Below are 110,488 nucleotides of genomic sequence, written 5' to 3'. Positions count from 1 at the left end.
TCGCGATCGTGCAGGGCGACACCTCGACCACGATGAACCAGCCGCTCGACGAGCTCGGGGCGATCTGCGAACGGCACGGCGTGCTGTTCTACACGGATGCTACGGCGACGATCGGCGGCAACCCGCTCGAGACCGACGCGTGGGGGATCGACGCGGTGAGCGCCGGGCTGCAGAAGTGCCTCGGCGGCCCGTCCGGGAGCGCGCCGTTGACCCTGTCCCCGCGGGCCGTCTCGGTGCTCGACGGCCGACGCAGCGTCGAGGCCGGTATCCGCGAACCCGGGGACGACGTGTCCGAGCACCCGATCCGCTCGAACTACCTCGACCTCGCGATGATCCTGGACTACTGGGGACCGCGGCGGTTGAACCACCACACCGAGGCGGCCTCGATGCTCTACGCCGCGAACGAGTGCGCCCGCATCCTGCTCGACGAAGGGCGTGACGCCGTGATCGCGCGGCACGAACTCGCCGGTCGGGCGATGCTGTCCGGGGTGCAGGCCCTCGGGCTCCAGGTCTTCGGCGACGTCGCGCACAAGATGCACAACGTCGTCGCCGTCACGATCCCGTCCGCCGTCTCCGGGGACGCCGTCCGCGGGTCCCTGCTCGAAGACCACGGCATCGAGATCGGCACGTCGTTCGGACCGCTGCACGGCAAGGTCTGGCGCATCGGGACCATGGGCTACAACGCCCGCAAGGACGCCGTCGTGACGACGCTCGCCGCGCTCGAGCAGGCGCTGCGGCGCGGCGGGTTCGCGGTGCCGCAGGGCGGTGGCGTGGACGCGGCACTCGACGTCTACGCCGGCGCTGCCCCCGCTTCTGCTGCGTCTGCCCCTGCCCCTGCTGCGGCTGCCGCCGCTCCGCTGGTGCGCTCGTGAGTGCCGCGACGCTCGCCGCCTCGGCACTCGCCCGGCAGCAGGCCGCGACGATCGTGGGCTGGTGCGACGACCTCGCCGCCGTGTCCGCGACGCCGGGACACCTCACCCGCGTCTACCTCTCGCCGGAGCACGCCCGCGTGAACACGATCGTCGCGCGGTGGATGCAGGACGCCGGGCTGACCACGTGGCAGGACGACGCCGGGAACCTGCACGGCAGCGTCCCCGGAGCCACCCCGGACGCGCCGGTGCTGCTCATCGGGTCGCACCTCGACACCGTCGTGGACGCCGGCCGGTACGACGGGATCGTCGGCGTGCTCATGGGCATCGCCACCGTGGCCCGGCTCGCCGCCACGGGTCCGCTGCCGTTCGGCATCCAGGTGATCGCGTTCTCCGACGAAGAAGGGACCCGGTTCGGCAAGGCGCTCCTCGGGTCCTCCGCGGTCGCGGGGGTCTGGGACGACTCCTGGTGGGACCTCACCGACGACGACGGCGTCACCCTCCGTCAGGCCTTCACCGACTTCGGGCTCGACCCCGCACGCGTCGCCGACGCCGCGGTCGACCCGTCCCGGCTCGTCGGGTACCTCGAAGCGCACATCGAGCAAGGCCCGTACCTCGAAGCGGCCGGGCAGGCTCTCGGCGTCGTGACGAGCATCGCGAGCGCGCGGCGTTTCACGGTCGAAGCCGTCGGCGAAGCCCGGCACGCCGGCGGCACCCCGTACGAACGACGGCACGACGCGCTCCTCGCCGCGGCCGAAGCGGCACTCGCCGTCGAGCGGATCTGCCGGGCGTCGCAGCACGTCGGCACCGTCGGCACGATGACGGTCGAGCCCGGCGCCGTGAACGTCGTCCCCGGCCTCGCACGGTTCTCCGTGGACCTCCGCGGTGAGTTCGACGACGGACGCGACCGGGTGTGGGACGAGATCACGAAGGCGTTCGTGCTGATCGGCGAACGCCGGGGTGTCAGCGTCGAACCGACCGAGGTGCACCGTGCCCCGGCGGTGTTCTGCGCCCCACGCCTGATGGACGCCGTCCGCGCGGGGATCGTCGCCACGGGGGAGCAGCAGCCCCTCGAACTGTTCTCCCGCGCCGGCCACGACGCGATGTCGCTCGGGCTCGTCACCGACGTCGCGATGCTGTTCCTCCGGAACCCGGACGGCATCAGCCACCACCCGGACGAGTTCGTCTCCGAGGACGACATCGCCCTCGGGCTCGACGCGCTCGCGGCCGCCGTCCTGCACCTCGCTGCGGCCCCCTCGTCCGGAGCGGCGTCGTGACCGCCGTGCAGCCCGACGTCCGCGGGCGCATCGACTCCGTGTGGGAGCAGCTCTCGCCCGCCGAGCGGCGCGTGGCCGCGATGGTCCGGCACGACCCGGAACTCCTGCTCGTCGGCACCTCGGCGCAGCTCGCGGCCGAGTCGGGCACCTCGAAGGCCACGGTCTCGCGGCTCGTCCGTTCCCTCGGGTTCCAGGATGCCGCCGAGGTCCGTCAGGAACTCATGTCCGCCCGGGGCACCGGGCTGCCGTGGGCTGCGGAGGACGCTGCCCACGTCGACCAGCGGGCCGTGGAGTCGCGGAACCTCGATGCCGCGTTCGCCTCGCTCGCGCGTGCCGAGCGGCCCCGGCTCGCGCGCCGCATCATGCGGGCGCGGCGGGTGCTCGTCTTCGGGGAGCGCGGTGCGCACCCGATCGCCCTGCAGCTCCGGGCGCAACTCGCGCAGGTCCGGCCGGACGTCCGGGTGGGACCCGCGCCGGGACAGCGCCTCGGGGAAGAAGTGGCGGACCTCGACCGCCGCGACCTCGTCGTCGTCGTGACCGTGCGGCGGCACGCGGCCGGGATCGACCGGCTGGTGCGGCACTGCGTGGCATCCGGCGCGGACGTCGTCGTGATCGGTGACCCGACCGCTGCGGTGATCGCGGCCCCGGCGGCGACCACGATCCTCTGCCCGGTGGACTCGCCGTCCGCGTTCGACTCGCTGGCGGCGCTGTTCGCGGTCGTCGCGGCGATCGCGAACGACGTGTACGAGGCGTCGGGGCCCGCCGGGCGTGCCCGGGTCGACGCGGTCGCGGCGGCGTACGACTCCCTCGGCGAGCTCGCCGCCCCCTGAGCGCGCGGCTGCTGCGCGGTGCGCGAGCACTTCGCCCAACCAAGAACACTCCGCACCACGCAATCGCGTGGTGCGGAGTGTTCTTGGTTGTGCGCCGGCGATCGGAACCGGCGGGCGCGCTGGGCCCGCGCCGCCCTGGCCTGCCCGGCGGGCCGCCGGCCCGGCGGGCCGCCGGCCCGGCGGGCCGCCGGCCCGGCGGGCCGCCGGCCCGGCAGGCCCGCGCCGGGACACTCACCACGCGCGTTCCTTCCCACACCGCGTGCGATGGGAAGTCGAATCGCGCGTAGGGGGTCGGAACTTCGGACCGCCTACGCGCGATTCGACCACCTACGCGCGAATCGACCACCTACGCGCGATTCGACTTCCTACGCGGCACCCGGCCGACGCAGCTCCGCCGCCAGCACCCGGTTCCGCGCCGCGAGCACGCGGGGCATGTACCACGCGAGCACGAGCACCTCGGCCAAACGCCCGAGCGGGCCGAGCGGCGCGCGGAACGTGACGTCGTCGACCATCCGTGTGCCGGGACCCGACGGCTCGAACCGGTGTTCGTGGTGGAAGTGGGCGAACGGACCACGGACCTGTTCGTCGACGAAGCGGGCCGGAGCCTCCAGCGCGGTGATCTTGCTCGTCAACCGCCAGACCACCCCGAGGTGCCGCGCGCGGAACGTGACCGTCTCGCCGAGGCCGATGGGTCCCGACACGGTGCCGGCGACGGCACGCTCCCCGGTCGCGGCGAGCGACCGCTCGTGCGCACCGATGTCGAGTGACAGCGCGAAGGCCTCCGCCGGGGGCACGTCGAGGTGGGTCACGAGGCGGAACGACACGGTCACGGGGCCATTGTGCCCGGACCGGTAGCGTCGGTGGCATGACGTTTCCCTTCCCGGTGATCGACGGCCACAACGACCTGCCCTGGGAGCGCCGCGAGTCGCACGGCTCCGGGGTCGAGGGCGTGGACACCGAGGACGGCTCGCTGCACACCGACATCCCGAAGCTCCGCGCCGGGGGCGTCGTGGGGCAGTTCTGGTCGGTGTTCGTCCCCGCGGACGAGCCCGACCCGGTCCGGACGACCCTGCAGCAGATCGACGTCGCACACCGGCTGATCGAGCGGTACCCGGACGACCTCGCGCTCGCCCGCACCGCCCCCGAGGTCCGTGCGGCGATCGCGAGCGGCCGCATCGCGTCGCTGCTCGGCGCCGAGGGCGGGCACTCGATCGGCGACGACCTCGCGGTGCTCCGCGACCTCGCCCGGCTCGGGGTCCGCTACATGACCCTGACGCACAACGACGACACCCCGTGGGCGGACTCCGCGACCGGCGCACGGGCCCACGGCGGCCTGACGGACCGGGGGCGTGCAGTCGTCGCCGAGATGGAGCGGATCGGCATGCTCGTCGACCTGTCCCACACCGCGCCCGCGACCATGCGGGACACGCTCGACGTCGCCACGCAGCCCGTCGTGTTCAGCCACTCCTCGACCATCGCGGTCAACGACCACCCGAGGAACGTGCCGGACGACGTGCTCGGGCGCCTCGCGGAGAACGGCGGCGTCGTGATGATCACGTTCGTGCCGAAGTTCGTCTCCCGCGCGTGGGCGGACTGGGAGGAAGCGGGTTCGGTGGGTGAGGGCCCACTCGTCACGGTGTCCGACGTCGCCGACCACGTCGAACACGCGCGGGAGGTCGCCGGCGCGGAGCACATCGGCCTCGGCGGGGACTACGACGGCACGCCGGTGCTGCCGCCGGACGTCCGGGACGTGTCGCGGTACCCGGTGCTCGCCGCGGAACTGGAGCGCCGGGGGTGGGGCGCGTCGGACCTCGAGGCGCTGGCGGGCGGGAACGTCCTCCGCGTGCTCGAGGCCACCGACGAGCGGTTCGGCCGGACCGCACTGGTGCGGTAGCAAGCAGCCCGGGCAGCCGAGCGCCGGGCAGCCGAGCGCGGGCAGCCGAGCGCGGCTCAGCCGAGCGGGCGCGCCGAACCCGGCTCAGCCGTACGTGGGGAACTGCGGCCAGCCCGCCGGGCTGTCCTCCCACTCCTGCTGCCGCCCGTACACCGTGCGGTCCATGATGTGCGCGACCGGACTGATCGCCTCGGTGCCGCGGGCGGTCGTCGAGTACGTCAGTTAGGGGACGCCGTCGCGGAGCAGGTAGTACGAGTACCCGGGCACCGGGCCCTCGGGCTGCGTCCACCCCCAGTCGTCGTGGTAGCTCGTCCCGCCGGAGGACACCCAGGTGTGCGGCCAGCCGTGCGAGGCCTTCCACGCGTCGAGCTTCTCGATCGGGGCCTGCGCGATCATCGCGAACGCGATCCCCTCCTCCTCGAGCCGCCCCATGTCCGCGGGCAGGTTGTCGACGCCCCACGTGCACGCCGGGCAGGCCTCGTCCCACGACGGGGCGTACATGACGTTCTGCACGAGCAGCATGTACCGGTCGCCGAACAGCTCGGTCAGCCGGACGGGGCCGTTCGGTCCGGTGAACGCGTAGTCGTCGACCCGGACCATCGGCAGGCGGCGTCGCCCCGCCGAGACGCGGTCGCCGTGACGGGTGAGTTCCTTCTCGTCGCGGACCTGCGCGGCGAGTGCGTCGTCGAACGCGGCTCGGTCGACCACGGGTGGTGCGGCCTCGGGTTGCTCGGGTGCGTACATGGCGACCTCCTCGTCGTTGCGGCGCAACCTACTCGCAACCCACGACGGCGGACGTCGTCCACGAAGGAGACAGCGTCGAAAGCGACAGCGAGCGGCAAGATGCGGCGCGCGATCGTGTCCGCGCTGTCGCTTTCTCCGCTGGCTGGTATCAGCGGCCTGGAGGCCCGGCCCGCGTCGCCGACGCGGGGCACGTCATGGACAGGGCCGGGTCGGTTCCGGTGGCTAGGATCGGGCGCACACCGCGCCTCCAGACAGGGTCGCGGACGTGACCCGAGTGAGGACGGAACCGATGACCGGCACCATCTACGACAACATCTCGCAGGCGTTCGGCAACACCCCGCTGGTGCGGCTGAACCGGCTGCCAGCCGACGGCGGCGCAGAGGTGCTCGCGAAGCTCGAGTTCTACAACCCGGGTGCGAGTGTGAAGGACCGGCTCGGCGTCGCGATCATCGACGCGGCAGAGGAGTCCGGCGAGCTGGAGCCCGGCGGCACCATCGTCGAGGGCTCGTCCGGCAACACGGGCATCGCACTCGCCCTCGTCGGTGCTGCCCGCGGGTACAAGGTCGTCATCACGATGCCCGAGACCATGAGCGTCGAGCGCCGCGCCGTGATGCGCGCCTACGGGGCGGAGATCGTCCTGACGCCCGGCGCCGAGGGCATGAAGGGCGCCGTGTCGAAGGCGGCGTCCATCGTCGACGAGACGCCCGGCGCGATCCTCGCCCACCAGTTCGAGACCGCTGCGAACGCCGCGATCCACCGGAAGACGACGGCGCAGGAGATCCTCCGCGACACCGAGGGTCACGTCGACGTGTTCGTCGCGGGCGTCGGCACGGGTGGCACGATCACGGGCGTCGGCCAGGTCCTGAAGGAGCGTGTGCCCGGCGTGCAGATCGTCGCGGTGGAGCCGAAGGACTCGCCCCTGCTCACCGAGGGCAAGGCCGGCCCGCACAAGATCGCCGGCATCGGTGCGAACTTCATCCCGGAGGTGCTCGACCAGTCGGTGATCGACGAGGTCTTCGACGTCGAACTGGACGACGCCCTGCGCGTGGCCCGGGCGCTCGCGACGGACGAGGGCATCCTCGCGGGGATCTCCTCCGGCGCGATCATCCACGCGGCGCTCGAGATCGCCGCGCGGCCCGAGAACGCCGGCAAGCGCGTCGTCGCGATCGTGTGCGACACCGGTGAGCGCTACCTGTCCACCGTGCTGTTCGAGGGACTCACTGCGTGACCCGTCGCCGACGAGGCGTGCTGCGGACCGTCCGGGAGGACCTCGCTGCAGCGCGCCGTGGAGACCCCGCTGCCCGCGGAGACCTCGAGAACGCCGTCGTCTACTCCGGGCTGCACGCCATCTGGGCGTACCGGATCGCGCACCGGCTCTGGATCGCACGTGACCTGCCCGGGTCCCGGTTCGCCGCCCGGGTCGTGGCGCAGACCGCGCGGGCGCTGACCGGCATCGAGATCCACCCGGGCGCCCGCATCGGCCGGCGGTTCTTCATCGACCACGGCATGGGGGTCGTCATCGGCGAGACCGCCGTGGTCGGCGACGACGTGCTGGTGTTCCACGGGGTGACCCTCGGCGGGCGCGGCGGTGCCCACGGGCCGGGCGCGAAGCGGCACCCGACGGTGGGGGACCGCGTGGTGCTCGGCGCAGGATCGTCGCTCATCGGTGCGATCACCGTCGGGGACGACTCGGTCGTCGGGGCGAACACGGTCGTCACGAAGGACGTCCCGGCGGGGTCGGTCGTGACCGGCGTCGCCGGGACGGCGCGGCCGCGGTCCGGCGGCGAGGGCGTGCCGACGCTCTGACGCGGGGCGCGGGGCGCGCGGCGCGCGGCGCGGGCGCGGGTGGCGCGTCTCCGGGCGCGCGGAACGCCGCCGTCCGCTCGAGACGCCGCGGAAAGTGGCGGCGTCTCGGCAGATCAGCGGCGTCTCGGTAGAACGGCGGCGGCGCGGGACGCGCGGCGCGCGTCAGCTCTTCTCGCAGGCGATCCCGTCGGCGTCCGCGTCGAGCTTCTTGTTCGCCTTGTAGAGCGCGTCGTCCTTCTTCACGGTGCCCTTGAACGCACGGTGGGTGACCTTGCCGCCGGAGCGGACGGTGTTGTCCTTCGTGGCCTTCTTCGCGATCCCGCCGGAGTACACCTTGTGCACGGCGTCGCAGTTCTTGTACGTGGTCGTCGCGGCCTCGGCGGAGACCGCGGTGCCGACCGAGACGGTGGTGGCGAGGACGATCGCGGTCGCCGCGATGCCGATGGTCCGGATGATGCGCATGGTTCCCCCACGGGTGGTCACTGCCGCGTCGGGTACGCGGCAGAGCCGATCGTAACGATTCCTCGGTTCCGGGTGCCCTCCCCAGTCCAGGGGAGCCTGCGGCATGCTGGGGACATGGACGGCGAGGCACTGCACGAGGTCGCGGCCCGCACGGCGCTCGCGCTGCCGGCGACCGAAGCGACAGCGCCGTTCGGGGAGGGCGCCCTCGTCTACAAGGTCGTCGGGAAGATGTTCGTGATGACCTCGGAGCTCCGCGGGGTGCCGATCGTGAACCTCAAGTGCGCGCCACCCCACGGCGCGGCGCTGGTGCGTGACCACGAGGAGATCACGCCGGGGTGGCACATGAACAAGCGGCACTGGATCACGCTGTCACCGGGTGCGGGGATCGACGAGACCCTCGTGGAGGACCTCGTCGCGAACGCGTACGAGCTCGTGGTCGCCGGGCTGCCCCGGGCGAAGCGGCCGATCGACCCGCAGCGGCGACGCGACGAAAGCTGACGCGACGAAAGCTGACGCGACGAGCGCTGACGCGGGCCGGAACTCCTGGCAGGGTGGGGGCATGCTCTGGCGCACCGACAGGATGATCCTCGACGCGGCGACGGCAGCCGCTGCCCGACTCCCCGGGGACGGGACGCACGGCGGCACCCACACCGTCGCCGCGGCGGCGATCGACCTGTCCGGACGCGTCCACACCGCGGCGAACGTCTTCCACTTCACGGGTGGCCCGTGCGCGGAACTCGCGGTGCTCGGCGCGGCCGCGGCGGTCTCGGACGACCCGGTGATGGCGATCGTGGCGGTCGGGGACGGTGACCGCGGGGTGCTCGCCCCGTGTGGGCGTTGCCGACAGGTGCTGCTCGACCTGCACCCGCACGTGCTGGTCCTGGTGCCCGGCGCCGACGCGGGCGGGGAAGGCGACGGCGAGCCGGTGGGCGTCCCGGTGCGGACGCTCCTGCCGCACGCCTACGCCTGGCCGGACCGTCCCGCCCCGAGGATCGTCCGGTTCAACGGCCGTTACCGCGACGACGTGCTGGCCGGCCGGAAGACCGCGACGATCCGCCACGACGACCCGCAGGGCACCGGTCCGACCACCTTCGTGTTCGAGGACGAGGACGCCGAGGGGTTCACGACGACCGGCGCGGTGGTCGAGTCCGTCGCCCGGAAGCGCGTCGACGAGATCGATGCCGACGACGCCCGCGACGAGCACGCCGGCAGCGTCGCGGACCTGCGCGCCGGACTCCTGGCGCACTACCCGTCGCTCGGGGACGACGACTTGGTCGAGGTCGCCCGCTTCCGCGTCGTGCGCTGACGCAGCCGGGGACTCACGCGCCGACGCTGACGCGCCCCGGGACTCACGCGTCGACGCCGACGCGCCCCGGGACTCACGCGTCGACGCGTGCCAGGACCTTCGTGACCTCGCGGAGCACCTTCGGCGCGAGCGGACGGCCACCGGCGCCCGGCGCCGACGCGTCCAGCACGGCCTGCGCCTGCGCCGGCGTGAGTCCGGCGAACACGTCCCCGATCGTCACGCCGTGCTCCGGTCGGGACAGCACCTCGATCGGGTCGCCCGCTGCGACGGGCCCGGACTTCAGCACGCGGAAGTACGCACCGGGACGTCCTTCCTCGGTGAACCGCTTGACCCACTTGTCGACGCCGATCCGGCGGGCGAAGGTCCCGCAGGGGATCCGGGGGATGGTGACCTCGAGTTCGAGGGTCGCCCCGACCCGCCAGCGCTCCCCGGTGACGGCACCGGTGACGTCGATCCCGGTGGTCCGGAGGTTCTCGCCGAAGAGCCCGGCGGGGACCGGTCGGTCGAGCACCTCGGCGAAGTACGCGGCGTCCTCGTCGGCGTACGCGTAGACGGCCTGGTCCTCGCCGCCGTGGTGCTTGCGGTCCGCCTGGACGTCCGCGTAGAGCCCGAGCGGCCGCACCCGGACGGGGCCGTCGACGGGGCGCTTGTCGATCGCGGTGATCCCGATCGTGCCCGAGTCGGGGAGCAGGCGGTCGACGCGGCAGACGGCGGTGACGAGCGACATGCGCCCAGCCTGCCGCATCCGGGACCCCGAGCGGAACCTGGCACTTCGTGGACCGGCGTGACGAATGCCGTCCGGGGACCGTCCCAGATGCGAGGACGGGAACACCAGCGATCCCGCAACTGCGACCAGTAGAAGGAAACCGTGCAACACCCACCGAACCGGACGCCACTGGCGGAACTCGACGACGGCGTCCTCGCCGGTCGGTCCGCCGACGGCGACGTCCGTGCCTTCGAGATCCTGATCCGTCGGCACACCCCGCTGCTCCGTGCCTACGCTCGGCGGACCCTCGGCTCGACCGACGAGCTCGACGACGTCGTCCAGGAGACCTTCATCACGGCCTGGAACCGCCTCGATTCGCTCGAGGACCGTGCGCACGTCAAGGCGTGGCTGATGCGGATCCTCAGCCGGAAGTGCCTCGACCGGATCCGCGCCCGCCGTGACCATGACGACGTCACCGAGCTCGAGGTCGCGGCACCGGACGACGGCGCGCCCGAGCGCGTCGCCGAGGCGCACGACCGTGAACAGGCGGTCGAGGTCGCGCTCGCGGCCCTGCCCGAGGCGCAACGGCGGTGCTGGCTCATGAAGGAAGTGCTGGAGTACCGCTACGAGGAGATCGCCGAGGAGCTCGGTGTGCCACTCTCGACCGTCCGCGGACTGCTCTCCCGCGCCAGGAAGAACATGATCCGACTGATGGAGGGATGGCGATGACCGACGCACCCGAGAACGTGGTCCTCTCGGCACTCGAACCCGAAGACCTCGACGGCCACACGATCGACGAGCTCGCCGACTACCTGGACGCCGGGATGCAGCCGGTGGACCCGAGCATCGACGGCTCGCCCGCATGCCAGAACGCCCTCGCCGCGATCATCCGGCTGCGGCAGGCGTCGCTCGGCTCGCTCGAGGCGGCCGCCCGCGACGAAGCACCCGCCGACGACTCGTGGATCGGCGGCGTCCTGGCGAACATCTCGCTGGAGGCACGCTCCGGCCGCGACGTCCCGCTGCGTGCGGAGGCCGCCACCGAGCACCCGGTGATGACCGAGGGTGCGATCCGCTCCCTGGTCCGCCGCGCCGGGGACGCCGTCCCGGGGATCGTCGTCGCACGGTGCTCGATCGACGGTGACGTGACCGAGCTCGCGGCGCCGGTCCGGGTCACGGTCGAGGTCGCGATCGTCGCGGGCCCCTCCATCCCGGCCACCGCCGACCTGGTGCGGGCCGCGGTCGACTCGGCGCTCCGGGAGCAGACGGACCTGGTCGTCGAGGCGATCGACGTGCTGGTCCGCGACCTCATCGTCGGGCACCCGGCACCGACCGACAGCACCGACACCACCGGGGAGGCGGGCGCATGAGCGACGTCGAGCAGGTACCAGCACTCGTCGCGGTCGAGGCGGCCGTCCTCGCGGTCCCCGGCGTCGCCGAGGTCTACCGGGCCCGTCCGACGCTGCAGAGCACCGTCGCCGCGGTCCGGCACGCCACGGAAGCGGCGCGAGTCGTCCTCGACGGCGACGTCCTCCGCGTCGTCATCGGGACTGACGGCGTGTTGCCGGCTCCGCAGGTCGCGCGGGCGGTGCACCACGCGGTGCTCGCCCAGTGTGCGGAGCACGGGCTGACGCTGGCGCGCGTCGACGTCCGCATCGCGCGCGTCGGCTGACCGCGGCTCCCCGGTTCCGCCGGTCGTCGTTCCGCGTCGGGACCGGGTCGTTCCGCGTCGGCGCCGAGGTCGTTGCGCCGCGAAGGAGCGACAGAGCCGTCGTCGTACGACAACGAGATCGTCGCCATCGCGCGTCCGCAACAGTTGCAGGCGCGCGGTGACGACGAGGTCGCTGTCGTACGACAGCGAGGTTGTCGTTCCGCGTCGGGAGCGCAGGACACACGTCGGGAGCGCAGGACGCGCCCCACGAGCGCAAGACGCGCGTCGGGAGCGCTGACCGGCGGCCAGGGCGCCGGACGGGAGGCCCGTGGCGGCGCCGCCACGAGCCTCCCGTCCGTCAGCGGGTGGGCCGCAGGGCCGCGACCTCCAGGACCACGACGATCGCCGCGACCAACAGGGCGGTCGCCACGAGCGAGACCTCCGGCACCGCGATGCTCGCGAGGATCGCGAGCGTCAGCACCACGACCACGACGTTCGAGCGGACCGACAGCGACGGCCGGAGCGCGAGCGCCCAGATCGACGCGACGAACAGCGCGACCGGCACCGCGATCGTGGCGGCGACGGACGCGTGGGACAGGTCCGCCTCGCCCGCGTCGGCGCTGACGGCGACCTCGATCCCGGCGGGCAGCGCCGCTGCGGCCGCGAACACGAAGTAGTGGCCGTAGCCGAAGACCAGCGCGCTCCGCAGCCCGCGGATGTGCTCGTGCTGCTCGCGGGAGAAGTAGATCCACCACAGCCCGGCGACGATCACGAGCCCGCCGGCGGCGAGGACGAGCAACGGTCCGAGGTGCTCGGCGTCCCGGAGCCCGTCGATGACGGCGCTCGCGGACGCGACGAGTCCCTCACCGAGGACGATGAGCGTGAACAGGGCGTAGCGCTCGGCGATGTGGTGCCGGTGCCACGGCGTCGTCTCGGCGCGCGACTCTGCCCAGATCGGGATGAGGACCTCGAAGAACACGAGCACCGGCGCGACGAACAGTTGCGCGTGCGCGGGCAGGAGCAGCATCGCGACCCAGAACACCTGGACCACGGTGATGCCGACCACGTAGTGCAGCGCGGTCGACCGGTAGCGCGCGGAGGACACGGCGACGCGGATCCACTGGCCGACGAGCGCCAGCCGCATCACGACGTACCCGACGACCACGATGGTGAACGAGCCGTCCTGCATCGCGGGCCCGACGCCCGCGGCGAGCACGAGCACGCCCGCCATCTGCACGAACGTCATCACGCGGTAGAGCCAGTCGTCGATGTCGAACGACGTGGCGAACCACGAGAAGTTCAGCCAGGCCCACCAGATCGAGAAGAACACCATCGCGAACGACAGGATCGCCGAGCTGACGTGCCCCTCGGTCTCGATCTCGTGCAGGTTCGTCGCGGCGAATCCGACCGCGACGACGAAGACCAGGTCGAAGAGCAGCTCGAGGGGACTCGCGGCGCGGTGCCCCTCGGCGGGGTCGCGCGGTCCCATGCGGCGGAGTCCGATCGTCGTCACTGTGCATGACTACACGAGAACGGGGCCCCTGGGGAAACCCAGGAGCCCCGTCGTGGTGCGTGCTCAGTAGAAGTTGGTCGCCTGCGAGTGCGCCCATGCCGAGCACGGGGTGCCGTACGCGTCCTTGATGTACTTGAGTCCCCAGGTCACCTGGGTGGTCGCGTTGGTCTGCCAGTCGGATGCGATCGTCGCCATCTTCGACCCGGGGAGTGCCTGCGGGATGCCGGTCGCGCCCGAGGCGTTGTACGCCTGGTAGTCCCAGCCGGACTCCTTGGTCCAGAGGCTGTCGAGGCACTGGAACTGGTCGGAGCCCCAGCCGTACTGCGACGACGCCAGGGAGCTGGCGGTGGCCTTCGCGGCGGCGGGGGTGTTCGCGGCCGCCTGGGCCTTCGCCTTCGCGGCTGCTGCCGCTGCGGCCTTCGCGGCCTCGGCCTGCGCCTTGGCTGCTGCGTCCGCCTTCGCCTTGGCGGCTGCGGCGGCCGCCGCGGCTGCGTCGGCGTCGTGCTTGTCCTGGTCGGCGCTCGCCTGGGCGACGTCCTGCGTGGTGTCGACGGTCGACTCGATGCGGGCGCTGAGCGCGCCGCCGGAGAGCTTCGTGTAGTCGGACAGCGAGGTGATCCGCTGCTCGAGCGCCGTCGTGTCGGTCTTGTCGTTCGCGGTCGCGACGATGGTCTTCGCGGTCTCGATCGTCGCGGCTGCCTGCGCCCGGTCGAGCGCGGTGCCGTTGAGCCCGGGGGTCGGGGTGGCGGTCGGCATGCCGATGGCCTCACCGATCGCGGGCTGCGTGCCGACGGTCAGTGCGCCCCCGGCGATCGCGAGCACCGCGGCACCGCCGGCGATGAGCACGCCGCGCTTCCGGAGTGCACGGCGCATCCGGCGGCCGGGGGTGTCCAGGGCCGCGCGGCGCGTGCTGTTGGTGGTGGTGGGGAGGTCGGAGTTGTGTCCTGTCATCGATTCCGGTTGTCGGGCGGTTCGTTCGGGCGCGCTGCGTCATCGCGAGGGGGCACGGGTGAGCCGGGGGAGACCGGACGGTGGTGTGGGGCCCGTCCGTCGCCGGTGCGCAGCCGTGTGGGGCGGCCGCCGCGGTGGCGAAGCGGCAACGATGACGACCGTCCCTGGACAGGTCGTGCACGAACACTGGCAGAACCGTCCGTCCACCCCCTCCCGGAGTGTCGGTAACGGTTCGGTAACGGCTCGTCTGGCGCTACGAGCTGGGGTTCTCCTGAGAGGGGTGGCCCTGCGCCACGCGTTCGAGTGCGTCGAGGGCCCCGGCGATGGCCACGACGTCCTCGGTCGGGAGCTCGGCGATGAGCTCGGCGACGATCCCGGTGCGCTGGGAGCGTGCCTGCTCGACGGCCGCGATTCCCTCTGGCGTGGCGCTCACCATGAAGGCCCGCCCGTCACGCGGATCGGCTTCACGCGCGATGAAGCCGCGCTGCTCGAGCTCCGTCAGGATGCGGGTCATCGTGGGTTTCGTCACCACTTCGAGGCGGGAGAGGTCACCCGGTCGCAGGGGCCCTTCGCGCTGGATCGTCGCGAGCGCCGACACGATCCCGTAGCCGAGGGAGGCCGAGTCGGTGCGGGCGCGCCGGTTGATCCGACCCACCGCGGCTGCCAGGCGCGCGGCGATCTCGGTGCGGTCCGTCTGCCGAGGGCTCATCTGCTGCTTTCGGGATCGGGTTCGTGCGGTCGTGGCGATCGTAGCGGGACGGTTCCTGTACCGATGCTCAGTGCAACAGGCAGGAACTCATCGTCGGGTCAGTGCTTCTCGCCCGGGAGCTGGTGGATCGCCTCGGTCGCGAGCTCCGCCGCGACGTTGTCACCGTGCTCCGTCGCGCTCCGGAGCCGCTTGAAGTCCGCGGTCATCTGGTCCCAGTCGACGAGCTCGTCGAGGTTCGGCAGGCGCAGCCGGAACGCCAGACCGTCCATCGTGTCGGCGCACACCCGGCGCAGGTTGTCGTTGCCGCACTCGTCGACGTACAGCGCGAAGACCCCGAGGGCGTCCTTGTTCACGCCGCCGATGTCGTGCGACTCGAACTCCTTGATGGTCTTGTCGAGCGCCGACAGGATCTTCTTCCGCGCCGGCGCACCGAGGCGGGGCACCGCGAGGCGGACGACGCCGCCGAAGAGCACGCCGAGGGTCTGGAGCGCCTCGATCACCTCGGTCGGCTGGGGCGTGGTGACCCGGGTGTACCGGTTCGGCGCCATCTCGATCAGGCCCGCGCGGGCGAGCTGGCTGAGGGCTTCGCGGATGGGGGTGCGGGAGACGCCGAGCCAGGCGATCAGTTCCTCGTCGTTGAGGCGCTCGCCGGGTTCCAGGGTGCCGTCCATGATCGCCTCGTGGATCTTCTGGCGGACGGTGTCGCGGAGCAGCTGGTGTTCGGTCGGGGCGCTGCTGGGGACCGGCATGTCGTTTCCTTCGAGATCAGGGGGTCCGACGGTCCGACGGAACGGTCGGTGCGGACGCATCGGTCACGATACCTGATATGCGAACGGCGTTCCGGTCGGCTCAGCGTGTGTCGTGTTCCGCTCCGGGCCACCACCGGTCGAGCACCGCGCGGAAGGGCTCGGGACGGTCGGCGACGGCCGCGAACAGGGTCATCGACGACCGGAGCTTCAGTGCGTCGACGCCGCCCATGAGTGCATCGGCGGAACGAGCCGGAGCGGTCGCAGCGGCCTCCGCGACCTCGACCAGGCGCGGGCCGAGCACCGGGTGGGCGAGGTAGGCGCGCGCCTCGTCGTCGCTGCGGATCGCGTACCGCTCGGACATCGCGCTGCGGCCGAGCCCGGCGCGCTGCGGGAAGACGAACCACATCCAGTGCGAGGTCTTCCGGCCACGGCGCAGCTCCGCGAGCGCGACCTCGTGCACCCCGTCCTGCGCGCGGACGAACCGCCCGAGGTCGAAGGGATCCGCGCTCACGACACGACCTCGCCCCACGCGTAGCGGACCGTCGTGCCGTCGAGGACCAGGAGCGAGTCCGGCTGCCGGTCGAGCAGCCCCGGCATCCCCACGGCGTCCGGCAGGTCCCCGCCGAGCCGCTCGAGCCGGGCGCTCCGGAGCGTCAACGGGTCGTGCTGCCGCTGCCAGAACACCGTCTGCGTCAGGTACCGCGCGTGGATGCCCGCACGGGTCGTGAGCTCGACCGCGAGCGATGAGTCGTCGACCTCGCCGGCCACGACACGGACGGATGCGGCGTGGCGGGGCGGCACCGGGCCTCCGTCCCGGGTGGACCGCGAGCGGCGGGACGACCGCACCACGGCAGCCGGACCCAGCCCGCCCCGGTGCCGGACCGAGCGGTACGTCAGCACGTCCCCACGGCGCTTCGCCCGCGCGTGCGAGAACGTGTACGGCACACCGAGCAGCGCGTGCGCCGCCACGATCGCCGGCACGTTCCCGGTGTCGACCGTGCGGTACACGACCCCGTGCCGGCCGGCGTCGTCGACGGTCAGGATCTCGATCGTGACCTCGGTCATCGTGCCGAGCCGGCCGGACGGCGGGAACGGCGGGACCCGCGTCTCCCGGAAGACGTAGGCGGACAGCCCGGCCCACGCACTGCCGTCGACGACGTCGGGACGGGTGCCCCGCGGCACGAGCGGCGCGAGCGACTCCGGGTCGTGCCGCCAGTGCGCGAAGACCACGTCGTCCCACGCGTGCACGGTCACGGGGCGGTGCCGGAGCGGCACGGCCGCCCGGTCCCGCGCGGTCGGGGTCATCCCCGGGGTGCGTGCCGACCGACGCGCAGGGCCCACGCGACGAGCGGCGCCTGCAGGGGGAGGCGCAGCACCGAGACGATGCGCATCGCGCGGCTCGAGCGGGGACTGTCGAGCAGGTCGCGCGCCATCTTGAGGTTCGCCGGGAACACCGCGACGAACAGGGCCGCCGCTGCCATCCCGGCCGCACGGCGGGTGGCGGGGATGACCAGGCCGGTCGCGATGCCGAGCTCGGCGACGCCGGACGCCAGGGTCGTCACGCGTGGGGGCAGGCCCGCCGGGACGATGCGGTCGTAGCCGCGCGGACGGAGGAAGTGTGTGACGCCGGCGCCGCCGAGGATGACGGCGAGCACGCCGGCCGTCCTGGTGGCGCGTCTGGCGCGTTCGGAGCGTCGTCCCATGCGGTCCATCGTGGCCCGGGCGCCGGCGGCGGCTCTCAGGTGCGCGGCCGGTCGGCGGACGGTGCGCGGCCGGTCGGCGGCTCAGGTCAGGGCGGTCGCGACCAGGTCGAGGAGCACGGTCGCCACCTCGGCCTTGGTGCCCGACGCCTCGCGCACCACCTCGCCGCCGGGGACGAGCACCTCGATGGCGTTCTCCTCGCGCTCGAACCCCTCGGACCAGCCGACGCGGTTCACCACGAGCAGGTCGGCCGGCTTCCGGGCGATCTTGGCGCGGCCGAGTTCGATACGGGCGTCCCGGTCCGGCTCGGTCTCCGCAGCGAACCCGACGATGACCTGCCCCGTGCGACGGGCGGCGACGAGGTCCGCGAGGACGTCCGGGTTCCGCACGAGCTCGAGCGTCATCCGCTCGCCCTGCGCGTCCTTCTTGAGCTTCTCGCCGAGCACCTCAGCTGGACGGTAGTCGGCCACCGCGGCGGTCATCACGACGACGTCGGCCGCGGCTGCTGCGGCGTGCACGGCCTCGGCGAGTTCGAGCGCGGAGCCGACCGGCACCACGCGGACGTCGAGGTCCGCCGTGAGGCCGCCGTCCACGTTCGCGGCGACGAGGGTCACGTCGGCGCCGCGGGATGCGGCCGCTGCGGCGATCGCGATGCCCTGGCGGCCGCTCGAGCGGTTCCCGACGAAGCGCACCGGGTCGAAGGGCTCGCGGGTGCCGCCGGCGCTGACGACGACGCGGACGCCGTCGAGGTCGCCCTGCTCCCCGCGGGCGCCGGTGCCGGCAGGGCTGCCGGTTCCGGCTGCTCCGGCTTCTCGTGTGGTTCCGGCTGCTCCGGCCTGGAGGCTCGGCTCGACCCCGGCGGATCGGCCCGCGCCCGTCGTGCGGTCCAGCACCGACAGGGCGGCAGCCACGATCGCGTCGGGTTCCGACATCCGCCCGATCCCGGCGTCGTCGCCGGTGAGCGCGCCGACCTCGGGTCCGACGAACGCGACGCCGCGGGACCGCAGCGTCGCGACGTTCGCCCGGGTCGCGGGGTGCTCCCACATCTGCGGGTGCATGGCCGGCGCGACGAGGACCGGGGCCTCGGTCGCCAGGAGCGTCGTGCCGAGCAGGTCGCCGGCGAGACCGGCGGCCATCCGGGCGAGCGAGTCGGCGGTGGCGGGGGCGACGACGACGAGGTCCGCCCGACGGCCGAGCGACACGTGCCGGACCTCGGCGACCTCCTCGAAGACGCTGGTGGTGACGGGGTTCCGGCTGAGCGCCTCGAGCGTCGGCAGCCCGACGAACTGCAACGCACCCTCGGTCGGGACGACGTGCACGTCGTGGCCGGCCTTCACGAACTCGCGGACGACCTGCACGGCCTTGTACGCCGCGATGCCTCCGGTGATGCCGACGACGATGGTCCTGCGCGCTGCGGGTGCTCCGTTCACGCCCGCCACGCTACCCGGGCGGGGGCTCGCGTCGCGCGGTCAACGCACCGTGCGAGGATCGACGCCATGTGCACCGTCGTCGTCCGCGTCGAACCCGGTTCGGCGTGGCCCGTCACCATGCTCGCGATGCGGGACGAGTCCCCGACCCGCCCCTGGGACCCGCCCGCCGCCTGGTGGCCCGACCGTGACCCGGCGCTCCGGGGCGTCCGCGACCGCGAGGCCGGCGGCGCCTGGCTCGCCGCCTCCGACGAGGGCGGGCTCGCCGTCGTGCTGAACCGCTGGGAGGACGTCCCCTCCGCCGACGGCACCTGGACCACCAGGGGCGTGCTGCCCCTCGACGCCGTCGCGGACGAGCGCCTGCCCGGCCACGACGGCACCCTGCCGACGACGCGTGCGTTCAACCTCGTCCGCGCGACGGCGTCCGGCGCCTCGGTCGTGACGTGGGACGGCGCCGAGGTCCGGACCGTCGAGCTCGGCCCCGGCGTGCACATGATCACCCACGGCGAGCCGGACGACCCGGCGGCGCCGCGCATCGGTCGCTGGCTCGAGCCCTTCCGTGCCGTGGCGGCGCCGAGCGGCCCGCCGGAGCTCGCCCCCTTCGACGAACTCCGTGCCGCCGACGCCGGGACGGACCCGGGCGATGGCTGGAGCCCCTGGTTCGGGCTGCTCGCCGAGTCCGCGGCGCTGCCCTCGGACGACCCGGACGCGATCCTCCGCGACGCCGTCGAGCCCGAGGGGCACTTCGCGACGCTCTCGATCGTGGCCGCCGCGGTCGGGCCGGGCCGCACGGTCCTGCAGCACGCGCGGCTCGCGGACCCGGGCGACATCGACGGCAGCGTCGAGCTCCACCGCGCCTGACGCGCGCCGCGCGGGTCCCCGTACGACACCCTCGCTGTCGTACGACAGCGAGGGTGTCGTCGCGTGCGGGCGCAACCGTCACCAACGCGAACGAACGACACCGCGGATGTCGTACGACAGCGAGGTTGTCAATCCGAGTCACGCCGCAGCGCGCCGCCCGGCCGCCGCACGTGCCCGCCCGGCCGCCGCGCGCGCCCGCCCCGCGCCCGCGTCAGGCGGGCAGGTGCGTCCCCGTGAGGTCCTCCGCGACCGCCCACAGGCTCCGCGCCAGGTCCGCACTCCGTGCCGACCGCGGGATCGAGGCCGTGGTCGCCGGCCCGACGATGCCGAACGGACCCGACGGCCCGTAGTAGGCGCCGCCGGTGGCGTTCGGCCCGACCGCCGCGTACAGGATCGGCTCGCTGCCCTGCGCGACGTCCTGCGTGAAGGGCCACGCCCGCTGGCGCGACGCGACGGGCTTCGACCGGCCGAGCGAGCGCCCCGCCGACTGCAGGTTCGTGCGCGTGTAGCCGGGGTGCGCCGCGGTGGAGACGAGCGGCCAGTCGACCTCGACGGAGAGCGTGTGCAGGTGCAGCGCGAGGAGCAGGTCCGCGAGCTTCGACTGCGCGTACGCCCGCCACGGGGAGTACCCGCGCGTCCACTGGAGGTCGTCGAACCGGATCCGTCCGGGGACGGCCGCGATGCTCGACATCGTCGCCACCCGCGGTGCCGAGGCCTTGAGCAGTGCGGGCATCAGCAGGTTCGTCAGGGCGAACGGGCCGAGGTAGTTCGTTCCGAACTGCAGCTCGAACCCGTCGACGGTCTCGAAGCGTTCGGGCGGCGCCATCACGCCGGCGTTGTTGACGAGCACGTCGAGGGGCCGGTCGTCGGCCAGGATGCCCGCGGCGAACCGCCGGACACTCGACAGGTCGGCGAGGTCGAGTTCACGGACCTCGACGTCGGCGTGCGGGTGCGCCTGGCGGATCGCGGCAGCGGCGTCTTCGCCCTTCGACGGCGTGCGCACCGCGATCACGACGGATGCTCCGGCTTCGGCGAGGCGGGTCGCGGTCTCCTTGCCGGTGCCGCTGTTCGCTCCGGTGACGACGATGCGGCGTCCGGTCTGGTCGGGGATCTTCGGCATGCGCGAGACCGTACACGCGGGCCCTGACTGTGCTAGATTCATGCAAACGCATTCACTTGGAGGTCGCCATGAGCAACGCATTCGGCACCGGTCGTCCGTCGGACGTCCCGCCGCCCGCTCCCGACCGCGTCGGGCCGGTCCAGCTCGGCCTCGACACCTTCGGTGACGTCACCGACCGGCTCGACGGCTCGACACACACCCACGCGGAGAGCATCCGGAACGTCATCGACGAAGCCGTCCTCGCCGACCAGGTCGGCATCGACTTCATCGGCATCGGCGAGCACCACCGCGTCGACTACGCCGTCAGCGCGCCCGAGGTCGTCCTCGCCGCGATCGCCGCACGCACCGAGCGCATCCGGATGGGCTCCGCCGTCACGGTGCTCTCCTCGGACGACCCGGTCCGCGTCTACGAGCGCTTCGCCACGGTCGACGCGATCTCGAACGGCCGCGCGGAGGTCATCCTCGGCCGCGGCTCCTTCACCGAGTCCTTCCCGCTGTTCGGCTACGACCTGTCCGACTACGAGGTCCTGTTCGAGGAGAAGCTGCAGCTCTGGGCTGCCCTCCGCGGCGGCGACCCGGTCACCTGGAGCGGCACGAAGCGCGCGTCGCTGACCGACCAGGACGTCTTCCCGAAGCTCGAGCACGGCCCCATCCCGACGTGGATCGGCGTCGGCGGCTCGCCCCAGTCCGTGATCCGTGCGGCCTCCTACGGCATGCCGCTGTTCCTCGCGATCATCGGCGGGCAGCCCGCGCAGTTCGCGCCGTTCTCCCGGCTCTACCGCCAGGCGCTGACGCAGCTCGACCTGCCGAAGCAGCCGATCGCGATGCACTCGCCCGGGTTCGTCGCCGCCACCGACGAGGAAGCGGCGGAGCGCTACTGGCCGTTCCACAAGGACGTCACCGACCGGCTCGGACGGGAGCGCGGCTGGCCGCCCCTCGACCTCGCGCAGTACCAGGCCGGGCTCTCCGCCGGCGGGTCGCTGTACGTCGGCTCGCCCGAGACCGTCGCGCGGAAGATCGCGCGCAACATGCGGATCCTCGGGGTCACCCGGTTCGACATGCGGTACGCCACCGGACGGCTGCCGCACGAGGACATGATGCGCTCGATCGAGCTCTACGGCACCGCGGTCGCGCCGCGGGTCCGCGAGCTCCTGGCCGAGCCGGTCCCCGTCCCGTAGTCGGCTGGCGCCGCATGGCTGGTGCCGTTCGGCGCGGCACAATCAAAAGCAGTTCGCACCACGGGATTCCGTGGTGCGAACTGCTTTTCGTTGTGCGGCGGTCTGGGGCGGCGGCGGCCCGGTGGCGGGCGGCGCGGCGGCGGTCCGGCACGGGTCGGGTCTCGCGCGGTCGGGAGGCCGGGGTCGCGCCCGCCACGCGGCCTCACGGGAGCGCCGCGTACCGTCTCCCGCATGCCGTCGCGCCCCAGCACCGTCGAACGTCGTTTCCGTGGTCGGATCATGGGCGTCGGCACGACCTCGGGCGTGCGGCTCGTCGTCGGGATGTGGGAACGCTCCCCGTTCGGCGCGTTCACGGACGTCTTCGTGGAGCTGCCCGACGGCTCGAGCGTGCTGCTCGCCCCGGACGAGATCGTCGCCGCGTACGTCTCCGGCACCTACCGCTTCGACGCGGTCGACGTCGTCCCGGTCACCGCCCGCCGCACCGCGGCCGGGCTCGAGCTCGACGCCGGTCAGCTCCGCGCGACGATCGACGTCGGCGCGATCTCGCCGCTCGGCCGGGTGCTCCGCATCGTCCCGAAGCGCGTCGCCCGTGACCCGAGGTGGCTCAGCGCGATCGACCCGGTCGCCAGGCTCGTCGCACCCGGTGCCGGCACCGCGGGCTCGGCGGGCGGCGGGCGTCGCGAGTACTACGGCGTGACCGGGGCGCACGACGTGACCGGCGTGCGGGGCACCTGGGCGGGGGAGTCCCTCGGGGCCCTGGCGCCGCTCGACCCGCCCGTGCGGTTCGGCTTCGCGTCGATGCCGCGCATCCCGCAGGTCGTCGACGTCGAGACGACCATCCACGAGCCCGCCTGACCCGCGCGGATCCCGCGCGGCCGCCCTCGACGCGCGCGCCTGCCGTGCCGAGCGCGCGCGCCGGACCGGTACCGGGCCTCCCGGTCGCCGCGCAGCGGGACCACGCCGCCGAAGCGACACTCCTCGTGGTCCGCACACCCGACCACTGTCGCTCTCCGGGACGAGACGGCGAGCCGGGCGCAGGACCGGATGCCGGACGAGACGCGCTGCGCCGGACGCGCCCAGGTCCGAGGGGCAGACTGGCCGGAACGGTACGGCCCCGGGTCCGCCCGGCAACGTCGCGGTGGGTCGGGGCGCACGATGCGAAGGAGCACCATGACCGACACGCAGGCGGACCAGCGCGCCGCCATCTCCGACATCGTCCACGGGGCCCACACGGCCCTCCTGACCACGGTCAGCGAGGACGGCTCCCTGCACGCACGTCCCCTCGCGGTGCAGGACAAGACCTTCCACGGCACCCTGCGGTTCCTCGTGCAGGACGGCAGCGAGAAGGTCGACGACATCGCCAGGAACCCGCACGTCAACGTCGCGATCGAGTCGCAGGGCGGGTACCTGTCCATCGCCGGCACCGCGACCGTGACGAAGGACGACTCCGTGATCGACGAGCTGTGGTCGCCGTTCGCGGAGGCATGGTTCCCGGACGGCCGCGACGACCCGTCGATCCGGCTCCTCACGGTCGAGGGGGAGTCGGTCGAGTACTGGACCCAGGACACCGGTCCCGTGGGGAGCCTGGTGCAGACGATGAAGGCCGCGCTCGGCAAGGAGTCCCAGCCGGACCTCGGCTCGCACGGCACCGTCGAGCTCTAGCGAGACGCGCATCGCGAGACGCCGCCGGCTCCGCGAGACGCCGCCGTCTGCGGCGGCGTCTGGCCCGGTGAGCGGCGTCTCGCCCAGTGCGCGGAGCGCCCGAGTGCGCGGGGCGCCCGAGTGCGGGGCGCCCGGGTCAGGGCGGGCCGAGCAGCCAGAGCACGGCGACGAGCACCGGCTGTCCGGCGAGCGCGCACGTGACGAGCGTCCAGCGCATCCAGGGCTTCGCGACGAGCTCGGGTGACCCGAACAGCGGCGCGAGCGGCATCAGCAGCCGCGGGGTCGACGCCATCGGCAGCGACACCGCGAAGACGTAGAGCGCGTACGCCCCGGAGAAGACGAGCGTCGTGGACCCGAGCTTCCGGGTCGACCGGCGCAGCAACCAGATCGGGTACCCGATCAGCAGCCCGACGACGATGAGCACGCCGCCGACGCCGAGCCACTTCGCGGTGGTCAGGAACCACGGCGTCAGCGGCACGAAGTCCACGCGGCCGATGAAGTTCACCCACCAGGACATCTCCGTCGCCAGGTAGGCGTCGGAGCGCCCGGTGACGTGCGACGCGATCACGGGCCACGCGAGTCCCGCGACGACCATCACGACGCCGGACGCCACGACGCGGGCCTGCTCGCGGAGCGGGAACCCGTCGAGCACCCGCGAGTTGCCGCGGCGCAACTGGACCCAGCGCACCAGGGCGACGACCCCGAGCGTCAGCGGCAGCGCGAGCGCGCCCGGCCGGGTGAACGCCGCGGCGACCCCGAGCGCGGTGAGCAGCCCGTACCGCCGGTGCTCGAGCGCCAGGAGCGCCCCGAACACGAGCGCCAGGAACATGCTCTCCGCGTACCCGACCTGCAGCAGGAACGACAGCGGCCCGCACGTGAAGAAGAAGACGGCCCACATCGCCGCGGTGTTGCCGGCGCGTTCGCGGACCAGCCGGTGCAGCAGGAACGCGGCGACGAGGCCGGCGACGAGCGCGATCGCGGGTGCGGCGACCTCGAACGTCATGCCGGTCCACACGGTGACGAACCGGATCGTGAACGGGAAGGCCGGCAGGAACGCCCACGCGTTCTGCGCCACGTGTCCCGCTGTGTCGAGGGGCAGCGTCGTCGGGTACCCGTGCAGGGAGATCTGCTCGTAGTACTGGCCGTCCCACGCGGTCAGGAACCGGAGGAACCCGTGGTCGTTGGTCCAGATCGCGTTCTCCGGCAGCGCCCGCCCGGTCAGCGGGTACACGAGTGCGAGCCAGAGCGTGGAGACCATGCGGCCGCCGAACCAGACGAGCACGACGGCGGCCCACGCGGGCAGGCTCGTGACCGAGTCGATCGCCCGGCGACGACCGGACGCGATCGACTGCGTGAGGGTTCCGTCGGGCGGCACGCCACGACGATAGTCACGGTGGCTGGGTGACGCACACAGCGCGCCGGTCGGGAGGCACGACACGCGTTGTGCAGTGCGGAAAACGGCCGTCCCGTGGTCGGTCCGCAGTGCCCCGCTCGCCCTAGCCTGGGACGACCCGCCCGCAACCCCATCGTGAGGAGCCACCGTGCCGAAGACCGCCATCGTGACCGAGAACGCCCCGAAGCCCGCCGGCCCCTACAGCCAGGGGATCGTCGCGAACGGCTTCCTCTACACCGCCGGCTTCGGCCCGCAGGACCCGGCCACCGGTGCGATCGCCGACGACGTCGCCGGGCAGACGGCCCAGGTGCTGGCCAACGTCGCAGCGGTCCTCGCCGAACACGGAGCGACGCTCGACGACGTCGTGAAGTCGACCGTGCACCTCGAGCACTCGGACCGTGACTTCGCGGCCTTCAACGAGGAGTACGCGAAGCACTTCACCGCGCCGTACCCGGTGCGCACCACCGTGCAGTCGCACCTGGCGAACATCCTCGTCGAGATCGACGTCGTCGCGGTGCTCCCGACCGCCTGAGCTGCCCTCCGAGCAGCCCTCGGCGCACTCGCTCGGCTGAGTGAAGGCTCAGCGCCCCCGGTCAGGACACTCTGCGGAGCCCCTGGCCGGGGGTCTCGTGCGTCAGGGCGCCGTCCCGCAGCACGGGGACACCCGCGACGAGGACGTCGTCGATCCCCTCCGCGAGCTGCATCGGGTGGGCGTACGTCGACCGTGCGGCCACGCGCTCCGGATCGACCACGACGAGGTCTGCGACCGCCCCGGCCGTCACCGTCCCCCGCGCGCCGAGTCGGTGGCGCTCGACCGCCGTCGTGGCGAGGTGCCGGGCGACCTCGGCCCAGCCCAGGCGGCCCGGGACCGCGTACTCCTCGAGGTACCGCGCGAACGTGCCGTACGCCCGGGGGTGCGGGTGCGTGCCGACGAAGATCCCGTCCGAGCCCGCCGTGTGCCCGGGCAGCCGGAAGAGCGGGGTGAGCTCGTCGGCGGTCCGCGGGTGTGGCACCCGCATCACGACAGTGACCTGGAGCGCCGAGTCGACGAGGACGTCGAGCGCGAGGTCGACCGGGTCCGTGCCGGTCAGCTCGGCCGCTTCGGCGAGGGTGCGGCCCTGCAGCGCGTGGAACTCCGGCGCCGGCACGTGCGAGAGCGTGATCTGCTCCGCCCACCCCGTGCCGAGGTCCGCGCGTCCGAGCACCCGGCCGAGCACGGCGCCGCGGACCCGGGCACGGCCGTCCTCGTCGGCGATGGCCGCCGCGAGGTCGGTGGTGCCCGGACGGGCGAGGTCGGCGGGCAGCAGCAGCATCGACAGGATCGTGCAGCCGCGGGAGTACGGGTACGCGTCGAACGACATCGGCGCTCCGGAACGCTCGAGGTCGGCGAGGGCCTCGACCGCGAGCTCGACGGGCGCGTGCAGGTGCGACACGTGCGCGCGGACCCCCGTCGCGCGGACGATCTCCGCGATCTCGTCGAGGCCCGCCCGGGCGTTCGTCTCGTAGCCGCCGCGCATGTGCGAGACGTACAGCGCGTCCGCATCGGCGACCTCGATGCAGAGCGCCGTGAGCTCCGCGGTGTCGGCGTACAGCCCGGGGACGTAGTCGAGCCCGGTCGCGAGCCCGACGGCACCCGCATGGAGACCGTCGCGGACCATCGTCCGCATCGCACGGCGCTCCTGCGGCGTCACCGGACCGGGGTCGTCCCCGTGCACCTCGTGCCGGACGGTCCCGGCGGGGACGAGCGTCGCCACGTTCAGCGGCGTGGTGCCGTCGTACGTGGCGAGGAGTCCGGCGATGCCGCTGCCGTCGTAGTGGGGGTGGGGGCCGTCGATGGCGGCGAAGTACGTGTCGGCGAACGCACCGCCACCCGGGGCCGGTCCGACGCCGTCCTGCCCGGTGACGATCGTGGTGACGCCCTGCCGCAGGAGCGCGAGCTGCACCTCGGGCTCGAACACGAGCGAGCCGGCGTGCGAGTGCGCGTCCACGAAGCCGGGGAGCACGAGGCGCTCGCCGCAGTCGACGACGGTGGCGCCCGGCGGTGCGGTGATGTCCGGCGCGACCCGGACGATGCGGTCGCCCTCGACGAGGACATCGGCCCGCTCGACGTCTTCGACGCCGGGCGCGGCGCCCGAGTCTGCGGCCGTGCCGACGACGCCGACGACGGAACCGCCGCGGAGCAGCACGGTCATCGGTGCACCGCGGCGACGAGTCGCTCGGCGCGGGCCCGGAGCGCGTCGAGGTCGCCGGAGGTCAGCGCGTCCCCGACCAGCGGCGACCCGAGCCCCACGGCGACGGCACCGGCGTCGAGGTAGTCGCAGGCGTCGTCCACCCCGATGCCGCCGGTCGGGATGACGTCGACGAAGTCCAGCGGTGCGAGCACCTGCTTGAGGAATGCGGGGCCGCCGAGCTGGGCTGCCGGGAAGACCTTCACGGCGCGGGCGCCGAGCTGCCAGGCGCGGACGATCTCGGTCGGCGTCGCCGCGCCCGGGTACCAGCCGAGGCCACGCTCGTGCGCGCGTTCCCCGATGGCCGCGTCGGTGTGGGGACTCACGGCGAAGGTGGCTCCGGCGGCGGCGGCCTCGTCGAGCTGCCGCGTGTCGAGCACGGTGCCGACGCCGATCGCCGCCGCCGTGCCGTACTCCGCCGTGCCCCACGCGATGCCCTCACGCCAGCGCGGGGTGTTCGTGGTGATCTCGATCGCCCGGACGCCGGCATCGACGAGGGTGCGGATGACGTCCTCGACGTGCTCGCCCGTCCCGCCGCGGAGGATCGCGATGGCCGGTCCGGCCTCGTGGCGGTGCCGCGCGGTCCCGGTGGTGGTGGTGGTCGTGGTGTCGGTCATCGTGTCGTTCTCCATCGTGCTCATCGGTCGACGCGGTCGTGGACGGCGTGGTCGATCCCGGTCACGTCGACCAGACCGAGCGCGGCGGGGTCCGGCCGGCGCCAGTCGCCGTCGACCGTGCAGGCGAGCGCGCCGGCGTCGGCGGCGCGGTCGAGCGTGGCGGTGGGGGAGGCCCCGGCGAGGTCCGCGGCGAGCCAGGCGGCGACGAACGCGTCCCCGGCGCCGACCGGGTCGATCACCGCGACCGGGCTGGCGTGCCGCCGGTACAGCACCCCGTCGATCGACGCGACGGCCCCGCGGGACCCGAGCTTCACGACCGCTCGGCCGTTCGCCAGCGCGGCGAGCTCGTGCGCCAGGGCTTCCTCGTCGTCGTCGCGCTCCGGACGCCCGAGGACCAGCCGTGCCTCGTCGTCGCCGGCGAAGACCACCGCGGCATGGGCGGCGACGGCGCGGTAGTACGACCGGCCGGTGTCGTCGTCGACGAGCTTCGGGCGGTGGTTGACGTCGAACGACACCGGGACGCCGGCGTCGGCGGCGCGGACGATCGCGGCGTGCACGGTCTCCCGCGCGGTGTCCGAGAGCGCGAGCGTGATGCCGGAGAGGTGCAGCAGCGCAGCGCGTTCGACGAGGCCGGAGGGTACGTCCGCCGGCGTCAGGGCAGCGCCCGCGGAACCCCGGCGGTGGTACGTGACCCGCGTGCGGCCCCCGTCGAGCCGTTCCTTCATCATGATCCCGGTCGGGCGCTCCGGGTCGCGAACGGGGACGACCTCGACCCCCTCGGCCGCGACGTCGGCGAGGACGCGGTCCCCGGCGGGGTCGGCGCCGACCCGGCCGATCCAGGTCGCGTCGACACCGGCGCGGGCGAGGCCGATCGCGACGTTGCTCTCCGCGCCGCCGGTGTCCACGCCCATCGCGTCGAGGTCGGTGACGGCGCCGCGCCCGGCGAGCAGGAGCATCGTCTCGCCGAAGGTCAGGACGCCGGTCACCGGGCACCCCGGGCGAGGGCGAGCTGTGCCGAGGACGACCCGAGCGCGACCGAGATCTCGAGCGCGGTCCGGACGACGCCGCCCCCGAGGTCGCGCACGGCCGAGGCCTTGAACCGGGACGCGAGCCCGGAGATGCTCATCGCGCCGACGACCTGGTTCGCGTGGTCGAGCACGGGGGCCGCGACGCAGCGGATGTCCGGCTCGTTCTCGCGGTCGTCGATGCCGTACCCGCGTTCCCGCGTCCGGCCGATCTCCTGGCGCCAGCGGTCGTCGTCCGTGATCGAGTGCTCGGTCATCGCGGCGGCGGGGTGGGCGAGCACCCGGTCGAGCAGGTCCGGCTCGCCGAACGCCACCATCGCCTTGCCGGACGCGGTGTTGCGCATCGGCAGGCGGTTCCCGATCCGGGAACCCATCCGGACGGTGCCCCGGGTCTCGACCTTGTCGACGTAGACGATGTCGGTGCCGTCCGGGACGACGAGGTGACACGTCAGCCCGGTCTGTTCGGCCGTGCGGCGGAGGAAGGGCGCGGCGGCGGCGCGGAGGTCGATCCCCTCGAGGTAGCTCTGCCCGAGCAGCAGCGACCCGAGGCCGAGCGTGAAGCCGGCGTCCGCGGTGCGGCGGAGCAGGTCGTTCTCGAGCATCGGGGCCGTCAGCCGCAGCACCGTCGACTTCGAGGTACCGAGCGCGGTGCTCAGCGTCGTCAGGCTCACCGACGGGTCACCGTTCCGGGTCCGGTCGGCGACGAGGTCGAGGATCCGGAGGCCACGCCGGAGGGAGAGCGCGGCGTTCCGTGCGGGCAGCTCGGGTGCTTCGGCTGTCTGCATCAGAACCACGTCGCGATCGTCTCGAGCACGGTGTCGTCGTCGTCGACGACGTGCACCTGGCGCCACTTGTCGAAGACCGTGCACGGGTGCGAGATGCCGAACACGACGACGTCGCCGGGCGCCAGCGCGACCCCCGTCGCCAGCGCGAGGTAGCAGTGCTGGTCGTCGAGGCGGGTCACGGTGACCGCCCCGGGTGCCGGGACGCGCTGCGCGTCGCGAGCCGAGCCTCCGATCCGGATCTGCCGCACCACCGGGAGACCCTCGTCGAAGGAGATGTCGCGCTTGCCGACCGCGACGAGTGCCAGGCCGGGTTCCGGGCACGACGTGACCCGCCCCCACACCTCGATCGCCGCGCGGAGCGAGCCCTCTGCCGGGTGCCGGTGGAACGGCGTACGTGCCTCGTAGAAGCCGTCGTCGTGGGTGAGGTACGCGCCGGACCGGAGCAGCACGTCGAGGTCGTCCGGGCGGGCCGCGACGGCATCGGTGACGGCGTCGAACCAGGCGCTGCCGCCCATGCTGAGGAGTGCCCGGTCGCCGGTGACGAGCGGTCGGACGCTCGCGGCGATCGCGAGGACGCCGTCGACGTACGCACGGGCCTCGTCCACGCCGGGCAGGCCGCCCTCGTAGCCGGAGACACCGCGGAGGGTCAGGCCCGCGTCGACGGCCCGCTGCGCGATGTCCGAAGCGGTCGCCGCGTCACGGACACCGGTGCGCCCGCCGGGGAACCCGACCTCGACGAGTACGTGGAGCTGCCCGTCGACCGCCGCGGTCGCCGCTGCCGCTGCCGCCACCCCCGCCGCAGAGTCGACGTAGCAGAGCACGTCCGACGCGGGGTCGGCGGAGCGGCGGGACGCGAGCCAGGCGAGCCCTGCGGGGTCGAGGACCTCGTTCGCGACGAGGACGTGGTGGATGCCGTGCTCCCACGCGACCATCGCCTGCTGGACCGACGCGACCGTGACGCCCCACGCGCCGGCGTCGATCTGCCGCACGGCGAGGTCCGGCGACATGTGCGTCTTCATGTGCGGGGCGAACAGGAGCCCGTGCCGCTCGACGTACGCCTGCATCACCGCGGTGTTGTTGACGAGCGCGGAGTCGCGGAGCGTCATCACGGGCAGGTGCGCGGCGTCGAGCACGTGGTGCGGGGTGCTGGCACCCGGGTCCCATGCGCCCTTGGTGCTGACGGTGGCGGGGATGGTCGGCATCGATCCTCCTTCGACGGGGTCCACGCTGCTGCACGGACGATCGTCCGGACAACGCTGTCCGTCCCACCGTTCCACATTGCAGAACAGGCCGCGCGCCGCTGGGCATAGCATTTGTGGTGACATGACGACGACGACATCGGCCAGACGACGGACGGGCAGCACGGCGGTGGCCGTGCTCGTGGCGGGCACCTTCTTCATGGAGCTGCTCGACGGCACCATCCTCGCCACCGCGGCCCCGGCGATGGGACGCGACCTCGGCGTCGACTCCGCGGCGATCGGCATCGCGATCACCGCGTACCTCGTGACGCTGGCGGTGTGCATCCCGGTGAGCGGGTGGCTGACCGACCGCATCGGGTCGCGGACGGTGTTCGTCGGCGCGATCGCGGTCTTCACCATCGCGTCCGGGCTCTGCGCCGCGTCGAACGGGCTGGTGGACCTGACGATCTGGCGCATCGTGCAGGGCATCGGCGGCGCCCTGATGGTCCCCGTCGGGCGGCTCGTCGTGCTCCGGAGCGCCGGGAAGGACCAGCTCGTCACCGCGATCGCGATCCTGACCTGGCCGGCGCTCGCCGCGCCGATCATCGCGCCGTTCATCGGCGGCGTCCTCGTCGACACGCTGACCTGGCACTGGATCTTCCTGGTGAACATCCCGCTCGGCGTGATCGCCCTGGTCGCGGCGCTCGTGCTCGTCCCCCAGGAGCGGGCACCGCAGCGCGTGCCGTTCGACTGGCGAGGTTCACTGCTCGCCTGCTTCGGGCTCGGCGCGCTCGTAGTGATGGCATCGCTCCTCGCACTCGACACCGTGCCCGTCCTCGCCGCGGTCGTCGCGGGCGTCGTCGGGGCGGTCTGCACCTGGCTCGCGATCCGGCACTTCCGGCGGGCGCCGCACCCGATCATGGGACTCGACGCGTTCCGCCTCGAGACCTTCCGGGTGTCGCACGCCGGCGGGAGCCTGTTCCGGCTCGCCGTCTCCGCCGTGCCGTTCGTGCTGCCGCTGCTCTTCCAGGACGCCTGGGGCTGGACCGCGCTCGAAGCCGGGTCCGCCGTGCTCTGGGTCTTCGTCGGCAACCTCGGCATCAAGCCCGCGACGACGCCGTTCCTCCGCTGGTTCGGGTACCGCCCCGTCATCATCGTGTCGTCCGCCGTCGCCGCGGCCACGGTCGTCGCGATGGCGTTCCTCACCCCGGCGACGCCGTTCTGGGTCCTCGCCGTGCTGCTCGTCGTCAGCGGTGCCGCGCGCTCGGTCGGCTTCACGGCGTACAACACCATCGCGTTCGCGGACGTCGAACAGGCCGACATGACCCCGGCGAACACCCTGTCCTCGACGCTGCAGCAGACCGCCGCCGGGTTCGGGGTCGCCGTCGCCGCGGTCGTCATCCGCGCAGCCGCCGGGCTCGGAGGATCGGGGCCGTACGCGGTCGCGTTCTGGGTGATCGCGGTGCTGCTCGTCGTCGCCTGTGTCGAGGGCATCGTGATGAGCCGGACCGCCGGCGACACCATCCGTCCGGCGCGGCGGGTCCGAGCGTGAACGTTCGTGTCCCCGTCACGCGCCGGAAATCCGGCAGGCGCTACAGTCTCAGCAACTGCTTGCGGACGCCGAGTACCGTTGCCGCGGCAGACTGAGCGGGACGCAGGGACCCGGCTCCGGAAGGAAGGCAGCATGCCCGTGCCAGACCAACAGGGGACCATCCCGATGGACACCGACGTCCAACCCACCACCATCCGCGTCGTCAGCTACAACCTGCGGGAACACGCCGCGAACGGTGAGCTCGCTGCCCTCGCCGAGGCATCGGACGCCGACGTCCTGTGCGTCCAGGAGTGCGACAGCAACGACCTCGCGCCCGCCGTCGGGGGCCTGACCCTCGCCGCGTCGACCAAGGCGAACCGTCTCGGCCTCGCGATCTACAAGCGCGACGACCGCTTCGAGGTGCAGGACTTCAGCATCCACTCGCTGCAGAAGTCCCTGCACGACCGGGTGCTCGCGCCCGCGCACGAACGCCTCATCGCGATGCACCTGCACGACAAGCAGGCCGCGACCGACGTGATCGTGGCGTCGTTCCACGCCTCACCGCTGACGGCGACGAACTCACTGCGGCGCAAGCAGATCGAGGCGGCGCACCAGTTCGTGCGGGACCTGTCGAGCGAGGCTCCGGCGATCATGGTCGGCGACTTCAACTACCCGTGGTTCCAGACGAACCTGCGCCGGAAGATCGAGTCGCACGGCTTCGCGCTCTCGCTCTCCGACCAGCCGACGTACCTGCGCTACCGCAAGTTCACCGGGCACTTCGACTTCGCGACGAGCGTCGGGCTGCACATCGCCGGCGTGGAGACCCTGCCGGCGGGCATCTCGGACCACCGTCCGATCCTGGTGCGGGCGCACTACGAGGCGCCGGGCGCCGCGGCCGCCGACAGCGTCGCCGCCGACAGCGCGGCCTGACGCGCCCGCGCGCGCGCCGCGCGTCGCGCCTCCGCGCGCGCGCCGCGCGCCGCGCGTCCGCGCGCGCCGGGCGCCCGCGCCCGACGCGCGAGATCGCACTTCGTGTCGCCTCGCTCGAGGGCGGGCGACACGAAGTGCGATCTCGGCAGGGGTCAGCGGCGGAGCGTCGCGCGCGCCAAGCGGTTGCCGATGAACTGCCCGAGCTGCACGATGACGACGATCGCCGCCACCGAGACGTACACGATCCACCAGTCGTAGCGCTGCGACCCGTAGGTGATCGCGTACTCGCCGAGGCCACCGCCACCGACGAGTGCACCTTGCGCGGTCATGTCCACGATGCCGATGAAGATGAACGTGTACCCGAGGATGAGCGGCCCGAGGCCCTCCGGGATGAGCACCGTCAGCAGGATCGAGACCGGGTGCGCTCCCGATGCCCGCGCGGCCTCGACCACGCCGGGGTCCACCGCCAGCAGGTTCTGCTCCACGATGCGGGCGACTGCGAACGCCGCCGCCAGCGAGATCGCGAACGTCACCGCGGGGACGCCGATCGTGGTCTGCACCACCACGCGCGAGAGCGGGGCGATCGCGGCGAGGAAGATCACGAACGGGATCGGGCGGACGATGTTCACGAGCAGGTTGATGACCATGTACGCGGTGCGGCTGCCGAGCAGGTTGCCCGGACGCGTCGCGTACAGCGCCAGGCCGAGCGCCAGACCGATGAGCCCGGCGATGACCAGGGACACCAGCGACATCACGATCGTGTCGCGCACCGAGGACAGGAAGACGTCGAACGTGTCGATCACGCTCTGGAAGGAGTTGTTCACGCGCCTGCCTCCTCGTCGGTCGTGACGCCGCCGGAGCGGAGCGCCGCCACGGCGTCGTCGATGGCGGAACCAGAACCAGAACCAGAACCAGAACCAGCACCAGAACCAGCACCAGCACCGGGCCCGGTCAGCTCGTACGTCAGCGACCCGATCCGGCGCTCCCGGATCTCGCCCACCCCGCCGTACACGAGCTCGGCGGTGACCCCGGCGGACCGGAACACCGCGTCGATGCGGTTCTGCAACCCGGCCTCGTCGGTGATCTGCACGGTGACGAGCCGCCCCGGGTGCCGCTCCCGCAGCCGCGCGAGCGTCTCGGGGGAGGGCCGGTCGTGCAGCGCGGTGCGGACGAAGCGCTTCGTCGCGGCGTTGGCCGGCGTGGAGAACACGTCGTAGACGTCCCCGACCTCGACCACGCGGCCCTGCTCCATGACGGCGACGCGGTCCGCGATCTGCCGGACGGCGTCCATCTCGTGCGTGATGACGATGATCGTCACACCGAGCTCCCGGTTCACGCGGCGGAGGAGCGCGAGCACCTCGGACGTGGTCTCCGGGTCGAGGGCGCTCGTGGCCTCGTCGGCGAGCAGCAGTTCGGGGTTCGAGGCGAGCGCCCGGGCGATGCCGACGCGCTGCTTCTGCCCGCCGGAGAGCTGCTCCGGGTACGCGTACGCCCGGTCGAGCAGTCCGACGAAGTCGAGCAGCTCGGCGACACGGCGGTCCCGCTCTTCCTTCCCGACACCGGCGACCTTGAGCGGGTACGCCACGTTGCCGGCGATGGTGCGGGAGCGGAACAGGTTGAACTGCTGGAAGATCATCCCGATGCGGCGACGCGCCAGACGGCGATCCCGCTCGGGGATCGCCGTCAGCTCCTGGCCCGCGACCGTGACCGTGCCCGAGGTGGGCAGTTCGAGGGCGTTGACCAGGCGGACCAGGGTGGACTTGCCGGCACCGGAGTAGCCGATGACGCCGAGGACCTCACCCTGCTCGACGTCGAGGGACACGTCCTCGACGGCGACCACGGTCTCGCCGGTGTCGGCGCGGCGGTAGCTCTTGGAGACGCCGCGGAGTTCGACGAGGGCAGCCACTACTCCGTTGCCGCCTTCGCGTCCTTCTCGACCGCCGCGAGTTCCTTCTGCAGGGTCGCAGCGCTCTCGTCGCTCGGCACGGCGTCCGGGTAGTCCTTCGCGAAGACCTTCTGCACGGCGTCGTCCTGGAACAGCTTCGCCAGTTCGAGGTAGGTCTTGTTCGTCTTGTCGGCGTCACGCACCGCGAACACGTTCACGTACGGGGCGGCCGATGCGCTCTTCGGGTCGTCCTGGAAGATCGCGTCCTTGGTGTCGAGCCCGGCCGAGGTGGCGTAGTTCACGTTGACGATCGCGCCCTCGACGGAACCCTGCTGCAGCGCGTTCGCGGTCTGCGAGGCGTCGAGCGTCTGCACGTCGACCTTGTGCGAGGTGATGTCGGAGACGGTCGAGAACGCGTTGCCGCCGTCCTTGAGCGTCACCAGGTCAGCGGCCTGCAGGACCAGGAGCGCCCGCGCCTCGTTGATGGCGTCGTTCGGGATCGCGACCTTGGCGCCGTTGCTGAAGTCCGCCACGTCCGAGACCTTGGTGGAGTACAGCGGCAGCGGGTAGACGGCCGTCGCACCGATCGGCTGCAGGTCGTCGTCCGAGGTGACGTTGTAGTTCGCCAGGTACTGGATGTGCTGGAACTGGTTGATGTCGATCTGCTTGTCCTTGAGCGCAGGGTTCGGCAGCGAGTAGTCCGAGAAGTTCTGCAGCTTCACCGTGACGTTGAGCTGCGACTTCGCGAGCTTCACGTACGTGTCCCAGTACGGCAGCGACTTGTCCGAGACACCGATCGTGACCGTCTTCGGCGCGTTGCCCGAGGACGCGGCACTCGAGTCGTCGCCGCCGGAGCGGACGGCGACCGCGACGACGGCGATGATGATGGCGACGACGACGATCGCCGCGGCGACGATCCAGCCGATCGGGCGCTTGCGCTTCGGCTTGTCGGGCAGTGCGGGTGCGGTCATGGGGTGCTCCTCGTGGGGCGGGCCTCGCGGGCCGTGCAGTGGGGGTCACACGCTCGTGGACTGACACGAGTGTGACGGCCAGCGGGGACACGGTCGACTTGCGTTCCGCCGTGTTACACACCGGGACGCGCGCAGCTGCCGCCGGGCAGACTCGGACGGGTGCGCAGCATCGAACTCGTCCTCGACGACCCCTCGGACGCTGCGGTCCGGACGCTCTGGCAGACGCTCGTCGCCGCGGAGCTGCCGAGTCTCGGGCACTCCGGCACGAACGACCCACACGTGACCCTCGCCGCGGGGGAGTCCCTGCCCGTCCCCACCGGCTTCGACACGGCCCTGCCCGCCGAGTTCCGCGTCGCCGGGGTCCTGCTCTTCCCCGCCGGGCCCGGTCGGCACGTGCTCGGCCTCGGCGTGGTCGTCGACGAGCCCCTGGCGCGGTTCCACCAGGCCGTCCACCGCGCGGCTCCCGGCTCGCTCGACCCCGCCGCCCCGGGACGGTGGGCGCCGCACGTCACCCTGGCCCGCCGCATCCGGGACGTCGACCTGCCCGCGGCGCTCCGGGCACTCACGGCGGAGGGACCGCTCCCCGAGGTGCTCACCGTCGGCGGCCTCCGGCACTGGGACGGGCAGGCGAAGGTGGTCACCCACCTGCCGTGAGCGGCGGGGCGGACGTGGGCAGTGCCTCCCGTCCGGTGGTGGGCCGGGATGCACCGGACGGGAGGCTCGGGTCAGGTCCGCAAGGACCGCTCGCCGAAGGCGGACGCGAACGTCCGGTCCGGGTCGGCCCGGGCGACCAGCTCGCGGAACGCGGGGAGGCGCGGGTACAGGGCGGCGACCGCGTCGCCGTCGAGCGAGCTCATCTTGCCCCAGTGCGGGCGGCCACCGAGGGGTGCGAGGCGGGCCTCGAGGTCGGGCAGGAGCGCCGCGACCTCCTCGGGGTGCTTCTTCCACGTGAAGGCGATGCAGAAGACGTCCTCGCCCTGCGACGGGCTGAGCCAGAGGTCGTCGGCAGCCATCGTCCGGAGCTCGGCGACGTGCAGGTGCGGCTGGATGCGGTCGGCGAGCCCGCGGAGGGCGTCGAGCGCTGCCGCGGCGTGGCGGAGCGGGACGAAGTGCTCGCTCTGCACCTCGGAGCCGTGTGAGGGGACGGAGTCGATCGGGAAGTGCGGCAGCCGGTCCCACCACGGGCCCATCGAGCCGTCCCGGGCGGTGCGGGAGGCGTCGCCCGGGGTGCCGGGGAGTCGTGGTGCGCCGAACAGGTCGTCGGGCACGTGTTCGGCGCGGCTCTTCACGAGCACCTCGCCGATCTCGTCGCCGAACCGGGTGTACGAGCAGACGGAGTACCCGGCGGCGTGGATCTCGGCGACGTGGTCGAGGAACGTGCGCCACGGGAACGGGCCGTACGAGTCCTGGCGCATCAGGTAGGTCGGCTGCACCTCGAGCGTGACGCGGGTGACGATGCCGAGCAGGCCGAGGTGCATGACGCTGCCCGGGCCGTCGGGGTCCTCGCGGTGCACGGTGCGGGTCGTGCCGTCGGGGCCGAGGAACTCGAGCGCGCGGACGGCGGTGCTCAGCGAGCCGAGCGTCGTGCCGGAGCCGTGCGTGCCGGTCGCGATCGCGCCGCCGACCGAGATGTGCGGCAGCGAGCCCATGTTGTGCAGGGCGAGGCCGGCCGCGTCGATGTCGGGGGCGACGACGCCGTAGCGGGTGCCGGCGCCGAGCGTCGCGGTGCTCGTGCTGTCTCCGTGCTCGATGGCCAGGTCGGTCGGGATCGCGGTGAGGTCGAGCAGCACGCCGGGGGTGTCCGCGACGTCGTTGAACGAGTGCCGGGTGCCGAGGCCGTGGACGCGTGACTCGCGCGCGACGATCTCGGCGGCCTGCTCGACGGAGGTCGGGCGTTCGACGCGCTCCGCCGTGTACGTCACCGTGCCGGACCAGTTCAGCTCGCTCGTCGTCGACCGCATGCGCCCACGATGCCACGCGCCCCCGTGCGCGCGGCGCGGCCGGCGCGGCCGGCGCGGCCGGCGCGCGCCGCGGCGGGCGGCTGCCGCGCCGCGGCCGGCGCGGCAGCCGCGCCGCGCACCGTGGTGCGGAATGCCTCCGCACAACGGAAACCGCGCCGAACCACGGAAGTCCGTGGTTCGGCGCGGTTTCCGTTATGCGCGCGCCGAGCGCCGCGCGCCGAGCGCCGCGCGCCGCGCGCCGCGCGCCGCGCGCCGAGCGCCGCGGCCGCTGCCGCCGCGCACCGCGCGCCGCGGCCGCCTCGGCGGCGCCGAGGCGGGCGCGCGCCGGCCGCGCACCGCACAACGCACCGCGCACCGCGCACCGCGCACCGCGCACTGCGCACCGCGCACCGCGCATGCGGTGCGTTGTGCGTCCGCACAACGGAAACCACCGCGAACCACGGAAGTCCGTGGTTCGCGGTGGTTTCGGTTGTGCGAGCGCGACACCTCCGAGCGGAGCGCGCGCCGCCGCGCCCCGCCGAGCGGAGCGCGCCGCCGCGCCGCGGCGCGCGCCGACCGCGCTAGTGCGCGGCCGGGGGCGTCGGCGCGCCCTCGGGCGTGACGGGCTTCCGCACGAAGACGGCCGTCAGGATCCCGAACAGGGAGATGATCCCGCCGACGAGGAACGCCGTCTTCACGCCGGACGCCGTCGCCGCGGCGAGCCCGTCCGCGCCGGAGCCCGCCGTGGCCGTCGCGGCGCCGATGGTCAGCAGCGTGACGAACAGTGCGGTGCCGGCAGCGCCGGCGAGCTGCTGCGCCGTACCGAGCACCGCGCTGCCGTGCGAGTAGAGCTTCGGGGGCAGGCCGCCGAGCGCCGCGGTGAACAGCGGCGTGAAGGTCAGCGCCAGGCCGATGCTCAGGACGACGTGTGCGCCGAGGACGAACCACACGCTGGTGTCGGTGCCGACGGTGGACAGCGCCCACATCACGAGGCTGATGATGATCGTGCCCGGGATGAGGAGCACCCGCGGACCACGACGGTCGTAGATCCGGCCGACGATCGGGGAGAGCAGCCCCATCAGCAGACCTCCGGGGAGCAGCAGCAGTCCGACGTTCAGGACGTCGAGCCCGAGGACGCGCTCCAGGTAGATCGGCAGCAGGATCAGCGTGCCGAGCATCACCAGGAAGCTCAGGCCCATCCCCACGATCGGGACGGTGAAGCCCTTCGTCTGGAACGTCCGGAGGTCGAGCAGTGCGCGGTCGCTCCGCTGCAGCCGGGTCTGCCGGAGGATGAACAGCGTCAGCGCGACGGCTCCGACGACCAGGGCCGTGATCGGGACGACCGGGCCGGTGGTGGCGATCTCGCCGATGCTCGACAGGCCGTAGACGACCCCGCCGAACGCGAAGGCCGACAGGACCACGGAGAACACGTCGAGGGGCGCTGTCCGCGGGGTGCCGACGTTCCGGACCTTCACCATGCCGAGGATCAGCGCCGCGATCGCGATCGGCAGCACGAAGCCGAAGAGCCAGCGCCACGAGAACGCGTTGAGGATCAGCCCCGAGATCGTCGGGCCGATGGCGGGCGCGACCGAGATGACGATCGAGATGTTGCCCATCACGCGGCCGCGGTGTGCAGGCTCGATCAGGGTGAGGACCGTCGTCATGAGGAGCGGCATCATGATCGCGGTGCCGCTGGCCTGCACGACACGGCCGACGAGCAGCATCGTGAACCCGGGCGCGAGGAGCGCGATGAGCGTGCCGGCGGAGAACAGGCTCATCGCCCAGACGAACACCGGCCGCGTGTTGAAGCGCTGCAGCAGGAACCCGGTGATCGGGATGACGACGGCCATCGTGAGCAGGAACCCGGTGGTGAGCCACTGCCCGGTCGCGGCGCTGATGTCGAGGTCGTCCATGAGCCGCGGGAGCGCGACGCCCATGATCGTCTCGTTGAGGATCACGACGAAGGCGGAGACCAGCAGCAGGCCGATCACCAGCCGGTCGTCAGCTGCGGACCGCACCGGCTGCGACCCACCGCCCTGCTGGCGCGAGCCCTGCTGGCTCGAGCCCTGCTGCGGGACGGCGCCCGTCCGCGGCGCGGCGTCGGTGGCGTGGTCGGTCATGGAGGCTCCGAACGAGAGGGGAGTGGGCGAGGACGAACGGTGCAGCACCTGAACGAACTCGATTATTCCGCGCCGCACCGACATCGCCGGATGGACGCTCAGTGCAGGATGTCGAACGTCTCCACGTCCCCGTGCGGCACGACCGCCCTGGTCGTCACCTCGGTGACGGTCGCCGTCGGCGGTCCGCTGCGCAGCATCTCGATGAGCGCGTCGACCGCCGGCGAGGGCCCCTCCGCCTCGACCTCGACCGTCCCGTCGAAGAGGTTCCGGGCGTAGCCCGCGAGTTCGAGCCCGTCGGCCTTGCGTGCCGTCCAGTAGCGGAACCCGACCCCCTGGACGGTCCCCGTCACGACGGCGTGCACCCTGGTCACCGTTGTCATGTCGCCACCGTATGCCTGGCGGGTTTCTGGGCGGTCACCGGAGTTTTTCGGTGTGGAGACGGTTTGTTTCGGCAACGTGTCGGCGTCGGTCGGTCCCAGTGATAGAGTCGCCTCAACCCGAACACTTACAGTCAGAAAGACCAGAACATGGCAGACGACATCCGCGTCGCGGTCTCCACCGTGATCGTCGCGCTGCGCCCGCACCCCGACACCGGGGCGCCCGCGCTGTGGATGCCGCTCGTCCGCCGCACGACCGAACCGCACGAGGGATCGTGGGCGCTCCCCGGCGGCTGGGTGCGTCCGGACGAAGGGCTCGAGGACTCCGCGGCGGCGCGCCTCCGCGAGACCACGAACGTGCAGCCGCGGTACCTCGAGCAGCTCTACGCGTTCGGCGACGTCGACCGCTCCCCGACCCGGGTCGTCTCGATCGTGTACTGGGCCCTCGTCCGCCCGGACGAGGCGAGCTCGGTGCCGGAGGACTGGAACGTCCGATGGTTCCTCGCCGACGAGCACCCGCCCCTGGCGTTCGACCACGACCGGATCGCCGAGTACGCGCTCTGGCGGCTCCGCAACAAGATGTCGTACTCCCGGATCGCGCAGGCGTTCCTCGGCGAGCGGTTCACCCTCGCCGAGCTCCGGGCGGTGTACGAAGCCGTCCTCGGCCGCACCCTCGACCCGGCGAACTTCCGCCGGCAGGTCGCGCAGTCCGACGCGGTGATCGCCACCGACGAGACCACGAGCGGGGACCGGCACCGCCCGGCCCGGCTGTACCGCTCGAACCCCGACCTGGCCTACGCGGACAACGGCCCGCTGCAGCAGGGCACGAAACCGCAGAACCGATAGGAACCCCCGGTGTCCATCGCAACCACCATCGAACTCATCTCCAACGGCAAGGCCGACGGCAGCACCTGCACGCCGGACCTCGCGATGCCGACCTGGGACTTCGACGCCCGCCCCGGGTACGGGCCCGGCTCGTCGATGTCCGACGTCATCCCGACCACCGCCCCGCGCCAGGGCGTCCTGCCGGACGAGTACAAGCACGCCCCCGTCGACGAGCTCCACGAGCGCATCGAACGGGCGAAGGCGACCCTCGGGGACCGCGTCGTCGTCCTCGGGCACTTCTACCAGCGCGACGAGGTGGTCCGGCACGCGGACTTCCTCGGCGACTCGTTCCAGCTCGCGAACGCCGCGCTGACGAAGCCCGACGCCGAGGCGATCGTGTTCTGCGGCGTGCACTTCATGGCCGAGACGGCCGACATCCTCGCGCGCGACGACCAGCGCGTGATCCTGCCGAACCTGGCGGCGGGCTGCTCGATGGCGGACATGGCCGACATCGACAGCGTCGAGGCCGCGTGGGCCGAGCTCGAAGCGGTCTACGGCACCGAGCCGGACGCCGACGGCCGCGTGCCGGTCATCCCCGTCACGTACATGAACTCCGCTGCCGACCTCAAGGCCTTCTGCGGCCGCCACGGCGGCATCGTGTGCACCAGCTCGAACGCGGCGACCGTCCTCGAGTGGGCGTTCGAGCGCGGGCAGCGGGTCCTCTTCTTCCCGGACCAGCACCTCGGCCGGAACACCGCGAAGGCGATGGGCATCAGCACGGACCTGATGCCGATGTGGAACCCCCGACTGCCCGGCGGCGGCAACACCGCGGCCGAGCTGCTCGCCGCGAAGGTCGTCCTCTGGCACGGCTTCTGCTCCGTGCACCGTCGCTTCACGGTGGACCAGATCGAGCAGGCCCGCGTGGACCACCCCGGCGTCCAGGTCATCGTCCACCCGGAGTGCCCGATGGCCGTCGTCGACGCCGCGGACGCCGCCGGCAGCACGGACCTGATCCGGAAGACCGTGGCCGCGGCGACCGAGCCGACCACGTTCGCGATCGGCACCGAGATCAACATGGTGAACCGGCTCGCCGCGGAGTACCCGCAGCACACGATCTTCTGCCTCGACCCGGTCGTCTGCCCGTGTTCGACGATGTACCGGATCCACCCCGGCTACCTCGCCTGGGTGCTCGAGGCCCTCGTGAACGGCGAGGTCCTCAACGAGATCGTCGTCCCGGACGACGTCAAGGCCGAAGCCAAGGTCGCGCTCGAGCGGATGCTCGCGGCCCGTCCGAAGGACTGAACGTGCACGTCGTCATCGTCGGCTCCGGCATCGCCGGGCTCACCGCCGCGATCCGCGCGAGCGCCCGCCACGACGTCACCCTGGTGACGAAGGGCGCGCTGGCGGACGCGGCGACGAGCCACGCCCAGGGCGGCATCGCCGTCGCCCTCGGCGCCGACGACACCGCGGCGCTGCACCAGGCCGACACGCACGTCGCGGCGGCCGGCAGCGCGGACGCGCGCGCGGTCGAGGTCCTCTGCACCGACGGCCCGGCCCGCGTCCGCGACCTCCTGGCGCTCGGCGTGCCGTTCGACCGCACCGCCGACCCGGCGACCCTCGACAGGTACGGCGACGACCTCGCCCGTGGGCGTGAGGCGGCGCACGGACGCTGGCGGGTCGTGCACGCGGCCGGCGACGCCACCGGTGCGGCGATCGAGCAGACGCTCATCGCGGCACTGCACCGGCAGCACGTGACGATCCTGGAGCGCACCTGCCTCACAGACCTCGTGCTCCGTGACGGGGCGGTGGTCGGCATCGACGTCCTCGATCTCCTCGGCGAGCCGCGGCGGATCGACGCCGACGCGGTCGTCCTGGCATCCGGGGGCGCCGGGCACCTGTACCGCGAGACGACGAACCCGCTCGTCGCGACGGGCGACGGGGCTGCCGCGGCCTGGCGTGCCGGAGCCGTCCTGGCCGACCTCGAGTTCATGCAGTTCCACCCGACGCGCCTCGCGGTGCCCGGCGGCGGCCTCGTCTCCGAGGCCGTCCGCGGCGAGGGCGCCGTCCTCCGCGACGCCCGCGGTCGCCGCTTCATGACCGCCGTGCACCCGGACGCCGAACTCGCCCCGCGTGACGTCGTCGCCCGGGGCATCGCCGCCGCGATCCGCGACTCCGGGGAGGTCGTCCTCGACGCCACGGCACTCGACCCCGGCTTCCTCGTCGCCCGCTTCCCCGGCCTCACCCGCGCCACCCGTGCCGCCGGCTTCGACTGGAGCCGCGACGGCGTCCCGGTCGCCCCGGCAGCGCACTACTTCATGGGCGGCATCGCCACCGACGCCGAAGGGCGCACGAGCATCCCGGGCCTCGCCGCCATCGGCGAAGCCGCGTGCACCGGTGTGCACGGTGCGAACCGCCTCGCCTCCAACTCCCTCCTCGAGGGACTGGTCTTCGCGGTCCGCGCAGCGGACGCGCTCGGCGCACCGCGACCCGGCCTGCTCCGTCTCCGCGGCACCGCGACGCTCCCCGTCACCACGGTGCCGGGCGTCGTGGGGCCGACCACTGCCTCCCGTCCGACGATCGGTACGGACCGCCGGACGGGAGGCCCGGCTCGCCTCGACGGGTCGGCCGACGTCCGGCAGACGGTCCAGCGGGTGATGACCGAACGCGTCGGCCTGCTCCGCGACGCGGGTGGGCTGGCGACCGCGCGTCGCGAGCTCGACGCGCTGGCCGTCGACGCCCCCGCGACCGTCCGGGCGCACGAGGACCGCGCGCTCCTCGACCTCGCCCGGCTCGTCGCCCGTGCGGCCGAGGCCCGTACCGAGTCCCGCGGCGCACACGCCCGCACCGACCACCCCGACACCGACCCGGACGCCCCCGCGTCGCTCGCGTGGGTCGCCGCACCGGCGACCGCACCCGTTCCCGTCCCCGAGGAAGCACTCGCATGACCATCACCGTGCCCACCACCGTGCCCACCACCCACGTCGGCTCCATCCCGCCGCACGCGCTCCGCCGCGTCATCGAGACCGCGCTCGAGGAGGACGCGCCGTGGGGCGACGTCACCAGCGAGACGCTCATCCCGGCGGACGCGACCGCCACCGCGACGCTGGGCGCCCGTGAGCCCGGTGTCCTCAGCGGCGGCGCGGTCTTCGTGGCCGTGATGCACGCCGTGGACCCCACCATCGAGGCGGTCGTGCACGTCGCCGACGGGGACCCGTTCGCGCCGGGGGACGTCCTCGCGACCGTGACCGGGTCGGCCCGGGCGGTGCTCCGCGCCGAGCGGGTCGCGCTCAACCTCGTCCAGCGGATGTCCGGCATCGCGACCGCGACCGCCCGGTACGTCGCCGCCGTCGCCGGCACCCGCGCGCGCATCGTCGACACCCGGAAGACCACGCCAGGGCTCCGCGCGCTCGAGCGCTACGCCGTGCGGTGCGGCGGCGGGCACAACCACCGGACGTCGCTGTCCGACGCGGTCCTGGCGAAGGACAACCACCTCGCGGTGCTGCTCGCGAGCGGGATCGGCATCGGCGAGGCGATCCGCGGCGCCCGGGAGCGGCTCGGGCACACGGTGCACCTCGAGGTCGAGGTGGACCGCATCGACCAGATCGAGCCGGTCGTCGGCGCCGGGGTCGACACGATCATGCTCGACAACTTCACGCCGGCGATGCTGACCGAGGGCGTGGCGATCGTCGGCGGCCGTGCGCTCGTCGAGGCGTCCGGCGGGGTCTCGCTGGACACCGTCGCCGCGATCGCCGCCACCGGGGTCGACGTCATCTCGGTGGGCGCGCTGACGCACTCGGCGCGTGCCCTCGACCTCGGGCTCGACATCGACATCGACATCGACGTCGCCGTCCCGTCCGCGCCGTCGGCCTGACCGGTGTTCTACCTGGACCGTGCCGCCACGACACCCGTCCGCCGCGAGGTGCTCGAGGCGATGTGGCCGTGGCTGACGGGCGGCTTCGGGAACCCGTCGTCCACGCACGGGATCGGGGACCAGGCGTCCCGCGGGCTCGCGGCCGCGCGTGGACAGGTGGCGTCGGTGCTCGGCTGCCGTCCGGCCGAGGTCGTGTTCACCGCGGGCGGCACCGAGGGCGCGAACACGGCGGTGAAGGGCATCGCGCTCGCCGCACCGCGGGGCCGCCACGTGGTCACGAGCGCCATCGAGCACGAGGCGGTCCTGGCGAGCTGCGCGTACCTGGAGCGCTTCCACGGGTTCGAGGTGACCGTGCTGCCGGTGTCGCCGGACGGCCGCGTCGACCCGTCGGTGCTCGCCGCGGCGCTCCGGCCGGACACCACGCTCGTGTCGATCGCGCACGCCGACAACGAGATCGGCACGGTGCAGGACATCCCCGCCCTCGCGACGCTCGCGCACGGGGTCGGCGCCCGCTTCCACACCGACGCGGTGCAGTCCGCGCCGTGGTTGCCGATCGGCCTCGACCTGCTCGGCGTCGACGCGCTGACGTTCTCCGGACACAAGCTCGGCGCGCCGAAGGGCACCGGGGTGCTCGCGATCCGGTCCGGCGTGCCGATGGAGCCGCTCGTGCACGGCGGGGGCCAGGAGCGCGGTCGGCGGTCGGGCACCGAGGACGTCGCCGGTGCGGTCGCGGTGTCGACCGCGGTGGCGCTGTCGGCGGCCGGGCGCGCGAGCGCCGCCGCGACGGCGACCGCCACTCGGGACGCGGTGGTCGCAGGGGTCCTCGCCGGTGTCCCCGGCGCGGTGCTCACGGGCTCTGCCGAGCACCGGCTGCCCGGGCACGCGTCGTTCTGCTTCCCCGAGGTACCGGGTGTCGCCGGCGCCGCACGGGTCCCCGCCGTCAACGGGGAGACCGTGCTGCTCGAGCTGGAGCAGCGGGACGTCGTGTCGTCCTCGGGGAGCGCCTGCGCCGCCGGCAGCACCGAGGCGTCGCACGTCCTCACCGCGCTCGGGCTGTCCGACGAGGTCGCGCGGAGTGCCGTCCGGCTGACGTTCGACGGGACCCTGACGGGGGAGGACGTCCCGCTCGTCGTCGCCGCGGTGGTCGATGCGGTGGCGGCGGTCCGCTCGCTGGGCTGAGCCGCATTCAGGGGTGTACTAGACGTTCTACTCCATCTCTGGGTACGTGTCCCCCCTTTTGCGGACACCTGTTCTGCGTCAGAGTGTTCACATGGCAAACGCGATGACGACTCGAGTCCCCCGGGAGGACCGCTTCCGGGCGGTACAGCTCCTGCCGGCACCCGCGACCGTCCTCGCGCTCGCCGTGGCAGCCGGACACGACGTCGGCTCGGCGCCCCTCGGTCTCATCGCCGTGGTGGGCGCGCTCGCGACCATCGGGAGTGCCCTGCTCCCGATGATCTGCCCGGCCGCTGCACGACGATCCATGCCTGCTCCGACCGAGTCGGAGCGGTACCGAGAGGACACCGAACACCTCTGAGGACCCGCGCCGCCCGGCTCCGTTCCCCTGCGGGAGCCGGTCGGCGCGATGAACCGGACGCACCCCTGAACCAGCGTCCGGAGCGGGCCGCGACGATCCCTGTCGTCGCAGTCTGCTGCACCCCGTGACCCGCCGTGGGTCAAGGGCGCCGTTTCCCTGAGCGGCGTCCCGTTCCCCCTCGAACCCACGGCGGGTCCGGGTGCACCTTCCTGCCTGCCGGTACCGCGCGGCCGAGCAGCGCGCGCCGGTACCGTGTGGGCGTGCCCTCCTACCGCGTCACGCTCGCCATCGGTGCGCTCGCACCCGGGGTCGCTCCCGACGCCGTCCTGCCCGCCGCCGCCCGGCTCGTCGCCGAGCTCGCCGTCGTCGAGGCGCAGGACGTCCGCCTGCTCCGCGGTGTGCCGTGCGCGGTCGTCCGCTACGAAGCCGGGGAGGACGAGCTCGCCGTGGCCGTCGCCCGGCACGCCGTCGACGGCCTCGCCGGCACCGTCGAGGTCCGCTCCGACCGGGTCACCCGGCGCGACGGGGCGCGGTGGACGCCGATCGCCTGACCGCAGCGCTCGGCACCGGCCAGACGTAGTCCAGGTCGTCCGGCACGTCCGGGAAGAGCGGGAGGTAGTGCTCCCGGTCCTTCTGCACGAGCTTGGACCGGTGCGACCGGTGCACGGCCTCGTCCGCGTTCCACGCCGGGACCGGGTAGTCGCCGCGCTCGTACGCCGCCAGGTCCTCGGGGGAGCGGCCGAGGTCCGCGAGGGTCTTCGCCAGGCACGTGTCGACGTGTCCGCGCTCGAGCCACACCCCGCACGTGGCGTCCTGGTACGCCATCAGCGCCGGCCGGTACCCGCGCCACATCGCCACGACCGGGTGGTGCTGCCACCCGTAGTCCGGCAGCGTCAGCGCGCGCATCACCTGCAGGGTCTCGACGCGCTGCTTCCCCAGCCGGCGGTCGTCGAGGGACTCGGCGGATGCGCGGAAGTCGGCGTACGGCAGGAACGTCTGCATGCGGCGAACGGTACGCGGGGGCGGCTGAGGCGACACATGTCGTCACAACCGCGCGGGGGCTCCGGCGTCGTGTGAGCATCGAACGCATGAGCGGAGAACTCGTCGTCGGCGTCAGCGGCAGCCCATCGGACCCGTCGCGCACCTCGACCCTCGTGGCCGCGACCGTCGCGCGACTCGGTGAGGAGATCGAGGACGCGCGCACCCTGACCGTGGAGATCGGTCCGCTGCTGGCCGACCTCGGCGCGGCGTCGGACCGCTCGACCATGTCGCCGACCACGGTCGCCGCGCTCGAGGCCGTCGAGGCCGCCGACGTGCTCGTCGTGGGCAGCCCGGCGTTCCGTGCCGCGTACTCGGGCGCGTTCAAGCTCTTCTTCGACTGGGTCGGGCAGTACGACCTCGTCGACACCCCGGTGCTCCTGACGGCGACGGGCGGCAGCGACCGGCACGCGCTCCTCGTCGAGCACCAGATGCGCCCGCTCTTCGGCTTCTTCCAGTCCACCACGCTGCCGATCGGGGTCTTCGGCAACGAGCGCGACTTCACCAAGCGCGAGGGTGGTTACGACATCACGAACATCGACCTCGAGCTCCGGATCGACCAGGCCGTCCGGCGCGCGCTGCCGATCATCCGCGGCGGTTTCGTCACGGCTGCCACGACGGACGTCCCCCGCCCCGCCGACTTCTAGCCACGCGCTCGCCACGCGCAGCCGTCAGGCCGCCGGGACCTCGACCACCTGGCCGGACTCCGCCGCGCGCCGTGCCGCATCGAGCACCTCGACCACGTGCACGGCGTCGTCGACGGACACCGGCACCGTGCCCTCGCCCCGGACCGCCCGGGCGAACCGCTCGTAGTAGTCGGTGTACGAGCTCTGCGCCGACGGCACCGACGCGGTGCCGGACTCCGTGGTCAGCGTGCCGCCGGCCGGCTCGACGCCCCACCCGGCGCGGTCGTCAGCGGGGGAGCGCCCGGCGACGGCTGCCTGCGCCTGCACGTCGGTGCTCGATGCCTCGTAGGTCCCGCCAACCCCGTCCACCCGCAGGCGGCGAGCGGCGAGGAACCCGGCCTTGTTCGACGTGAGCCGTGAGATCACGCCCGAACGGTGCGTCGCCTCGAGCGTGAAGCCCGCGTCGATCTGCCCGTCCTGGTCGCGGCCGAGCGAGCGCGCGTCGCGCATGTCGAGCGAGGCCCACACCGACGCGATCGGCCCGAACAGCGACACCGCCTGGTCGACCAGGTGCGAGCCGATGTCGGAGAGCACGCCGCCGCCGACCCCGGTCGCGATGCCCGCTCGCTCGACCAGGTCGAAGCGCGACTCGAACCGCAGCACCTCGCCGAGCGCGCCGCCGTCCAGCACGCCCCGGAGCGTCACGAGGTCGGTGTCCCACCGCCGGTTGTGGAACGGCGCGACCGGGACGCCCGCCTCGAGCGCAGCCGCCCGGATCTCACGCGCGGTCGCGGGGTCCGGCGCGAACGGCTTGTCCGCGACGACGGCGATCCCGGCAGCGACGGCCTCGAGCACGAGGTCACGACGGGTGGACGGCGGCGTGGTGATGACGACGGCGTCGACACCCGCCGCGATGAGCGCGGTGAGCGAGTCGAACACCGGGACGTCCGGCAGGTCGGTCGCGAGCTGCGCGCGCTTGTCCGCGGAGCGGGCGACGACGCCCACCAGTTCGACGCCGGAGGCGTCGAGGATGAAGGGCCGGTGGAAGGCGCGCCCTCCGATGCCGTAGCCGACGAGTCCGATCCGCACCATGTCCATACATGCGAACATAGCCCAGAACCGGACGGGAGGCCCGTGGCGGCACCGCCACGAGCCTCCCGTCCGCTGCTCGGTCGCGTCAGCCCTGCAGGGCCGCCACGTGTGCGACCGCCAGACGGTAGCCGTCGGCGCCGGCTCCCGCGATGACGGCGGTCGCCGCCGTCGCGACGTGGTCGACGTGCCGGAACGGCTCGCGCTTCCACGTGTTCGAGAGGTGCACCTCGACGACCGGGACGGACAGTGCCTCCACGGCGTCGTGCAGCGCGACGGAGGTGTGGGCGTAGGCGGCGGGGTTGATCACCACGCCGACGAAGTCGTCGAGCGCCTCGTGCAGCCACTCGACGAGCTCGCCCTCGCGGTTGGTCTGCCGGAAGTCCGCGTCGAGTCCGTGCACCGCCGCCTCGGTGTGGACGACCGCCTCGATCTCGGCGAGCGTCACCGTGCCGTACTGCTCCGGGTCGCGGCGGCCGAGGATGTCGAGGTTCGGGCCGTTGAGGACGAGGATGCGCGGCTGCTCGGTCATGTCCAGAGCCTACCGGCGGGGTTTGTGGCGTCCCCCGGTTCGCATGACACATGTCATGGCTATGTGAACGGTCACAATAGGCCACCGCGCGGATCGGAGCAAAAGTTACAAAACGGTACTACTCGGGTAGTGTCCCCCGTTGGATCGGCGCAGACGCCGGTCCTGATCACCTCGACGTGGAGTCACTACATGGTTCTCGCTGCAGCGAACAACGGGATCCAGCTCAACCTGGGCTGGGTCGACTACCTCATGATCATCGTGTACTTCGCGGTGGTCATCGGGATCGGGTTCACCGCCCGGAAGCAGGTCCGGACGAGCATGGACTTCTTCCTCTCGGGCCGGTCCATGCCCGCGTGGATCACGGGCCTGGCGTTCGTGTCCGCGAACCTCGGCGCGACCGAGATCCTCGGCATGGCCGCCAACGGTGCCCAGATCGGCATGGCGACCCTGCACTACTACCTCGTCGGCGCAGTGCCGGCGATGGTGTTCCTCGGGCTCGTGATGATGCCCTTCTACTACGGCTCCAAGGTGCGTTCCGTGCCGGAGTTCATGCTGCGCCGCTTCGGCAAGGCGCCGCACCTGGTGAACTCGATCGCGTTCGCGGTGTCGAACGTCCTCATCGCCGGCATCAACCTCTACGCGATGGCGATCGTCATCGAGGCCATGCTCGGCTGGCCGGAGTGGCTCGCCATCATCGTCTCAGCGGGCTTCGTCCTCGTCTACATCACCCTCGGCGGGCTCTCCAGCGCGATCTACAACGAGGTCATGCAGTTCTTCGTGATCATCGCCGGCCTCGTCCCGCTGACGATCGTGGGTCTGCACCGCGTCGGCGGCTGGAGCGGCCTGAAGTCCGCGATCGTCGAGACGCAGGGCGTGCAGCACCTGCAGGCGTGGGCCGGCACCGGGTTCGGCAACGTCACGAACCCGATCGGTGCGAACTGGCTCGCCATCGTGCTCGGCCTCGGCTTCGTGCTCGGCTTCGGCTACTGGACGACGAACTTCACCGAGGTGCAGCGCGCCTTCTCCGCGAAGAACATGTCCGCGGCCCGCCGCACCCCGCTCATCGCCGCCATCCCGAAGCTCTTCATCCCGGCGATCGTCGTCATCCCGGGCCTCATCGCGGCCGCCGTCGTCGGCAACCAGTTCGCGGACGGCACGCTGACGTACAACGACGCGATCCCGAAGCTCATCCAGATGTACCTGCCGACCGGCGTGCTCGGCGTCGCGGTGACCGGGCTCCTCGCCTCGTTCATGGCCGGCATGGCCGCCAACGTGTCCTCGTTCAACACCGTGTTCACGTACGACATCTGGCAGCGCTACGTGAAGCCGAACATGCCCGACGCGCACTACCTGCAGACCGGCCGCTGGGTCACCGTCGTCGGGGTCGTCGTCGGCATCGCGACCGCGTTCATCGCCGCCCAGGCGCAGAACATCATGACGTACATGCAGACGCTGTTCTCCTTCTTCAACGCGCCGCTGTTCGCCGTGTTCATCCTCGGTCTGCTCTGGAAGCGGATGACCACCCAGGGCGCGCTCTGGGGCTACATCCTCGGCATCGTGACGCCGACGATCACGTGGATCGCCTACCTGGCGAACCCGAAGCTGTTCGCGACCGGGACCGCCGAGACGCTCTACGGCGCGATCATCTCCTTCGTGACGGTGCTCATCGTCGGGTTCATCGTGTCGATGTTCACGAAGCCGAAGGCCGAGAAGGACCTCAGCGGCCTGGTCTACGGCGTCGGCAAGATCGACCTGCACGGTGACTCCGTCGCGACCGACACCGCCTGGTACCGGTCCCCGGCGCTCCTCGGCACGGTCGCCCTCGTGCTCTGCGTCGTCCTCTACCTGCCGTTCCTCTGATCCGCTGTCCTGCGAAGGAGACCACACCTCATGAGTGACACCACCAATGCCATGACGGACGAGCAGAAGGCCGCACTCGTCCGCTCCACCCGCCGTCTCGACCTGCGCCGCATCCTCGGCGGACTGTTCGTGCTCTACGGCGTCATCACCACCATCGTCGGCATCGTCAACTGGGACTCCGACCCGGTGAAGACCGGCGGCATCCAGATCAACCTCTGGGTCGGGCTGTCGATGCTCGCCGGCGGGCTGCTCTTCTTCCTCTGGGACCGGCTCGCGCCCGTCCCGGCGGAGGACATCATCGGCCAGGCCGAGGCGGAGGAGCACCAGAAGGCCGCCGGCGAAGGCCGCGAGCTGGCCTGAGCCGCCGCGGGCTGCGCCTGGCTGCCTGACCCCGAACGACGAGGTCGCTGTCGTACGACAGCGACCTCGTCGTTCTTGCGAAACGGTTGCGGTCCGCTCTCGGTCGGGCCAGGTTGATCACATGCCGACCATGGTCTTCATCAACCTCCCCGTCGCCGACCTGGAGCGCTCGACCGCGTTCTACGAGGCGCTCGGGTACTCGATCAACCCGCAGTTCAGCGACGAGACGGCCGCGTGCGTGGTGATCAGCGACACCGTGTACGTGATGGCGATCACGCACGCGCGGTTCACGGACTTCACCGACAAGCCGATCTCGGACGGCTCGACGATCGAGGTGATCAACTCCCTCACGGCGGACTCGAAGGACGACGTCCACCGCATCGTCGACGCGGCTGTCGCCGCCGGCGGGACCGAGGACCGGCCGGAGATGGACCTCGGCTTCATGTACCAGCGGAGCTACCTCGACCCGGACGGGCACCGCTGGGAGCACGTGTGGATGGACATGCAGGCGGCGCAGGACGGCCCGCCGGCCGAGTGACGGTGGTGGCCGGTAGCATTTCGGCATGAACCACCAGGGGGAACCACAGCCGTCCGGGCCGATGCCGACCGGGCCGGTGCCGACCGGGCCGATGCCGACCGGGCCGGTACAGTCCGCGCGGATGCAGTCCGTGCCGACGTGGGCGATCGTCGCCTTCGTCCTGATCGCGCTCGCGGGGGCGTGGGCGGTCGCGTTGCCGCTCTGGCTCTCGGGGCGTGGGCTCGGCACGCCGTTCGCCACGCTGTTCATCGTCGGGATGATGTTCACCCCGCTCGTGTCCGCCGCGCTCGTGCTCTTCCTGCTCGGACACCGTCGACCCCGCCCGGTGCTCCGCTTCCTCGGGGTCTGGCCCCTCCGACCGGTGGGCCGGACGATCTGGACGACGGTGGCCGCCTACCTCGGCGGACTGCTCCTCCCGGTGGCGGCGCTGGTCGTCGCCGCGCTCGCCGGGTGGTTCCCCGTCGACCTGGTCGGGTTCGGCGGCTTCCACGACGTCCTGCAGGCGCAGGGTCTCCGGAGCCTCCCGATGCCGATCGGGGTGCTCGTGACGCTGCAGCTCGCGCAGCTGCCGTTCGTCGCCTGCTTCAACGCGTTCGTCACCATCGGGGAGGAGATCGGCTGGCGCGGGTTCCTCGTCCCGGCGCTGGCACGGTTCGGCACCTGGCCCGCGCTCGTCGGCTCCGGTGTCGTGTGGGGGCTCTGGCACGCGCCGATCATCCTGCTCGGCTACAACTTCGGCCGGACCGACTGGCTCGGCGTGCTGTTCATGGTGATCGCGTGCGTGCTGCTCGGGATCGTGCTCGGGTGGCTGCGGCTCCGGACGGGCTCGGTGTGGCCCGCGGTGTTCGCGCATGCCGGGGTGAACGGTGCCGCCGGGGTCGGGGCGGTGGTGGTGGCCTCGGGCGTGGACGTCTCGAGTGTCCTGCGGAGTCCCCTCGGTGTGGCGGGGTGGATCGTGCTCGCCGTCGTGGTCCTCGTGCTCGTCCTCACCGGGGCGATCCGGCGCCGGGGTGACCTCGCGCCGCCGCCGACGACACCGTCCACTCCGGCCGATCACGCGGTGTCCTGACCGTTCCGTCCGTTCCTTGGGTACCCCTAGGGGGTATGGTGGGTGACATGGACCAGCGCGACGACCACGAGGACCGGAAGACGATCGTCCAGGACGCGTCGGACCAACCCGGGCACGTCGACGGCGGCGAACACGCCCACCACGACCACGCCGGGCACGATGCGGCCGGGCACGACATGGCCGGGCACGACATGGCGGGGCACGACCACGCCGGGCACGACATGGCTGGGCACGACCACGCCGGGCACGACATGGCTGGGCACGACCACGCCGGGCACGATGCGCATGCCGAGCACGGCGGCCATGGCCACATGCACCATGGGCACGGCGGGCACGGCGACCACGCCGCGATGTTCCGCGACCGGTTCTGGTGGAGCCTCGTGCTCGCCGTCCCGGTCGTCGCGTTCAGCACGATGTTCGCCCACATCCTGCACTACCCGCTGCCCGACGCCGCCTGGGCCGGCTGGGTCTCGCCGGTGCTCGGCACGGTGCTGTTCCTCTACGGCGGCTGGCCGTTCCTGACCGGCGGTTGGTCCGAGGCCCGCACGAAGCACCCCGGGATGATGCTCCTCATCGGGATGGCGATCGTCGTGGCGTTCGTCGCCTCGTGGATCACCAGCCTCGGGCTCTTCGGGCTCGACCTCGACTTCTGGTGGGAGCTCGCACTCCTCATCGTGATCATGCTGCTCGGGCACTGGATCGAGATGCGTGCCATGGGCGTCGCCTCGAGTGCCCTGGACGCGCTGGCGGCGCTGCTGCCCGACGAGGCCGAGGTGATCGACGACGGCGGTGACGTGTCCCGGGTGCCGGTGTCGAGCCTCCAGGTCGGACAGACCGTCGTGATCCGACCCGGCGGACGTGTCCCCGCTGACGGCGAGGTCGTCGACGGCCGCGCGCAGGTCGACGAGTCGATGATCACGGGGGAGTCCGTCGCCGTCGAGCGGGCCGCGGGTGACCGCGTCGTCGCGGGCACCGTCGCGACCGACAGCTCGATCCGCGTCCGGATCACCGCGACCGGGGACGACACCGCGCTCTCCGGGATCCAGCGGATGGTGGCCGAGGCGCAGGCATCGTCGTCGCGGACGCAGGTGCTCGCCGACCGGGCCGCGGCACTCCTCTTCTACTTCGCCACCGGGGCGGCGATCATCACGTTCGTGGTGTGGATCCTCCTCGGCAGCCCCACCGAGGCGATCACCCGCACGGTCACGGTGCTGATCATCGCCTGCCCGCACGCCCTCGGGCTCGCGATCCCGCTCGTCGTGGCGATCTCGACCGAGCGTGCCGCGAAGGCCGGCATCCTGGTGAAGGACCGGCTCGCCCTCGAGCGGATGCGCGGCATCGACACCGTCGTGTTCGACAAGACCGGCACCCTGACGACCGGCTCGCCCGAGGTCGTGGACACGATCGGCGACGACGCGGTCCTCGGGCTCGCGGCCGCTGCCGAGCGGGACAGCGAACACCCGGTCGCCAGGGCGGTCGTCGCCGCGGCTGCTGACCGTGGGATCGCGGTGCCGTCCGACGTCGACGACACCGGATCGGTGCCCGGTCGTGGCGTCAGCGCGACCGTCGCCGGCCAGCGGATCGAGGTCGGCGGGCCCGCGATGCTCCGGGAGAGCGGCGCCGTGATGCCGGACGACTTCGCCGAGCGGGTCGACGGCTGGCGTGCTGACGGCGCCGCGGTGATCGTCGCCGTGGTGGACGGCACGGTCCGTGCAGCGTTCGCCGTGCGCGACGCCGTGCGCCCGGAGTCGGCGGAAGCCGTCCGTGCCCTGCACGACCGCGGGATCCGGGTCGCGATGGTCACCGGCGACGCGCAGCAGGTCGCCGACGCCGTCGCCCGGGAACTCGGCATCGACGAGGTCCGCGCCGAGGTGCTCCCCGAGGACAAGGAGGGCGAGGTCGCTCGACTGCAGGAGTCGGGTGCCGTCGTGGCGATGGTCGGCGACGGCGTGAACGACGCGCCGGCGCTCGCCCGGGCGGACGTCGGCATCGCGATCGGCGCCGGGACGGACGTCGCGGTGCAGAGTGCGGGCGTCGTGCTCGCGTCGAACGACCCGCGCCGGGTGCTGACCGTGATCGACCTGTCCCGCGCGACTTACCGGAAGATGGTGCAGAACCTCGTCTGGGCGACCGGGTACAACGTGCTGTCGGTGCCCCTCGCGGCCGGGGTGCTCGCCGGGGTCGGGTTCGTGCTGTCGCCCGCCGTCGGCGCGGTCCTCATGAGCCTGTCGACGGTGATCGTCAGCCTGAACGCCCAGCTGCTCCGCCGCTTCCGCGCCTGACGCGGGCGCGCGCGCGCCCGGGCGCCCCAGGCGGGCGTGAGATCGCACTTCGTGTCGGATCGATCACGACGAACCGACACGAAATGCGATCTCACCGAGGTGTGCCCGTGGCCGGCGTCGACGCGTGGGGCGCGGTGTCGGTGCGGGGCGGCAAGATGGGGGCGTGAGTGAACTGGTGACCGGGGACGACGGCCTCGCCCGACCCGTGTGGGCGTCGACGGACCCGATGCTCCGCGAGTACTACGACACCGAGTGGGGCATGCCGGTGCGTGACGAGCGTGGTGTGTTCGAACGGCTCTCGCTCGAGGCGTTCCAGTCCGGGCTGTCCTGGCGGACGATCCTCGCCAAGCGCCCCGGGTTCCGGCTCGCCTTCGCGGACTTCGACGCGGACACCGTCGCCGGCTTCGGTGAGGACGACGTCGCCCGGCTGATGGCGGACGCCGGCATCGTCCGCAACCGGGCGAAGATCCTCGCGACGATCACGAACGCCAACGCGACCGTCGCCCTGCGGGACGACGGCGGACTGCCGGAGTTCGTGTGGTCGTTCCGGCCGGCGACGACCCCGGAGCCCGTCACGTACGCCGACGTCCCGACCAAGAGCGACGAGTCGGTCGCGCTGTCGAAGGCGCTCCGGAAGCGCGGGTTCGCCTTCGTCGGGCCGACCACGATGTACGCGCTGATGGAAGCGCTCGGCATCGTGGACACCCACCTGGTCGGCAGTCACCGCCGAGGCACCTCGGGCGTCTGGGCGTAGCGTCGCGCCCATGACCAACGAGCACCAGGACCCGCGGACCACTCCGAACCCGCGCGTGACACCGGTCACCCCGGTCGACGCCGAGCACGTGGACGTGCCGATCGACGTGGACGTCCCGGCGCCCGACGCCCTCGCCGAGGACGCCACCGTCCCGGAGCACGACCCGGCCGAGGTCCGGATCGCGTTCCTGCTCTTCCCGGACGTCACCCAGCTCGACCTGACCGGTCCCGCACAGGTGCTCAGCCGCGTCCCGGGAGCACGCGTGCAGTACGTCGCCGCGACGCTCGACCCGGTGCCGACCGACTGCGGGTTCTCGATCGTGCCGACGGCGACCTTCGCGGACGCCGACCCCGCGGACGTCCTCGTCGTGCCGGGTGGGGACGGGGCCTTCGACGCGATGCTCGACCCCGTGGTGATCGACTTCGTCCGGCGGGAAGCCGAGCGTGCGACCTGGGTCACGTCCGTGTGCACCGGGGCGTTCGTGCTCGGTGCCGCGGGTCTCCTCGCGGGCAAGCGTGCGACGACGCACTGGGCCTCGAAGCCGATGCTGGCCGCCTTCGGTGCGACGACCGTGGACGAGCGGATCGTCGACGACGGGTCGATCGTCACCGCGGCCGGGGTGAGCGCCGGCATCGACATGGCGCTCTGGTTCGCTGCGGAGCTCGCGGGTCAGCCCGCCGCGGAGCGCATCCAGCTGTACATCGAGTACGACCCGCAGCCGCCGTTCGACGCCGGGTCCGCCGACCGCGCGGACGCCAGGGTCGTCGCGGAGGCACGTGCAGCCGCCGAGGACGCCCGGGGCGACCGGGTCGCACGGGCAGCGGCCGCGATCATGCGCTGACCGCTCGGGCAGCACGGCACCGCGCAGGGGAGCTCAGGCCAGCGGCAGCTTCATCTGCACGGCCGTGACGCCGTAGCCGAGGCGCTCGTAGAGCTCCTGCGCACCGGCGTTGTAGCCGAAGACGTTCAGCCCGATGCTCGTCGCGCCCTCGTCCTTCGCGATCCGGTGCCCGGCCTCGAGCGCCCGCCGCGCGTGTCCCTGCCGACGGTGTGCCGCGTCGATCTCCACGTTGAACACCCACCAGTCGGCGCTGCCCGGCGTGAACGGCCCGATCCAGAGGTACCCGACCACGGTGTCCGCGCCGTCGACGACGTCCCACACGTGGTGCCCGTCGAGCGGCGTACCGCCCGGGAACCACGTGTCGAGGGACTGCTGCTTGTTGGCCTCGGCCTGCTCGCGGGTCTCACCCGCGAGCATCCGGGACTCCACGTACTCGGCCATCGTGGTGTCGAGCCAGGCCGGCAGCCGGTCGGCCGGCATCGTGACGAGACGGGTCGCCGTCACCGGTTCCCCTTCGACCCGCGGCTCGGCTTCCCGCGCATCTTCCCCCGCCCGGGCTTCGGGCTCTTGCTGCTCTTGGAGCCCTTGCCCGAACCGGACTTCGCGCCCCCGGGGGACTTCGCCTTGGCCTTGCCCCCGGCGGCATCGCCCTTGCCGGTGCCCTTCGAGCCGGACGCGCCCTTCGACCCGGACGCGCCCTTCGACCCGGCACCGGCCGTGGACCCGCCACGTGCCGACGGCGAGCCGTCGTCGGGGTCGCGATCCGGGCCTCCCGTCTGCCGTGAACTGTTGGCGGTCCTGCCACGCACCACGCCGATGAACTCCTCGGTGAGCTCGGACGCGTCCTCGTCCCGCCAGACCAGCGCAACGCGCGTGCCGGGGGAGTCGGCGAGCGGACGGGCCACCAGGTCCTTGCGGCTGGCCTTCCGGAACAGTGACTGGGGGAGGACGACCACGCCGACGTTCGCCTCGACGAGGTCCAGCGCACCGTCGACGTCCGCGGGGACGGGGCCCGCGTCGATGACGTGCACGTCCGCGAGGTCCGTCGCGGTCAGCTCGGACGACTTTGCCAGCGCCGAGTCCTTCGGGGTCGCCACGACCGCGGTCTCGGTCCAGAGCGGGATCGCGTTGTGTTCCTCGGAGACGGGGACCCGCGCGAAGACCATGTCGACGTCGCCAGCGAGGGCATCGTCGACGTCACCCTGGCCGATCGGGCGGAGCAGGAGCTCGACGGAGGGGAAGCGGTCACGCCACACCCGAGCCCACTTGGCCGGGGACACCCCGGGCACGAAGGCGATGGTCAGTGCCGCGGTCATGCAACCGAGCATAGGGGCCGTACTCTGGTCACCATGGCGCAGGAACAGACGATGAAGCCCGAGACGGCCGCGAAGAAGCTCGGGATCCTCCTTTCGGCCGCTCCGGAGTCCTTCCGCGACGCGCCCGTCACGCGGACCGAGTTCGAGGAACTGCGGACCCAGCCGCCGGCATGGCTCGAGGACCTCCGTCGCGACGGCCCGCACCCGCGACCCGTCGTCGCGCAGAAGCTCGGCGTGTCCATCTCCGGCCTCAGCCGTTCCGGGATCGAAGAAGCCCTGACCACGGCCCAGATCAAGGACCTGCTCGTCGAGAAGCCCGAGTGGCTCGTGCAGGAGCGCGCCACGCAGGCCGCCGTGCACGCGGAGAACGCCCGCGTGAAGCAGGAGCGCGCCGCGAAGGCCGCTGCCCGCGCCGAGGGCTGACCCGCCCGACCCATCCACCCCGGACGCACCGAGGACCGCCCGTGCACGAGACCGTCGCCGACGCCATGCTCGTCGTGCCGCAGTTCGCGTCCGTGTGCTGCATCGTCGGCGACCGGTACCGCCCGCGCCCCGGGGTGATCGTCCCCGCCGCGGTGATGCTCGTCGCGATGGTCATGCCGGTGGTGCACGCCGGCGCGTCGTGGACGCTGCTGGCGGCGACGGTGCTGCTGCTCCTCGCCCCGCTGCCCGTGATGCGCCGTCGTCGCGCCGACGGCCGTCGTGCCGAGCCGATGGACGTGCACCGAGCGCTCTCGTCGGTCGTGATGGCCGGGATGCTCCTGATGGGACACGCGACCGGGCTCGCCGACGGGCACGCCGGACACGGGATCGCGTTGACCGCGGTGCTCGGCGGCGGTGTGATCGGGTACTGCGCGTTCAGCGGGTGGCTGCTCCGGTACGAGTGGGCGCGCGAGGACCGGCGGGCGGTCCGGAGCGGCGAGGTGTTCGCGATGACGGTCGCCGTGATCGGGATGACGCTCGCGATGTAGGGCGGGTGCGGGGCTGCGGCGCGGTGTGGCGGTGCGGGTGCGGGCGCCGTGCGCTGAGCGTCGAGTGCGCAGCAGTGGCGGTGTTCCTCCACGGAGCGGCACCACTTCTGCGCACTCGGCGGACTCGGCGGGCCTCGGCGGCCTCGGCGGGCCCCGGCGGCCCCGGCGGCGCCGACGGCCTCGGCGGCCCCGGCGCCCGACCTGCGCGCTACGGTGGTCGCGTGACCGACCGCCCCGTCCGCCGTCCCGATCCGGCCCCGCGCCTCGACGAGGTCGACGAGCGGATCCTCTGGACCCTCGCCGCTGACGCCCGGATGCCGAACAACCGGCTGGCCGCCGCGGTCGGGATCGCCCCGTCGACGTGTCTGGCCCGGGTGCGGGCACTCGAGGACGCCGGCGTGATCCGGGGCTACCGCGCGGACGTCGACGTCGCCCGGCTCGGGTTCTCGATCGAGGCGATGGTGTCCGTCCGCGTGCACGCCGCCGCCCGGCACGAGCTCCGGGAGTTCGCCAAGCGGCTGCTCCGCGTTCCCGTCGTGCTCGACGTGTCGTTCCTGGCGGGGGACAAGGACTTCCTCGTGCACATCGCGTGCACGTCGACCGAGCAGCTCCGGGACTTCGTCGCCGACGAGCTCAGCGGGGACCCGTCCGTCGCGACGACGCAGACGAACATCGTGTTCGAGCGGCTCGTGGCGGACCGGGAGCGGCAGGCGCGCTCCTACGACGAGCTCCGGCGCTGGCGCGCCTGACGCTCCGCGCGGAGCCCTACCCGCAGCCTGCCCGCAGCCCCGCCCGCAGGCTGCCCGCAGCCCCGCCCGCAGGCTGCCCGCAGCCCCGCCCGCGGGTGGTGATTTCGTGCGTAGTCGGCTGTTTCTTTCGAGCAGGTACGCGGGAAACCACTTCTCAGCGCGAGCGTGATGGGAAGGAACGCGCATGCCGGCTCGGAACGAGCAGCGCGGACGGGAGGCTCGGCTCCGCTCCGCCCCGCGGCCCGCGCCCGGCGCTCGGGTCGGCCCCGCCGGCGGCGCAGCCCCGAGCCCCCGCCGCCAGGGGCGCAGCGCCGAGCCCCCGCCGCCAGGGCGCAGCGCCGAGCCCCGCCCGAGCCCGCCGCTCAGCGCGTCCGGGTCATCGGGATGTGTGGGATCCCGTCCTCGAGGAAGTCGTCGCCCGAACGCACGAACCCGAACCGGCCGTACCACTGCTCGAGGTGCGCCTGCGCGTCGATGTGCACGACGGGGGAGCGGGTCTCGGCGATCGCGGCCTCCATCAGGCTCGCCGCCAGTCCGGCGCCGCGGGCGTGCGCGGCGGTCGCGACCCGGCCGATGCGCTCGCTGCCGTCGGGCTCGCGGAGGAGCCGGAGCGTCGCGTCGACCGAGCCCTCGCCGGCCCAGAACTGGACGGTGCCCGGCTCCAGGTCACGGCCGTCGATGTCCGGGTACGCGCACCCCTGCTCGACGACGAAGACGTCCTGACGCAGCCGGAGGACCTCGTGCAGGGTGACGACGTCGAGGTTGCGAGTTGGGGCGCTGAAGATCGAGGGCATGCCGCTGGTTCCTGACGGTTTCGTGGGAGAGCTGGTGCGCGATCGCCGCGAGGGGCGTACCGTGCCGATCAACCACTATACGTGCGCAGCCAGACCAGGAGGTGAGCGCATGGACAAGCCGTTGCGCGCACCCTGGCGCGCTGCGATCCGGTACGCCTTGCTGGGCACCGGGGTGAGCGCCGCCGGTGTGCTGCTCTCGCTCACGTTCGGCGTGCACGCCGCCTCCGCAGCCGAGGCGCCGGCATCGTCCACGTCGCACTCGTCCGGCCTCGTCGGCGGGATCGCCCGCGGCCTCGGGGACACCGTCCACGGAGTCGCCGGAGGAGTCGGACAGGTCGTCGGCGGGGTCGTCGACCCGGTGCGCGACGCCGTCCGTCCGGCAGCCCCCGCCCCTGCTCCGGCCCCCGCCCCCGCTCCGGCAGCGCCGGCCCCGGCAGCCCCCGCTGCACACGTGCCCGCTCCCGCGGCCCCCGCTGCGCCGGCTGCACACACGCCCGCTCCGGCAGCACCTGCGCCTGCGCCAGCGGCTGCCGCGCCCACGCGCCCCGCCCCGGCATCGCCCGCTCCGGCACCGCAGCCGTCGAGCACGACGCCCGCGACGACCCCGGCGGCCACGAGCCCCGCAGCCCCGGCCACCTCGGCCCCCGCGACCGCCGCCCAGCCGGCGGGACCGGCCACGGCGACGGCGCCGACCACCCCCGCGACGGCCTCCGGCGAGACGGCGGCGAGCACGGCCTCCAGTCCGCTGCTCGGCACCGTCGCAACCGTGCTCCGCCCCGTCACCGGGACGGTCCAGGGGCTCACCGGCGCACGTCCGGTCACGACCGTCGTCAGCACGCTCGACCACGTGGTCGGGGCGTTGCCGGTCGTCGGGACCGTGCTCGGGGACGACACCCTCGGCACCGTGACGGCACCCGTCACCGGGCTGGTCGACGACACCCTCGGCGGCGTCGGGACCGTGGTGGGGACGGTTCCGGGGATCGTCGACGGCTCGTCGCCGCCGCCGCTCGTGACCCTGCCTGGAGGCTCGGCACCCCTCCCACAGACACCCCTGCCCACGGTGGGTGGCGGGTCCGCCGCCGTGGCCGGTCCGGGTGCATCCGTGACGCTCGGTGCCGTGGCGTCCGGCGTGGCGGAGGCTCCGACGACCGCCGCTGCGGCTCGTCCGAGCGCTGCGGCGACCATCGCGGGCAACGACCCGGCGACCGTCGTCTCGGCGTCCACCGTGCGTGCCACGTCGTCGTCGGCAGCGCCGGAGTCGGCGTCGCTCGGCGGTGCAGCCCTGCTGCTGCCGGACGGCCGTACCCCCGGAGACTCGCCGCTCGGTGGCGGCTCCGGCTCCGGACTCACCGGCAGCACCTCGACCTCCGGCTCGGCCGGCGCGGGTGTCGTCGGCACCGTCGGCGTCAGCGCCGACCAGGACCCCCTCGCCGCGGGGACACGCGGCACCATCGCCGACGACGCCGTCCCGGCGTCCGCAACCGGCGACCACGACGTCGCTCCTGACTGAGATCGGTGCACCTGCCCCCACGGCAGGAAGCGCACCACCGGCCGCGACCGCGGTCGGGAACATCTCGATCAGGAGTGATGACCATGAACAAGTACGTCTCCAGAGGGCTGTGGTTCGCCCTCTTCGTCGGTGGCCTGACGCTCGGAGGTGCTGCTGCGGCGAACGCGGCGACGACCTCCGGGGCTGACGGCACCGTGTCCGGGACCCAGGTGGCGCCGTCTGTCGACGCACCCGTGTCCGTCGCCGGGAACGCGCTCGGCCTGCTCGGCGACGCGGTGTCGTCGGCGGTGTCGGCGCCGGCTGCTCCGGCTGCTGCTCCCGCTGCTGCCGCTCCCGCTGCTCCGACCACCTCGGGGGCGGACGGTGTCGCGTCGGGGACCCAGGCGGTCCCTTCCGTGAGTGCGCCCGTGACCGTCGGGGGCAACGCCGTCGCGGTGGGTGGTGACGCGGCGTCGACCTCGTCGGCGCCTGCGGCTGCCGCGCCTGCTGCTGCCGCGCCTGCTGCTGCGGCGCCTGCTGCTGCGGCGCCTGCCGCTCCGGCTGCTGCGCCTGCGGCCCCGGCCACGTCCGGTGCGGACGGGGTCGCTTCCGGGACCCAGGTCGCCGGCGATGTGGCCGCGCCGGTCGACGTCTCCGGCAACGCGGTGTCGGTCGGTGGTGACGCCGTCGCGGCGTCGCCGGCACCGGCTGCCACTGCGCCTGCCGCTGACGCTCCCGCAGCTCCGGCTGCTGCTGCACCGACGACGTCCGGGTCGGACGGCACCGCCTCGGGGACGCAGGTCGTCCCCACGGTGTCGGTCCCGGTGACGATCGCCGGCAACGGGATCGCGCTGCTCGGGGACGGGACCTCGACTGGGACCTCCACGGCGGCTCCGGCCGCTCCGGCGGCTGCGTCGGGCGGATCCACGTCGGGCGGTTCCACGTCGGGCGCTGACGGCACGGCGTCCGGCACCCAGGTGTCGCCGCTCGTCTCGATCCCGGTGACGATCTCCGGCAACGGGATCGGTCTCCTCGGCGATGCGAGCTCCACCGGCTCGTCGTCTGCCAGCGCTCCTGCCGCTCCCTCCGTGGGTGACTCCTCGACGACCTCCGGGTCGGACGGGATCGCTTCGGGCACCCAGCTGACGCCGGCCGTCTCCCTGCCGGTGACGGTCTCGGGGAACGGGATCGGTCTCGTCGGTGACGGGACCAGCTCGGGTTCGGCCACGACGGTCCCGGCGACGGGCACGGGCACGGGCACGTCGGCCGGCACCGCTGGTTCGACGGATGGTTCGGATGGTGTCGCTTCTGGCACGCAGGTGTCGCCGGTGGTCTCTCTGCCGGTGACGGTCTCGGGGAAAGGGATCGGTCTCGTCGGTGACGGGACCAGCTCGGGTTCGACCACCACGGTCCCGGTGACGGGCACCGGCACGGGCACGGGTGCGTCGGCCGGCACCGCTGGTTCGACGGACGGTTCGGATGGTGTCGCTGCTGGCACGCAGGTGTCGCCGGTGGTCTCGCTGCCGGTGACGATCGGTGGGAACGGCATCGGTCTCGTCGGTGACGGGACCAGCTCGGGTTCGGCCACGACGGTCCCGGTGACGGGCACGGGTACGGCGGGTAGCACCTCCGGTGACGGTGGTCTCCTCTCCGGGACGCAGATCGTGCCCGTGATCGGGCTGCCGATCACCATCGGTGGGAACGGCATCGGCATCATCGGTGACGGGACCAGCACCGGGACCACCACGACCCCTGGTGACGGCACGACCCCTGGTGACGGCACCGACCCCGGTGACGGCACGACCCCTGGTGACGGCACGACCCCTGGTGACGGCACCGACCCCGGTGACGGCACGACCCCTGGTGACGGCACGACCCCTGGTGACGGCACGACGCCCGGTGACGGTGGCTCGACCCCCGGCGACACGACCACCCCGATCGGTGACGGCGGCTCCGGCTCGATCGTCACGGCGGACGTCGTGACCACCGCCGGCACGACGGGCGTCACCGCGACGACCGCTGCCGCCGCACAGGTGTCGACCCTGGCCGCTCGTGCAGCGGCGACCGCAGCGACCAGCACGCCCGCCGGTCTCGCGTACACCGGGGCGACCTCGCCGGTCCTGCCCGCGGTGTTCGCACTGCTGCTGCTCCTCGCCGGCGCCGGGACGCTCGTCCTCCGACACCGCCGCTGAGCACGGTCCACGCTGAGGGGCACCGGTCCGCCGGTGCCCCTCAGACCCACGCCTGGGAAGGAGCAGGACAGTGTCTGGGGGACGGTGATGGCGATGCTGTGAACAGCGGAAGCGCTCCGGCAGGCGCCCGGGAGCCGCGGAGCAGGACGATGAACCGTGTTCACCGCGCTCCTCCGCCTGCCGATCGTCTCCCCGGCCGTGCTGGTCCCCGTCGACGTGGTCGCGGGACTCCTCGTGCTCTGGGTGCTCGTTGGCCGTCGTCGTGGCGTCCTCGCACGTGCCACGGGCCTCCTGGCGGGGGCGGCGCTCGGCCTCGTCGTGATCTGGTGGCTCGGCGACGTCCGGGACGAGTTCGGCGTCGACTTCACGCCGGTGACCCGGATGTGGCTGACGTTCGCCAGCGCAGCGCTGGGGCTCTGCGCCGTCGTCGCCGTGCAGACCCTGCGGAGCGCGCGGAGCGCGCGGAGCGCGCAGAGCGCGCGGAGCGCGCGGACCGTGCGTGGCCGCGGCTTCCTGTCCGACGCACCGGAGCCCCGCCGCGCGGTCCGACGCCGCCTGTCCACCGCGATCGGAGCCACCGCGGTCGTCGCGCTCGCCGCCGGGCTGGGCGTGAACGTCGACTTCGGCGCCTACCGGACGATCGGGCAGGTCGTGACCACGAACCCGTACCCGGCAGGGACCCTCGGGCACGAAGACGCCGTGTCGGCCACCCCGCAGACCGTGGACACCGCAGCGTGGAGGGCGCCCGCCGGCATGCCCCGTCACGGCAGGACCCTGTCGGTGCGGATCCCCGGCACGGTGTCGCACTTCCGCGCACGGAAGGCGGTGGTGTGGTTGCCGCCCGCGGCGCTGACCCCGGACCCGCCGACGCTCCCGGTGCTGATCGCGCTGTCCGGGCAGCCCGGGCAGCCTGCGGACATGTTCCAGTCGGGCGATCTCGGCCGCACCCTCGGCGCGTACGCCAGCGCGCACCGGGGTCTCGCGCCGATCGTCGTCGCACCCGACCAGCTCGGCGCACCGGGGCGGAACCCGATGTGCGTGGACTCACGGGGTCTCGGGCGCAGCGCGACCTACGTGATGACCGACACGGTGCACTGGATCAGGACACACCTCGACGTGGCGTCGACGCCGGCCGGGTGGGGGATCGCCGGGTTCTCCGAGGGGGCCACCTGCGCGATGCAGTTCTCGACCGGACACCCCGAGGTCTTCGGCACGGCACTGGCGATCTCGAGCGAGCTCGCACCACGGAACGGATCGGAGCAGCACACTGTGCAGGTGGGGTTCAACGGATCCGAGGACGCGTACCGTGCGGCGGCACCGATCGCCACCATGCACCGGCACGGCCCCTACCGCGACCACCTCACCGTGTTCGGGTTCGGGCAGGACGACGCGCCGTACCGGGCGTCGACGACCGCGCTCCGCGCCGCAGCCGTGCGCGCGGGCATGCAGACGGCGCTCGTCGTGTCCCCGGGGTCGGCGCACGACTGGAACACCGTGCGGTACGTGCTCGCGCACGGGCTGCCGCCGGTCCTCACGCACCTCGGCCTCCCCGCGACGGCGGGCCCCCGGTGACCCGCGACGGCGGACGCCCGGTGACCCGCGACGGCGGGCCCCCGGTGACCCGCGACGGCGGGCCCCCGGTGACCCGCGACGAGCGCCGTGCAGCGACGCGCAGCTCCGCCGGCGCCACGGTCACCCGCACCCTCCGTCGGTACCCCGTCACCGCCGTGATCGTCGCCCTCGTGGTCGCCACATCCGCCGTGGGCATCGCGATGCGGGTGTCGCACGCGACGAGCACCACGGAGTCCTTCGGCCCGCTCCGGGTCTTCGCGGTCTCGACGGGTGCCGCCGCGCTCCTCCTCACCCTCGCCGGGGTCGTCGTGCTCGTCGGTGCGTCCGAGCGCCTGATGGGGTCGTGGCGGACGGCGGTCGCGTTCGTCCTGACGACCGTCGTCGGCACCGGGCTCGGTGCGCTGAGCGCGTTCGTCGACCTGGACGGCCGGGACGTCGGAGCGCTGCTCCTCGGGCGGGCGACGAGCTTCGACCCGTGGACGGCGGTCGTCGGGACCGTCGCCACCGCGAGCGCCTTCGCCGGTCCGCTGTGGCGCCGCCGGATCCGGGTGAACACCCTGGCGGTTGTCGCAGCGCTCTTCCTCTACGCCGGGCACGCGTCCGACCTGTACGCGGTGCTCGCGGCGGGGGCCGGGTGGGCGCTCGGCGAGCTGCTCCGCCGGACGCCGAAGCGCACCGGGTGGACGCGGAGCTCCCACCGGGAGACGCGGGTGCTCCTCGGCACCGTCGTGCTGGTGTCGGCGATCGGCCCGGTGATCGCCCTGGTGTCCCGGGCCCGCGTCGGGATCCTCGCGCCGATCGCGGCGGTCGTCGGCTCCGGCCCGGTGACGCCGGTCTCCGGCTGCACGTCCGACACCGCCGGCGCGGTGGCGAGGACGTCGGGGGAGTGCCTGCGCGGCCTCCTCGCGTACCGCGCGACGGACCCGTGGACGCTGCTCCTCGCGGTCCCGCCGCTCCTCGTCCTCGTCGTCGGTGGGCTCGGGCTCTTCCGCGGCAGCCGGTTCGCCGTCTGGCTCGTGGTGGTCGTCGACACGGTCACGGCCGTCGCTGCCGCCGTCACGTACGGTGCGGTGCAGGGGCGGCTGCAGGGCGTCGAGGACCGGTTCCTCGTCACGCTCTCGATCGCCGCGTCCGTCGTCGTCCCCCTCGCGACCGCCGTCGTGCTGGTCGTCCTGCGGCGGTCGTTCACCGTGCTCCCGACCCGGCGCCGGGTCGTCGGGTTCGCGGTGGTCGTCCTCGTCGCGGCCGGTGTCCTCGTCGCCGCGATGCTGGTCGTCGCGGACGCCTCGCCGACCCGTGTCGAGGACCCCTGGCGGATCGTCGTCGCCGCCCTCGGCCCCGTCGCACCGGTCACGTTCTGGGAGCAGGTGCCGGCGCTCGACCCCGGCCTGCGGTTCACCCTCGGGATCGCCGGCCCGCTGCTCTGGCTCGTCGTCGCCATCGCTGCGATCCGGCCCACCGGAGCGGCGCCGCAGGACACGGACGCCGACGGCACCCGCGCGGCGCGCGACCGCGCCCGTGCCCTCCTGACCGCAGGCGGTGGCGACACCTTCGGGTGGATGACGACGTGGCGCGGCAACGCGTACTGGTTCGCCGAGGACGGCCGGGCGGGGGTCGCGTACCGACGGAACGGCACCGTCGCCGTGACGCTCGGTGGTCCCTTCGGCTACGACGACGCGCGGGTCCCGGCGCTCGCCGCCTTCGCCCGCCACTGCGACGACAACGGCTGGACGCCGGTGTTCTACGGCGTCGACGAGGCGGTCGCCTCGCCGCTGCGCGCACTCGGCTGGGGAACGCTGCCCGTCGCGGAGGACGCCGACTTCGACCCCCGCGACTGGACGACGAGCGGGAAGAAGAAGCAGGACGTCCGCACCTCGGTGAACCGCGCCGCGCGCGAGGGGACCACCGCGACGTGGGCGAGCTGGCAGGACCTGCCGGCGGCGACGACGCGGCAGATCGAGGCGATCTCGGAGGAGTGGGTCGCGGACCGCGAGCTCCCGGAGATGGGCTTCACCCTCGGCGGGGTCGACGAGATGCGGGACCCCGCGGTCCGCACGCTGGTGGCGCAGGACTCCGGTGGCACGGTCCTCGCCGTCACGAGTTGGCTGCCCTCGTACCGCCAGGGACGGGTGGTCGGCTGGACCCTCGACGTGATGCGGCGGACGGGCGCAGCACCGAACGGCGTCATGGAGTTCCTCGTCGCGAGCGCCGCCGACCGGATGCGCACCGACGGGATCGAACGGCTCAGCCTCTCCGCGGCACCCCTCGCGCAGGCACCCCCCGCGCCGGCGCCCCAGGCACAGGCGCAGGCGCAGGCGCAGGCGACCGATGGCGTGCAGACCCTCCTCGACCTCGTGGGCGGTGTGCTCGAGCCGGTCTACGGGTTCCGCTCGCTTCTCCGGTTCAAGCTGAAGTTCGGCCCGGAGCTGCACCCGCTGGTGCTCGCGTACCCGGATCCGGTCGCGCTCCCGGCGATCGGCGTCGCGGTCGTCCGCGCGTACCTCCCCGACCTGTCCCTCCGACAGGCGGTGGCCCTGGCGCGCGGCCGGAACGCATGACGGTTCGTGACCCCGGCAGCGCCGCCGTCGCACGCCTGGGGTATCGTTCCGGGTACGCAAGCGCTCCGGGGTCGGTGTAATTCCGAACCGGTGGTGACAGTCCACGAGCGTCGGACGGGTGAACTCCCGGCCGGTGCTGACTCGGTGAAACTCCGGGACCGACGGTGAGAGTCCGGATGGGAGGCGCGCTGGCGGAAGGCACGACCGAACCCGGAGACCCATCACGGATCCCGGACCGGGCGTTCCTGCCGCTCTGCCGACGACCGTCGTGCACACCCGGAGTCCCGTTGAGAGGACACCAGTGTTCACCGGCATCATCGAGGAACTCGGCACCGTCACCGCCGTCGACCAGCGCGGCGACTCCGTCGCGCTCACCATCCGTGGCCCGCTCGTGGTCGCGGACGCGCAGCACGGCGACTCGATCGCGACGAGCGGCGTCTGCCTCACCGTCGTCGAGCAGACCCCGGACACCTTCACGGCGTTCGTGATGAAGCAGACGCTCGACATGAGCGCGCACGGTTCCCTCCGCGTGGGGGACCCGGTCAACCTCGAGCGCGCGGCCTCCGTCGGCGACCGACTCGGTGGCCACATCGTCCAGGGGCACGTCGACGGCACCGCGACGGTGCTCGAGACCGCGGACGGCGACGGGTGGCGCCGGGTCCGGTTCGCGCTCACGCCGGAGCTCAGCCCCCTCGTCGTCGACAAGGGATCGATCGCGCTCGACGGCGTCTCGCTCACGGTGAGCGCCGTCTCCACCGAGACGACCGCCCCGTCGGACGCCTGGTTCGAGGTCAACCTGATCCCGGAGACCCTCGCGGCGACGACGCTCGGCGACCGCGTCCCGGGCGACCGGGTCAACGTCGAGACCGACGTCCTCGCCCGGCACGTCCGGCGGATGCTGCGGCTCGACGCCGCCGCGCAGGTCCTGGAAGACAGTCTGGAGGCCCGGTGATGGTCGCCGAGACACGGCACGTCGACGACGTGGCGACTCCGGTGCCCGGTGTCGGCCACGAGTACGCCCCGGCACGCGTCCAGGGTCTGGCGAGCATCGACGACGCCGTCGCCGCCATCGCTGCCGGGCGTCCCGTGATCGTCGCCGACGACGAGGACCGCGAGAACGAGGGTGACGTGATCCTCTCGGCCGAGCTCGCCTCCCCGGAGTGGATCGCCTGGACCGTCGCTCACTCGTCCGGGTTCATCTGCGCCCCGGTGAGCGCCGCGATCGCCGACGCGCTGGACCTCCCGCCGATGGTCGAGACCAACGAGGACCCCCGCGGCACCGCCTACACCGTCACGGTCGACGCCGCGGCCGGGATCACGACGGGCATCAGCGCGCACGACCGTGCCCGGACGCTCCGGGTCCTCGCCGACCCGACGTCGGTCCGCGCCGACCTGCACCGTCCCGGGCACGTCGTCCCGCTGCGGGCGCGCCCCGGCGGCGTCCGCGAACGCGCGGGCCACACCGAAGCCGCGATCGAGCTCGTCACGGCAGCCGGGCTCCGTCCGGCCGCCGCGATCTGCGAGATCGTCGACGAGGACGGCAGCATGATGCGTCTGCCGCGCCTCGTCGAACTCGGGGCACGCGCCGGCGTGCCCGTCATCACCATCGCCGCACTCGTCGAGTGGCTCGACGCGGCAGACCGGGCGGCGACGGACGTCGCCCCCACGGAAGGAACAGCACGATGAGCGGAGCAGGCGCGGCAGACCGCGACCAGGTCGACGGCAGCGGCATCCGGGTGGCGATCGTCGCCGGGCAGTGGCACGACACGATCGCGGCGGGGCTCCTCGCCGGAGCCCAGCGAGAGGTCGAGCGCCTCGGCGCCGAGGCCACCGTGCTCCCGGTCCCCGGCAGCTTCGAGCTGCCGGTCGTGGCGAAGACGGCGCTCGAGAACGGCTTCGACGCCGCGGTCGCACTCGGCGTGATCATCCGTGGGGGCACCCCGCACTTCGAGTACGTGTCCGACGCGGCGACGAGTGGGCTCACCCGCGTGGCGATCGAGACCGGGAAGCCCGTCGGCTTCGGGGTGCTCACCCTCGACGACGAGCAGCAGGGCATCGACCGCGCCGGCCTGCCCGGCTCGAAGGAGGACAAGGGCGCCGAGGCCGCGCACGCCGCCATCGCGACCGCGGTCACGCTCCGCACCCTGCGCGGCGCCTCCGTCCCGGCCTGACCCGCCCCGCGCCGACACCCGCGCTCCGCGGCGCGGCCCCCGCGCTCCGGGCCGGCCGTCACGCACGCGGCCTTCGCGCCCCCACGCAGACATCGCGCCCCGTCACAACGGGGCGCGATGTGCGTATCGGGGCGCGACCGCGACCAGGGCGCATGTCCGGAACGCGGTTCCGCAGGGGCGCCGACGGCGCCCGGACGCAGAACGGGCCCCGCACCGAGAGGTGCGGGGCCCGTTCAGGTGCGCTGACTCAGCGCTTGCCGAACACGTGGATCGGCAGGAAGAACGAGAGCGACATGAGCAGCACGCCGCCCAGGAAGACGAATGCCTGACCCGAGCTCACCTGGAACGCGACGCCGAACAGGTACATCGACACCAGCAGGAGCAGGATCGAGAAAACAGCGGCGATGACGCGGCCCACAGTGGTACCTCCGGAGATCAGGCGGGTGGATCGCCCCCAGTCTATCCCCAGGCAGGGGTGTGCTGGTTCACGCAGCGGGCTTCGTGGACACGAGTCGGTCCACCACGACCAGGAGTGACTCCATGTCGACGGTCGCGCGGTCGGGCCGGACGTCGCTCGCCGCTCCGAGCGAGGCGGCGTGGTACAGACCGTCGCCCATCAGCTTGATCGCCTGCGCGGTCGGGGCGTCGCCGAGCGCGTCGACGAGGGTCGCGAGCCAGGCATTCTCGGTCTCGTCGAGGGTGCGGCCGGCCTCTTCGTACCCGGCCTGCTGCAGCCGGCTGGCGGCGAGGAGCGCCAGGTCGAGCTCGCTGCCGACGAACTGGCAGTTGCGGACGAAGTACCGCGCGGGGCCGTCCTCGGCGTCCCGCATCCGGTCGACGTCGATCGCGGAGAGGTCGGCGAGCCGGTCGCAGAGTCCCTCGACCAGGGCCGCCTTCGAGCCGAAGTGGTAGAGCAGGCCGCCCTTGGACACCCCCGCCCGCGCGGCGACGGCGTCGAGGGTGGCGGTGCGCTCGCCCTCTTCGCAGACGATGGCGACGAAGCTGTCGAGGACGCGGTCGCGAGCACTTGCCATAGGGGGAGTCTAGGGAGTGCCGGGCGGCGGGACGCACTGCCCCGCCGCCCGCACCGTCAGCCCTTCAGCGCACCGGCCGCGATGTTCGCGATGAAGTGCCGCGACCCGATGATGAACACCCCGATCAGCGGGAAGACGCTGATCACCGCACCGGCCATCACCGCGCCGAGGTCGGTGGCGTTCACCGAGCTCAGCCCGGCGAGGGCCACCTGGAGCGTCTGCCCCTTCGGGTCGATCAGCACGATCAACGGCCAGACGTAGTCGTTCCAGGCGGTGATGAACGTGAAGATCCCGAGGAACGCGAGGCCACCGCGGAGCATCGGCACCGCGATCGACCACCAGGTCCGGAAGAACCCGGCGCCGTCGACCCGGGCGGAGTCGATGATCTCGTTCGGGATCGACCCGGTCGCGAACTGCCGGAGGAGGAAGATCCCGAACGCGTTCGCGGCTCCCGGGACGATGAGCGCCTGCAGCCCGCCGATCCACCCGAGGTGCGACATCAACACGAAGCTCGGCACCAGGGACAGGCTGCCGGGGACGAGGAACGTGGCGAGCATCACGGTGAAGAGCGACCGCTTGAACGGGAACTCGTACTTCGCGAACGCGAACGCCGCGAGCGAGTCGAACACCATCACGAGGACCGCGGTGCTGCCGGCGACGATCACGGTGTTCAGCAGCGCCCGGAGCATGTCCACGTTCGCGAACACCGACGCGACGTTCGCCATCGCGTTGCTGCCGAACCACATCGACGGCGGGTACCCGAAGATCTCCGCGTTCGTCGACGTGGACATCACGAGGAGCCAGTAGAACGGGAAGATCGAGAGCACCACCCCGACCACCAGGCAGACGTGGGTGACGAGCGTCCCGACCCAGCCGCGGCGGAAGCCGTGGCGCCGGTCGTCTCCGGCGGCACCGGGGCGCCCGAGGGCGGCGGCGGTGTTCGTGGTCGTGGTGGTGGGCTGTGTCGCGGTCATGCGTCGACCCCCTTCGTGGTCGAGCGGACGGGGCGGACGGTGCGCGCGGTACGCAGACGCCTCGGTGTCTTCAGGCCGTCGCGTTCGCTGAGCAGGCGCCAGTTGATGATCGCGAAGACCACCGAGAAGAGGAACAGCACCCAGGCGATCGCCGACCCGTAGCCGAAGTCGAACTGGTTGAACGCCTGCTCGTACTGGTAGAGCACGATCGTCATGCCGGCCTCGTCCGGGCCACCGACCGAACCGCCGTTGAACAGGATCTGTGGCTCGGTGAAGAGCCCCAGCCCGCCGATCGTCGACGTGATGAGCGTGAACAGGATCACCGGCCGGAGGAGCGGGACGGTGATGCGGGAGAAGATCTGCCAGGTGTTCGCGCCGTCGACCTTCGCGGCGTCGTACAGCTCCGTCGGGATCGACTGCAGCCCGGCGAGGTAGATGATCGCGTTGTAGCCGGTCCAGCGCCAGATCACCATCACCGAGATCGTGACCTTGATGCCCCAGTACGACGACAGCCACCCGACCGGGTCGGCGCCGAGCGTCCGGAGTGCGGCGTTCACCAGGCCGAAGCCGTCGGAGAAGACCGAGCCGAACACGATCGCCATCGCGACCATGCTCGTGACGTTCGGGATGAAGAACGCCACCCGGTAGAAGCCCTTCGCGCGGATGTTCCCGTGCAGCAGGAACGCCAGCACGAGCGCCAGGAAGAGCATCGGGATCGTCGACATGATCCAGATGAGGAAGGTGTTCGCGACGGCGTTCCAGAAGCGCGGGTCGCCGAGCAGGTACTCGTACTGCGCGAACCCGACCCACGCGGGCGCGCCGATGCCGTCCCAGTCGGTGAAGGACAGCACGATCGAGAACACGATCGGGAAGAGCCCGAAGACGAGGAACAGGACGTAGAACGGCGCGATCGCCACGTACTGCGGCCAGAACCGCCGGAGACCGAATCGCTTCCCGGTGGCAGCGGTCGTGATGGAGGAGGTGGGCGTCCCGACGACGGCGGGGATGCTCGTCGTGGGCGGGGCCTGCTTGGTGCTCATGCGGCGACCCCGCGCTTCTCGAGGACACGGTTGGTCTGGTCGACGGCGTCCTGCCAGGCCCGGTCCGGGTCCTTGCCGGCGGCCTCGACGTTGGTGATCTCGGTCGCGAAGGCGCCGATGAAGCGTTCGTTGTTCGAGATGTAGGTGACGGGGACGTCCATCGCGGTGTCGCTGAAGAACCCGAGCGGGTCCTGGTCACCGAAGAAGTCCCCGGGGTTCCGCATCAGGCCGTTCTCGAACGACGACGGCGTCGACGGGAACAGCTGGATGTCGTTGTAGGTGTGCGACTGCACCTCGGGGGAGGTGATCCACTGCGCGAAGGCCACGGCGGCCGCGGGGTTCTTCGACGTCTTCGGGACGGCGAGGAACGAGCCGCCGCTGTTGCCCGGACGCTCCGGCTGGCGTGCGATCCGCCACTGCCCGGACGAGTCCGGCGCGGTGTCGTGGATCACCTGCGTCCACCAGGCACCCTCGATCTGCCCCGCCACACGGCCGGACACCCATCCGGCGTTCTGGTCGGTGCCGGACTGCAGGTTGCCGGTCACGCCGGACTTCGCACACGCGACGGCGTTCTCCCACGCCTTGCGGATGCTGCTGTCGTCCCGCTCGAACACGGGCTGGTCGTCGCGGTCGAAGTACCGGGTGGGGCTGGCGTAGACGTACTGGTTGAAGAGCTGGTTCGCCGTGATCACCGTCGCGACGTCGGCCTTCTTGCGGAGCGTCGCGCCGAGCTTCCGGAAGTCGTCCCAGGTGGTGATCGAGGCGGACACCTCGTCCGGGTCCGTCGGCAGTCCGGCCTTCGCGAGGACGTCCTGCCGGTAGAAGAACCCGGTTGGCCCGGTGTCGACCGGCCAGAAGCACTGCCGGCCGCTCGGGGTGGTGCCGAGGGCGCGCTTCCAGTCGTAGTACTCGCTCTTCTTCGCGGTGCCCCCGTGCTCGTCGAAGTCGGTGAAGAGGTCCTCGTCGGGGAAGTACAGCCAGCAGTTCGAGTTGACCATGAGCACGTCGGGGATGAACGCGTTGCCGGCGAGCGCGGTCCGGAACTTCGTGTCGTACGACGCCCCGCCGATGAGGTCGGGACGGAGGCGCATCGGCCGGTGCCCGTCGATCCCGGCAGCGGCCCGCTTGAGGAACTTCGGGTCGAGCGACCGGTTCCAGTACCAGAGGACGAGTTCGTCGGGGTCCTTCGAGATGGACGTGCCGGTCGAGCACCCGGCAAGGAGGGCGGCGGCGCCGAGGGCACCTGCGCCGGCGAGGAACCCCCGCCGGCTGAGACTGATCGATGGCGTTGCTGTCACTTCTGGACCTGCTCTCGTCGTTGAGATCGGTTGCCGTGAACGCTCGACCGTGAACGCTCACGAAGTGGATCAGAGCATGCTCTGACCGACACGCCGTGTCAAGCAACGATTGCGTTGCGGCACCGGGGCGGGCGCGTTACCGTCGTCGTGACCGTGAAGGTTCACGAGACGAACAGGATCCGCATGTCAGCGCAGACCGCGACCACCGCAGGCACCCCGACCGGGGCCACCCACGACACCCCGGGATGGGCCGTCCTCGGGCCGGGCAGCATCGCCCGCCGCTTCCTCTCCCAGCTGCCCGCGAGCGCTGCCGGGGCCACCCTCGTCGCCGCCGGCAGCTCCTCGACCGAGCGGGCGCAGGCCTTCGCGGACGACGCCGTCGAGCACGGCTTCGCGGACGTCGCCGCCCGCACCTACGACGAGGTCCTGGCCGACCCGGACGTCGACGCCGTCTACGTCTCGACCGTGCACACCGGGCACGCGCACCTCGTGCTCGCCGCGCTCGCCGCGGGCAAGGCCGTCCTCTGCGAGAAGCCGCTGTCGCCGAACCACGGCACCTCGATGGCGCTCGCGGACGCCGCCAGGCAGGCGGGGCTCCCGCTCGTCGAGGCGTACATGTACCGCTTCCACCCGCAGACCGCCGCGCTCCTCGACCTCGTCCGCCAGGGCGCGATCGGCGACGTGACCCACATCGACGCGTCGTTCGCGTTCCGCGCCGGGTCCCGGACCGGTCGACTGTTCGACGTCGACACCGCGGGTGGCGGCATCCTCGACGTCGGCGGCTACCCGGTGACGATGGCGGCCGCGATCGTCCAGGCCGCCACCGGTGTCGCCGTCGCCGAGCCGACCGAGCTCACCGCCGCGGGGACCCTCGGGCCGACCGGCGTCGACGAGTGGACCACCGCGACGCTGACGTACAAGGGCGGCATCACCGCCGACGTCCGCACCGGCGTCCGCGTGCAGGACGACAACGCCGTCACGGTGCACGGCACCACCGGCAAGATCACGCTCACCGACCCGTGGACCCTCGGCGACGACCCGACGATCGAGATCCGCACCGTCGACGAGGACCCGCGCACGCTGTCCTTCGCCGGTGCGAAGCCGTACGCGCTCGAAGCCGACGCCACGACCGCGGCCCTCGCAGCGGGTCGCGTGGACGTGCCCGAGTACACGGTCGACGAGTCGCTCGCCACCGCCCGCACGCTCGACAAGTGGCGCGCCGCGATCGACCTGCGTTACCCGTTCGAGGCCGAGACCGCGGACATCCCCACGGTGAGCGGCCGCCCGCTGGCCGTGCAGGACGGCAACCCGATGCGGTTCGGGGAGATCCCCGGCGTCGGCAAGCGGATGTCCCGTCTGGTGATGGGCGTCGACAACCAGCCCGACCTGGCGCACGCCAGCGCCATCTTCGACCTGTTCGTCGAGCAGGGCGGCAACGTCTTCGACACCGGCTACATCTACGGCGGCGGGGTGCTCGAAGGGCGGCTCGGCAAGTGGATCCAGAACCGCGGCATCCGTGAGGACGTGGTCGTCATCACCAAGGGCGCACACACCCCGAACTGCGACCCGGAGTCCCTCAGCCGCCAGCTCCTGGAGAGCCTCGACCGCCAGGGCACCGACTACGCGGACATCTACATGATGCACCGCGACAACGAGGACATCCCCGTCGGGGAGTTCGTCGACGTCCTCGACGAGCACCGTCGCGCCGGTCGGATCCGTGTCTACGGCGGTTCGAACTGGAGCCTCGCCCGGTTCGACGAGGCGAACGCGTACGCCCGCGCCAACGGCAAGCACGAGTTCGAGGTCCTGAGCAACCACTTCGGCCTGGCCGAGGCGTACGACGTGCCGTGGGCCGGCTGCCGCCACGTCACGGACGCGGCGTCGAAGGCGTGGCTCGAGGAGCGTCAGGTGCCGCTGCTGCCGTGGTCGTCGCAGGCCCGCGGCTTCTTCACCGGCCGTGCGACGCCAGAGGACACCAGCGACGCCGAGCTCGTCCGCTGCTACTACTCCGACGAGAACTTCGAGCGACTGCGCCGGGCGTCCGAGCTCGGTGCGCAGTTCGGCGTCCCGGCGACGGCGATCGCCCTGGCGTACGTCCTCAACCAGCCGTTCCCGACGTTCCCGCTCTTCGGACCGCGTACGATCGCGGAAGCCCGTTCCTCCATGACGGGGCTCTCCGTCGAACTCACTCCGGAACAGGTGGCATGGCTGGACCTCCGCGACTGACCGACGCCACCCACCCCGGTGAACCCGGCGGCCGGGCGACGATCATCGACGTCGCCACGGCCGCCGGGGTGTCCCGGCAGACCGTCACCCGTGCGATGAACGGGATGACCGGCATCAGCGCGGCGACGAAGGAACGGGTGCTCGCGGTCGCGGAGCAGCTCCGCTACCGGCCGTCGCGGTTCGGCCGCGGCCTGGTCACCGGCGGCGACCACCAGCTCGGGCTCGTGGTCAACGACCTCAGGAACCCGTACACCCCGCAGCTCGCGGCCTCGGTGTTCCAGCTCGCCGCCGAGCAGGGCTGGAACGTGATGCTCGCGGACGTCGACCTGGCGAGCGACCCGGACCGGATGGTCGCAGCGCTCGGTGCGCAGACGGACGTCGTGATCGGGTACTTCGGGGACCGACGTGAGCGCTGGAACGACCTGCTGGGCACGGTCCCGATGGTCGAGCTCGACCCCTCCTCGGACCCGCCGACCGCCGCGGTCTGGATCGACCCGAGCGACGGGATCGAGGTCCTCGCCGACCACCTCGTCGCCACCGGCGTGCGTCACCCGGTCGTCCTCGACAACTCCTCGCCGGAGCACACGAGCGTGCGCGGAGTCCTCATGACGGATGCGCTCCGCCGCCGTGGCTACCTGCCCGACGTCGTGCACGCACCGCACGGCACCGCCGAGTGCGGGGCCGAGGAGACGGTCCGCATCCTCGGCCGGAAGCGTCGGCTCGACGCGATCCTGGCCTTCAACGACGTGATGGCGCTCGGCGTGCTGCAGGCCTGCCGTCGCGCCGGCGTCGACGTCCCCGGTGACGTGCGGGTCGTCGGCGTCGACGGGCTGCCGCTCGGCGCGCTCGTCTCGCCGCAGCTCACGACGCTGGCGGTGGACCTCGACGAGGTCGCCCGCGAGGCGCTCGACCTCGCCCTCGGCATGCTCGCGGGCGAGCTCCCGCGCAACGGTCCGACCGTGCAGCGCACGGTGCGCCACCGTCTGCTGCTGCGCGAGTCCGCCTAGGGCGTGTTGCTCAATGTGTTGATGGTGTTTGTTGGGTGGTTCAACGGATTTCGTAGGTGCCGTCGAGGCGGGCGCGGGCGATGACGTGGCCGGTGATGGCGTGGATGGTGTTGTCGAGGGTGAAGGTGTCGGCCAGGGTGATGTGTTGGTCGAGAGCGAAGAGTTGGAAGACGTAGGAGTGGGGTCCGTGGGAGCGGATGGGGAGGGGGCCTGAGTAGCCGCGGCGGCCGAGGGCGCCCTTGCCGTGGGTGAGCCCGCGAAGGGGGCTGGGGTGGGTGAGAGCGTTTTCCGGGATGCTCCCGAGTGCTGGGTCGATACCAATCGTGAGCGCGTGAGTGGCAGGTTTACCGAAGGGGACGTCGGGGTCTTGGACGATGAGGACGAGTTCCTGGGTGCCGACTGGTGGTGTTGTCCATTCGAGGGCCGGCGAGATATTCGGTCCGCGCATTCGGCCGCGATGCTTTTCGGGAATGGGTGTCCCGTGGGTGAAGGCGGGGCTGGTGAGTGTGAAGGTTTCCGGTGCGTGGAGGGCGGGGTCGGCCCAGGCGAGGGTGTGCTGGCCAGCACGTCGGTTGCGGAGGAGAAGTCCGAGGGGGTTGGCAGGCATGATTTATGGTTCCTTTGTTTAGGCCTGGGGTGTGGTGCGTGCGGGGGTGCGGAGGGTGCGGTCGAGGAGGGTGAAGGCGATGGCGGCGATGCTGACGCCGATCATGATGAGACCGATGGTGTGGACGCCGCTGTCGTCGGCTTTGGTGTGGAAGACGATGCCGGTGATGGCGGAGGAGGCGATGGAGCCGATGTATCCGAAGGTGCGGAACAGCCCGGATGCGACGCCGAGTTGTTCGGGTGGGGCTTGGGTGTAGAGGGCGAGTTGGTTGCCGCTGGAGGCGGTGCCGAGGACGACGCCGAACATGACGGTGATGATCACGATCCAGACGATGTTCGTGTTCGAGGTGAGAAACAGCACACCGCAGGACCCCAACAGACTGGCGAAGGCGGCGATGATGACGGGTCCGCGGACGAGGTTCCGGCGGGAGATCGGGGCGACGACGATCCCGGAGATGATGCTCATCGGCAGAAGGAGGAGCCCGGCGCTGAGGGCAGATATCCCTCGGGCGGATTCCATCCATTGGGTGATGCCGTACATGACGATGTAGACACAGAGGGCGACGAGGGCATAGCGGAGGTAGGTGCGGGTCAGGGCCGAGTTCCGTACTAGGAGTCGCACGTCAAGGAACGGCGATGCCGCGCGCAGTTCCCAGAGCGTGAGTGCTGCGAACAGGATCACGGCGCCCGCGAGCAGGAACCAGTTCGGGGCTTGCAGGGAGAACAGGAACAACAGCAGTGCCACCATCGCCAGGCCGAAACCGATGATGCCAGGTAGATCGATGCTCGAGAGCACGCCGCGGGCTCCCTTGCGTTCGTGTGGGGCCGGGTCTCGGGGGATCCAGATCAGCGCCGCCGCCAGGGCGATCAGCGCCACGGGAACGTTGGCGAAGAACACCCACCGCCACCCAGCTGTCTGCACGAGGACCCCGCCGATCGGCAACCCGAGTGCCGCGGTGGCAAGGCCCGCGATCTGCAGGCCGCCAAGCACGCCACCCGGGGGCTTGTCCATGCCGGCCGATTTCGCGCGGCGTTGGATCAGCATCATCGCCGACGGGTACGCGCAGGATGTGCCCAGCCCGATCAGGACCCGAGCGATCAACACCATCGGAAGGTTCTGGGCAGCCCCGCCGAGGACACCACCGAGCAGCACCAGGATGATCCCGGCGAGGAACACCCGGCGTGCACCGATGACCGCAGCGACCTTCCCTGCTGTGGGCTGCGCGATTGCGCTGGCCAGATACAGGGCAGTCACCAGGGATGCGGTCTGTCCGATCGGCACATGCAGCCCGGAAGCGATCGGGACCAAGGCCGTCGCGATCATCGAGCTGTTGATCGGGTTCAGCGCAGACCCGACGAAGAGAGGCGTGGTGAACCGCCAGGAGAACGGTTTGGCGGTCACGGCTGATGTGGCGGCGGAAGCTGGTGAAGGCATGAGGTGCTCCGAGGGAAGAGGCCGCAGCCCAGTCAGGTCGATGTTTAGGTCCACTAAAGACCGTCTTTTAGGTACACTAATGACTCATGGAGACGAACGCAAGCCCTGACCGGTCGGCCAACGGAGCCGATGCTGGTCTTGGCGGTCAGGTGCGGGCAGCGGTGGGGCGGCTGTACCGCCGGTTCCGCAGCGAGCGGCCCGAGGGCAGCCTCGGTGATACGGCATTGGACGTGCTCACCTGGCTGCACAAGAACGGTCCGCAGACCCTCACGGAGCTGAGTGAGTACGGCCACGTCGCTCCGGCATCGATGAGCCAGAGCGTCAACCGGCTCACGTCCGCGGGTTACGCGGTCCGCACCCCCGACCCTCAAGACGGGCGGAAGGTTCTCTTCCGCACCACTGCGGAAGGCGTGGAACTTGCCCGCGCTACCCGAGCCCAACGTGACGCCTGGCTGGACACTCAACTTCGAGCACTCAGCGACGAGGACCAGCGGGCAATCGCCCGCGCCTGCTCGCTGTTGACCAGCATCGCTGACTCTTGACTGGCAGCCGTAATCCACATCAGCGTTGCGGCAAGGCACAGCGCGGCGTGGTAGTTCCGGGCGGTCTTGTCGGATCGCACTGCGATACCTCGCCATTGCTTGAGCCGGTTGAAGCATCGCTCGACGACATTTCGCCGCTTGTACTGGTCGGCATCGAATTCGATCGGTCGGCCTCGGCGTTTACGACGGTGGGCGATCTGGTCAGCCCGCTCGGGAATCGTGGTCTTGATGTCGCGGGCCCTGAGCCAGGCCCGGTTGGCCTTCGATGGGTATCCCTTGTCCGCCAGTAGCCGGTCCGGCTTCATCCGCGGCCGCCCCGCGGTCGGAACACGGATCTGGCTCATCGTCAGGGGCAGCATGATCGTGTCGGCGAACTGCCCGCCGGGAAGAACGAAGCCCAACGGGCGGCCTTTCCCGTCACAGACCAGGTGTGTTTTCGTGGTCAGCCCGCCGCGCGACCGGCCGATGGTGTGGTCAGCGGGTTCGGGATGGGAATTGTTGTCATTTTCGCGGACCCTTTTTTCGGCCTGGGCAAGGTGGCGCCATGCTGGTGGACTCGGGCAATCGTCGAGTCAATCGACGCCACCCAGTCCACGTCACCGCTCTCTTGAGCGATGCCCTGAACATGTTCGAGCAACTTCGCCCACACACCGGCCTCGGCCCAGCGGTCGAAGTTCCGGTAGATCGTGTTCCAGTTCCCGAACCGCTCAGGAAGGTCCCGCCACGTTGCACCCGTCCGGAACCGCCAGATCATCGCCTCAACAACCGTTCGACGGCCCACCGGTGGCCGACCGCCGCCCTTCACGGCAGGAAAAATCGGGCCGATCAGTGCCCACATCTCGTCCGAAAACACATCACGCGACACCCCTCAAGCATCACCACTCGCCCCTCCCCAAGATTTAGCAACACGCCCGAGCGATCGGGGGCCCTGGAGGGGGCCAGGAGACGGCCTGGAGGCTCGTGGCGGCGTCGTCACGAGCCTCCGGACCGTCTCCTTGTTGCGTTTGCAACGTTACCCGTCCAGACGGTACAGTAGACGGGTCCTGCCGGGCGGCGTGACGACTTCCGCGCCCGGAGCAACACCCTCGAAGTCCGTGGAGCACCACCATGTCCGCACTCCTCACCAGCCCGATCGCCACCCGTGTCACCACGAGTCGGGCGCGACGGTTCCTGGCGCTCGCCGTGCTGATGCTGCCCGTCCTCCTCATCTCGATCGACAACACGATCCTGAGCTTCGCGCTGCCCTCGATCTCCCGCGCCCTCGACCCGGACGCCACCACCCAGCTCTGGATCGTGGACGCGTACCCGCTCGTGCTCGCCGGGCTCCTCGTCGTGATGGGCAGCATCGGCGACCGCATCGGGCGCCGGAAGATCCTGGTCATCGGTGCCACCGGGTTCGCCCTGCTCTCGGTCGCCGCGGCCTTCGCCACCGACGCCTGGATGCTCGTCGCCGCCCGCATCGCCATGGGCGTGTTCGGCGCGATGCTCATGCCCGCGACGCTGTCGATCATCCGGAACGTGTTCCCGCACGCGGGGGAGCGTCGGATGGCACTCGCGGTCTGGTCGACCATGTTCGCCGCCGGCAACGCCCTCGGCCCGCTCGTCGGCGGCGTGCTGCTCGCGCACTTCCACTGGGGGAGCGTGTTCCTCGTCGCGGTGCCGATCCTCGTGCTCATGCTCGTCGGCGTGCCGTTCTGCGTGCCGGAGTCCCGCGACCGGAACCCCGGGCCGGTCGACGTCCCGAGCATGCTGCTCTCGCTCGGCACCCTCGCGCCGATCGCCTGGGCGATCAAGTCGATCGTGCACCCGGAGGAGCGTGGCCTCGCGATCGCGATGGTCGCCGTCGGCGTGCTCTGCGGCGTCGCCTTCGTGCGGCGGCAGCTCCGCACCCGCACCCCGATGCTCGACCTCCGGCTGTTCCGCAGCACCGCGTTCACGGGCAGCGTCCTGATGAACATGGCGGCGATGTTCTCGCTGACCGGGTTCCTGTTCTTCATCGCCCAGCACCTGCAGCTCGTCGCCGGGCTCGACCCCTTCACCTCGGGCGTCGTGCTGGTCCCCGGGTCGGTGCTGACCATCGTCGCCGGACTCGTCGTCGTGCCGATCGTGGCCCGGGTCGCACCGCGCTGGGTCGTCGCCGTCGCGCTGCTGTTCTCGGCGGCCGCGTACGGGATGGTCGCGGTGCTCGGCCACCACGCGTCGATCGTGGCGCTGGCGTTCGCGTTCGTGCTGCTCGGCATCGGGATCGGCGCGTCCGAGACCGTCACGAACGACCTCATCATCTCGACCGCCCCGGCGGACAAGGCCGGCGCGGCTTCGGCCGTCTCCGAGACGGCGTACGAGATCGGTGCGGTGCTCGGGACGGCCGTGCTCGGGACGATCCTCGCGACCGCGTACCGGGCGCACGTGTCGGTGCCGAGCGGGCTGTCGTCCTCGGCCCACACGGCGGCGCAGGAGACGCTCGGTGGTGCGGTGTCCGCGGCGACCTCGCTCGGCGGGTCGGCCGGTCAGGCGCTGCTCGACTCGGCGCGGGCGGCGTTCGACTCCGGCGTGACGATCACGTCCGGCGTCGCGGCGGTGCTCATGGTCGTCGCCGCTGCCGGCGCCGTCGTGATGCTCCGGCGGCGCTGAGGTGCCGCACCTCGCACCGTGCGACGCCGCCGCTCCGCGTCACACGGCGTCATCCGGCACGCCCGGGATGAGGCGAACCTGGGAATCGTTGACCTCAACATAGGTTGAGGTCATACGTTGGGAGATGCCCGCCAGGACAGCGGGTCACCCACTCCCGAACGAGGAACGACCACGACTCCCATGCCCGAAGCAGCACCGGCCACCATCGCGGACGCGTACAAGTCGGCGTTCCGCGGTCACCCCGCCGGCGTCGCCGTCATCACCGCCGAGGGGCCAGACGGCCCGACGGGGCTCACCGCCTCGAGCGTGGCGAGCGTCGCGATCGACCCGCCCGTCCTGGTCTTCTCGCTGTCCACCCAGTCCGGGTCGGCCGGCATCGTCCTCGGAGCGCCGCTGTTCGTCGTGCACCTGATGGACTCGCACGGCGTCGCCCTGGCCAAGCGCTTCGCGTCCACCGGCAGCCCGGCGGCCGACGACCCGATCTGGGGCATGCTGCCCTCCGGTGACCGCTACCTGCCGTCCGCCGCGTCCGCCCTCCGCTGCCGTCCGCTCTCCACGACGCCGATCGGCAGTTCGACCGTGGTCGTCGCCGAGGTCCTGGACATCGTGCTCGGCTCCGAACGGGGCGAGCCGCTGGTCTACCACAACCGGGAATTCCACTCCCTCACCGATCGTTCCCGGCTCTCGTGAGCCGCGGAGCACCATCCGCCAATCCACTGATCGAAAGGAACTCACATGGCTGAGTACACCCTGCCGGAGCTGCCGTACGACTACGCCGCACTCGAGCCGCACATCAGCGGCAAGATCATGCAGCTGCACCACGACAAGCACCACCAGACCTACGTGACGGGTGCGAACACCGCGCTCCAGCAGCTCGCCGAGGCCCGTGAGTCGGGCAACCTGGCGAACGTGAACAAGCTCGAGAAGGACCTCGCGTTCAACCTCGGCGGTCACGTCAACCACTCGATCTTCTGGACCAACCTCGGCCCGGACACGAAGGTCCCGGAGGGCGAGCTCGCCGCTGCGATCGACGAGTTCTTCGGTTCGTTCGAGAAGTTCCAGGCCCAGTTCACCGCCGTCGCCACGGGCATCCAGGGCTCCGGCTGGTCCGTCCTCGCCTGGGACACCGTCGGCCAGAAGCTCACCACGTTCCAGCTGTTCGACCAGCAGGCGAACGTGCCGTTCGGCCTGGTGCCGATCTTCATGCTCGACATGTGGGAGCACGCCTTCTACCTCGACTACCTCAACGTCAAGGCGGACTACGTCAAGGCCGTGTGGAACATCGTCGACTGGGAGAACGTCGCGGCTCGCTTCGCGAATGCCAAGTCGCAGTCGTTCGTCACGCTCTGAACGCACTGACCTGACGGACGGGAGGCCCGGTGCCAGCTGGCACCGGGCCTCCCGTCCGATCGTGGTCGCGACCACGGCGCGTCCGTCACCCTCAGGCCGTGCGAACCGGGCGCCCGGTCCGTCACGTCAGGCCGTGGCGAACCGCGCGCCGGAGACGAGCCGGTCGGCCACCGCCCGGAGGACGGCGTCGATGTCCGTGTGCTCGCGGTCGACGATGGTGCCCCACTGCGCGCCACGGGCGGCGAGGACCGCGCCGCGGGCCGCTCGTTCCCCGTCGCGGTCGCCGTAGCCGTGGGCGGTGCACCAGGCCGCGATGGCGGCCACCTGCGCGCGGTGGAAGACGTGTTCGCGGTCCCGCCCGTCGAGGGACTCAACCGACCCGAGCTCGAAGGTGAGCCGCGCCGCGAGGGAGCGCTCCGGGTCGTCGAGGCCGCCGAAGACGGCGACGAGGTAGGCGGCGAGGCCGAGGTCGTCGGCGTCAGGGTCGAGTGCGACGGTCGCGGTGCGCTCCGCCAGGTGCTCGACGACGGCGTCGATGAGGGCTTCTCGGGTGCCGAAGTGGTACACGATCGGGTACGCGCTGGTGCCGAGGACGCGGCCGAGGCTGCGGACCGAGACGTCTTCGAGCTTGGTGTCCTGCAGGTGCTGGGCGACCTTGGCGACGATCGCCGGCTTCAGGGTCGGATCGGGCTTGCGGGGCATGGGGTCTCCGGCCGTGCGGTGGATCAGAACACAATCATGAAACATGTTACCGGCAGAGTCCGGCGCCGGGCTGAGAGTCCGCATCGCATCCGTGATCTGAAGAGGGGTGCAGGCTCACTCCGCAAAGTGGAGATTTCCTCGGGTTCACGTAGACTGCCGAGGATGTCCCTGCCGTCCGAGCGTTCCGTGCCCCCGTCACGTCCCGCGGAGGCGGCCGGCGGACGGGCGGTCGCGGGCCGTCGCCGCGGCGTCGGGAAGCGCTTCCTGGTGATCGGCGACGTGCTGGACGGCGTGCTCGTGCAGACCCGGGCCACCGGGCCGGGCGACCACGACCCGGCCGCGTCCATCCGGCATCGCCCCGCCGGGGCCGCGGGGAACACGGCGACCTGGCTCGGCTGGCTCGGCGCCGAGGTCGACCTGGTCGGGCGCGTCGGGGTGGACGACGTCTACCGGCACGCCCGCGCGCTCGAGGACGCGGGCGTCCGGCCGCACATCCACCACGACGCCGGCACCTCCACCGGGGTCGTCGTGTCGGTCCGGAACGCGCGCGCCCGGACGTCGATGTCCGACGGCGCGGCGAGCTCGCTGATCACCGCCGACGACGTGCCGGACGAGCTCGTCGCCCGTGCGGACATCGTGCACCTCACGGGGGAGGCGATGCTCGGCGCCGGCGGGGTGGAACGCCTGGCGGCCCTCGTCGCCCGCGCTCGCTCGGGGCCGGCCCGCGTGTCCTTCGACCCGTCGTCGGCGGCGGTGGTCCGAGCCGTGGGCGGCCCCGCGTTCCTCGACGCGGTCGCCGGGGTGGACCTGCTCGTCCCCGGCGCGGCCGAGGCGCTCGCACTCACGGGAGCGCCGGACGTCGTCGAGGCCACCCGCATCCTGACCCGGGCCGTGCCGCTCGTGGTGGTCACGCTCGGGCACGACGGTGTCCTCGTCGGACGGCCGGGGCGGACCCCGCAACGCGTGCCCGCCACGGCGGCCACGGTCGTCGACACGATCGGCGCCGGCGACGCGTTCGCAGCGGGTTTCATCCGCGCCTGGGCCACCGACCCGGTGCGCGTCGGGGCCGCCGCGCGGGAGGGCACGCGGGTCGCCGCTCGCGCGCTCGGGTTCGTCGGCGGGCGGCCGCCGGTCTGAGGTCGTGCGGCGGTCGTGCGCCGGTCGTGGGGCGGTCGTGCGCCGGTCGCGGGGCGGTCCCGCGGCGCGTCAGCCTTCGGCTTCGACGGGCTCCGCGGTGCAGATCAGGGTCTGGACGCGCCCCGATGCGAGCGGAGCGAGTCGGATCTCGACCCGGAGCCGTCCAGCGGTGCCGGGCAGCCACCAGCGCAGGTGCGTCGGCGTCGTCGACGCCTCCGCGACGGGCGCGGCACCGAGGTCGGCGCCGACGGCGGCGGCCGCCGCGGCGATCGCGGCGCGTCGCCGGTCGTACGGCACGTCCATGGCCACGTTCGGTGTGCAGATCGCGTCCGCCAGGTCGTCGCTCCACCCGGCCAGGAGGCGCGACACGGCCGCCTGCGCGGCTCGCGTCTCGGGGAGGACGCTCACGGGCGCCGGCCGGGTCCGCACGTCGGCCGCGAGCAGCAGGTCGTGCGCGGCCTCGGTCGCGACGGAGACCTTCGCCTGCGTGGCGTTCTCGAACGCGACGACACCGAGGCCCGAGCGGACGGACCACCGCATGTGCGCCGAGAAGCCCGGGTAGCCGCCGGAGTGCGAGGCGATCGGCCCGTACATGGCGTCCTGCTCGACGAAGAGCCCGAAGCCGTAGCCGACCGGTCGGCCGGAACCGGGGACCGTCGTCGGGATGACCCGCATCGCCTGCTGCATGAGGCGGCGGTCCGCGGGGGAGACCGGGCCGTCCTCGGCCACGGACCCCGGCGCACGGAGCGGCGCGAACGCCGAGGACAGGTGTCGTGCCCAGCGAGCCAGGTCGGTGACGGTGGAGAACAGGCCGCCGATCGGGGAGAACGCGCCGGGGCCGCTCAGGGGGAGCAGTTCCCAGGTGCCTTCGAAGGGGCGCGCACCGGTCACGACGTACCCGCGGGCGTCGGCCGCCGCGAAGACCGTGTCGTCGAGACCGAGCGGCTCGAGGACCACGTCGTGGGCGACCTCGACGAAGGGGCGCCCGGCCACGACCGCGACGGCACGTCCGAGCAGCGCGTAGCCGAGGTTGGAGTACGCGAAGCCGGTGCCCGGGACGGAGTCGAACAGCAGCCCGGCCCGCAGGACGGCGTCGAGTTCGTCGTCGGAGATCGGTTCCTGGCGGTCACCCCACGGGTCGTCGGTGGGGAAGCCCGCCGACATCGTCAGGAGCATCCGGAGCGTGGGGATCGGTGCGTCCGGCGTCGGCAGTGCCACGTCGGCGAACGCCGGCACGAAGTCGGTGATCGGGGCGTCGAGGGAGACCCGCCCTGCCGCGACGAGCGTCAGGAGCGCGGCCGCGGTGATGCTCTTCGTGCACGAGGCGATCCGGTAGACGGTGTCGGCGTCTGGTGCGCGGCCGTCCCCGCGGTCGCCGTGGCCGCCAGACGCGACGAGGCCGTCCGCGTCGAAGACGCCCCACACGGTGCTCGGGGCGACACCGCGCTCGACGCGCTCCCGGAAGAGCTCGTCGATCCGCGCGATGGTCTCCGGGCTGGTGGTCGTCATGCGCGGCGCATCCTGTCGTAGGCGTCGAGGGCTCGTTGGCGGGTCTCGCGGAGGTCGACCATCGGTTCGGGGCGGTCCTCGTCGGCGGGCACCCAGCGGCGGACGTACTCGCGGTGCTTGTCGAAGCGTTCGAGCTGGCGGTCCGGGTTGAACACCCGGAAGTAGGGCGCCGCATCGAACCCGGAGCCGGCGACCCACTGCCAGTTGCCCGGGTTGTTCGCGGCGTCGGCGTCCACCAGGGTGTCCCAGAACCACTGCTCCCCGACGCGCCAGTCCACGAGCAGGTTCTTCACGAGGAAGCTCGCCGCGGCCAGGCGGACGCGGTTGTGCATGGCGCCGGAGCTCCAGAGCTCCCGCATGCCGGCGTCCACCAGGTCGAACCCGGTGCGCCCCTGGTACCAGCGCTGGAGTTCGTCGTCGGACGGGGTGCGCCAGGGGAAGGCGTCGAACTCCCGCCGGACGTTCACCGTGGCGAGCTGCTCCGAGTGGAAGTACTCGTTCCAGTTGAACTCGCGCCACGCCAGCTGCCGGAGGAACGCGGGCGCCTGCTGCCGCTGGTGCGGCTCGAGCCTGCCGTGCAGCCGGTGCCACACCTGGTACGGGCTGATCTCGCCCCAGCGGAGGTGCGGGGAGAGGTCGCTCGTGGCGGCCATCGCGGGTTCGTCGCGCTGGTCGTAGTCCTCGAGGGCGTTCTCGACGAATTCCTCGAGGAGCTTCGCCGCACCGTGCTCGCCGGGATCCCAGGCGTCACGGAGTCCGCCGGCCCAGTCCGGGGCGGTCGGGAGGAGCGCCCAGTCGGCCAGGTCGTCGCTGTCGGCGGACGAGGGCGACGGCAGCTCCCGTGGCTTCGGGAGCGGGTGCCGTGGCTCGGGCATCGCCTGCGCCGCGCGCCAGAAGGGGGTGAACACCTTGTACGGCTCACCGGAACCGTTGAGCACCGTCCACGGTTCCCAGAGCAGCGTCGCCGCGAAGCTGTGCGCTTCGGTGCCGGCGTCGGTCAGCGCGGACTTGATCCCCGCGTCGATGTCGCGCTCGACCGGTCCGTACCGGCGGTTCCAGAACACGCCGTCCGCGCCGGTGTCGGCGACGAGCCGGGGGATGACGTCGGCGGCCGCGCCCCGGCGCAGGACGAGCCGGGACCCGCGGGCCCGCAGGTCGGCGTCGAGCGAGGTCAACGACTGGTGCAGCCACCACCGGGCAGCGGCGCCCAGCGGCCGGATGCCGTCGCTGTCGTCGTCGAGGACGTAGACCACCGTGAGGTCGCCGCCGTGGTCGATCCCCGCGCGGAGTGCCGGGTTGTCCGCGAGCCGGAGGTCGTCGCGGAGCCAGACGAGGGCGCCGGTCACACGGGCGCCGGGTCGGTCTGGACGGCGACGGTGCGGTGCACCGGGGGGATGTCGGCAGCGGCGACACGGAGCTTCGTGCAGAGCTCGGTCAGGGTCCGGAGCTCGCTGTCGCTCAGTCCGGCGCTGACCTGCGCGGCGATGCTCGCGGCGTGCTGGACGGCGACGGCGCGGTAGACGTCGAACCCGTGCGCGGTGAGCGCGACGATCACGCCGCGGGCGTCGGTCGGGTCCGGCTGTTTCTCGACGATGCCGCGTGCGGCCAGTCGGTCGACCAGACGGCTGACGCTCGGCTGGGTGAGCAGGAGGTGGCCGGTGAGGTCACGCATCCGGCAGCGCCGCCCGGGCTGCGTGGAGAGGTTGAAGCAGACGTCGTACTCGTTGAACGAGATCTCGCCGCCCGGGAACTCGGTGTTGAGGTTCCGCATCACCGTGACCTGTGCCCGGAACAGGGCTTCCCAGGCACCGACTGCGACCGCTTTCTCGCTGCGGTGGGCGTCGGTCCGGGCACCGTCGGTGCCGCGCGCCTCGTCGTTCACGGTGGAGCTCCCTCTGGTCCGGTGGTCTTCCACCCTACCGAGGGCGTCGGACACTCGGACCGAGCAACGCGCCTGCCGGACCCCGGACACGGACGAGGGCCGGCCGCTCAACGAGCGACCGGCCCTCTCCCTTGCACCAAGAGTGTCCTGCATTCACATTCCGCAGCCGGTGCCACAGCAAACACCGTCTGCACCACCGACTGTATAACGAACGGATAACGGGCGCTAGCCGGAACCGCCGACGTTCGCTGCGAGTTCACCAAGAGGCCGGTATGCGCGGCCTGTGGTGCTCAGAACAGGTCGGGCGACGGGGTCGACGCGTAGCGGACGGCGACGTCCGCGTGCCGGTCGAAGCGGTAGCCGACCCCGCGGACCGTGCGGACGATCTCCTCGAACGCACCGAGCTTGGAGCGCAGACGGCGGACGTGCACGTCGATGGTGCGCTCGTTCGGGGTCTCGTCCTCACCGTCGGACCAGAGACCGTCGATGATGGCGGTGCGGTCGACCGTGCGGCCCTCGCGGAGGACGAGGAACTGCAGGAGCTCGAACTCCTTGTACGTCAGGGGAGCGGCTTCACCGTCGAGCGTCACACGCTTCCGGGAGATGTCGATGACGACGCCGGTCTCCTCGGGCTCGGGCTTCTCGGCCTGCTTGCGTGCGGCGACGGCGGAGCGGTCCTGCAGCGCGAGCCGGACGACGTCGACGTCACGGCCACCGGAGCCCTCGGCGGCCACGGCGACCGCGGCGTAGGTCTCGGCGGCAGGGACGAGCTGCGCGGTGAGTGCCTTCAGCTGCTCGACCACCGCGGCGAGGGTCGTGCCGGCCGCTGCGGCCTTCTCCTCGTCGATGCCGACGTAGAGGGCGAAGCCGCGGGCCTCGGTGCCTTCCGGCAGTGCGCGGTTCCGCTGCGGTGCGACGACCGGGCTCGTCGGGATCTCGGTGCGCTCGGGCTGCACGGCCCGCGACGGTGCTGCGTCGCGGCGGGGCCGGATCGGGGTGACTGCGCCGAGGTCGATCGGGGCGGGAGCGGCGGTGCGGAGGCTGGTGCGGGGCTGGGCGATGGTGAGCGACATGGTGGTTCTCCGGGCGATGTGGTCGCGGCTGCTCTCGCAGTGCGGCCGGTGTCGAATGCGTCGGCCCGGGTACGGTGACGTCGCATCGGCGGTGCGCCGATGTGCCCTGCGGTCCTGCTGGGGAGGACCGGGGCTGACCCGGGGGTGCGGGGAACGACCTCGTGACGTGACGTGCGCGTCGTCGGTGGTCGTCACCCGGGGATCACGCGCTCGCGACGGGGGTGGTGTCGCGGGGGATCCGGCTGGAACGGGTGCCGATCAGGCACACATTCGACAACGCATGACGGCCATCGCCGGCATCATCGTGCCGGCGGTCCCCACTGCCCCCGAGAGGGAGCACGCCTCGGAGAGGACGCGGGACACGGTTGCAGTCATGACGACGAGTATCCGCGGTATACCAAGTCGCTGTCAACCGTCCGCCCGGACGGTCGAGAGCGGAGGAGTGTTATTCGGCCAGTCCGTACAGACGGTCGCCGGCGTCGCCGAGGCCCGGCACGATGTAGCCGTTCTCGTCGAGGCGCTCGTCGAGGGCGCCGAGCACGATCGTGACGTCGCGGTCGCCCACGGCTTCCTCGACGGCCTTGAGGCCCTCGGGTGCCCCGAGGATGCACACGCAGGTGACGTCCTCGGCGCCGCGGTCGAACAGGAAGTCGATGGCGGCGGCGAGGGTGCCCCCGGTCGCGAGCATCGGGTCGAGCACGAAGCACTGGCGGTTCGAGAGGTCGTCCGGCAGGCGCTCCGCGTAGGTCTGCGGCTCGAGGGTCTCCTCGTTGCGCGCCATGCCGAGGAACCCGACTTCCGCCGTGGGGACGAGCTTGACCATGCCCTCGAGCATGCCGAGGCCGGCGCGGAGGATCGGGACGACGAGCGGGCGCGGCTTCGCGATCGAGACGCCCATGGTCTGCGCGACCGGCGTGGAGATCGGGGTCGCCGTGACCCGGACGTTCCGGGTGGCTTCGTACGCGAGGAGCGTGACGAGTTCCTCGGTCAGTGCCCGGAAGGTGGGCGAGGGTGTGGTCCGGTCGCGGAGCACCGAGAGCTTGTGGGTGATGAGCGGGTGGTCGGCGACGTGGACTCGCATAGGGTCGAGCGTACCGTGCCGCGTGCCCACCAGCGGTCGCGGGCGGTACCCGACCAGACCGGAGGACCCGTGGACACGACACGCTCGACGCACCCGGCCGGGCGTCCGTACGTGTCCGCGATGGCACTGGCGCTCGAGGAGGCCCGGGCGTGCCTCGCGACCGGGGACGTGCCGGTCGGGGCCGTCGTCCTCGACGCACAGGGCCGCGTGGTCGCCACCGGCCGGAACGAGCGCGAGGCCACGCAGGACCCCACGGCGCACGCCGAGGTGCTCGCCCTCCGTGCCGCGGCCGCCGTGACCGGGGACTGGCACCTCGACCGGCACACCCTCGTCGTCACGCTCGAGCCGTGCCCGATGTGCGCGGGGGCGATCCTCGCCGCACGGGTCCCACGGATCGTGTTCGGCGCGTGGGACCCGAAGGCGGGAGCCTCCGGCAGCGTCTACGACATCGCCAGGGACCGTCGTCTGCCGCACCGGTCCGAGGTGGTCGCGGGTGTGCTCGAGGCGGAGTGCGCCGCCCTGCTCGACGACTTCTTCGCGGAACGGCGCTAGTCGCCGCTCCGCAATGCTCCGCGGAACGGCGCTAGTCGGCCGCGCGGATCACGATCGCCTCGGTCGGCGGACGCGGTCCGGTGCGGAGCACGTCCGGCTCGACGTAGATGACCCGGGCGATCGGCACGGCGGCACGCACGCGCTGCTCGACGGTGTCGATCCCGGCGGCGACGTCGCCGAGTCGTCGGTCCCCGTCGACGGCGACCTTCACGCCGACCATCAGCTCTTCCGGGCCGAGGTAGAGGGTCTTGATGTGGATGATCGACTCGACCTCGGGACCGTCGAGCACGGCCGCCTTGATCTTCGTCACGTCCGCCGCCGTCGCTCCCTCTCCGACGAGCAGGCTCTTGGTCTCGATGCCGAGGACCAGCGCGACCGCGATGAGCAGCACCGCGATGAGCACGGTGCCGATCGCGTCGAACACCCCGTTGCCGGTCAGCGCGGTGAGGCCGACCCCGAAGAACGCGAAGACCAGGCCGGTCAGGGCCGCGGTGTCCTCGAGCATGACGACCGGCAGCTCCGGGGCCTTGGCGCGGCGCACGTACTGCACCCACGACAGCGAGCCCTTGTGCGGTGCCGCTTCCTTCAGCGCGGTGCGGAGTGAGAAGCCCTCGAGCCCGATCGCGATGACGAGCACGAGCAGCGGCAGCCACCAGTTCTCGAGGGGGTGCGGGTGCGCGAACTTCTCGATGCCCTCGTACAGGGAGAACACGCCACCGACGGAGAACAGCACGATGGAGACGACGAAGGCGTACACGTAGCGCTCGCGCCCGTAGCCGAAGGGGTGTTCCTCGTCGGCGGCACGTCGGGCGCGCCGTCCACCGAGGAGCAGCAGGAGCTGGTTCGCCGAGTCCGCGAGGGAGTGCACACCCTCCGCGAGCATCGATGCCGAGCCGCTGATCGCGGCGGCGATGAACTTCACGATCGCGATGCCGACGTTCGCGCCGAGTGCGGCGAGGATGGCCCGGTTGCCTCCGGAAGCGCTCACTGTGACCCCTGTCTCCTGATCTGCTGCCCGATCCTACGGGCAGGTCCCTCGGTAGGGTCGGGCCATGACGATCGAACTGCCCCGCACCGCCCTCGTCGGCGTCGGATCCATGTCCGGCGCGGTCCTCGACGGCCTCCTCGCCGCCGGTCTGGCACCCGACACCGTGGTCATCACGACGAAGTCCGAGTCGTCCGCCGCCGCCCATCGCGAGCGCGGACTCGACGCCCACGCGAGCGACACCGAACCGGATGCGAACCGCGCTGCGGTCCGTGGCGCCGGCATCGTCGTGCTCGGGGTGAAGCCGTTCGCGATCGGTGACGTCCTCGACGAGATCGCCGGCGACCTCGCACCGGGCACCGTCGTCGTCAGCGTCGCCGTCGGGGTCACCACGGCCGCGATGGAAGCCCGCGTGCCGGACTCCGTCCGCGTCGTCCGAGCCCTGCCGAACACCCCGATCGGCGTCGGCCACGGCGTCACCGGCATCAGCGGCGGCGCCTCGGCGGACACCGAGGCGGTCGCGCTCGCGTCCAGCCTGTTCGACGTGTCCGGCGCAGTGATCGAGGTCCCCGAGGACAAGCTCGACGCCCTCTCCGCGGTGTCCGGCTCCGGTCCGGCGTACGTCTTCCTCTTCGTGGAGGAGTGGCAGCGCGCGGCCGAGGCGCTCGGCTTCACCCACGAGCAGGCCGAGACGATGGTGCAGGGCACCGTGCGGGGTGCGGTCGAGCTGCTCGAGCGTTCCGGCAAGGAGCCGGCGGACCTCCGGAGGGCCGTGACCAGCCCGAAGGGCACGACCGAGCGCGCGGTCGCGGTCCTGCAGGAGGCGGACCTGGCCGACACCCTGCGGCGTGCCGCCGACGCGGCGATCGCGCGTGCCGAGGAGCTGTCGAAGCTCTAGACCAGACCACAGACCGGACGGGAGGCTCGGTGCCAGCCGGCACCGGGCCTCTCCCCACCGGCACGGCCTGTCTGCCGCTGGCGCGTCAGCCAGGGACCGGCGGCGTGGGCCCAGGCGGCCTGTGGTCTACTCCAGAGCGGCGAAGCGCTCCAGCGCCGTCGTCGAGCCGGACACGATGATCACGTCGTGCTCACCGATCACGCTGTCCGGCGTGGCCGGGACGAAGGCCTCGCCCGGGGGCTTGATGCCGAGCACGGTGAGGCCGAAGCGGGTCCGGATCGCGGTTGTGCCGAGGTCCTTGCCGCGGACCGCCCGTGGCGGGAACATCTTGACGACCGCGAAGTCGTCGTCGAACTCGATGAAGTCGAGCATCCGGCCGGAGACCAGGTGCGCCGTGCGCTCACCGGCCTCGCGCTCCGGGTAGACCACGTGGTTCGCGCCGATCCGGGACAGGATCGTGCCGTGCGAGCGGCTGATCGCCTTCGCCCAGATCTGCGGGATGCCGAGGTCGACGAGGTTCGCGGTGATGAGCACGCTCGACTCGAGGTCGCTGCCGGTGCCGACCACGGCGATCGGGAAGTCCTGCGCGCCGATCTGCCGGAGCGCGTCGATGTCGGTGGCGTCGGCCTGCACCGCGTGCGTGACCCGGTCGGACCACTTCTGGACCAGGCCGGCGTCCGTGTCGACGACGAGGACCTCGCGGTCCTGGCGTTCGAGCTGCCCTGCGGTGGCGGCGCCGAAGCGGCCGAGGCCGATGACGAGCACCGGGGCGTCGTGGCTGACGGCACCGAACGGGTGCTGCGGGCGGGTTCGGTCAGCCAACGATCGGCCTCTCCTCGGGACGGCGGAACAGTTGCCGGCTCTGGCTGGCGGCCAGGGCTGCGGCGATGGTCACTGTACCGACACGACCCAGGAACATCGTCGCGGCGAGGACGTACTTGCCGGACTCCGGCAGCTCCCCGGAGATGCCGGAGGACAGGCCGCACGTGGCGAAGGCGGAGATCACCTCGAACAGCACCCGGTCGAGCGACTCGTGGGTGATCTGCAGGAGGACGATCGTGGCGACCGCGACGATGGTGGCTCCCCAGAGGACAACGGCCACGGCGACGCGGAGCACGTCGCTCGGGATGCGCCGGCCGAAGGCCTCCATGCTCGCGCGGCCACGAGCCTCGGCGACGGCGGCGAGGAACAGCACCGCGAGTGTCGTGACCTTGATGCCGCCGGCGGTCGAGGCCGAGCCGCCGCCGATGAACATGAGCATGTCGGTGACCAGCAGGCTCGACCCGTTCAGCTGGTCGAAGTCGACGAGCGAGAAGCCGCCCGACCGGGTCATGGTCGAGAGGAAGAGCGCCTGGAAGGCGGTCCGCCCGGCGCCCTCCTGGCCGAAGGTCGACGGGTTCGACGCCTCGAGCGAGATGTACACGATCGCACCGCCGACGAGCAGGACGGCACTGGTCGCCAGCGTGAGCTTGACGTGGATCGGCCACTTCCGGGGCGTGCGGAGCTGCTTCGTGAGCGCCCGGATCACCGGGAAGCCGATGGACCCGGCGACGACGCCGACCATGAGCAGCGAGAGGAACCAGTAGTCGTGCGCGAACGGGTCGAGGCCGCTGGCGTTCGGTGCGAACCCGGTGTTCGTGAAGGCCATCGCCGCGTAGTAGAAGGAGTCGCCGACCGCGCTCCAGAACGGGATGCCGGCGATGAGCACCGACGGCAGGAGCAGCAGGCCGAGCACGATCTCGATGGACAGCGTGCTCACCGCGACGGTGGCGAGCAGCGTGCCGACCTCGCCGAGCCGGACCGCCTGTCCCTCCGGCACCGCGCCGTGGTGCGTGCGGAGCGGGTTCGAGTCGCCCGCGGCCATCAGCTTCGCACGCAGCCCGAGCTTCCGGGTCACGAACAGCCCGAGGATCGACGCGAAGGTCAGCACGCCGACGGCGCCGATCTGGGTGCCGATCACGACGAGGGTCTTGCCGAACACCGACCAGTGCGTCGCCATGTCCACGGTCGCGAGCCCGGTGACGCAGACCACCGACGCCGCGGTGAACAGCGAGTCCGCGAAGTGGGTCGACCGCCCGTCGGCCGCGGCCATCGGCGTCATGAAGAGCACCGTGAACACGAAGATCAGCGCGACGAAGACCAGGATCGCCAGGCGCGACGGCGAGGAGCGCAGCACGGTGGCGATCCGTGACACGCGTCTGCGGGAAGCGCCCGTCGAGACGGTCGGCGGCTCCGTGCGGTCGAGCATCGTATGCCTCCGAGGACATGGGCGGGACGCATCGCATGGTACATCCGTGCCCGGCCGGTTAGCCTTTCCCCATGGCCGACATCTTCAGCGTGGTCGCCGATCCGACGCGGCGGGAACTGCTCGGCGCGCTCCTCACGGCGTACGGCGCCGACGCGACCGGCGGGGAACTCAGCGTCGGCCAGCTCGTCGAGAAGCTCGGGGTCAGCCAGCCCACCGTCTCGAAGCACCTCCGCGTGCTCCGTGACATCGGCCTCGTGACCTCGCGCGAAGAAGGACAGCACCGCTACTACCGGCTCGACCCGGAACCACTCCTGCACATCGAGGACTGGGTGGCGCCGTTCACCGGCGCGGTCGACGCCGACGGCACGCCGGCGACCACCGCATGGACGCCCGACGGGCAGCCGGTCTCCGTCCGTCGGAACGGCGTCGCCGGCAAGGCCACGGTCGAGGTGGGGACCGAACTCGGGCGCGTCATGGCCGAGGCGTCGCACCGCGCCACGGCGGCGTTCTCGGGGGCGCAGCAGGGCTGGGAACGGGTCGTCGAGAGTTCGCGTCGCCGGTTCACGAAACGCTCCGACGAGGACTGACGCGTCGCCCTGGACACCGGGTATCACCCGCCTCTACAGTTACCAGAGACCACTCAGGTCACACCAACCTCCGCGTTCGGTCGAGCGCGTGCCCCGAAGGCGGATCATGACCGGCAGTTTCGACGACGTGCGCTTCCTCACCGTCGCTGAGGTGGCCGAGATGATGCGCGTCTCGAAGATGACCGTCTACCGCATGGTGCACGCCGGGGAACTCCCCGCGATCCGGTTCGGCCGTTCCTTCCGCGTCCCGGAGTCGGCGGTCGCCGAGGTCCTGCGCGGCGGCATCGCCGACGTCGGCTGAGTCCTCCGCCTGAGAGCGCGTTCGACATCACAGCGGCCCTCCGGTAGGATCGGGCAGGTTGATTTTCCGCGGCTTCATCGGCCCGGTGTCCGTACATCAGCATCAGTCCGAGCGAGGTCCACATGGGTTCTGTCATCAAGAAGCGTCGCAAGCGCATGGCGAAGAAGAAGCACCGCAAGCTCCTTCGCAAGACGCGTCACCAGCGTCGCAACAAGAAGTAAGTCGCGAGACTTGCCGCAGAAGCCCCGGTTCGCCGGGGCTTTCGCTGTTCCCGGGCCGGGAACCGTCGGGGCTACGCTGATCCCATGCCAGCCGTGACGCTCCTCACCAAGCCCGGATGCCACCTCTGCGACGATGCACGACCGATCGTGGAGCGGGTGGTCGCTGCCCATCCCGGCGTGACGCTCACGGAGCGCTCGATCCTCGACGACGACGCCCTCCGGCTCGAGTACGCCGAGGACATCCCCGTGGTGCTGGTCGACGGCCGCGTCCACAGCAACTGGCGTGTCGACGAGGACCGTCTCGTCCGCGCCCTCGAGAAGGCGGGAGCCTCCGCATGATCCAGCACGTCGTCTCGTGGACCCTCCGGGAAGACCTCGACCGCGCGTCGTCCATCGGGCGGATCCGCGAACTGCTGCACGGGCTGATCGGGGTCGTCCCGTCGATCCGCTCGCTGCAGGTCGTCGAGAACGTCGCCTACCCGGGGAAGAACCAGGACGTCGCCGTCGTGGCGACCTTCGACGACCTCGCCGGTCTCGACGTGTACCAGGTGCACCCGGACCACCAGGCTGCGGCGGCCGAGATCCGTGGACTGGTCACGGGGCGGGCCGCCATCGACTGGGAGAGCTGAGCCGAGCCTCCCGGCTGGCGCGCTCCGCCCGCTTGCGCTGGCGCGCTCCGGCGGCTTGCGCTGGCGCGCTCCGGCGGCGCACAACGAAAGCCGGCTCGAACCACGGAATTCCGTGGTTCGAGCCGGCTTTCGTTGTGCGGATGCGGTTCGCGCCGCGCCGCCGCGCCGCCGCAGCCCGCGCCGTCGCGCCCCCTACGGGGTCAGGCGCGTCGGGCCGCGGAACAGGTACGTGACCTCGCGGATGGACGGCTCGCCGAGCATGAGCATCAGCACGCGCGCGAGGCCCATGCCGAAGCCGCCGTGCGGCGGCACGCCGTAGCGGAAGAAGTCCAGGTACCAGCCGAGCTCGGCCGGGTCCAGGCCCTTCTCCTCCGCCTGCGCGGTGAGGACGTCGACGCGGTGCTCACGCTGGGCGCCCGTGGAGATCTCGGCACCGTTGAACAGCAGGTCGTAGCTGTTCGTGAGCGTCGGGTCGTCGGCGTGGCGCATGTGGTAGTACGGGCGGATCGACGCGTCGTAGTCGGTGACGAACACGAACTCCGAGCCGTGGTGCTCCTTCGCCCAGGCGGACACGCGACGCTCGCCCTCCGGGTCCAGGTCGCCGTCGGCACGGACGACGACGTGGCCGCTCTCCGCGACGATCTTCCGGGCCTCGGCCAGGGTCACGCGGGGGAACGGGGTCGCGGGGACCTGCAGCTCGAAGCCGAAGACCTCCTCGATGTCCTTGCCGTACTTCTCCTTGACCGCGGTGATGCCGGCCACGAGGACTTCTTCGTGCATCGCCATGACGTCCTCGTGGGACTCGATCCACGAGAACTCGGCGTCGACGCTGGTGAACTCGGTCGCGTGCCGGGAGGTGAAGGAGGGGTCGGCGCGGAAGGCGTCGGCGATCTCGAACACGGCACCGAAACCGGCCGGCTGTGCCATCTGCTTGAAGTTCTGCGGCGACTGCGCGAGGTAGGCGGTCGTCTCGAAGTACTCGAGCTGGAAGAGCTCGGCGCGGGACTCCGACGCCGACGCCATCAGCTTCGGGGTGTGGATCTCGATGTAGTCGCGCTCGACCCAGTACGTGCGGAACGCGTGCTCCAGCGTCGTCTGGATGCGGAAGATCAGGTTCTGCTTGCGGTTGCGCAGGTCGATGAAGCGCCAGTCGAGGCGCTTGTCGAGCGAGGAGTCGTCGGCGATCGGGGTCTCCGGGATCGCGGCGCTGACGACGGTGAGCTCGCCGACCTTCACCTCGAGGCCGCCGAGCTTGACGCGCTCGTCGTGCTTGAGGGTGCCGGTGACGTGGATGAAGGAGCCGTGCGCCAGACCCGAGATCGTCTCGGTCGTGGCGAGTGCTGCGGCCGAGGCGTCGTCGCCCTCGGTCGCCTCGCGCGTGGCGGGGTTCACGAGCTGGACGGCGCCGGTCTCGTCGCGGAGGACGACGAACTGCACCTTCTTCTGATCGCGGACGGTCTCGACCCATCCGGCCACGGAGACGGGACCGTCGGGGAGGGCGGCGAGGTCGCTGATGCGGGTGCGTTCGATCACGGTCGTCGAGTCTACCGGGCTGCCGGTTCTGCACAGCCCGGTTCCGTCCGACGGTTCTCCACAGACACCGCCGGGAGGCTCGGCTCGGCCCCGGTGCGTCCGTAGCGTTCTCGACGTGGCCGGGTCGCGAGCGGGGAGGAGGTCCTCATGACGGTGCTGACGGTGGGGACCGACGGTCTCGCGGCCTGGCCGCCTGCGGCGGTCGCGACGGTGGTCGCAGCGCTGTGCGCGGCCGGACTGACGATGGTCGTCGCGGTGGTCGGCGGCTGCTGGGCCGTGCTCCGTTGGCGGCGGGACGTGCACCGCGAAGAGCGTGACCGCGCGTGGACGCGCATCGTGTGGGCGATCGACCTCGTGTGCTCTGACGACGTGGGCCAGAACGAGATCGGTCGCCTTGCGTTCGAAGCGGCATGCGACATGCAGATTGCTCGCGGCGCCCACGTGGAGTTCGTCACCATCGTGGACAACCTCATCAAGACCCGAGCAGGAGGAGCATGACCATGGGAGTCAAAGCCGATGCGTGGAGCGCCGATGTCGAGCGGCGGTGGCGGGAGGGCGTCCGTCGTCGGCACCGTTTCCGGAAGCGGAAGGCCGAGGCGATCATCGCGGCACACGACGAGCGTGTTCGGGTCTGGTGGGAACTGGTGCTGGAGGGGCGCGCAGAGCGTGCGGAGCGAGAACAGGATCGGCGCGCGGCCGAGCGTGCGCGGGGCTCAGGGGAGCGAAGCGCGGAGGGAGCCCAGCGTGCCGATGAACTCCTCGGCCATGCCCGCCCGCTCGACGAGCTTCGCGTGGCGGGCCCGCGCGTCCTCCAGGAAGGCATCGAGGCGCGCTGCGCGTGCGGCCGTGTCGTCCGCATCACTGCCGGGGAGCCCGTCGACGATGCTGAGGAGGTCGCCCATCTCGTCGAGTGAGAACCCGAGCGGCTTCATCCGACGAATGACGAGCAGCCGCTCCAGGTCACGCTCGGTATAGACGCGGAAGCCACCAGTGGTGCGGCCGCTCGGCACGAGCAGACCGACCTCGTCGTAGTGCCGGATCGTCCGGAGGGACATCCCGGCGCGGTCGGCAAGCTCACCGATGTGCATCGTCCCGGCGTCGTGCTGGTCGTCGTGCTGGTCGTCGTGCTCGGTCATCACGCCCAACCCTACCCTCACGTGAGGGTAGGGTTGAGCGCGATGACGACCCTCACCCACGCGCCGGCCGCCGCGAGCGTCCTGTCCGCACTCCGCTCGCCCCGACTCCTGACGCGGGAGGTGCTGGCGGGCATCGTCACCGCGCTCGCCCTCATCCCGGAGGCGATCTCGTTCTCGGTGGTCGCCGGCGTCGACCCGGCGGTCGGGCTGTTCTCCAGCGTCATCATCGCCGTGGTCATCGCGATCGTCGGCGGCCGGCCGGCCATGGTGTCTGCAGCAGCGGGTTCCGTCGCCCTGGTGATCGCACCGCTGGTCCGTGACCACGGGATCTCCTACCTCGTCCCGACGATCGTGCTCGGCGGCGTGATCCAGCTCGTGCTCGGGTTCCTCGGGGTGGCACGGCTGATGCGGTTCATCCCGCGCAGCGTCAACGTCGCCTTCGTGAACGCGCTCGCGATCCTGATCTTCACGGCGCAGCTCCCGAACCTGTTCGGCCACGACGTCCCGCTGGTGGTCTGGCCGTTGACCGCGCTCGGCGTCGCGATCATCGTCGGGTTCCCGTTCCTCACGAAGGCGGTCCCGGCGCCGCTCATCGCAGTCGTCGTGATCACCGTCATCACGATCGTGTTCAGCGTCGCCGTGCCGACCGTCGGGGACGAGGGGGCGCTGCCGACCGCGCTGCCGGGGTTCAACGGCATCACGGTCCCGATCTCGTTCGAGACGCTCACGATCATCGCCCCGTACGCGTTCGGCATGGCGATCGTCGGGCTCATCGAGACGCTGCTCACGGCGCAGCTCGTCGACGCGATCACCGAGACCGGGTCGAGCAAGTGGCGCGAGTCGTGGGGGCAGGGCATCGCGAACATCGCGTCGGCCTTCTTCGGTGGGACCGGTGGCTGCGCGATGATCGGCCAGACCGTCATCAACGTGAAGACCGCGGGGGCCCGCACCCGGATCTCGACCTTCGTCGCCGGAGCCTCGGTGCTCGTGCTCACCATCGTGCTGCACGACGTCGTCGCCCGGATCCCGATGGCCGCGCTGACCGCGGTGATGCTCATGGTCTGCGTCGCGACCTTCGACTGGCACAGCATCCGTCCGCGGACCCTCGGGCGGATGCCGCTCGGGGAGACCGCCGTGATGGTGATCACCGTGGTCGTCGTGGTCGCCACGAACAACCTCGCGACCGGGGTGCTCGTGGGTGTCGTCGTCGCGGCGCTCGTGTTCGCCCGCCGGGTCGCGCACGTGGTCGAGGTGGTCCGCGAGCCGGTGGACGAGCGGACCGTGCGGTACCGGGTCCGCGGTGCGCTGTTCTTCGCGTCGTCGAACGACCTCGTCACCCGGTTCTCCTACGCCGAGGACCCGGAGCACGTCGTCATCGACATGTCCGAGGCGCACGTGTTCGACGCCAGCACGGTGGCCGCCCTCGACGGGGTCGAGCAGCGGTTCGCGAAGCACGGCTCGAGCGTCGAGGTGGTGAACCTGAACACGGGTTCGGTCGCGCTGCACGGCAGGCTCTCCGGACACCTCGGCTGAACGGTCCCGAAGCCGTCAATCGCCTGTGTGGGCAGTGGGAACAGCTGCGCGACCTAGACTGGAACCCATGCCCGCGACCCGAATCCACCTCGTGCGGCACGGCGAGGTACACAACCCGGACCGTGTGCTCTACGGGCGACTCCCGGGCTTCGGACTGAGCGAGCTCGGGCACCGGATGGCCGCAGCGTCCGCCACCGCGTGGAAGGACGCCGGCGTCGACGTCCGCCGGATCGTGGCCTCGCCGCTCCAGCGCACGCAGGAGTCCGCGGCACCGTGGTCCGCCGCGTACGGCCTCGACGTCACCCTGGACGAACGGCTCATCGAGCCGACGAACCGGTACGAGGGACAGCCTCCCGGCTTCACGAAGCGATCCATCCGGAAGCCGTCGGAGTGGCCGTGGATCGCGAACCCGCTGCGACCGAGCTGGGGCGAGGCCTACGAGTCCATCGCCAACCGCATGCTCGCCGCGGTCGCCACCGCGTGGGAGAGCGTCGATGAGGGCGATGTCGTCCTCGTCAGCCACCAGCTCCCGATCTGGATGGTGCACCGGCGCCTGGCGGGGGAGCCGCTCTGGCACGACCCCCGGAAGCGCCGCTGCGACCTGTCGAGCATCACGACGCTGGAGCGCGTGCCCGCCACCCTGGGCGGCCGGTTCACCGAGGTCGGGTACGCCGACCCCGCGCAGGAACTCCGGGGGACCGCCATCGACGAAGGAGCAGTGTGATCGTCCGCAGTCTCAAGAAGCGGTTCGTCGCGGCCGGGGCGCTCGCCGTCGTCGCCGCGATCGCCCTCACGGGGTGCTCGGGTGGCAGCGACTCGCTGTCGAAGCAGTACGGCAGCGGCACGACGCAGAACTACATCTCCGGTGACGGTGCGGTGACCGAGGTCGCCGCCGACAAGCGCACCGACGCGGTCGACTTCTCCGCGACGACCTCCGACGGCGACACCGTCTCGGCGAAGGCCCTGCGCGGCAAGGTCGTCGTCCTGAACTTCTGGTACGCCAGCTGCCCGCCCTGCCGTGCCGAGGCGAAGTACCTCAACAAGGTGCAGGCGGAGTACGCAGACGAGGACGTCCAGTTCATCGGCGTGAACGTCCGTGACCAGAAGGCCACCGCGGCCGCGTTCGAGCGGACGTTCGGCGTGCAGTACCCGACGGTGCTCGACGCCGACAAGGGCACCATGCAGCTCGCGCTCTCCGGGCAGATCGCGCCGAACGCCGTGCCCGCCACGATCGTCCTCGACACGAAGGGCCGGGTCGCCGCCCGCGTCCTCGGCGCGGTCGACGGCACGAGCATCCTCGAGACCCTGGTGGGCGACGAGCTCGACGGCGGCAAGGCCTCCTGACCTGTGGACAGCAACCCCTTCTCCGACGCGATCCTCAGTGGTCAGATGTACGTGGCGCTGCCCGTCGCACTGCTCGCCGGGCTCGTGTCGTTCCTCTCGCCGTGCGTGCTGCCGCTCGTCCCCGGGTACCTCGGGTACGTCAGCGGCGTCGCCGACGGCGGCTCGAGGTCACGCGGACGTGTCGTCCTCGGGGTGCTGCTCTTCGTCCTCGGCTTCACCGCGGTCTTCGTGGCGTACACGACCGTCTTCGGCGCACTCGGCTTCTGGCTGGTGCGCTGGCGTGACCTCATCACCCAGGTCCTCGGCGTCGTCGTCATCCTGATGGGCCTCGTGTTCATCGGGCGGTTCACGTTCCTGCAGCGCACGCTGAAGCCGTCGTGGACCCCCGCGACCGGACTCGTCGGGGCGCCGCTCCTCGGCATCGTGTTCGGCCTCGGCTGGACCCCGTGCCTCGGCCCGACCCTCGCCGCGATCAACCTGCTCAGCGTCCAGTCCGGCAGCGCCTGGCAGGGGATGTGGCTCGGGGTGGCGTACTGCCTCGGTCTCGGCATCCCGTTCCTGCTCGTGGCACTCGGCGCCGGGTGGGCAGCGGGAGCGATCCGCGTCGTGAAGCGCCACATGCGCATCGTCAACATCATCGGAGGAGCGATCCTGATCGTCATCGGTCTGCTCATGGTCACCGGCATCTGGTCGGCCGTCATGTCGAGCGTCGGGGCGGTGATCCAGAGCTATGTCCCGGCAGTCTGACACCGACGCGAGCAGGGTCGAGAACGGCACCGAGTCCGACCCGATGCGCCCGTCCGACCACGTCGACGGCGCCGGCCCCGGCGACGGCGGCGTGAACCAGCCGAAGCTCGGCTTCGTCGGCTACGTCCGCTTCTTCTGGCGCCAGCTGACCAGCATGCGCACCGCGCTGTTCCTGCTGATGATGCTCGCCCTCGCGGCGATCCCCGGGTCCCTCGTGCCGCAGCGCACCGCGGACCCGAACGGTGTCGTCCAGTACAAGGCCGACCACGCGACGCTCTACCCGATCCTCGACAAGCTGCAGGTCTTCGACACCTACACCTCGGTGTGGTTCTCGGCGATCTACCTGCTGCTCTTCGTGTCGCTCATCGGCTGCATCATCCCCCGCACTAGGCACCACTGGCAGGCGCTCCGCACCCGCCCGCCGAAGACGCCGGTCCGCCTGACGCGACTCGCCGGGTTCCGCACCGTGGCCGTGGAGCCGGACACGATGGCGGACGGCGCCGCGGAGACGGACCCGGCCACGGGCCTCCCGTCGGTCGAACGCGCCGTGACGCGCGCGATGGCGCTGCTGAAGCGCTCCGGGTACCGCGTCGAGCGGTTCGGCGACTCGGTGAGCGCGGAGCGCGGCTACCTCCGGGAGACCGGCAACCTGGTGTTCCACGCGGCGCTCGTCGGGGTCCTCGTGGCCGTCGGCATCGGCGGTGGCTTCGGCTACACCGGTCAGCGCCTGCTGGTCGAGGGCCAGACCTTCTCGAACGTGCTCGGCTCGTACGACTCGTTCAACCCGGGCCGCTGGTTCCAGCAGACCGACCTCAAGGGCTACAACCTGACGCTCGACAAGTTCGTCACGAAGTACGAGGAGCGGAACCTCAACGCCCTCGGCCAGGCGACGGACTACTCGGCCACCGTGACGAGCAAGGAGAAGGGCGGCGAGTCGAAGACCAGCCGTCTCGGCGTCAACGAGCCGCTGTCGATCGGCGGCACGAACGTCTACCTCCTCGGCAACGGCTACGCGATGCAGGTCACGATCCGCGACGGCGACGGCAACGTGGCGTTCAAGGACGACGTGCCATTCTTGCCCGCGGACGCGAACTACACCTCCACGGGCGTCATCAAGGTGCCGGACGCGTCACCGGACCAGCTCGGCATGGTCGGGTTCTTCTACCCGACGGCGGTCAAGCAGACCACCGGTGCGTACGCGTCGACCTACCCGGACACCGAGAACCCGCTGCTGACGCTGCAGGTGTACGAGGGTGACCTCGGCCTCGACGACGGCGTCCCGCGCAGCGTGTACCAGCTCGACACCAAGGGGCTGACGCAGATCGCCGGCACCAAGGCGGACACGAAGAGCATCGAGCTGAAGCCGGGGCAGACCAAGACGCTGCCGAAGGGCGCCGGGTCGATCACCTTCGACGGCGTCAAGCGCTACGTCTCCCTCGACGTCCACCACGACCCGTCGCAGCTGTTCGTCGGCGGGTTCGCGATCCTCAGCGTCCTCGGGCTGCTGACGTCGCTCTTCGTCCCGCGTCGTCGCGTGTGGATGAAGGTCGTGCCCCGCACGGGCGCCGAGCACGGCGAGTACGACCTCGAGTACGCGGGGCTGGCCCGCGGCGAGGACCCCAATCTCGAACGGGCCGTGGCGGACATCGCCACGCGGCACGTGTCGGACCTCGGAGTTAGGATGCCCTCGTGAACGACATGACGACGACCCTCGCGACCTACTCGGTCGTGCTCACGTACTCGGCGATGGCCGTCTACGTGGTCGCGTTCATCGCGTTCGCGCTGGACATGGCCAAGCGCGCGGGCGAAGTGACGGTCGCCGCGACCGACGCCGCCGCCCCCGCGGTGGAACGCCAGGCGAAGACCGTCGCCACCGTGCAGGGCGGCACCGTCGTGCTCGAGCGCGTCGAAGCCCCCGCGAAGACCGGTTCCGGTCGTCGCGGGTCGCGGTTCGAACGCGTCGGCATGGCGATGACGATCCTGGCGCTCGTGCTGCACATCGGCTCGATCGTCCTCCGGGGCATCGCCGCCGACCGTGTGCCGTGGGGCAACATGTTCGAGTTCTCGCTGACGGGCACCGGCCTGATCATCGCGATCTTCCTGCTCGTCCAGTTCTGGCAGAACCTCAAGTTCCTCGGGGTGTTCATCACCGGCCTGACGCTGATCCTGCTCGGCATCGCCACGGTGAACTACTACGTGCCCGTCGTCCCGCTGCAGCCCGCACTGCAGTCCTACTGGCTTGTGATCCACGTCTTCGTCGCCATCTCCGGCACCGGGTTCTTCGCGCTCGGCGCGGGGCTCGCGGTGTCGCAGCTCGTGCAGACGTACCGCCTCGGGCACTCCGGCGCCGCCAAGAAGCTCCGCTTCATGGAGACGCTGCCCGACGCCGACCGGCTGGAGGTACTGACCTACCGCGTGCTGCTCGTCGGCTTCGTGCTCTGGACCTTCACGCTCATCGCGGGCGCCATCTGGGCCGAGCGTGCGTGGGGTCGCTACTGGGGCTGGGACACCAAGGAAGTCTGGACCTTCATCATCTGGGTGGTCTACGCGGGCTACATCCACGCTCGTGCGACGCGCGGCTGGCGTGGGGCGCGGTCGTCCTGGCTGGCCCTGATCGGGTTCGCCGCGGTGATGTTCAACTTCTCCGTCGTCAACGTGTTCTTCAAGGGGCTGCACAGCTACTCCGGCCTGTGAGCAGCTGAGGTCCGCCGACATGTCGGCACCGGCCTGGAGGCGCGGTGCGGGTCCGTCCCGCACCGCGCCTCCGTCGTTCCCCCGCCCACGCCCCCGGCCTCACCCCCGTGGTGAGATCGCAGTTCGCGTCGCCTCGGCAGCGCCGGACCGACAGAAAGTGCGATCTCAGCGCAGGGGGCGCGGCGCGCTGGGCGCGCGGCGCGGCGCGGGCGCGCGGCGCGCGGGCGCGCGGGCGCGCGGCGCGGCGCGCTACGCGGCGGCGCGCAGCGCCGCGTACACGCGCGCGAGGCGGGCGCGCCACCACGCGTCCCGCTCGGGCGGGGCACCGAACCGGGCCAGCAGCTCGGGTGCGACGTCGACGCGGCGCACCCCGATCCTCCCGTCGGTGGGCAGCAGCGGGTCGGCGGTGACGTCACCCTCGAACATCACGGCGGTCCCGAGGCCCGCGGCGTAGCCCGGGCTCATCGCCGCCGCGGCGAGGAACGCCCCCATCCCGAGCCCGACGGACGTGTCCAGCGCGCTGGACACCACGCAGGGGAGCCCCGCCGCCGCGATCACCGAGCGCGCAGCGGTGATCCCACCGAGGGGCTGCGCCTTGACGACGAGGACGTCGGCGGCTCCGGCTCGGGCGACGGCGAGCGGATCGGAGGCCTTCCGGACGCTCTCATCCGCCGCGATCGGCACGCCGAGGCCGGCGATCCGGGCCCGGAGCTCCGCGAGCTCGGGAACGGTGCGGCAGGGCTGTTCGGCGTACTGCAGGTCGAACGGAGCGAGCTGCTCGAGCGCGGCCGTGGCCTGCTCGACGCTCCACAGGCCGTTCGCGTCGACGCGGACGGCAGCGGTGGGTCCCATCACGCGGCGCACCTCGGCGACCCGGGCGACGTCGTCCGCGATCGTGGTTCCCGGTTCGGCGACCTTGACCTTCGCGGTCGTGCAGCCGGGGTAGCGCGCGAGCAGGTCCTCGACGGCACCGGGGTCGATCGCCGGGACGGTGGCGTTCACCGGGACGGACGCCGCCGCCGGAGCATGCGCCGTCCAGCCGAAGTCGATCGTGCCACGGAGCCAGGCGGCGGCCTCGGCGTCGTCGTACTCGACGAACGGGGAGAACTCCGTCCAGCCTTCCGGGCCGCGGAGGACGACGGCTTCCCTCGTGGTGATGCCGCGGAACCGGACCCGCATCGGGAGGGCCACGACGTGGGCGTCGGCGAGGAGTTCGGCGAGGTCGGGGAGCACGCTCCCATCCTCGCAGCGGACCTCACGGTTCCTCGGAGCCGACCGCCAGGGCGGGGCATTAGCATGCATCGGTCGGCCTCGGTCGACGGCCGACACGACGACCAGAGGGAGGCTCCGTGGCGCCTGATCCGCAGCAGCGGTCGTCACGCGCATCCGGAGCCGGAGCGTCGGGCGCACGGGCACCCGGAGCCCGAAGCGGGACGCCCCGGACGGGCCAGCCGCGCGCCGGCACGGACGAGTTCGCCCGGCTCATGCGGAGCAACACCGTCGACGTCCGGCAGCAGGGTCGGACCCGCCGCCGCCGGAACCCGGTGGTCGGCAAGATCGCCTTCGGTCTGGCGATCGTCTCCGCCGCGGTGGACGCCAGCGCGTTCGCGGTGTTCATGGGCGGCGACACGAAGTTCGCGTTCGGGATCTGCTTCGTCGTGGTGTTCCTGACCCTCATCGCCGCGGTCCTCGGGTTCATCGCCGCGGTCGGCGGATTCGGCCGCTGGTACGGCGCGATCGGCGTCGTCGTGGCGTTCTTCGCGAACCCGGTGATCCTCATCGTGCTCGTCGTGATGGTGGCTCCCGAACTCCTCACCGACATGGGGGCCTAGGGCACCGGCGATAGGTTGGGTGCATGCCCGACACCGTGTCCGACCTGTTCGACCCCGACGTCTGGACGACCGCCCCCGCGGCGGCGTCCTTCACCGACATCACGTACCACAAGCACGTGTCGCAGGGCATCGTGCGCATCGCGTTCGATCGCCCCGAGGTGCGCAACGCCTTCCGTCCCCGCACCGTCGACGAGCTCTACCGCGCACTCGACGACGCCCGGCAGGACCCCCGCGTCGGTGTCGTCCTGCTCACGGGCAACGGCCCGAGCCCGAAGGACGGCGGCTGGGCCTTCT

At 72.1% G+C, this 110,488-nt stretch carries 119 protein-coding genes and 1 riboswitch (2 of these 120 running past the window's edge); of the genes, 67 read left to right on the top strand and 52 right to left on the bottom strand.

From position 1 onward, the window contains the following. The 3 genes in view from EDF55_RS14145 to EDF55_RS14135 are tightly spaced (each overlapping or abutting the next) and all read left to right on the top strand, a layout consistent with a single transcriptional unit that may run on beyond the window. Nucleotides 1-872: the 3' portion of an alanine--glyoxylate aminotransferase family protein gene (locus EDF55_RS14145; RefSeq protein WP_123655597.1), read on the top strand. It extends 409 nt beyond the left edge of the window; 872 of the gene's 1,281 nt are visible here — the last part of the coding sequence; its start codon lies beyond the left edge, outside the window; its stop codon occupies nt 870-872. Beyond that, complete coding sequence (locus EDF55_RS14140) at nt 869-2,146, top strand: allantoate amidohydrolase (RefSeq protein ID WP_123655596.1); 1,278 nt, start codon at nt 869-871, stop codon at nt 2,144-2,146. Before EDF55_RS14145 ends, EDF55_RS14140 begins: the two co-directional genes overlap by 4 nt. Further along, nucleotides 2,143-2,976 carry a MurR/RpiR family transcriptional regulator gene (locus EDF55_RS14135; protein WP_123655595.1) on the top strand — a complete coding sequence of 278 codons (834 nt, stop codon included), beginning with the start codon at nt 2,143-2,145 and terminating at the stop codon, nt 2,974-2,976. Before EDF55_RS14140 ends, EDF55_RS14135 begins: the two co-directional genes overlap by 4 nt. 365 nt (nt 2,977-3,341) lie before the next feature. Here EDF55_RS14135 and EDF55_RS14130 read toward each other — a convergent pair whose 3' ends face one another. Then, the gene (locus EDF55_RS14130) at nt 3,342-3,806 is read right to left on the bottom strand and encodes an SRPBCC family protein (RefSeq protein ID WP_123655594.1); all 465 of its coding nucleotides are present in this window, start codon (nt 3,804-3,806) and stop codon (nt 3,342-3,344) included. A gap of 35 nt (nt 3,807-3,841) precedes the next feature. Between EDF55_RS14130 and EDF55_RS14125 the strand changes: the two genes are divergently transcribed. Then, entirely contained in the window at nt 3,842-4,870 is a 1,029-nt protein-coding gene (locus tag EDF55_RS14125; protein ID WP_123655593.1) for a dipeptidase, read from the top strand. Between the two features lie 222 nt (nt 4,871-5,092). Here the strand turns inward: EDF55_RS14125 and EDF55_RS14120 are convergent, their stop codons facing one another. Further along, on the bottom strand, nt 5,093-5,614 hold the full coding sequence (locus tag EDF55_RS14120; RefSeq protein ID WP_221180762.1) for a DUF899 family protein: 522 nt from the start codon (nt 5,612-5,614) through the stop codon (nt 5,093-5,095). A 289-nt stretch (nt 5,615-5,903) separates the two neighbouring features. On the opposite strand from EDF55_RS14120, the gene cysK reads away from it, so the two are divergent. Both cysK and epsC read left to right on the top strand, forming a co-directional pair. After that, complete coding sequence (gene cysK, locus EDF55_RS14115; RefSeq protein ID WP_123655592.1) at nt 5,904-6,842, top strand: cysteine synthase A; 939 nt, start codon at nt 5,904-5,906, stop codon at nt 6,840-6,842. Next, entirely contained in the window at nt 6,839-7,420 is a 582-nt protein-coding gene (gene epsC, locus EDF55_RS14110) for a serine O-acetyltransferase EpsC (protein WP_243698248.1), read from the top strand. Before cysK ends, epsC begins: the two co-directional genes overlap by 4 nt. Nucleotides 7,421-7,582: 162 nt before the next feature. Here the strand turns inward: epsC and EDF55_RS14105 are convergent, their stop codons facing one another. Next, on the bottom strand, nt 7,583-7,882 hold the full coding sequence (locus tag EDF55_RS14105) for an excalibur calcium-binding domain-containing protein (protein ID WP_123655591.1): 300 nt from the start codon (nt 7,880-7,882) through the stop codon (nt 7,583-7,585). Between the two features lie 114 nt (nt 7,883-7,996). Between EDF55_RS14105 and EDF55_RS14100 the strand changes: the two genes are divergently transcribed. After that, nucleotides 7,997-8,380, top strand: coding sequence for an MmcQ/YjbR family DNA-binding protein (locus EDF55_RS14100; protein WP_123655590.1), 384 nt, complete (start codon nt 7,997-7,999; stop codon nt 8,378-8,380). 61 nt (nt 8,381-8,441) lie between these two features. After that, entirely contained in the window at nt 8,442-9,188 is a 747-nt protein-coding gene (locus EDF55_RS14095) for an ASCH domain-containing protein (protein WP_221180761.1), read from the top strand. A gap of 73 nt (nt 9,189-9,261) precedes the next feature. Here the strand turns inward: EDF55_RS14095 and EDF55_RS14090 are convergent, their stop codons facing one another. Next, the gene (locus EDF55_RS14090) at nt 9,262-9,915 is read right to left on the bottom strand and encodes an MOSC domain-containing protein (RefSeq protein WP_123655589.1); all 654 of its coding nucleotides are present in this window, start codon (nt 9,913-9,915) and stop codon (nt 9,262-9,264) included. 141 nt (nt 9,916-10,056) lie between these two features. Between EDF55_RS14090 and EDF55_RS14085 the strand changes: the two genes are divergently transcribed. From EDF55_RS14085 to EDF55_RS14075, 3 genes are read left to right on the top strand one after another with little or no spacing between them, the layout of a single operon-like run. Beyond that, nucleotides 10,057-10,623, top strand: a complete 567-nt coding sequence (locus tag EDF55_RS14085; RefSeq protein WP_123655588.1) for an RNA polymerase sigma factor — start codon at nt 10,057-10,059, stop codon at nt 10,621-10,623. Continuing rightward, a complete protein-coding gene (locus EDF55_RS14080) occupies nt 10,620-11,261 on the top strand; it encodes an Asp23/Gls24 family envelope stress response protein (protein ID WP_123655587.1) in 642 nt (213 codons plus the stop codon). Before EDF55_RS14085 ends, EDF55_RS14080 begins: the two co-directional genes overlap by 4 nt. Further along, the gene (locus tag EDF55_RS14075; RefSeq protein WP_123655586.1) at nt 11,258-11,563 is read left to right on the top strand and encodes a hypothetical protein; all 306 of its coding nucleotides are present in this window, start codon (nt 11,258-11,260) and stop codon (nt 11,561-11,563) included. The genes EDF55_RS14080 and EDF55_RS14075 overlap by 4 nt, the downstream gene beginning before the upstream one ends. Nucleotides 11,564-11,900: 337 nt before the next feature. On the opposite strand, the gene EDF55_RS14070 is transcribed toward EDF55_RS14075, so the two are convergent. From EDF55_RS14070 to EDF55_RS14035, 8 genes are all read right to left on the bottom strand, one after another. Continuing rightward, nucleotides 11,901-13,055, bottom strand: a complete 1,155-nt coding sequence (locus EDF55_RS14070; protein WP_243698245.1) for a low temperature requirement protein A — start codon at nt 13,053-13,055, stop codon at nt 11,901-11,903. 63 nt (nt 13,056-13,118) lie between these two features. Continuing rightward, on the bottom strand, nt 13,119-14,006 hold the full coding sequence (locus EDF55_RS18875; protein WP_185017410.1) for a phospholipase: 888 nt from the start codon (nt 14,004-14,006) through the stop codon (nt 13,119-13,121). Nucleotides 14,007-14,259: 253 nt separating this feature from the next. After that, entirely contained in the window at nt 14,260-14,715 is a 456-nt protein-coding gene (locus EDF55_RS14060) for a MarR family winged helix-turn-helix transcriptional regulator (RefSeq protein WP_123655585.1), read from the bottom strand. A gap of 98 nt (nt 14,716-14,813) precedes the next feature. Further along, nucleotides 14,814-15,464, bottom strand: a complete 651-nt coding sequence (locus EDF55_RS14055) for a GntR family transcriptional regulator (protein ID WP_123655584.1) — start codon at nt 15,462-15,464, stop codon at nt 14,814-14,816. 100 nt (nt 15,465-15,564) lie between these two features. Next, nucleotides 15,565-15,975, bottom strand: coding sequence for a DUF1810 domain-containing protein (locus EDF55_RS14050; RefSeq protein WP_123655583.1), 411 nt, complete (start codon nt 15,973-15,975; stop codon nt 15,565-15,567). Then, nucleotides 15,972-16,769 carry a YqjF family protein gene (locus tag EDF55_RS14045; RefSeq protein WP_123655582.1) on the bottom strand — a complete coding sequence of 266 codons (798 nt, stop codon included), beginning with the start codon at nt 16,767-16,769 and terminating at the stop codon, nt 15,972-15,974. Before EDF55_RS14045 ends, EDF55_RS14050 begins: the two co-directional genes overlap by 4 nt. Further along, nucleotides 16,766-17,167, bottom strand: coding sequence for a hypothetical protein (locus tag EDF55_RS14040; RefSeq protein ID WP_123655581.1), 402 nt, complete (start codon nt 17,165-17,167; stop codon nt 16,766-16,768). The genes EDF55_RS14045 and EDF55_RS14040 overlap by 4 nt, the downstream gene beginning before the upstream one ends. A gap of 81 nt (nt 17,168-17,248) precedes the next feature. Next, nucleotides 17,249-18,595 (bottom strand): phosphopantothenate--cysteine ligase family flavoprotein, encoded by a 1,347-nt coding sequence (locus EDF55_RS14035; protein ID WP_123655580.1) that lies wholly within the window; start codon nt 18,593-18,595, stop codon nt 17,249-17,251. Nucleotides 18,596-18,661: 66 nt separating this feature from the next. On the opposite strand from EDF55_RS14035, the gene EDF55_RS14030 reads away from it, so the two are divergent. Continuing rightward, complete coding sequence (locus EDF55_RS14030) at nt 18,662-19,453, top strand: NRDE family protein (protein WP_123655579.1); 792 nt, start codon at nt 18,662-18,664, stop codon at nt 19,451-19,453. A gap of 211 nt (nt 19,454-19,664) precedes the next feature. On the opposite strand, the gene EDF55_RS14025 is transcribed toward EDF55_RS14030, so the two are convergent. Further along, entirely contained in the window at nt 19,665-20,573 is a 909-nt protein-coding gene (locus tag EDF55_RS14025) for an SDR family oxidoreductase (RefSeq protein WP_123655578.1), read from the bottom strand. Between the two features lie 68 nt (nt 20,574-20,641). On the opposite strand from EDF55_RS14025, the gene EDF55_RS14020 reads away from it, so the two are divergent. The 3 genes from EDF55_RS14020 (at nt 20,642) to EDF55_RS14010 (ending at nt 23,413) form a co-directional block, all read left to right on the top strand. Continuing rightward, nucleotides 20,642-21,751, top strand: coding sequence for an LLM class flavin-dependent oxidoreductase (locus tag EDF55_RS14020; protein ID WP_123655577.1), 1,110 nt, complete (start codon nt 20,642-20,644; stop codon nt 21,749-21,751). 231 nt (nt 21,752-21,982) lie between these two features. After that, nucleotides 21,983-22,606 (top strand): hypothetical protein, encoded by a 624-nt coding sequence (locus tag EDF55_RS14015; RefSeq protein ID WP_123655576.1) that lies wholly within the window; start codon nt 21,983-21,985, stop codon nt 22,604-22,606. 315 nt (nt 22,607-22,921) lie between these two features. Then, nucleotides 22,922-23,413, top strand: coding sequence for a pyridoxamine 5'-phosphate oxidase family protein (locus EDF55_RS14010; protein ID WP_165931386.1), 492 nt, complete (start codon nt 22,922-22,924; stop codon nt 23,411-23,413). A 136-nt stretch (nt 23,414-23,549) separates the two neighbouring features. Here EDF55_RS14010 and EDF55_RS14005 read toward each other — a convergent pair whose 3' ends face one another. Beyond that, nucleotides 23,550-24,788: a hypothetical protein gene (locus EDF55_RS14005; RefSeq protein ID WP_123655574.1), complete on the bottom strand. Its 1,239-nt coding sequence runs from the start codon at nt 24,786-24,788 to the stop codon at nt 23,550-23,552. Nucleotides 24,789-24,954: 166 nt separating this feature from the next. Between EDF55_RS14005 and EDF55_RS14000 the strand changes: the two genes are divergently transcribed. Continuing rightward, the gene (locus EDF55_RS14000; protein ID WP_123655573.1) at nt 24,955-25,338 is read left to right on the top strand and encodes a RidA family protein; all 384 of its coding nucleotides are present in this window, start codon (nt 24,955-24,957) and stop codon (nt 25,336-25,338) included. Between the two features lie 61 nt (nt 25,339-25,399). On the opposite strand, the gene EDF55_RS13995 is transcribed toward EDF55_RS14000, so the two are convergent. Genes EDF55_RS13995 through EDF55_RS13975 form a run of 5 tightly spaced genes read right to left on the bottom strand, consistent with a single transcriptional unit; the run spans nt 25,400 to nt 30,663 of the window. Continuing rightward, nucleotides 25,400-26,998 (bottom strand): amidohydrolase family protein, encoded by a 1,599-nt coding sequence (locus EDF55_RS13995; protein WP_123655572.1) that lies wholly within the window; start codon nt 26,996-26,998, stop codon nt 25,400-25,402. After that, the gene (locus tag EDF55_RS13990) at nt 26,995-27,675 is read right to left on the bottom strand and encodes a bifunctional 4-hydroxy-2-oxoglutarate aldolase/2-dehydro-3-deoxy-phosphogluconate aldolase (protein ID WP_123655571.1); all 681 of its coding nucleotides are present in this window, start codon (nt 27,673-27,675) and stop codon (nt 26,995-26,997) included. Before EDF55_RS13990 ends, EDF55_RS13995 begins: the two co-directional genes overlap by 4 nt. Further along, on the bottom strand, nt 27,672-28,637 hold the full coding sequence (locus tag EDF55_RS13985; protein WP_123655570.1) for a sugar kinase: 966 nt from the start codon (nt 28,635-28,637) through the stop codon (nt 27,672-27,674). The genes EDF55_RS13990 and EDF55_RS13985 overlap by 4 nt, the downstream gene beginning before the upstream one ends. After that, the gene (locus EDF55_RS13980; protein WP_123655569.1) at nt 28,634-29,461 is read right to left on the bottom strand and encodes an IclR family transcriptional regulator; all 828 of its coding nucleotides are present in this window, start codon (nt 29,459-29,461) and stop codon (nt 28,634-28,636) included. Before EDF55_RS13980 ends, EDF55_RS13985 begins: the two co-directional genes overlap by 4 nt. Continuing rightward, nucleotides 29,461-30,663, bottom strand: a complete 1,203-nt coding sequence (locus EDF55_RS13975) for an alanine racemase (protein ID WP_185017406.1) — start codon at nt 30,661-30,663, stop codon at nt 29,461-29,463. The genes EDF55_RS13980 and EDF55_RS13975 overlap by 1 nt, the downstream gene beginning before the upstream one ends. Nucleotides 30,664-30,784: 121 nt before the next feature. On the opposite strand from EDF55_RS13975, the gene EDF55_RS13970 reads away from it, so the two are divergent. Further along, nucleotides 30,785-32,191 (top strand): MFS transporter, encoded by a 1,407-nt coding sequence (locus EDF55_RS13970; RefSeq protein WP_123655567.1) that lies wholly within the window; start codon nt 30,785-30,787, stop codon nt 32,189-32,191. A 132-nt stretch (nt 32,192-32,323) separates the two neighbouring features. Beyond that, nucleotides 32,324-33,100, top strand: coding sequence for an endonuclease/exonuclease/phosphatase family protein (locus EDF55_RS13965; RefSeq protein WP_123655566.1), 777 nt, complete (start codon nt 32,324-32,326; stop codon nt 33,098-33,100). 152 nt (nt 33,101-33,252) lie between these two features. On the opposite strand, the gene EDF55_RS13960 is transcribed toward EDF55_RS13965, so the two are convergent. From EDF55_RS13960 to EDF55_RS13950, 3 genes are read right to left on the bottom strand one after another with little or no spacing between them, the layout of a single operon-like run. After that, nucleotides 33,253-33,924, bottom strand: a complete 672-nt coding sequence (locus EDF55_RS13960) for a methionine ABC transporter permease (protein ID WP_395870376.1) — start codon at nt 33,922-33,924, stop codon at nt 33,253-33,255. Beyond that, nucleotides 33,921-35,006: a methionine ABC transporter ATP-binding protein gene (locus EDF55_RS13955; protein ID WP_123655565.1), complete on the bottom strand. Its 1,086-nt coding sequence runs from the start codon at nt 35,004-35,006 to the stop codon at nt 33,921-33,923. Before EDF55_RS13955 ends, EDF55_RS13960 begins: the two co-directional genes overlap by 4 nt. Further along, the gene (locus EDF55_RS13950; protein WP_123655564.1) at nt 35,006-35,956 is read right to left on the bottom strand and encodes a MetQ/NlpA family ABC transporter substrate-binding protein; all 951 of its coding nucleotides are present in this window, start codon (nt 35,954-35,956) and stop codon (nt 35,006-35,008) included. The genes EDF55_RS13955 and EDF55_RS13950 overlap by 1 nt, the downstream gene beginning before the upstream one ends. A 159-nt stretch (nt 35,957-36,115) precedes the next feature. Between EDF55_RS13950 and EDF55_RS13945 the strand changes: the two genes are divergently transcribed. Continuing rightward, nucleotides 36,116-36,610, top strand: a complete 495-nt coding sequence (locus EDF55_RS13945; protein ID WP_185017404.1) for a 2'-5' RNA ligase family protein — start codon at nt 36,116-36,118, stop codon at nt 36,608-36,610. Between the two features lie 71 nt (nt 36,611-36,681). On the opposite strand, the gene EDF55_RS13940 is transcribed toward EDF55_RS13945, so the two are convergent. The 3 genes from EDF55_RS13940 to EDF55_RS13930 form a co-directional block, all read right to left on the bottom strand. Then, nucleotides 36,682-37,917, bottom strand: a complete 1,236-nt coding sequence (locus EDF55_RS13940; RefSeq protein ID WP_123655562.1) for a D-arabinono-1,4-lactone oxidase — start codon at nt 37,915-37,917, stop codon at nt 36,682-36,684. Nucleotides 37,918-38,477: 560 nt separating this feature from the next. Beyond that, a complete protein-coding gene (locus EDF55_RS13935; protein ID WP_123655561.1) occupies nt 38,478-40,016 on the bottom strand; it encodes an MDR family MFS transporter in 1,539 nt (512 codons plus the stop codon). A 98-nt stretch (nt 40,017-40,114) separates the two neighbouring features. Then, nucleotides 40,115-40,396 (bottom strand): acylphosphatase, encoded by a 282-nt coding sequence (locus EDF55_RS13930; RefSeq protein WP_123655560.1) that lies wholly within the window; start codon nt 40,394-40,396, stop codon nt 40,115-40,117. 147 nt (nt 40,397-40,543) lie between these two features. On the opposite strand from EDF55_RS13930, the gene EDF55_RS13925 reads away from it, so the two are divergent. The 7 genes from EDF55_RS13925 (at nt 40,544) to EDF55_RS13895 (ending at nt 47,177) form a co-directional block, all read left to right on the top strand. Further along, nucleotides 40,544-41,239: an NrtR DNA-binding winged helix domain-containing protein gene (locus tag EDF55_RS13925; RefSeq protein ID WP_123655559.1), complete on the top strand. Its 696-nt coding sequence runs from the start codon at nt 40,544-40,546 to the stop codon at nt 41,237-41,239. A 9-nt stretch (nt 41,240-41,248) separates the two neighbouring features. Beyond that, on the top strand, nt 41,249-42,520 hold the full coding sequence (gene nadA / locus EDF55_RS13920) for a quinolinate synthase NadA (protein ID WP_123655558.1): 1,272 nt from the start codon (nt 41,249-41,251) through the stop codon (nt 42,518-42,520). Nucleotides 42,521-42,522: 2 nt separating this feature from the next. Next, nucleotides 42,523-44,163 (top strand): L-aspartate oxidase, encoded by a 1,641-nt coding sequence (locus EDF55_RS13915; protein ID WP_123655557.1) that lies wholly within the window; start codon nt 42,523-42,525, stop codon nt 44,161-44,163. Then, nucleotides 44,160-45,089 carry a carboxylating nicotinate-nucleotide diphosphorylase gene (gene nadC, locus EDF55_RS13910; RefSeq protein WP_123655556.1) on the top strand — a complete coding sequence of 310 codons (930 nt, stop codon included), beginning with the start codon at nt 44,160-44,162 and terminating at the stop codon, nt 45,087-45,089. The genes EDF55_RS13915 and nadC overlap by 4 nt, the downstream gene beginning before the upstream one ends. Nucleotides 45,090-45,092: 3 nt before the next feature. Then, complete coding sequence (locus tag EDF55_RS13905; protein WP_123655555.1) at nt 45,093-46,268, top strand: cysteine desulfurase family protein; 1,176 nt, start codon at nt 45,093-45,095, stop codon at nt 46,266-46,268. 103 nt (nt 46,269-46,371) lie between these two features. Next, a complete protein-coding gene (locus tag EDF55_RS13900) occupies nt 46,372-46,626 on the top strand; it encodes a hypothetical protein (RefSeq protein ID WP_123655554.1) in 255 nt (84 codons plus the stop codon). Between the two features lie 260 nt (nt 46,627-46,886). Continuing rightward, a complete protein-coding gene (locus EDF55_RS13895) occupies nt 46,887-47,177 on the top strand; it encodes a hypothetical protein (protein ID WP_260236066.1) in 291 nt (96 codons plus the stop codon). Here EDF55_RS13895 and EDF55_RS13890 read toward each other — a convergent pair. Then, nucleotides 47,137-47,628 carry an MSMEG_6728 family protein gene (locus EDF55_RS13890; RefSeq protein WP_123655553.1) on the bottom strand — a complete coding sequence of 164 codons (492 nt, stop codon included), beginning with the start codon at nt 47,626-47,628 and terminating at the stop codon, nt 47,137-47,139. The genes EDF55_RS13895 and EDF55_RS13890 overlap by 41 nt on opposite strands. Nucleotides 47,629-47,714: 86 nt before the next feature. On the opposite strand from EDF55_RS13890, the gene EDF55_RS13885 reads away from it, so the two are divergent. Beyond that, the gene (locus EDF55_RS13885; protein ID WP_123655552.1) at nt 47,715-48,311 is read left to right on the top strand and encodes an NAD(P)H-dependent oxidoreductase; all 597 of its coding nucleotides are present in this window, start codon (nt 47,715-47,717) and stop codon (nt 48,309-48,311) included. A 24-nt stretch (nt 48,312-48,335) separates the two neighbouring features. Here EDF55_RS13885 and EDF55_RS13880 read toward each other — a convergent pair whose 3' ends face one another. Together EDF55_RS13880 and aroQ are read right to left on the bottom strand one after the other, a co-directional pair. After that, nucleotides 48,336-49,388, bottom strand: a complete 1,053-nt coding sequence (locus tag EDF55_RS13880; RefSeq protein ID WP_260236049.1) for a Gfo/Idh/MocA family oxidoreductase — start codon at nt 49,386-49,388, stop codon at nt 48,336-48,338. A 79-nt stretch (nt 49,389-49,467) separates the two neighbouring features. Continuing rightward, complete coding sequence (gene aroQ / locus EDF55_RS13875) at nt 49,468-49,911, bottom strand: type II 3-dehydroquinate dehydratase (RefSeq protein ID WP_123655551.1); 444 nt, start codon at nt 49,909-49,911, stop codon at nt 49,468-49,470. A gap of 189 nt (nt 49,912-50,100) precedes the next feature. Here aroQ and EDF55_RS13870 point away from each other — a divergent pair, with 189 nt between their 5' ends. The 7 genes from EDF55_RS13870 (at nt 50,101) to EDF55_RS13835 (ending at nt 57,615) form a co-directional block, all read left to right on the top strand. Beyond that, a complete protein-coding gene (locus tag EDF55_RS13870) occupies nt 50,101-51,771 on the top strand; it encodes a sodium:solute symporter family protein (protein ID WP_123655550.1) in 1,671 nt (556 codons plus the stop codon). A 30-nt stretch (nt 51,772-51,801) separates the two neighbouring features. Further along, a complete protein-coding gene (locus tag EDF55_RS13865) occupies nt 51,802-52,131 on the top strand; it encodes a hypothetical protein (protein WP_185017402.1) in 330 nt (109 codons plus the stop codon). A 121-nt stretch (nt 52,132-52,252) separates the two neighbouring features. Then, entirely contained in the window at nt 52,253-52,669 is a 417-nt protein-coding gene (locus EDF55_RS13860) for a VOC family protein (protein WP_123655549.1), read from the top strand. Nucleotides 52,670-52,694: 25 nt separating this feature from the next. Next, nucleotides 52,695-53,738 (top strand): CPBP family intramembrane glutamic endopeptidase, encoded by a 1,044-nt coding sequence (locus EDF55_RS13855; protein WP_260236025.1) that lies wholly within the window; start codon nt 52,695-52,697, stop codon nt 53,736-53,738. A gap of 176 nt (nt 53,739-53,914) precedes the next feature. After that, the gene (locus EDF55_RS13850; protein ID WP_395870496.1) at nt 53,915-56,020 is read left to right on the top strand and encodes a copper-translocating P-type ATPase; all 2,106 of its coding nucleotides are present in this window, start codon (nt 53,915-53,917) and stop codon (nt 56,018-56,020) included. 163 nt (nt 56,021-56,183) lie between these two features. Further along, on the top strand, nt 56,184-56,774 hold the full coding sequence (locus tag EDF55_RS13845; protein ID WP_123655548.1) for a DNA-3-methyladenine glycosylase I: 591 nt from the start codon (nt 56,184-56,186) through the stop codon (nt 56,772-56,774). A 10-nt stretch (nt 56,775-56,784) separates the two neighbouring features. Then, nucleotides 56,785-57,615: a DJ-1/PfpI family protein gene (locus EDF55_RS13835; protein ID WP_185017400.1), complete on the top strand. Its 831-nt coding sequence runs from the start codon at nt 56,785-56,787 to the stop codon at nt 57,613-57,615. 33 nt (nt 57,616-57,648) lie between these two features. Here the strand turns inward: EDF55_RS13835 and EDF55_RS13830 are convergent, their stop codons facing one another. Both EDF55_RS13830 and EDF55_RS13825 read right to left on the bottom strand, forming a co-directional pair. Further along, on the bottom strand, nt 57,649-58,119 hold the full coding sequence (locus EDF55_RS13830) for an N-acetyltransferase (RefSeq protein WP_123655547.1): 471 nt from the start codon (nt 58,117-58,119) through the stop codon (nt 57,649-57,651). Then, nucleotides 58,116-58,931: a LysR family transcriptional regulator substrate-binding protein gene (locus EDF55_RS13825; protein WP_185017398.1), complete on the bottom strand. Its 816-nt coding sequence runs from the start codon at nt 58,929-58,931 to the stop codon at nt 58,116-58,118. Before EDF55_RS13825 ends, EDF55_RS13830 begins: the two co-directional genes overlap by 4 nt. A gap of 33 nt (nt 58,932-58,964) precedes the next feature. On the opposite strand from EDF55_RS13825, the gene EDF55_RS13820 reads away from it, so the two are divergent. From EDF55_RS13820 to EDF55_RS13810, 3 genes are all read left to right on the top strand, one after another. After that, nucleotides 58,965-59,354, top strand: a complete 390-nt coding sequence (locus EDF55_RS13820) for a DUF5997 family protein (protein WP_123655545.1) — start codon at nt 58,965-58,967, stop codon at nt 59,352-59,354. A gap of 41 nt (nt 59,355-59,395) precedes the next feature. Beyond that, nucleotides 59,396-59,902, top strand: a complete 507-nt coding sequence (locus EDF55_RS13815) for a hypothetical protein (RefSeq protein WP_123655544.1) — start codon at nt 59,396-59,398, stop codon at nt 59,900-59,902. A gap of 221 nt (nt 59,903-60,123) precedes the next feature. Further along, nucleotides 60,124-60,651 carry an Lrp/AsnC family transcriptional regulator gene (locus tag EDF55_RS13810; protein ID WP_123655543.1) on the top strand — a complete coding sequence of 176 codons (528 nt, stop codon included), beginning with the start codon at nt 60,124-60,126 and terminating at the stop codon, nt 60,649-60,651. A gap of 362 nt (nt 60,652-61,013) precedes the next feature. Here the strand turns inward: EDF55_RS13810 and EDF55_RS13805 are convergent, their stop codons facing one another. Continuing rightward, a complete protein-coding gene (locus tag EDF55_RS13805) occupies nt 61,014-61,445 on the bottom strand; it encodes a GNAT family N-acetyltransferase (RefSeq protein WP_123655542.1) in 432 nt (143 codons plus the stop codon). 109 nt (nt 61,446-61,554) lie between these two features. Between EDF55_RS13805 and EDF55_RS13800 the strand changes: the two genes are divergently transcribed. The 7 genes from EDF55_RS13800 (at nt 61,555) to ribH (ending at nt 71,427) form a co-directional block, all read left to right on the top strand. Continuing rightward, nucleotides 61,555-62,955 carry a hypothetical protein gene (locus EDF55_RS13800; protein ID WP_123655541.1) on the top strand — a complete coding sequence of 467 codons (1,401 nt, stop codon included), beginning with the start codon at nt 61,555-61,557 and terminating at the stop codon, nt 62,953-62,955. Between the two features lie 83 nt (nt 62,956-63,038). Beyond that, nucleotides 63,039-65,126: a hypothetical protein gene (locus EDF55_RS13795; RefSeq protein WP_123655540.1), complete on the top strand. Its 2,088-nt coding sequence runs from the start codon at nt 63,039-63,041 to the stop codon at nt 65,124-65,126. Nucleotides 65,127-65,282: 156 nt separating this feature from the next. Next, nucleotides 65,283-66,698: an esterase family protein gene (locus EDF55_RS13790; protein ID WP_260235971.1), complete on the top strand. Its 1,416-nt coding sequence runs from the start codon at nt 65,283-65,285 to the stop codon at nt 66,696-66,698. 68 nt (nt 66,699-66,766) lie between these two features. Continuing rightward, nucleotides 66,767-69,256 carry a bifunctional lysylphosphatidylglycerol flippase/synthetase MprF gene (locus tag EDF55_RS13785; protein WP_123655539.1) on the top strand — a complete coding sequence of 830 codons (2,490 nt, stop codon included), beginning with the start codon at nt 66,767-66,769 and terminating at the stop codon, nt 69,254-69,256. A gap of 57 nt (nt 69,257-69,313) precedes the next feature. Further along, nucleotides 69,314-69,448: riboswitch (FMN riboswitch) on the top strand. Nucleotides 69,449-69,557: 109 nt separating this feature from the next. Further along, nucleotides 69,558-70,208 (top strand): riboflavin synthase, encoded by a 651-nt coding sequence (locus tag EDF55_RS13780; RefSeq protein ID WP_123655538.1) that lies wholly within the window; start codon nt 69,558-69,560, stop codon nt 70,206-70,208. Further along, nucleotides 70,208-70,942: a 3,4-dihydroxy-2-butanone-4-phosphate synthase gene (gene ribB / locus EDF55_RS13775; protein ID WP_123655537.1), complete on the top strand. Its 735-nt coding sequence runs from the start codon at nt 70,208-70,210 to the stop codon at nt 70,940-70,942. The genes EDF55_RS13780 and ribB overlap by 1 nt, the downstream gene beginning before the upstream one ends. Continuing rightward, entirely contained in the window at nt 70,939-71,427 is a 489-nt protein-coding gene (ribH, locus tag EDF55_RS13770) for a 6,7-dimethyl-8-ribityllumazine synthase (protein ID WP_123655536.1), read from the top strand. Before ribB ends, ribH begins: the two co-directional genes overlap by 4 nt. Nucleotides 71,428-71,674: 247 nt before the next feature. On the opposite strand, the gene EDF55_RS18865 is transcribed toward ribH, so the two are convergent. From EDF55_RS18865 to EDF55_RS13750, 5 genes are all read right to left on the bottom strand, one after another. After that, nucleotides 71,675-71,845, bottom strand: coding sequence for a hypothetical protein (locus EDF55_RS18865; protein WP_165931383.1), 171 nt, complete (start codon nt 71,843-71,845; stop codon nt 71,675-71,677). Between the two features lie 67 nt (nt 71,846-71,912). Then, nucleotides 71,913-72,461 (bottom strand): TetR/AcrR family transcriptional regulator, encoded by a 549-nt coding sequence (locus tag EDF55_RS13765; protein WP_123655535.1) that lies wholly within the window; start codon nt 72,459-72,461, stop codon nt 71,913-71,915. Between the two features lie 56 nt (nt 72,462-72,517). Next, nucleotides 72,518-73,435, bottom strand: a complete 918-nt coding sequence (locus EDF55_RS13760) for a carbohydrate ABC transporter permease (protein ID WP_260233394.1) — start codon at nt 73,433-73,435, stop codon at nt 72,518-72,520. Beyond that, nucleotides 73,432-74,475, bottom strand: coding sequence for a carbohydrate ABC transporter permease (locus tag EDF55_RS13755; protein ID WP_123655534.1), 1,044 nt, complete (start codon nt 74,473-74,475; stop codon nt 73,432-73,434). Before EDF55_RS13755 ends, EDF55_RS13760 begins: the two co-directional genes overlap by 4 nt. Then, on the bottom strand, nt 74,472-75,773 hold the full coding sequence (locus EDF55_RS13750) for an extracellular solute-binding protein (protein WP_260235961.1): 1,302 nt from the start codon (nt 75,771-75,773) through the stop codon (nt 74,472-74,474). Before EDF55_RS13750 ends, EDF55_RS13755 begins: the two co-directional genes overlap by 4 nt. A 183-nt stretch (nt 75,774-75,956) precedes the next feature. Between EDF55_RS13750 and EDF55_RS13745 the strand changes: the two genes are divergently transcribed. Continuing rightward, complete coding sequence (locus EDF55_RS13745; protein ID WP_123655533.1) at nt 75,957-77,999, top strand: aldo/keto reductase; 2,043 nt, start codon at nt 75,957-75,959, stop codon at nt 77,997-77,999. Continuing rightward, nucleotides 77,978-79,006: a LacI family DNA-binding transcriptional regulator gene (locus EDF55_RS13740; protein WP_123655532.1), complete on the top strand. Its 1,029-nt coding sequence runs from the start codon at nt 77,978-77,980 to the stop codon at nt 79,004-79,006. Before EDF55_RS13745 ends, EDF55_RS13740 begins: the two co-directional genes overlap by 22 nt. Before the next feature lie 40 nt (nt 79,007-79,046). Here EDF55_RS13740 and EDF55_RS13735 read toward each other — a convergent pair whose 3' ends face one another. Together EDF55_RS13735 and EDF55_RS13730 are read right to left on the bottom strand one after the other, a co-directional pair. Beyond that, nucleotides 79,047-79,613, bottom strand: a complete 567-nt coding sequence (locus EDF55_RS13735) for a YbhB/YbcL family Raf kinase inhibitor-like protein (protein WP_123655531.1) — start codon at nt 79,611-79,613, stop codon at nt 79,047-79,049. An 18-nt stretch (nt 79,614-79,631) separates the two neighbouring features. Beyond that, entirely contained in the window at nt 79,632-81,014 is a 1,383-nt protein-coding gene (locus EDF55_RS13730; protein WP_221180760.1) for an MFS transporter, read from the bottom strand. 119 nt (nt 81,015-81,133) lie between these two features. On the opposite strand from EDF55_RS13730, the gene EDF55_RS13725 reads away from it, so the two are divergent. Then, the gene (locus tag EDF55_RS13725) at nt 81,134-81,589 is read left to right on the top strand and encodes a MarR family winged helix-turn-helix transcriptional regulator (RefSeq protein ID WP_123655529.1); all 456 of its coding nucleotides are present in this window, start codon (nt 81,134-81,136) and stop codon (nt 81,587-81,589) included. Here EDF55_RS13725 and EDF55_RS19245 read toward each other — a convergent pair. Further along, nucleotides 81,508-82,035, bottom strand: coding sequence for an IS5 family transposase (locus tag EDF55_RS19245; RefSeq protein ID WP_395870493.1), 528 nt, complete (start codon nt 82,033-82,035; stop codon nt 81,508-81,510). The two genes, EDF55_RS13725 and EDF55_RS19245, sit on opposite strands and share 82 nt — an antisense overlap. Next, the gene (locus tag EDF55_RS19240; RefSeq protein ID WP_395870361.1) at nt 82,032-82,454 is read right to left on the bottom strand and encodes an IS5 family transposase; all 423 of its coding nucleotides are present in this window, start codon (nt 82,452-82,454) and stop codon (nt 82,032-82,034) included. The genes EDF55_RS19245 and EDF55_RS19240 overlap by 4 nt, the downstream gene beginning before the upstream one ends. 242 nt (nt 82,455-82,696) lie before the next feature. On the opposite strand from EDF55_RS19240, the gene EDF55_RS13715 reads away from it, so the two are divergent. The 3 genes from EDF55_RS13715 to EDF55_RS13705 all read left to right on the top strand — a co-directional run bounded on the left by EDF55_RS13715 (nt 82,697) and on the right by EDF55_RS13705 (nt 85,570). After that, on the top strand, nt 82,697-84,220 hold the full coding sequence (locus EDF55_RS13715; protein ID WP_123655528.1) for an MFS transporter: 1,524 nt from the start codon (nt 82,697-82,699) through the stop codon (nt 84,218-84,220). A 180-nt stretch (nt 84,221-84,400) separates the two neighbouring features. Further along, entirely contained in the window at nt 84,401-84,910 is a 510-nt protein-coding gene (locus tag EDF55_RS13710; RefSeq protein WP_123655527.1) for a flavin reductase family protein, read from the top strand. Nucleotides 84,911-84,955: 45 nt separating this feature from the next. Then, nucleotides 84,956-85,570, top strand: a complete 615-nt coding sequence (locus tag EDF55_RS13705) for a superoxide dismutase (protein WP_123655526.1) — start codon at nt 84,956-84,958, stop codon at nt 85,568-85,570. A 126-nt stretch (nt 85,571-85,696) separates the two neighbouring features. On the opposite strand, the gene EDF55_RS13700 is transcribed toward EDF55_RS13705, so the two are convergent. Continuing rightward, a complete protein-coding gene (locus tag EDF55_RS13700) occupies nt 85,697-86,272 on the bottom strand; it encodes a TetR/AcrR family transcriptional regulator (RefSeq protein WP_123655525.1) in 576 nt (191 codons plus the stop codon). Nucleotides 86,273-86,434: 162 nt separating this feature from the next. On the opposite strand from EDF55_RS13700, the gene EDF55_RS13695 reads away from it, so the two are divergent. Next, on the top strand, nt 86,435-87,409 hold the full coding sequence (locus tag EDF55_RS13695; protein WP_185017396.1) for a carbohydrate kinase family protein: 975 nt from the start codon (nt 86,435-86,437) through the stop codon (nt 87,407-87,409). 69 nt (nt 87,410-87,478) lie between these two features. Here EDF55_RS13695 and EDF55_RS13690 read toward each other — a convergent pair whose 3' ends face one another. The 5 genes from EDF55_RS13690 to upp form a co-directional block, all read right to left on the bottom strand. Beyond that, a complete protein-coding gene (locus EDF55_RS13690) occupies nt 87,479-88,918 on the bottom strand; it encodes a serine hydrolase (protein ID WP_123655523.1) in 1,440 nt (479 codons plus the stop codon). Next, nucleotides 88,915-90,264, bottom strand: a complete 1,350-nt coding sequence (locus EDF55_RS13685; RefSeq protein WP_123655522.1) for a deoxyribodipyrimidine photo-lyase — start codon at nt 90,262-90,264, stop codon at nt 88,915-88,917. Before EDF55_RS13685 ends, EDF55_RS13690 begins: the two co-directional genes overlap by 4 nt. Continuing rightward, complete coding sequence (locus tag EDF55_RS13680) at nt 90,261-90,800, bottom strand: MarR family winged helix-turn-helix transcriptional regulator (RefSeq protein ID WP_123655521.1); 540 nt, start codon at nt 90,798-90,800, stop codon at nt 90,261-90,263. The genes EDF55_RS13685 and EDF55_RS13680 overlap by 4 nt, the downstream gene beginning before the upstream one ends. Before the next feature lie 290 nt (nt 90,801-91,090). Then, nucleotides 91,091-91,873, bottom strand: a complete 783-nt coding sequence (locus tag EDF55_RS13675) for a winged helix-turn-helix domain-containing protein (RefSeq protein ID WP_123655520.1) — start codon at nt 91,871-91,873, stop codon at nt 91,091-91,093. A 445-nt stretch (nt 91,874-92,318) separates the two neighbouring features. Continuing rightward, nucleotides 92,319-92,954 (bottom strand): uracil phosphoribosyltransferase, encoded by a 636-nt coding sequence (upp, locus tag EDF55_RS13670; RefSeq protein WP_123655519.1) that lies wholly within the window; start codon nt 92,952-92,954, stop codon nt 92,319-92,321. Nucleotides 92,955-93,074: 120 nt separating this feature from the next. Between upp and EDF55_RS13665 the strand changes: the two genes are divergently transcribed. After that, nucleotides 93,075-93,506 carry a nucleoside deaminase gene (locus EDF55_RS13665; RefSeq protein WP_123655986.1) on the top strand — a complete coding sequence of 144 codons (432 nt, stop codon included), beginning with the start codon at nt 93,075-93,077 and terminating at the stop codon, nt 93,504-93,506. Between the two features lie 31 nt (nt 93,507-93,537). Here EDF55_RS13665 and EDF55_RS13660 read toward each other — a convergent pair whose 3' ends face one another. Beyond that, nucleotides 93,538-94,494, bottom strand: a complete 957-nt coding sequence (locus tag EDF55_RS13660; protein ID WP_123655518.1) for a cation diffusion facilitator family transporter — start codon at nt 94,492-94,494, stop codon at nt 93,538-93,540. A gap of 64 nt (nt 94,495-94,558) precedes the next feature. Between EDF55_RS13660 and proC the strand changes: the two genes are divergently transcribed. Further along, nucleotides 94,559-95,389, top strand: a complete 831-nt coding sequence (proC, locus tag EDF55_RS13655) for a pyrroline-5-carboxylate reductase (RefSeq protein WP_123655517.1) — start codon at nt 94,559-94,561, stop codon at nt 95,387-95,389. A 126-nt stretch (nt 95,390-95,515) separates the two neighbouring features. Here proC and EDF55_RS13650 read toward each other — a convergent pair whose 3' ends face one another. Continuing rightward, nucleotides 95,516-96,211, bottom strand: coding sequence for a TrkA family potassium uptake protein (locus tag EDF55_RS13650; protein WP_185017394.1), 696 nt, complete (start codon nt 96,209-96,211; stop codon nt 95,516-95,518). Then, a complete protein-coding gene (locus EDF55_RS13645) occupies nt 96,204-97,637 on the bottom strand; it encodes a TrkH family potassium uptake protein (RefSeq protein ID WP_123655516.1) in 1,434 nt (477 codons plus the stop codon). The genes EDF55_RS13650 and EDF55_RS13645 overlap by 8 nt, the downstream gene beginning before the upstream one ends. A 71-nt stretch (nt 97,638-97,708) precedes the next feature. Here EDF55_RS13645 and EDF55_RS13640 point away from each other — a divergent pair, with 71 nt between their 5' ends. The 5 genes from EDF55_RS13640 to EDF55_RS13620 all read left to right on the top strand — a co-directional run bounded on the left by EDF55_RS13640 (nt 97,709) and on the right by EDF55_RS13620 (nt 99,375). Continuing rightward, nucleotides 97,709-98,224, top strand: a complete 516-nt coding sequence (locus EDF55_RS13640; RefSeq protein ID WP_123655515.1) for a helix-turn-helix transcriptional regulator — start codon at nt 97,709-97,711, stop codon at nt 98,222-98,224. A 106-nt stretch (nt 98,225-98,330) separates the two neighbouring features. Further along, the gene (locus EDF55_RS13635; protein ID WP_111080648.1) at nt 98,331-98,525 is read left to right on the top strand and encodes a helix-turn-helix domain-containing protein; all 195 of its coding nucleotides are present in this window, start codon (nt 98,331-98,333) and stop codon (nt 98,523-98,525) included. A 122-nt stretch (nt 98,526-98,647) separates the two neighbouring features. Next, entirely contained in the window at nt 98,648-98,746 is a 99-nt protein-coding gene (locus tag EDF55_RS13630) for a 30S ribosomal protein bS22 (RefSeq protein WP_003792170.1), read from the top strand. Nucleotides 98,747-98,830: 84 nt separating this feature from the next. Next, nucleotides 98,831-99,085: a glutaredoxin family protein gene (locus tag EDF55_RS13625; protein ID WP_123655514.1), complete on the top strand. Its 255-nt coding sequence runs from the start codon at nt 98,831-98,833 to the stop codon at nt 99,083-99,085. After that, complete coding sequence (locus EDF55_RS13620) at nt 99,082-99,375, top strand: Dabb family protein (RefSeq protein WP_123655513.1); 294 nt, start codon at nt 99,082-99,084, stop codon at nt 99,373-99,375. Before EDF55_RS13625 ends, EDF55_RS13620 begins: the two co-directional genes overlap by 4 nt. A gap of 192 nt (nt 99,376-99,567) precedes the next feature. On the opposite strand, the gene aspS is transcribed toward EDF55_RS13620, so the two are convergent. Beyond that, nucleotides 99,568-100,908 (bottom strand): aspartate--tRNA(Asn) ligase, encoded by a 1,341-nt coding sequence (gene aspS, locus EDF55_RS13615; RefSeq protein ID WP_123655512.1) that lies wholly within the window; start codon nt 100,906-100,908, stop codon nt 99,568-99,570. Between the two features lie 147 nt (nt 100,909-101,055). Between aspS and EDF55_RS13610 the strand changes: the two genes are divergently transcribed. Next, the gene (locus tag EDF55_RS13610) at nt 101,056-101,406 is read left to right on the top strand and encodes a hypothetical protein (RefSeq protein ID WP_123655511.1); all 351 of its coding nucleotides are present in this window, start codon (nt 101,056-101,058) and stop codon (nt 101,404-101,406) included. A gap of 215 nt (nt 101,407-101,621) precedes the next feature. Here EDF55_RS13610 and EDF55_RS13605 read toward each other — a convergent pair whose 3' ends face one another. Further along, nucleotides 101,622-102,044 (bottom strand): MerR family transcriptional regulator, encoded by a 423-nt coding sequence (locus EDF55_RS13605; protein ID WP_260235950.1) that lies wholly within the window; start codon nt 102,042-102,044, stop codon nt 101,622-101,624. A 42-nt stretch (nt 102,045-102,086) separates the two neighbouring features. Here EDF55_RS13605 and EDF55_RS13600 point away from each other — a divergent pair, with 42 nt between their 5' ends. The 6 genes from EDF55_RS13600 (at nt 102,087) to ccsB (ending at nt 108,362) form a co-directional block, all read left to right on the top strand. Beyond that, nucleotides 102,087-103,577 carry a SulP family inorganic anion transporter gene (locus EDF55_RS13600; RefSeq protein ID WP_123655510.1) on the top strand — a complete coding sequence of 497 codons (1,491 nt, stop codon included), beginning with the start codon at nt 102,087-102,089 and terminating at the stop codon, nt 103,575-103,577. Nucleotides 103,578-103,644: 67 nt separating this feature from the next. After that, nucleotides 103,645-104,301 carry a histidine phosphatase family protein gene (locus EDF55_RS13595; RefSeq protein ID WP_123655509.1) on the top strand — a complete coding sequence of 219 codons (657 nt, stop codon included), beginning with the start codon at nt 103,645-103,647 and terminating at the stop codon, nt 104,299-104,301. Then, complete coding sequence (locus EDF55_RS13590) at nt 104,298-104,921, top strand: TlpA disulfide reductase family protein (RefSeq protein WP_260235949.1); 624 nt, start codon at nt 104,298-104,300, stop codon at nt 104,919-104,921. The genes EDF55_RS13595 and EDF55_RS13590 overlap by 4 nt, the downstream gene beginning before the upstream one ends. 45 nt (nt 104,922-104,966) lie before the next feature. After that, nucleotides 104,967-105,668 carry a cytochrome c biogenesis CcdA family protein gene (locus EDF55_RS13585; RefSeq protein ID WP_123655982.1) on the top strand — a complete coding sequence of 234 codons (702 nt, stop codon included), beginning with the start codon at nt 104,967-104,969 and terminating at the stop codon, nt 105,666-105,668. Nucleotides 105,669-105,711: 43 nt separating this feature from the next. Next, nucleotides 105,712-107,361, top strand: coding sequence for a cytochrome c biogenesis protein ResB (locus EDF55_RS13580; RefSeq protein WP_123655981.1), 1,650 nt, complete (start codon nt 105,712-105,714; stop codon nt 107,359-107,361). A 5-nt stretch (nt 107,362-107,366) separates the two neighbouring features. Further along, nucleotides 107,367-108,362 (top strand): c-type cytochrome biogenesis protein CcsB, encoded by a 996-nt coding sequence (gene ccsB / locus EDF55_RS13575; protein WP_123655980.1) that lies wholly within the window; start codon nt 107,367-107,369, stop codon nt 108,360-108,362. 249 nt (nt 108,363-108,611) lie between these two features. On the opposite strand, the gene EDF55_RS13570 is transcribed toward ccsB, so the two are convergent. After that, nucleotides 108,612-109,595 (bottom strand): o-succinylbenzoate synthase, encoded by a 984-nt coding sequence (locus EDF55_RS13570; RefSeq protein WP_123655508.1) that lies wholly within the window; start codon nt 109,593-109,595, stop codon nt 108,612-108,614. Nucleotides 109,596-109,846: 251 nt separating this feature from the next. On the opposite strand from EDF55_RS13570, the gene EDF55_RS13565 reads away from it, so the two are divergent. Together EDF55_RS13565 and EDF55_RS13560 are read left to right on the top strand one after the other, a co-directional pair. Beyond that, nucleotides 109,847-110,194, top strand: a complete 348-nt coding sequence (locus tag EDF55_RS13565) for a hypothetical protein (protein WP_123655507.1) — start codon at nt 109,847-109,849, stop codon at nt 110,192-110,194. A 23-nt stretch (nt 110,195-110,217) separates the two neighbouring features. After that, nucleotides 110,218-110,488: the 5' end (the start) of a 1,4-dihydroxy-2-naphthoyl-CoA synthase gene (locus EDF55_RS13560; protein ID WP_123655506.1), read on the top strand. It continues 659 nt past the right edge of the window; 271 of the gene's 930 nt are visible here — the first part of the coding sequence; it begins with the start codon at nt 110,218-110,220; its stop codon lies beyond the right edge, outside the window.

Origin of the sequence: Curtobacterium sp. ZW137, from assembly GCF_003762905.1 — a bacterium.
Taxonomy (GTDB): Bacteria; Actinomycetota; Actinomycetes; order Actinomycetales; family Microbacteriaceae; genus Curtobacterium.
This window is presented reverse-complemented; position numbering and strand designations above follow the sequence as displayed.

Bases quoted from the DNA above. Each gene is read 5' to 3' on its own strand.
- EDF55_RS13820 (WP_123655545.1), top strand. From the start codon at position 58,965: ATGGCGCAGGAACAGACGATGAAGCCCGAGACGGCCGCGAAGAAGCTC.
- EDF55_RS13735 (WP_123655531.1), bottom strand. From the start codon at position 79,613: ATGCCTGCCAACCCCCTCGGACTTCTCCTCCGCAACCGACGTGCTGGC.
- EDF55_RS13880 (WP_260236049.1), bottom strand. From the start codon at position 49,388: ATGGACATGGTGCGGATCGGACTCGTCGGCTACGGCATCGGAGGGCGC.
- EDF55_RS14095 (WP_221180761.1), top strand. From the start codon at position 8,442: ATGCTCTGGCGCACCGACAGGATGATCCTCGACGCGGCGACGGCAGCC.
- EDF55_RS14075 (WP_123655586.1), top strand. From the start codon at position 11,258: ATGAGCGACGTCGAGCAGGTACCAGCACTCGTCGCGGTCGAGGCGGCC.
- EDF55_RS13625 (WP_123655514.1), top strand. From the start codon at position 98,831: ATGCCAGCCGTGACGCTCCTCACCAAGCCCGGATGCCACCTCTGCGAC.
- EDF55_RS14010 (WP_165931386.1), top strand. From the start codon at position 22,922: ATGACCGACACGCAGGCGGACCAGCGCGCCGCCATCTCCGACATCGTC.
- EDF55_RS13565 (WP_123655507.1), top strand. From the start codon at position 109,847: ATGCGGAGCAACACCGTCGACGTCCGGCAGCAGGGTCGGACCCGCCGC.
- EDF55_RS13760 (WP_260233394.1), bottom strand. From the start codon at position 73,435: ATGACCGCGACACAGCCCACCACCACGACCACGAACACCGCCGCCGCC.
- EDF55_RS14100 (WP_123655590.1), top strand. From the start codon at position 7,997: ATGGACGGCGAGGCACTGCACGAGGTCGCGGCCCGCACGGCGCTCGCG.
- EDF55_RS13645 (WP_123655516.1), bottom strand. From the start codon at position 97,637: ATGCTCGACCGCACGGAGCCGCCGACCGTCTCGACGGGCGCTTCCCGC.
- EDF55_RS13705 (WP_123655526.1), top strand. From the start codon at position 84,956: ATGGCTGAGTACACCCTGCCGGAGCTGCCGTACGACTACGCCGCACTC.
- EDF55_RS13970 (WP_123655567.1), top strand. From the start codon at position 30,785: ATGACGACGACGACATCGGCCAGACGACGGACGGGCAGCACGGCGGTG.
- EDF55_RS13620 (WP_123655513.1), top strand. From the start codon at position 99,082: ATGATCCAGCACGTCGTCTCGTGGACCCTCCGGGAAGACCTCGACCGC.
- EDF55_RS13600 (WP_123655510.1), top strand. From the start codon at position 102,087: ATGACGACCCTCACCCACGCGCCGGCCGCCGCGAGCGTCCTGTCCGCA.
- EDF55_RS13990 (WP_123655571.1), bottom strand. From the start codon at position 27,675: ATGAGCACGATGGAGAACGACACGATGACCGACACCACGACCACCACC.
- ccsB (WP_123655980.1), top strand. From the start codon at position 107,367: ATGACGACGACCCTCGCGACCTACTCGGTCGTGCTCACGTACTCGGCG.
- EDF55_RS13745 (WP_123655533.1), top strand. From the start codon at position 75,957: ATGTCAGCGCAGACCGCGACCACCGCAGGCACCCCGACCGGGGCCACC.
- EDF55_RS13690 (WP_123655523.1), bottom strand. From the start codon at position 88,918: ATGACGACCACCAGCCCGGAGACCATCGCGCGGATCGACGAGCTCTTC.
- EDF55_RS13740 (WP_123655532.1), top strand. From the start codon at position 77,978: ATGGCTGGACCTCCGCGACTGACCGACGCCACCCACCCCGGTGAACCC.
- EDF55_RS13715 (WP_123655528.1), top strand. From the start codon at position 82,697: ATGTCCGCACTCCTCACCAGCCCGATCGCCACCCGTGTCACCACGAGT.
- EDF55_RS13935 (WP_123655561.1), bottom strand. From the start codon at position 40,016: ATGACCGACCACGCCACCGACGCCGCGCCGCGGACGGGCGCCGTCCCG.
- EDF55_RS13700 (WP_123655525.1), bottom strand. From the start codon at position 86,272: ATGCCCCGCAAGCCCGATCCGACCCTGAAGCCGGCGATCGTCGCCAAG.
- EDF55_RS13855 (WP_260236025.1), top strand. From the start codon at position 52,695: ATGAACCACCAGGGGGAACCACAGCCGTCCGGGCCGATGCCGACCGGG.
- EDF55_RS13860 (WP_123655549.1), top strand. From the start codon at position 52,253: ATGCCGACCATGGTCTTCATCAACCTCCCCGTCGCCGACCTGGAGCGC.
- EDF55_RS13940 (WP_123655562.1), bottom strand. From the start codon at position 37,917: ATGCGGTCGACGACGAGCGAGCTGAACTGGTCCGGCACGGTGACGTAC.
- EDF55_RS13725 (WP_123655529.1), top strand. From the start codon at position 81,134: ATGGAGACGAACGCAAGCCCTGACCGGTCGGCCAACGGAGCCGATGCT.
- EDF55_RS13900 (WP_123655554.1), top strand. From the start codon at position 46,372: ATGACGACTCGAGTCCCCCGGGAGGACCGCTTCCGGGCGGTACAGCTC.
- EDF55_RS14120 (WP_221180762.1), bottom strand. From the start codon at position 5,614: ATGTACGCACCCGAGCAACCCGAGGCCGCACCACCCGTGGTCGACCGA.
- EDF55_RS13635 (WP_111080648.1), top strand. From the start codon at position 98,331: ATGACCGGCAGTTTCGACGACGTGCGCTTCCTCACCGTCGCTGAGGTG.
- EDF55_RS13850 (WP_395870496.1), top strand. From the start codon at position 53,915: ATGGCCGGGCACGACATGGCGGGGCACGACCACGCCGGGCACGACATG.
- EDF55_RS13765 (WP_123655535.1), bottom strand. From the start codon at position 72,461: ATGGCAAGTGCTCGCGACCGCGTCCTCGACAGCTTCGTCGCCATCGTC.
- EDF55_RS13800 (WP_123655541.1), top strand. From the start codon at position 61,555: ATGGACAAGCCGTTGCGCGCACCCTGGCGCGCTGCGATCCGGTACGCC.
- EDF55_RS13975 (WP_185017406.1), bottom strand. From the start codon at position 30,663: ATGCCGACCATCCCCGCCACCGTCAGCACCAAGGGCGCATGGGACCCG.
- EDF55_RS13640 (WP_123655515.1), top strand. From the start codon at position 97,709: ATGGCCGACATCTTCAGCGTGGTCGCCGATCCGACGCGGCGGGAACTG.
- cysK (WP_123655592.1), top strand. From the start codon at position 5,904: ATGACCGGCACCATCTACGACAACATCTCGCAGGCGTTCGGCAACACC.
- EDF55_RS13965 (WP_123655566.1), top strand. From the start codon at position 32,324: ATGCCCGTGCCAGACCAACAGGGGACCATCCCGATGGACACCGACGTC.
- EDF55_RS14060 (WP_123655585.1), bottom strand. From the start codon at position 14,715: ATGAGCCCTCGGCAGACGGACCGCACCGAGATCGCCGCGCGCCTGGCA.
- EDF55_RS13585 (WP_123655982.1), top strand. From the start codon at position 104,967: ATGTACGTGGCGCTGCCCGTCGCACTGCTCGCCGGGCTCGTGTCGTTC.
- ribH (WP_123655536.1), top strand. From the start codon at position 70,939: ATGAGCGGAGCAGGCGCGGCAGACCGCGACCAGGTCGACGGCAGCGGC.
- ribB (WP_123655537.1), top strand. From the start codon at position 70,208: ATGGTCGCCGAGACACGGCACGTCGACGACGTGGCGACTCCGGTGCCC.
- upp (WP_123655519.1), bottom strand. From the start codon at position 92,954: ATGCGAGTCCACGTCGCCGACCACCCGCTCATCACCCACAAGCTCTCG.
- EDF55_RS13995 (WP_123655572.1), bottom strand. From the start codon at position 26,998: ATGACCGTGCTGCTCCGCGGCGGTTCCGTCGTCGGCGTCGTCGGCACG.
- EDF55_RS14045 (WP_123655582.1), bottom strand. From the start codon at position 16,769: ATGACCCCGACCGCGCGGGACCGGGCGGCCGTGCCGCTCCGGCACCGC.
- EDF55_RS13755 (WP_123655534.1), bottom strand. From the start codon at position 74,475: ATGAGCACCAAGCAGGCCCCGCCCACGACGAGCATCCCCGCCGTCGTC.
- EDF55_RS14015 (WP_123655576.1), top strand. From the start codon at position 21,983: ATGCCGTCGCGCCCCAGCACCGTCGAACGTCGTTTCCGTGGTCGGATC.
- EDF55_RS14020 (WP_123655577.1), top strand. From the start codon at position 20,642: ATGAGCAACGCATTCGGCACCGGTCGTCCGTCGGACGTCCCGCCGCCC.
- EDF55_RS13980 (WP_123655569.1), bottom strand. From the start codon at position 29,461: ATGCAGACAGCCGAAGCACCCGAGCTGCCCGCACGGAACGCCGCGCTC.
- nadC (WP_123655556.1), top strand. From the start codon at position 44,160: ATGACCATCACCGTGCCCACCACCGTGCCCACCACCCACGTCGGCTCC.
- EDF55_RS13695 (WP_185017396.1), top strand. From the start codon at position 86,435: ATGTCCCTGCCGTCCGAGCGTTCCGTGCCCCCGTCACGTCCCGCGGAG.
- EDF55_RS13605 (WP_260235950.1), bottom strand. From the start codon at position 102,044: ATGACCGAGCACGACGACCAGCACGACGACCAGCACGACGCCGGGACG.
- EDF55_RS13885 (WP_123655552.1), top strand. From the start codon at position 47,715: ATGAGCGGAGAACTCGTCGTCGGCGTCAGCGGCAGCCCATCGGACCCG.
- EDF55_RS13665 (WP_123655986.1), top strand. From the start codon at position 93,075: ATGGCACTGGCGCTCGAGGAGGCCCGGGCGTGCCTCGCGACCGGGGAC.
- EDF55_RS13675 (WP_123655520.1), bottom strand. From the start codon at position 91,873: ATGTCGCTCACCATCGCCCAGCCCCGCACCAGCCTCCGCACCGCCGCT.
- EDF55_RS18875 (WP_185017410.1), bottom strand. From the start codon at position 14,006: ATGACAGGACACAACTCCGACCTCCCCACCACCACCAACAGCACGCGC.
- EDF55_RS14125 (WP_123655593.1), top strand. From the start codon at position 3,842: ATGACGTTTCCCTTCCCGGTGATCGACGGCCACAACGACCTGCCCTGG.
- EDF55_RS13580 (WP_123655981.1), top strand. From the start codon at position 105,712: ATGCGCCCGTCCGACCACGTCGACGGCGCCGGCCCCGGCGACGGCGGC.
- EDF55_RS14090 (WP_123655589.1), bottom strand. From the start codon at position 9,915: ATGTCGCTCGTCACCGCCGTCTGCCGCGTCGACCGCCTGCTCCCCGAC.
- EDF55_RS14025 (WP_123655578.1), bottom strand. From the start codon at position 20,573: ATGCCGAAGATCCCCGACCAGACCGGACGCCGCATCGTCGTCACCGGA.
- EDF55_RS13950 (WP_123655564.1), bottom strand. From the start codon at position 35,956: ATGACCGCACCCGCACTGCCCGACAAGCCGAAGCGCAAGCGCCCGATC.
- proC (WP_123655517.1), top strand. From the start codon at position 94,559: ATGACGATCGAACTGCCCCGCACCGCCCTCGTCGGCGTCGGATCCATG.
- aroQ (WP_123655551.1), bottom strand. From the start codon at position 49,911: ATGACCGAGCAGCCGCGCATCCTCGTCCTCAACGGCCCGAACCTCGAC.
- EDF55_RS14040 (WP_123655581.1), bottom strand. From the start codon at position 17,167: ATGGGACGACGCTCCGAACGCGCCAGACGCGCCACCAGGACGGCCGGC.
- EDF55_RS13870 (WP_123655550.1), top strand. From the start codon at position 50,101: ATGGTTCTCGCTGCAGCGAACAACGGGATCCAGCTCAACCTGGGCTGG.
- EDF55_RS13865 (WP_185017402.1), top strand. From the start codon at position 51,802: ATGAGTGACACCACCAATGCCATGACGGACGAGCAGAAGGCCGCACTC.
- EDF55_RS13595 (WP_123655509.1), top strand. From the start codon at position 103,645: ATGCCCGCGACCCGAATCCACCTCGTGCGGCACGGCGAGGTACACAAC.
- EDF55_RS13805 (WP_123655542.1), bottom strand. From the start codon at position 61,445: ATGCCCTCGATCTTCAGCGCCCCAACTCGCAACCTCGACGTCGTCACC.
- EDF55_RS14080 (WP_123655587.1), top strand. From the start codon at position 10,620: ATGACCGACGCACCCGAGAACGTGGTCCTCTCGGCACTCGAACCCGAA.
- EDF55_RS13890 (WP_123655553.1), bottom strand. From the start codon at position 47,628: ATGCAGACGTTCCTGCCGTACGCCGACTTCCGCGCATCCGCCGAGTCC.
- EDF55_RS13610 (WP_123655511.1), top strand. From the start codon at position 101,056: ATGACGGTGCTGACGGTGGGGACCGACGGTCTCGCGGCCTGGCCGCCT.
- EDF55_RS13795 (WP_123655540.1), top strand. From the start codon at position 63,039: ATGAACAAGTACGTCTCCAGAGGGCTGTGGTTCGCCCTCTTCGTCGGT.
- EDF55_RS13630 (WP_003792170.1), top strand. From the start codon at position 98,648: ATGGGTTCTGTCATCAAGAAGCGTCGCAAGCGCATGGCGAAGAAGAAG.
- EDF55_RS13930 (WP_123655560.1), bottom strand. From the start codon at position 40,396: ATGACAACGGTGACCAGGGTGCACGCCGTCGTGACGGGGACCGTCCAG.
- EDF55_RS14055 (WP_123655584.1), bottom strand. From the start codon at position 15,464: ATGCCGGTCCCCAGCAGCGCCCCGACCGAACACCAGCTGCTCCGCGAC.
- EDF55_RS13825 (WP_185017398.1), bottom strand. From the start codon at position 58,931: ATGACCGCGGCACTGACCATCGCCTTCGTGCCCGGGGTGTCCCCGGCC.
- EDF55_RS13710 (WP_123655527.1), top strand. From the start codon at position 84,401: ATGCCCGAAGCAGCACCGGCCACCATCGCGGACGCGTACAAGTCGGCG.
- EDF55_RS14105 (WP_123655591.1), bottom strand. From the start codon at position 7,882: ATGCGCATCATCCGGACCATCGGCATCGCGGCGACCGCGATCGTCCTC.
- EDF55_RS13925 (WP_123655559.1), top strand. From the start codon at position 40,544: ATGGCAGACGACATCCGCGTCGCGGTCTCCACCGTGATCGTCGCGCTG.
- EDF55_RS14030 (WP_123655579.1), top strand. From the start codon at position 18,662: ATGTGCACCGTCGTCGTCCGCGTCGAACCCGGTTCGGCGTGGCCCGTC.
- EDF55_RS13835 (WP_185017400.1), top strand. From the start codon at position 56,785: ATGACCAACGAGCACCAGGACCCGCGGACCACTCCGAACCCGCGCGTG.